This window comes from Pseudomonas sp. NPDC098747, from assembly GCF_044760045.1.
In the GTDB taxonomy this organism is placed as follows: Bacteria; Pseudomonadota; Gammaproteobacteria; order Pseudomonadales; family Pseudomonadaceae; genus Aquipseudomonas.
On the sequence record NZ_JBIWAL010000007.1, the window covers coordinates 1 to 115,343 of the forward strand.

Sequence of the window (115,343 nt, forward strand, 5' to 3'; positions counted from 1 at the left end):
CGGCTGGCTTCGATGTAGCTGTAGTTTTGCTTGAGTACGAGGTCGGCAGCCTCGCGTTTGAACTCAGCGGAAAAGGAACGGCGTTGTTTGGTCATGTGACACCTCGATCTGGCGAGCATTCTCGCCTAAATGGGTGTCCGGTTTCATTAGACCACTACACTGGTTCAGGTTATCAACGCCTGTTTCTGCATCTGCCGACGCCTCTTTATCAAATACAGAAAAAGCCCCTCAGGACGAACCTGTGGGGCTTTAGCATTTCAGAAGGGTCTACATCAAACCCCACGGCGGTCCACTCACGGCTGAGAGTGCCCCAGCTTCCGTTTGATCAATTCATAAACTTCCTTGTGCGTCGAGTTATGCAGCGAGTTGTCCTTGCATGCCGAGGCAAGGAAGGTTTTGACTTCGTCCTTGGCGTGCGGATAGAGGCTGGCGACGTAGTCGGCTTCGTGCGCTTGTGTGCAGTTGAAGTGCTTGTCGTCTTTCGCTTTGTCTCTAGCCATTTCTGCGGCTCCTTTTGAGTTCAATGATTGGGTGAAACCGGGCCGGATTGCCCCATACGCTGCAGAGCGTAGGAGAGAAAAAGAGGCCCGCCAGTCGTTCAAGCAAAAAAGGAAAAGGTTGTAGGACGGTGTCGCACGGTTACTCTCGCGGTTAAATTTCCTTAACCGGCGTATCCCCCTGCGCACCCTTGATCAACTCGATCACGTGTAAACAATCCGACTTGTTCACATACGACTCGCCACTGGCGATGGTCTCGTGATTGCCCGCGCGCAGCCTCCAGCGCCATTGGCCTTTGCCTGTAGTCGGGGTGCCTCTGGATTGCCTGTAAATCTCGAAATACATTCAGTTCGCTCCATGCGATAAATACGTGCGACAGCCTGTGTGGCGCATCGACGCAAGCCTAGCGCAGGCGTTTTTTTTGGCCATCGGACATTTGTTTCCAATCGTTCGCGGATATTTCGGGAGGATGCGGAGATGGGATCACCGAAATGCGCTGAAAACCCTGACTGTTTATTGTGCCACCGCACCGCCGCGCAAAGGTTTATGGACGTCAGCCCCAAGGCCTTTCTACACTGCCCGCATTCCGGGGAGCAGGGGGCTATGGATGAACCGCAATGAACTACGCAAGGCTGACATCAACCTGATGGTGGTGTTCGAGACCTTGATGCTCGAACGCAACGTCACCCGCGCGGCGGAAAAGCTGTTTCTCGGCCAGCCAACCATCAGCTCGGCGCTCAACCGTTTGCGCACCATGCTCAACGATCCGTTGTTCATTCGTGTCGGCCATCGTATGGAGCCGACGGCCCGCGCCGAAGACATCTTTCGCCACCTCAAGCCAGCACTGGATTCGCTGTCGGTGGCGCTGAGCCTGACCCGCGATTTCGATCCGGCGGTGAGCACCATGACCTTCCGCATTGGCCTGTCCGATGACGTCGAGTTCGGCCTGCTGCCGCCGCTGTTGCGCGCGCTGCGTCAGGAGGCACCGAGCGTCGTGTTCGTTGTGCAACACGTCGATTACTGGCGGATTCCCGATCTGCTTGCTGCTGGCGACATCACGGTCGGTATCAGCCAGACCCGTGGCCTGCCAGCCAATGCCAAACGCAAACTGCTGCGGCACATTCAGCCGAGCATCCTGCGTGCCGACGCTTCCGATACACCGCTGACCCTCGATGAATACTGCGCGCGCCCGCACGTGCTGGTGTCCCACACGGCCAATGTCAGTGGCTTCGCCGATGAGTGGCTGGCAGAACTCGGCCGTACCCGTCAGGTGGTGCTGTCGGTGCCGCAATACAGCGCATTGCCGGCGCTGTTGGCCGGCACCGACCTGATCGCCAGCCTGCCGGATTACACCGCCGCAGCTATGGCCACTTCCGGATTACTGTTCAAGGAACCGTTCCCGTTCAAGACGCCGACGCTGGACCTGTCGATGGTCTGGCTCAGCCACGTCGACAGCGACCCGGCCGAGCGCTGGTTGCGCTCGCGGCTTGAAGCGTTCATGAGCGAACGGCCTCTGGCTCCGGATTGACAACCCTCAAGAGCACTGCGACTGGCTGTGTTATATGTATGCCCCCCCCCCAACTCACTGACTGGAGCATCCCCATGCCACACCTGCACATGGAATACACCGCCAACCTGCCGCAGTTGAACGCCGATCTGGCGTTGATCCGGCTCAACAACACGTTGGTGGGTTCCGGGCAGTTCGCCGCGGAGTTCGATATCAAGAGCCGTGCGGTGAAGGTTGAAACCTTCAAGGTCGGCACGGCCATGGGCGAGCGAGCATTTGTGCATGTGAAGCTGGCGCTGCTCAGCGGTCGTTCGGCGGAGACCAAGAAGCAGCTGTCGCAAAGTCTGCTGGCGGTGTTGCAGGAGCTTTGCGAATGGCCGGCCGACGTCGAGGTGCAGTTGTGTGTGGAACTGTTGGATATCGACCGCGAGTCCTACAGTAAAACCGCCATCGGCGTTTAAAACTCAGCCTGCTTCCAGCTCGCTGCACACCTTGATCACTTGCTCACGTAGCCAGATGTTGGCGCTGTCCTGATCGGCGTTCTGGCTCCATTGCATGTCGAGGGTGAATCCCGGCAGACCATTGGGCGCCTCACAGTGATTAAACACCGCGTCGTTGGTGAGTAAACGCTGGATGCGCCTTGGCAGGGTGAGGATGAAGTCGGTGCCGGTAATCATCTTCAATGCGGCGCTGTAACTGTTCGAACGCGCGACGATCTGCCGTTTCTGTGCCTGCCGTGCCAGCCAACCGTCGACCATATTGGTGGTGGACGTCCAGGGCGTCGGGAACACATGCCGCCGCTCTGTGAATGCTTGCAGGCTCAGGCGCGGCTCCAGTGGCGTGGCGCGTTTGTCGAAGACGCAGACCAGGTCATCCTCCAGCAGCATTCGCGATTTCAGATCAGTGTGGTGGCGGTGAAAATTGGGGCCGAAACTGATCGCCAAATCGAGGCTGCCATCACGCAATTCGTCGGCCGGGACGTCGGTTTCGAATTTGTGCATGTTGACCATCACCGGCAAGTCGTCGAAGTCGAAACGCTTCAACAGGCGCGGCAGAATCAGTTGCTCGAAGTATTCCGGGGCGCAGATGTTGAACGTGACCGCTTGCTGGGTCGGGTTGAATACCGGGGCACCGGCGTGGCACAGGTTGATACTTTCAAGAATCTTCTGCACATGGCCGTACATGCTGCTGGCTTTGTAGGTGGGGCGCATGCCGGTGCGGGTGTTGATGAATAGCTCGTCTTCGAAACTGGTGCGCAGTTTTTTAAGGCAATAACTGACGGTGGACTGACTGACGAACAGCGTTTCCGAAACATCGGTGACACTGCTCTGCTCATACACGGCGACAAACACCATGAGATCCTGCATGTCGAGTTTTCGAAGCAAGTTACTATTCAGCATCCGTACTGTCTCGCTGTGCCCCTTGCGCTGAATACGCGCAAACGTGTGCGTACGATCCTAACGGAACGATGGTGCCAGGACAAAGCCTTGTAGGACATTTCACGGACAGTTGTGGGACAGAAAGTTTTAGCAATACGACTTCATCAGTCAAACCGTTGAAAGATGGCCAGAAGCCTCCAGCTCGATCACTGAAACTGTCGTGCGTAATGCCGGGGATCGAAACGCCGCACCATCAGCAGCATGACAACCATCACTGCGGTCAGCGACCACCACGCCCATTCGAAGCTGCCGAGTTGATCGCGGATCAACCCTGCCATCAGTGGTGAAAGTCCGGCAATCAGATAGCCAATTCCCTGTACGAAGGCGGTCAGGGCCCCGGCGCGCTGCGGGTTGTCGAGGTGATCGAGCGAGACGATCAGGCTCATCGGAAACAAGCCGCCAATCCCCAGACCCAACAGGCACGGCCACAACAGGCTGAAGTGTTGCGGGCTGAGGATCAGTCCACAGAACCCGGCAATGATCAGGCCGAGAAGCGCCATCAGCAACACGCGGCGATCGCGACTGCGATTGGCAATGGCCGGTACTACCAGGCCGGAAATCACCTCCATGGTGGTCAGAAAACCTAACAGCAGCCCGGCGTTTTGTTCGCTCCAGCCTTTTTCGACGTAGTACGGCGCGAGCCAGGCGAGAACACAGGTGTAGGACGCGGTCCCCAAACCGAAGAAGATTGCGAGTAACCAGGCGCGGGAATGTGTGAAGAAAGATTGTTTCTCCGCTGGCGCTGGGTACCGTGGAGTATTTGCCTGCTGCGCCCACCAGAACAACAATGCAAGCAGTGCCAGCCCAGCCCATATCGCCAGACCGGTGCGCCAACTGCCAGTGCGTAACATGACCAGTGGCGCAAACGAGGCGGCGATGGCCGCGCCGCCCATGATCGAGGTGACATACAGGCCCATGCACAGCGCTACGTTGTCGGGAAAACGCGATTTGATCAGCGCTGGCATCAACGCTTGAATGAGCGCGATCCCGAACCCGGCGAGCACGGCGCTGACAATCAGCTCAGCGGCCGAATCAACAAACAGGCGTGCCACGGTCGCCAGGCCAATGATGGCCAGCGACATCAGTATGGTGCGTTGTTCACCGAGGCGCTGGCTGATGCCGATCCCGAAAAACATCGCCAATCCCATGGCCATGACGGGGAGCATCGTCAACAGTGAGGCGACGCTGAAACTTAGCGCGATGTCACCGCGTATCGCCGATAACAACGGACCGACCGCCGCCATCGACGGGCGCAGGTTGAGGGCGACCAACACGATACCGAGCATTAGCCAGACAGCGGGGCGGGCGGTGACGCGGACGTTTTCCATTTTCAGACCTTTGCAACGAGGACTGACGATTAGGCGCGAGGCAGCAGAGGAGGGGCAAACCAGAAAATCCGCAGGCGTATTTAAAAACTCGATAGCACCACCCATCCGTGGGGAGTGAGCCTGCTCGCGAAGAGTCCGGCACATTCAGCACTTTTGGTGACTGACACACCGCCTTCGCGAGCAAGCTCGCTCCCACAGTGAGCAGTGACTGGCAAAAAACTGAACCAGACCTGAATTATTCTCAAATACTTCGCAAGTTTTAGCTTGTCGTCATCAAACAACTAATTGTTGGCTTCTTTTTCACAAAAAATTGATGGTTGCCTGCTTAAAGTTTGTGTTGTCTGAGTCAATGAACTTTTCACAATTGGCGACGGCACTTCTCTTCAGGAATATCCCTCACTATGTTGAAGTTAAAAGCCGTGCGCCCGGAATGGGTGACGTTGTGTGCCAGTGCATTTTTTTTAGCTGGATTCAACTTTGTGCTTTGGCAGCACCTCTTCGCGATCACCTCGGCGGACGGCAAGGGCATTGCCATGCGCGTCGCTTTCGGGGTGATGATCTTTGCGGCCTTCAACATTGTGCTGACCTTCCTGGTGTTTCGCCGAGTATTGAAACCGGTACTGACGTTGATGTTCCTGATCAGCGCCGGTGTGGCTTATTTCATGAGCCAATACGGTGTAATGATCGATGCGGGGATGTTACGTAACTTCGCTGAAACCAATGCCACCGAAGTTCGTGACCTGCTCTCTTTTAAGTTGCTCGCTTACATAGTCTTTTTGGGTGTGCTGCCGTCCTGGTTGTTGTGGAGAGTTCCGGTCAACTATCGCCGTTGGCATCGCGAGTTGTTTAGCAAAGTTATTGTGAGTTTCGCCTCGGTGGCGGTCATCGGTGGGGTGGCGCTGGCCAACTACCAGGGTTTGTCATCCCTGTTTCGCAATCACCACGAATTGCGCCTGATGCTGGTGCCGAGCAACTACATCGGCGCATCGGCCGGCTATCTGCGTGAACAAGTCGCTTCTGCGCAGCGGCCATTCGTCAAGATCGGCGAGGACGCCCAGCGCGATGTTGCCTCGCAAAACCATCCGCGCAAATCCTTGACCGTATTGGTGGTGGGTGAAAGTGCACGGGCGGAGAACTTTGGCATTCTTGGGTATGACCGCGACACCACGCCAAAACTCGACAAGGAAGCAGGGCTGATCGCGTTTACCGATGTGCATTCCTGTGGCACGGAAACGGCAGTCTCAGTGCCATGCATGTTCTCCAACATGGGCCGCAAGAACTACGATGCCAGTAAGGCGAAGAATGAAGAAGGTTTGCTGGATGTACTCAAACGCGCCGGGATCGACGTGATCTGGCGCGACAATCAGTCGGGCTGCAAAGACACCTGTAATCGCGTCACTGTGCAAGATGTCAGCAACTTGAAAGACCCGGCGCTGTGCGCCAACAGCGAGTGCCGCGACGAAATTCTCCTGCAAGGCCTGCAAAGCTTTATCGATAATCTGGACAAGGACACCGTGCTGGTACTGCACCAGATGGGCAGTCACGGCCCGGAATACTTCAAGCGCTACCCGAAGGAGTACGAGCACTTCACCCCGGTGTGTGAAAGTAATGCGCTGAATAATTGCAGCCGCGAAAGTATCGTTAACGGTTACGACAACACGCTGGTGTACACCGACCATGTGCTGTCGAGTTTGATCGATGTGTTGCGCAGCAATCAGGACAAGGTCGATACCGCCATGCTGTATCTGTCTGATCACGGTGAGTCGCTGGGCGAATACAACCTGTTCCTTCACGGCACGCCTTACATGTTGGCGCCGGAGCAGCAGAAACATGTCGCCATGCTGGCGTGGTTCTCCGACAGTTATCAGAAGTCCTACTCGGTCGACACGCATTGCCTGCAAATGAGTCGCGACAAACCGTTGAGCCAGGACAATCTGTTTCATTCGATGTTGGGCCTGCTGGAGGTACACAGCTCGGTGTATCAACAGGATCTGGACATGTTCGCGGGCTGCCGTGGCGCGGTGATTGACGGGGTGCTGGCCAAGGAGTGAGCCAGCAGACTCACCTTGTAAGACTATTCTTTCCCCTGGGCGGGAGATTTCATCAAGCTCTTGTCCAGTTGAGGCGCGGAAACCGCCAGTGGCGATATATACTGCGCGCCATTCTTCAAGGGAGAGCCGTGTGGCCATCGATATTCACTGGATTCGCGACAACGAAAGCCTCGCGCAATTTTGCGCCGAGTGGCAGCAGCTGCCTTTCGTGGCCATCGACACCGAATTCATGCGGGTCGACACCTTCTACCCGATTGCCGGCCTGTTGCAGGTTGGCGACGGCAAACGCGCCTACCTGATTGATCCGCTGAGCATCAATGCCTGGCAACCACTGGCTGCATTGCTGGAAAACCCGGCGGTGCTCAAAGTCCTGCACGCGTGCAGCGAAGACCTCGAAGTCCTGTTGCGCCTGACGGGCAGCCTGCCAGCGCCGATGTTCGACACGCAATTGGCCGCCGCTTATCTGAACCTCGGGTTCTCGATGGGTTATTCGCGACTGGTGCAGTCAGTGCTCGGCATCGAACTGCCGAAGGGCGAGACCCGCTCCGACTGGTTGCAGCGTCCGTTGTCCGATACGCAAATCAGCTACGCCGCCGAAGATGCCGTGCATCTGGCGGAGGTTTTCGTACAACTGCGGCCGAAACTGTCTGACGACAAGTTCGCTTGGGTACTGGAAGACGGCGCCGAACTGGTCGCCAACCTGCGTCGGGAAACCGATCCGTACGAGGTGTATCGCGAGGCCAAACTGGCGTGGAAACTGTCCCGTGCGCAATTGGTTGTGCTGCGCGAACTGTGCGCCTGGCGCGAGCGCGAGGCCCGCGCCCGCGACCTGCCGCGCAACCGTATCGTGCGCGAGCATTCGCTATGGCCGCTGGCCCGTACGCAACCGGATTCTCTCGGCGCGCTGGGCAAGATCGAAGACATGCACCCGCGTACCGTGCGTCAGGACGGCGAATTTCTGCTTGATCTGATCAAGCGCTCTGGCAGTGTGGGACCTGATCAATGGCCGCCCGCCGTGCCGGAGCCATTGCCGATCGAAGCGGCTGCGCTGATCAAGCAACTGCGCGCCCTCGGTCAGGCCGAGGCCGAGCGCCTGGATATCGCCCCGGAACTGATGCTGCGCAAGAAAACCCTCGAAGCCCTGGTCAAAAGCGGCTACCCCGAGGGTCCTTACCAATTGCCTGAGTCGCTGCGTGGCTGGCGCCGCGAACTCATGGGTCAGATGCTGCTCGACAGCCTGGCCACCGCCGGAGAACAGCCTTGAAACGTATTTGTTCCATTTACCAAAGCTCAAAGCGCAGCGGCATGTACCTTTATGTGCTCAAGAGCGATGAGCTTGAGCGTGTGCCGGAAGCCCTGATGCTGGCGTTCGGCAAGCCGAAACACTCCTTCAATCTGGTGCTGTCGCCCGAGCGCAAACTGGCCAGCGAAGACATTGTCGTGGTGCTGGAAAACCTCGAAAAGCAGGGCTATCACCTGCAAATGCCACCGGCCGAGGACGAGTACATCGAGCACTTGCCCGAAGAGTTGTTGCGCCGCAACGACCCGATGTGATCGGCGAGGCCCTTTTCTGGGGCCTCGGTTAACCCTGGAATTGTTTTTAACGCGATGGTCGCGATGAATGTTGTGGCCGTCTGCACGGTTTGCGAAAGGTTTGAAGATGCGCGTTCTGATTGCTGAACACGACCACGCGATATACGCCCGGCTGCTGCAACAAGCAGCGCCGGAGCTGGAAATACTGACCAGCGGCGACTCCGCTGAACTGGCCCGTCTGGCCGCCGATTGCCCGGTGTGGCTGGGGCAGCCGGATTTGCTCGCGACCCTGTTACGTCAGGGTCATCAACCACAATGGCTGCAATCGACGTGGGCTGGCATCACGCCGCTGCTGGCCGACGGCCTGTGCCGGGACTACCGCTTGACCCGAGCGGTGGGGATTTTTGGCCAGGTGATGGCCGAATACGTGCTGACCTACATGCTCGGTCACGAACGCGAAGTGCTGGCGCGGCTAGTCAGCCAGGTCGAGCGTAAATGGGACAATCGCACCGGCCAGAGTCTGGTCGGGCGCAAGGTGCTGATCGTCGGCACCGGCGACATCGGCCAGAGCGTGGCGCAGTTTCTGCTGCCGTTCGGCGTTGAGCTGTACGGCATCGCCAGCAGTGCCCGCGAGCAGGCGCCGTTTGTCGAAGTCGGCTCAATGGCAGATCTGCCACGCCTGGTGGGCGAAGTGGATTACGTGGTCAATCTGCTGCCGAACACGGAGCACACCCACGATATCTACGACGCGGCGCTGTTCAAGCAATTCAAGCCGACCGGGTTGTTCATCAACGTCGGGCGTGGCGTGGCAGTGGTCGATGCGGATCTGGTGGATGCCCTGAAGGAGGGGCATCTGGCGGGCGCGGTGATCGACGTCTGCCGTCAGGAACCGCTGCCACAACGTCATCCGTTCTGGACAGCGTGGGGCTTGCTGCTCACGGGCCACAGCTCGGCACCGACGTCACCGGCGTTGATGGTGCAGTTGTTCGTCGACAATTTGAAGGCGTATCAGACGGGTGAAGCGTTGCGCGGTGAAGTGGATTTCAACCGCGGGTATTGATCGAGCTGCCACAAAAACTGACAAGTGCTGCGCAACCGGCAGTCGCCAGCGCTTGGCCCACAGAGCCTTGGGCACTAGACTGGCGGCCTTTCACCACCTGATGTTGATGCTTGAGCCATGGCCGCCAAAGTCGAACCGTTCTGGATACGCAAAACCCTCGATCAACTGGATCTGGAGGAATGGGAGTCGCTGTGCGACGGCTGTGGTCTGTGCTGCCTGCAAAAGCTCGAGGATGAAGAAGACAACAGCGTTTATTACACGCGCATCGCCTGCAAACTGCTGGACCTGAAAACCTGCCAGTGCAGCGATTACCCGAACCGCATCAAGTTTGTCCCGGACTGCATCCAGCTCACCCCAGGCCAAGCCGAAGAGTTTAAGTGGCTGCCGCCTACCTGCGGTTATCGACTGGTCAGCGAAGGCAAGGACCTGCCGTTGTGGCATCACCTGGTGTGTGGCGACCGCGATGCGGTGCACCACGAAAGGATTTCCCAATCCGGGCGCATGCTCGCCGAAGGCAGCGTGGCCGAGGATGACTGGGAAGATCACTTGATCTTCCGCGTGGGTTAACGAGCAAACATCTTCAATAACGCGTTGCTCCAGTCATACCGCCATCGCTGGCAAGCCAACTCCCACAGATCTACCTGAATGCCACAGATCCTGTGAACACTCCCAAACCCTGTGGGAGCTGGCTAGCCAGCGATGAGGCCGGGAGCCTCATCCCCCACTCTGGATCAAAGCCCCGCTTTCGGCGATTTCACCGAATCATTGCCTGTCACCGTCGCGGTGCTGGTCGCGGCCTCGGCATTGGCCTTCAGCTTGCTCAGTTCTTCACCCGCGCGCTCAATCTTGCCCCGCACATTGTTCATGTCCTGACGGCTCTTCTCAAACAGGCTTTTCACCGAACTGCGCCCGGTAATCCCACGGGCCATGGCTACACCGCCAATCGCCACCTGAATCAACCCGAATACGCCGCCACGGCGCAGACCCTTGCCGACCATGATCACGCCGCCGGCCAGCGAGCCGATGCGCTCCCAGCCCTGTACGTTTTGCTCGGACGGGGACTGAAACGGGGTGGATTCGATACGCTCGACGCGTTTTAGCTCGGTCATGATCTTTCTCCAGGCAATGAATAATGGTTAAACAAGCTGACTGCCGGAACGGTTAGCTTGTTCCATCGGATGTGCGACGTTTCAGCGGAATTTCGGCCCGGAGCGGGTGTTCAGGCCTTTTGCCATGCGGTCGTAAAGCACGACGTTGACCGTTGCGGCGAGGTTCATGCAGCCGGTGGTCGGGATGTATACGACGTCTTCGCACCAGTCGCGGATTTCTTTATCCAGCGAGCCGTCTTCCGGGCCGAAGATGTACAGCGCGCGGTCCGGGTGGGTGTATTCCGGTAGCGGGCGGGCGCCTTCGACCAATTCCACGGCGACCGGCACGCAATTGAGCGGAAGGATTTTTTTCAGATCATCGATACCGATCAGCGGGATGTCGTAGTGCACGCGTTTGGTGTCAGTGACGAAGTCGGCGGCGCGGTCATAACGCTTGCCGGTGTAGAACACCGACGCCACGCCGTAACAGCCTGCGGCGCGCATCACCGAACCGACGTTCTCCGGTGATTTGGGGTTGTACAAACCAATGCAGCTGTAACGTTTGTCTGCCACGAGCGGGGTGCCTTCGGGAAAAAGAGGGCGATTATACGGGGATTGGGGGAGGGCGGGCAGTTTCAAGACTCGTGGTGTCAGCTCGGCCGTCTTCGCGAGCAAGCTCGCTCCCACATTGGAATGCGTTTCTATGTGGGAGCGAGCTTGCTCGCGAAGGGGCCGGTTCAGAAGAAGATAATGCTCAGTCTTCTTTCTTCATCAACCCGGCCAGGGCGGCAAACGGGTTATGCGTCGCCTTGGCGATTTTCGGCGTGCTCAGCGAGCCTTCGCTGAAGTATTGCTGGTCGGTGTAACGCGAGTGCTCGTTGTCGTGGCAGTACAGGCACAACAACTCCCAGTTCGAGCCATCCTGCGGATTGTTGTCGTGATTGTGGTCGCGGTGGTGCACGGTCAGTTCGCTCAGGCGTTTGCCGGAGAACTCACGGGTGCAGCGCCCGCACACGTGCGGGTACATCTTCAGGGCTTTGTCACGGTAGCCCATTTCCTTGTCGCGCTGGTTGTCGGCGAGGATGCGATCGAGCTTCGACGTGTTGGTGGGGGTGGACGAACTCATGGGTTCACCTTTGTTGAAGACTAAAGACGGTTATGTGCAGAGTTTAGCTCAGCCCTTGAGCTTCTCGGCAATCCAGATCGTGTGGCGGGTGCCTTTGTTGCCGTGGGCGAAGACCTGCACTTCTTCAGCCTTGAAACCGGCCTTCTTCAATTTGTCGGAAAACTGCCGATCGGCGCTGGCCGACCATACGGCAAGCACGCCTTTGGGGCGCAGGGCTTTGGCGCAGGCATTCAGACCAGCGGCGGAGTACAGCCAACTGTTGGCCTTCTGGGTCAGTCCTTCAGGGCCGTTGTCGACGTCGAGCATGATCGCGTCGAAACCGTTCGGCTCGCTTTGCAGCACAATGGCGACGTCGTCCTGACGGATCACCGTACGCGGATCGAGCAGCGGTCGGCCGGACTTTTCACCGAGCGGGCCACGGTTCCACTCGACCACGCCCGGGACCAGTTCGGCGACCACGACTTCGGCGGTTTTGCCCAGATGCTTGAGCGCGGAGGCGAGGGTGAAACCCATGCCCAACCCACCGATCAGCACCCGCGAATTAGGGCGCCCGGCGACCTTGCGGCAGGGGATCTCGGCCAAGGCATCTTCGGAACCGTGCATGCGCGTGTTCATCAATTGCCCGCCGTCGCCGCCCTGGATCTTGATGACAAAATCCTCGCCATACTCGAACAGGCACAGGGCACCGCCGCTTTCAGGGATCGGGGTGGTGTCGAGCAGAACAAAACGTTTCATGGAAATCTCTACAAGGGGGAAGGCAAGCAGGCCCGTTGGGAGTAGCCTGAGCGCAGACTAAGGCCAAACGGAGCCCTTGATGAAGCGCACCATTCTAACGGTCATTGCCCTGGCCGCGCTCGCGATTACTGCGGTGCAGGCACAGCAGACCATTCCGGTCAGCCCGGCGCCGCAACCCGGCTCGCCCGGTACCGCAACGCCGACGCCATATCCGCAGATCACACCGATCAACATTCCCAAGTCGGGTGCCGGCAGTGGCAGCCCACCGCTGGTACCGATCGAAATGCCCAGCCCGCCGAGCAAGGATCAACCGCTGCCGGGCATTGAACCGACCGCTACCAAGGCCAAATCCCCAGGCGGTTAAATCTGCTGCGCCGCCAATTGGCCGTCGGCCATGCGCAGGCGTTTGGACAGCGAGACGGCGAGGGCGCGGATAATCTTGGCGGCAATCTTCGGTGCGTCGTTGAGCATTTTTTCCAGCGAATCCTTGCCCAGGTTCAGCAACTGACAATTGCTCGCGGCGATACACGTTGCTGAACGCCGTTCGCCGTCGAGCACGGCCATTTCACCGAATGCCCGACCGCTGCGCAGCGTGGCCATGGTGATGACCTGGCCGTCGGGCCCGGTTTTCTGCACGGCCACCTGGCCAGTGTGAAGGATGCACATGAAACTGCCGGCATCGCCCTCGCGGAAAATCGCTTCACCCTCAGCCACGGTGCTGATGCTGAAGTAGCCCGAAGCGGCAGCAAAGTCCGCGAGCACTAATTGGTCGAACAGGCCGCAATCCATCAGCCAGTCGCGGATTTCGTTGTTCAGTAAGGTTGGTTCTGACATGTCATTACTGTCTTTATTGTTTTCTCGGTTTTCAGGCGCTACATGAACCCCTGTAGGAGTGGTGTATCGGCCCCTTGGGTCTGCAATTAAGACCCAAGTGACCGACGGAGTTCCTCAGGCAAGCCCCAGAACCGTGAAAACAAATGCGTATTCGAGCGCTACGTCACGTAATCCCTGGTATCGCCCGCTCATCCCGCCATGCCCGGCGCCCAATTCGGTCTTGAGCAGCAGCACGTTGTCGTCGGTTTTCATTGCACGCAGTTTCGCCACCCACTTGGCCGCTTCCCAGTACTGCACACGGCTGTCGTTGTAGCCGGCGATCACCAGCGTTGCGGGATAATCCTGCGCGGTGACGTTTTCGTACGGCGCATACGCTTTGATTCGCTCATAGACGTCCGGGTCTTCGGGATTGCCCCACTCGTCGTACTCGGTGACGGTCAGTGGCAGCTCCGGGTCGAGCATGGTGTTGAGTACGTCGACGAACGGCACTTCAGCAATCGCCACACCGAACAGATCCGGCCGCTGGTTAAGGACCGCGCCAATCAGCAAACCACCGGCGCTGCCACCGCTGATCGCCAGTTGCGGCGCGGTGGTGATACCGTTGAGGATCAAGAACTCGGCGCAGGCGATGAAGTCGCTGAAGGTGTTGTGTTTGTGCTCTTGTTTGCCGGCGCGATACCAGGCTTCGCCCAGCTCACCGCCGCCGCGCACGTGGGCGATAGCGAAAGCCATGCCGCGATCAAGCAGGCTCAAACGGGCATGGGAGAACCACGGGTCGAGGCTCGAACCGTAAGCGCCGTAACCGTAGAGGTACAGCGGCACCGGTTTGCCGACCATTTCACGTTTCATCACCAGACTGATCGGCACTTGCGTGCCGTCCGGTGCCCTCGCCCAAAGGCGCTGGCTGACGTAGGCGTCGGCGTCGAACGGGCCGAGCACCGGGGTTTCCTTGAGGACGGTTTGCTCGCCCGTCGCGAGGATCAGTTGGCGAACCTGGGCCGGACGATTCAAGGCCTCGTAGCGCAGACGAATGCGATCGCTCTCAAATTCCAGACTGTTTTGCACGTAGAGGCTGTAGGCCGCGTCCGGCAATTGCACGCGATAAGGCGTCAGGCCATGTGGGTGAACTTCGATGATCGGCAAGCCACCTTCGCGCAGGCTCAGGGTCATGGCTTCGGTGTTGAGGGTTACGCCATCGAGCATCACCGTGTCGCTGTGCGCGATCAGGTTCTGCCAGTCGGCCTCGCTCGGTGCGATCCCGGTGTCCGGCGCCTGATACAGGGCGAAGTTGATGCCGTCGCGGTTGGTGCGGATGAACCACGTCCACACGCCATCGAGCATGCCGTGATCGACATCGTATTCATGGTCCTCGACCCGCGGTGCCAGACAGGTGAACGGCAGATGCGGCTGATTGGCGTCCAGCGCCCAGACTTCGCTGGTGGTCTTACTGCCCAGCGACAGCAGCAATTGCTGCTCGGAACTTGCGCGGTAGCAATGCAGGAAGAAGCGGCCGTCCGGTTCGTGGAAAATTTCTTCGGCCGCGGTACCGTCGAGGCGATAGCGGAACAGTTTGTACGGGCGGTGGGTGTCGTCGAGCGCGCCGAAGAACAGCGTCCGGCTGTCGTTGGCCCAGGTCATGCTGCCATCGCAGTCTTCGAACTCCAGTTCGCTGACCTTGTCGTTGGCCAGCTCCTTGACGAACAGGGTGTAAATCTCATCGCCCGAGGCATCTACGCTGTACGCCAGACGCTGGTGATCGGGGCTGATGCTGAACGCCCCCAGCGAGAAGAATCCGCCATTGGCCAGCGCATTCGGGTCGAGCAGCAGCTGTTCGCGGCTTTCGTCGAGGGTCAGGATGTCGTCCGCCGGGCGCGGGCAGCGATAGTGCCGAGCGTATTCATCGCCCGCCGTGGTGCGCGTGTAATACAGGTACGGACCCCACGGCGAGGGCAGGGACAAATCGGTTTCCAGGATGCGGCCCTTGATCTCTTCGAACAGACTTTCGCGCAGTTCAGCCTGATCGGCGGTCTGTGCCTCTTGATAGGCGTTTTCAGCCTTGAGGTAATCGAGCACCGCGTCGGTGTCGCGTTCCTGCAGCCAGGCATACGGGTCGGCACCGGCCGCCTGGTGAGCAATCGGGGCACTGATGACGTTGGCGGATTGGGGCATGGAAGGCTCTCGGACAATGTACGGAATTAGGGTTTCGCAGCGCTTGAGACCACCGCAGACCCTGTGGGAGCGAGCTTGCTCGCGAAAGCGGTGTGTCAGACAAATGGATGTTTGCTGACAGGACGCCATCGCGAGCAGGCTCACTCCTACAGGTCTTGCTCCAGGTCGCATGTCTATTGGGACAAGCCTGGCGGGCGAAAAGTCGTTACTATAAGCGCCTCTTTGCCTGCCTTGCCATGGACACCATGACCGAGAACGACTATCTGATCGCCTGGGGCCTCTACGGCTTTGCCGCTGTAGGCTGCCTGTTGGTATGGATGCGCCTGACCCGCTGGATGTGGCGCTGGTTGCGCGAACCCCTTCGTGTACTGATGGCAGTGTTGCTGTTCAGCCCTACTGTCGTTGATCCGGTGAAGGAAATGGTCGCTCCGGCCATCGCTATCACTGCGCTGGATCTGGCGTTCAAGGTTGGCAACAACGCGTGGCGGGCGGTCTCCGATCTGTTTATGTACGGCATGATCGCTTTCGGTATCTACCTGATCTACGTGCTGATCCGCTTGCCGATCGAGCGCGCGTCCACAGCTCGCCGCGAACAGGCTGAAGCTGCCAAAGCCGCAGCCCGCGCCGATGATCGTGACGATGATCAACCATTCGGCGCCGCCGGAGACGACCGCTACGGTCGCCCGCCGGTACCGAACAATCCGCAGCGCATGCGGGTCGAGCCGCGTCTGTAATCCCGAGAGTCCGCACATGTGTGAATTACTGGGCATGAGTGCCAACGTGCCGACCGATATCGTCTTCAGCTTCACCGGGCTGATGCAGCGCGGCGGCCGCACCGGCCCGCACCGCGACGGCTGGGGCATCGCCTTCTATGAAGGTCGCGGCTTGCGGCTGTTTCAAGACCCGGCCGCGAGCTGCGAGTCGGAAGTCGCCAATCTCGTCCAACGCTACCCGATCAAGAGCGAAGTGGTCATTGGCCACATTCGCCAGGCCAACGTCGGCAAGGTCTGCCTGTCCAACACCCACCCGTTCGTCCGCGAACTGTGGGGACGCAACTGGTGCTTCGCGCACAACGGCCAACTCGCCGACTTCACCCCGATCAAAAGTTTCTACCGCCCGGTTGGCGATACCGACAGCGAAGCGGCGTTCTGCGATTTGCTCAACCGCGTGCGTGCAGCATTCCCCGAACCGGTCGATATAGAAGTGCTGCTGCCGGATCTGGTCGCTGCGTGCGCCGAATATCGCAGCAAAGGCGTATTCAACTGCCTGCTCAGCGATGGCGACTGGCTGTTCTGCTATTGCTCGACCAAACTGGCGCAGATCACCCGGCGCGCACCGTTCGGCCCGGCACGGCTCAAGGATGTCGATGTGATCGTCGACTTTCAGGCCGAAACCACGCCCAACGATGTGGTGACGGTCATCGCGACCGAACCGTTGACCGAAAACGAAACCTGGACCCGCTACGAACCGGGCCAATGGAGCCTGTGGCGACGCGGCGAATGCGTCAGCCAGGGCAAGACCGAATAAGGATTGCACCCCATGTTGCTCAGTTATCTACGGCTGGTGTTGTTTGCGGCGGGCCTGTTGATCGGTGTCCAGGTGCCGGGATTCATCAACGATTATGCGAAACGGGTCGAGGCGCATCTGATCGAGGCGCAGACCGGCCTGCGCGGGTTTCAGGGCACTGCCGAGCAGTTCTTCAAGGGTGACATTCAGGCGTTGGTCGCGCATTACCGTGCCAGTGAAGACCCGGTGTTTCGCAGTGATGCCGACAGCCTGAGCACTATGCTCAACCGTCAGATAGCGCTGGATAAGCAATTCCAGGCGATGCAGGGCCCGTGGTACATCCGTTTCCTGCAAGTGGTGCTGGCTGCCGATCCGGATATTCGCAAAGAGACCTGGAACGGTTACAGCTACCAGATTCTGCTGACGCCAGAGGCGATGATCTGGGGCATGAGCGGGGCGTTGCTGCTGTCGTTCGGCATCGAATGCCTGTTCCGCTTGATCGACTGGGTGGTGCTGGGCGGCAGACGCCTGCGCCAGAGCCGGCCAATTGAAGACCGCGACGTGCGCGGGTTGTAATATCACTACAACCCCTGTGGCGAGGGGATTTATCCCCGTTGGGCTGCGAAGCGCCCTGAAACCTGAAAACTCAATTTTATCTGTTACACCGTCGGGGGGCGCTTCGCGTCCCATCGGGGCGGTGCGACGTTACGCTAAATCCCCTCTCCACAGGAGCGGTCATTCCGGGAGCGTGACGTAACCCGCGCCAACCTTGCGCGCATATTCCGCCAGCACCTGCTGACACATCGTCACGATCTCCTCGACCCACTCAACCCCCACCCGCCACGACACCACTACCTGCAACGCCGGCGGTGTCTTGTCGATGCCGAGCAAGGTCAATTCCCCGCGCGCCAACTCCTCTGCCACCAGCACCGGTGGCAGCGCGCCGATACCAAATCCATCACGCAACAACCGGGTAATCGCCGACACCGAATTCACGCAGTTCAAGCGCGGCGCCAACACACCGCTGGCCTGCATCAGCGCCAGAATGTCTTGATGCGGCCGGGAGTTTTTCGAGTAGGTGATGATCCGCTCCTGCGCCAGTTCGGCGAGGTCGGCATAGTCGCGGTTGTAGATCGAATTGCTGGCGACGATCCAGCCCAGCGGATGGCTGGCCAGTTCCAGACTGCGCACGCTTTCATGACGCACCAGATCGGTTTGCAAGATCAGATCGAGAAAGCCTTTTTGCAGCTGATCGCAGAGGTTCAGCGACGTATCCGCCACCAGTTCGATTTCCACTCGCGGATACACATCGGTCATCTGCGCCACCAACGGGCTGAGCCAAGTGTGAATCACCGTGTCCATGACACCGATACGCACACGGCCAACTTTGCTCGAACGGGTCTCAATTGATTGCTTCAGTGCCTGCATGGTGTCGAGCATCTGCTCGGCATAGTCCAGCACTTTCAAGCCTTCGGGCGTCAGGCTCACGCCACGCGAATCACGCAAAAACAGCTTCACACCCAGTTCGCCTTCAAGCACCGCGATGCGGCTGGAAATCGACGCCTGGGTGGTGAACAGCTTGTCGGCGGTCAGACGAAAACTCTTCAGCCGGGCGACCCAGACAAAGGTCTCGAGAAACTTCAGGTTCATGGGCAAGGCTCGGGTGACAAATTTTTCTTATGCCTAAGGCGGGTTTTTATTCGTTGGACGCAGCAGGGGCACGGGGCGAAAAATCGGCGCATCCGGTTCCCACGATAGGCGTCGTCGGGGCTGCGAACAAGACCAATAAAAAACCTGCGGAGATTTGCCATGAGTGCTCCCGACACTATCGATCTACCTAAGCCATCGGCGCGTCCGGGGCCGTTCGACTGGTATCGCAACATCAACCAGCAGGAGCGTCGCACGTTCTGGAGCTGCAAGATCGGCTACGGTCTGGACGGCATGGACACGCAGATGCTCAGTTTCGTCGTGCCGACCCTGATCGCGATGTGGGGCATCACGACCGGTGAGGCCGGCCTGATTCACACCAGCACCTTGATCGCCTCAGCCATTGGCGGTTGGGTCGCCGGCATCCTCTCCGATCGCATCGGTCGCGTACGTACTCTGCAACTGACCGTGCTGTGGTTCGCCTTCTTCACCTTTCTCTGCGGCTTCGCGCAAAACTACGAACAATTGTTAATCGCCCGCACCTTGATGGGCTTTGGTTTCGGCGGCGAATGGACCGCAGGCGCCGTGCTGATCGGCGAGGTGATCCGCGCCAAGGATCGCGGCAAAGCAGTTGGCATGGTGCAATCCGGTTGGGCGCTGGGTTGGGGGATGACAGCCATACTCTATGCGCTGCTGTTTTCGGTACTGCCGCCGGAAGACGCTTGGCGGGCGCTGTTCATCCTCGGCATCGTCCCGGCGATTTTCGTGATTTTCGTTCGGCGTCTGGTCAAAGATCCGGAGATCTATCGCGAGGCCAAAGCGGCGCAAACCCCGGAAAACCAGGCGAAGTTCTACGAGATCTTCGCCCCCGGCATGCTCTCCACCACCATCCGTGCCTCGCTGCTGACCACGGGGGCGCTGGGCGGTTACTACGCGATCACCTCGTGGCTACCGACCTTCCTGAAAAACGAGCGCGGCTTGAGTGTGCTCGGCACTGGCGGTTATCTGGCAATGGTCATCGTTGGCTCCTACGTCGGCTACGTGATCAGCGCCTATCTGACCGATCTGTTGGGCCGTAAAAAGAACTTCATCCTGTTTGCGGTCGGTTCGTTCACCATCGTTCTGCTGTACACGCAATTGCCGGTGAGCAACGGCGTGATGTTGTGGCTGGGCTTCCCATTGGGGTTCTTTGCTTCGGGAATTTTCAGCGGCATGGGTGCGTTTCTCACCGAGCTGTTCCCCACGCGGATTCGCGGTTCGGGTCAGGGTTTTTGCTACAACATCGGCCGGGCGCTGGCGGCGCTGTTTCCACTGTTTATCGGTCTGCTCAGCCAGAAAGTGCCATTGAGCATGGGCATCGGTGTCTTTGCTGCGGTGTCTTACGGCGTGGTGATTCTCGCGGCGTTGAGCCTGCCGGAGACTCGCGGCAAGCAACTGGACGCTCAGTAACTGATAACCTGCGGGGCCTTGCCCAACGGGCTTTGTCCTACGGATAGAAAGACAAGAAGCTACAGGAGTGTTTACCGTGAGCCGCCTGTTATTGAACTGCGACATTGGCGAGAGCTTCGGCAGCTGGACCATGGGTCTGGATGACGAGGTCATGCCCTTCATCGATTGCGCCAACGTAGCCTGCGGTTTTCACGCCGGCGATCCGAGCATCATGCGTAAAACCGTCAGCCGTGCGCTGAGCCACGGCGTGCAGATTGGCGCACACCCGGCCTATCAGGATCTGGTCGGTTTCGGCCGCCGCTCCATGGTCTATTCCGCGCAGGAACTGCAAGACATCCTGCATTACCAGATTGGTGCCCTCGACGGCATCTGCCGAGCACAGGGCGCGCGGGTCAGTTACGTCAAACCCCACGGTGCGATGTACAACGACATGATGGCCAACCCTTCGCAGTTGCGCGCAGTGATTCAGGCCGTTGCCGCCTACGACCGCGCGTTGCCGCTGATGCTGATGGCGACCCGCGACAATGCGGCGGCGCAGCAACTCGGTGACGAGTATGGGGTGACCCTGTGGTTCGAAGCGTTCGCCGACCGCGCCTACGACAGCGCCGGCCGACTGGTCTCGCGGCACCTGCCGGGCGCCGTGCATCACGATCCGCAGAAAATCATCGAGCAAGCCCTGATCATCGCCCGGGGTGACACCCTCACCGCCATTGATGGCAGTGCCTTGCACTTGCAGGCCAACACCCTCTGCGTGCACGGCGATAACGCCAGTTCGGTGGCCGCCGTGCAGCGCATCCGTGAGGCCCTGAATCAGCAGAGCGCACCATGAACCCAAGGATTGAAGTGGTGGCACTGGATTGCCTGATGCTGCGCCTGTTCGATGAAATCGCTGAAGCCAACATGCCGTGGATGCTCGCAGCCAGCGAGCGGTTGCGTGAGGTGTTCGGCGCGCAATTGATTGACCTGGTGCCGTCCTACACCACGCTGATGGTGCATTACGATTTGACGTTGGTGAATCCGAAGCAGGCTCGAGAATTGATTGCTGAGGCGTTGATCGATCTGTCGCCGAATGCGCGAACCGCCGGCCAGTGCCATGTGTTACCCGTCTGGTACGACCTGAGTGTCGGGCCTGAGCTGAGCTTGCTCGCCGAGCGCAGCGGTCTGGCGGTGGCGGAGGTGATTCGTCGTCACAGCGCGAGGGAGTATCAGGTGTTCGCCCTCGGTTTTGCGCCGGGTTTTGCTTTCATGGGGTTGGTTGAAGAAACTCTGGCAGCACCGCGTTTGAATACCCCGCGCAAGAAAGTCGCCGCTGGTAGCGTCGGGATCGCCGAGCGTCAAACTGCCGCTTATCCCGTCGTATCCCCCGGCGGCTGGAACCTGATCGGTCGCACGCCGGCGAAGCTCTTTGATCGCAATCGCGACGGCTACAGCCTGATGCAGCCCGGTGACACGGTGCGGTTCGAAGCGGTAAGTCATGCCGAGTTCATCAACCTTGGCGGTGATGACACGCCACTGGAGGCGCAGTCATGAGCCGACTGACAATTGAAGCCAGCACACCGCTGTGCCTGTTGCAGGATGCCGGGCGCTTTGGCGTGCGCCATTTGGGCGTGACCCAGGGCGGCGCGGCAGATTGGCGTTCGATGGGTTGGGCTAACTGGTTGCTGGGCAATGGACTGGACGTGCCGGTGATCGAAATCACCCTTGGCGGGTTTGCCGTGGTGGCCGAAGAGGACTGCTTGCTGGCGCTCGCCGGGGCAGATCTTGGCGCGCAGGTCGACGGCCAGGCATTGGCGCCGTGGCGCAGTTTCAAATTGAGTAAAGGGCAGAAATTGCAATTCACCCAGCCATTGCTCGGCGCCCGGGCTTATCTGGCGGCGCCCGGTGGCTTTGACGCGCCAAAGGTTCTGGGTAGTAGCGCAACGGTGGTGCGCGAAGAGCTTGGCGGACTTGATGGCATGGGCTTGCCCTTGGCCAAGGGCTCGACGCTGAGCTATCACGGCGAAGCCGTTCAACTGCGCGAAGTAACGCATCAGCAGCAACCGGACCTGCGCTCGAATGCACCACTGGATCTGGTGCTCGGTGCGCAGATCGGTCAGTTCAGCGGGCAGAGCCTGTTTGACGTGTTCAACAGCCCGTGGACGCTCGACAGTCGCGCCGATCGCATGGGTATTCGTCTGTTGGGCAAGGCGTTGCAGTATCAAGGATTGCCGATGATTTCCGAGGGCATTCCGCTAGGGGCGGTACAGGTGCCGCCGGACGGGCAGCCAATCGTGTTGCTCAATGATCGGCAGACCATTGGCGGCTATCCACGGCTGGGAGCGTTGACGCCGTTAGCGTTGGCCAAATTGGCGCAGTGCCTGCCGGGGGCGCAGGTGCGGTTAAGGCCGGTGGTGCAGGAAGTTGCGCACCGGGAACACGTCGAGTATTTGCGGCGCTTTATCAATCCCTAAAAGCATCGCGGGCAAGCCCGCTCCCACAGTGTCCGAGTCGTACACAAAAACTATGTACATCACCGATACCTGTGGGAGCGGGCTTGCCCGCGATGGCGTCAGCCCAGACAACGATTATTTGGACAAAAACCGCATCCCTTCCTCTAGTCCGCGAAGGGTCAGTGGATACATCTGATCCTCAATCAAATCCCTGACGATATTGGTCGACGAGGTATAGCCCCACGTATCTTTCGGATACGGGTTGATCCAGATGAGTTTCTTGTATTTCGCCATAAACCGCTGCATCCACACGTAACCCGGCTCTTCGTTCCAGTGCTCGACGCTGCCGCCGGCCTGAGTGATTTCATAGGGCGCCATCGCCGCGTCACCGATGAAGATCACTTTGTAGTCAGCACCGTACTTGTGCAGCAGGTCCTGGGTTGACGTGCGTTCGGAAGTGCGGCGCATGTTGTTCTTCCACACCGATTCGTACACGAAGTTGTGGAAGTAGAAATACTCCAGATGCTTGAACTCGGTCTTGCAGGCCGAGAACAGTTCCTCGCAGATCTTCACATGCGCATCCATCGAACCGCCGATGTCGAACAGCAGCAACAGCTTCACCGTGTTGCGACGTTCCGGACGCATCTGGATGTTCAACAGACCGGCATCCTTGGCGGTGTGGTCGATGGTGCCGTCGATATCCAGCTCTTCCGCGGCGCCTTGACGGGCGAATTTACGCAGGCGACGCAGGGCAACCTTGATGTTGCGCGTGCCCAGTTCCACCGAATCGTCGAGATTTTTGTACTCGCGCTGATCCCAGACTTTCACCGCTTTGCCCTGGCGCTTGCCGGCATCACCCACCCGAATGCCTTCCGGGTTGAAACCGCCGGAGCCAAACGGACTGGTGCCGCCGGTGCCGATCCATTTGTTGCCGCCGGCGTGGCGTTCTTTCTGTTCTTCCAGGCGCTTCTTGAATTCTTCGATCAGCTTGTCCAGACCGCCCAGGGACTGGATTTGCGCGCGTTCTTCGTCGCTTAGCGAACGCTCGAACTCCTTGCGCAGCCAGTCTTCGGGGATCAGCGCCTGCAGGTGATCGTCGAGTTTTTCCAGGCCATTGAAGTAAGCGCCGAACGCACGGTCGAACTTGTCGAAATGCCGTTCGTCCTTCACCAGAATCGCCCGCGACAAGTAGTAGAACTCGTCCATGTCGGCGAACGTCACGCGCTGTTTCAGCGCGTTGATCAGGTCGAGCAGCTCGCGCACCGAGACCGGCACCTTGGCTGCACGCATTTCATTGAACAGGTTGAGCAACATGGCGTCAGCCTCTTAGCGGGTGCCGCGACGGCTCATGAACGCCAGGCGCTCAAGCAATTGCACGTCCTGTTCGTTCTTCACCAAGGCCCCTGCCAGCGGCGGAATGGCTTTGGTCGGATCGCGCTCACGCAGCACCGCTTCGCCGATGTTGTCGGCCATCAGCAGTTTCAGCCAGTCGACCAGCTCAGACGTCGATGGCTTCTTCTTCAAGCCTGGCACCTTGCGCACGTCGAAGAATACGTCCAGCGCTTCGCTGACCAGATCCTTCTTGATGTTGGGGTAGTGCACATCGACGATCTTCTGCAGGGTGGTGCGGTCGGGGAACGCGATGTAGTGGAAGAAGCAGCGGCGCAGGAACGCGTCCGGCAGCTCTTTCTCGTTGTTGGAGGTAATAATGATGATCGGGCGCTTCTTGGCCTTGATCGTCTCGTCGATCTCGTAAACGTAGAACTCCATCTTGTCGAGTTCTTGCAGCAGGTCATTCGGGAACTCGATGTCGGCCTTGTCGATCTCGTCGATCAACAGAATCACGCGCTCCTCGGACTCGAAAGCCTCCCAGAGCTTGCCTTTCTTCAGGTAGTTGCGCACATCGTGGACTTTTTCCGTGCCCAGCTGCGAGTCGCGCAGACGGCTGACCGCGTCGTACTCGTACAGGCCCTGATGCGCCTTGGTGGTGGACTTGATGTGCCAGGTGATCAACCTGGCGTTGAACGATTCGGCCAGTTGCTCGGCGAGCATGGTCTTGCCGGTGCCCGGCTCGCCCTTGACCAGCAGCGGCCGCTCCAGGGTGATGGCGGCGTTGACTGCCAGCTTCAGGTCATCGGTGGCGACGTAGGCCTGGGTGCCTTCGAACTTCATCTGCTAATCCTCGAACGGTAACGCCGACCTGAACGGGCAGGGCGGGGGCGAAATAATCGGATGCCCCGACTATAACGCGCAGTCCGGTCGACTGTGAACGCAGACGGCTTATTCAGTCTCTGAATGGGGCGTCACATGTTGACTCAGTCCGCATCCGGCTTCGGCCGTTCATACCGCGCATTGAACGCCTGCACAAATCCATTGCGCAAAATCTGCAAAAACGCTTCGAACCCGTTGATATTTTGCTGGTGCACGTTACCGCTGAGTTGTACGCGAGTGGCGAACTGGTTTTTGACCTGGTTTTTCAACACGGTTTCGGTACCGCCGACCAGTGCTTCCCAGATCGAGCGGAACAGACCTTTGTTCTTGTTTTCGACGTCCTGTTGCCAGTCGAACACGTCGACATCGCGCAGCAGCGGTTTGATGTAACCGGTCACTTTGGCTTTTTCGGCTTTTGCTTCAATCACCACGTCGCCATGCCCGGCGTTGAAATCGAACTTGCCATAGGCTGAGGCGAAATCATTCATGCGCTTGAGTTCGATATCTTTGGCGCGGAGTCGAAACTCGAAGTCCTCGAAATTGCTCAGTGGATCGAAGGTTGCGGTGGTTTCCAGAGGGGCGTGGCCCAACAACAAGGCTTTGCCTTCGAAACGCGCATCGCGCTTGCCCTCTTTGTCGACCACATTGGTCAGGTTGTAGATGCTGGCATCGACGTTGGTGGCGTTCATGTTGACGGGTGGTTTGGAGTTGAAATTGCGGAACGTGACGCGACCATCGTGGATCTGGACTTCATCCAGGGTGATCGGCAAAAGCTTGCCCAATTGCTCGCGCCAGTCGGTGCCCTGACCAGTCTGGGAATTCTGCTTGTTGGCACCACCGTCGACGAAATTCACCTCCGGTTTCAAGAACTGCACCTGCGCGACTACCGCATGGTCGTTCCACAGCGAGTGCCAGCTCACCGACAGGTCAATCACCGGTGCGTTGACGAACGGTACCGGGACCTTGCCGTCGACTTTGACGATCTTCAGGCCGTTGATCTTGTAGGCGCCGCGCCACAACGCCAGGTCAACATCGGTCACCTGCCCACGGTAATCACCCATGTTCGCCAGTTTGTCGTTCAGATAGTCGCGCACCAGATAGGGCAGGGCGATGTGCAAGGCGACCAGTAACACAATGACGGTGGCGAAGGCCCACAACGGCCAGCTGTAACGACGCTTCATGGTGACGATTCCCGAACGGTATAAAACGATTGACTGCGGGCGTCGACAGACGTTCGACCCGACTGGACTGTGATGGGCAACAGGCATACCTTGGAGCGCTAAATTCAATGCTGCACAAGGACCCAGCCATGAGCCGTATCTTTGCTGACAACGCCCATTCCATTGGCAATACGCCATTGGTGCAGATCAACCGCATCGCGCCGCGTGGCGTGACCATCCTGGCCAAGATCGAGGGTCGCAACCCCGGTTATTCGGTCAAGTGCCGGATCGGCGCCAACATGATCTGGGACGCCGAAGGCAGCGGTAAACTCAAGCCGGGCATGACCATCGTCGAGCCGACGTCGGGCAACACCGGCATTGGCCTGGCCTTCGTGGCTGCGGCCCGTGGCTACAAGTTGATGCTGACCATGCCGGCGTCGATGAGTATCGAGCGCCGCAAGGTCCTGAAAGCGCTGGGCGCCGAACTGGTATTGACCGATCCGGCCAAAGGTATGAAAGGCGCAATCGAGAAGGCGGCGGAGATTGTTGCCAGTGATGCAGATAAATATTTCATGCCGGCGCAGTTCGATAACCCGGCCAACCCGGCCATCCATGAAAAAACCACTGGCCCGGAAATCTGGAATGACACCGACGGCGCCGTTGACGTGCTGGTGGCTGGAGTAGGCACCGGTGGAACCATCACCGGTGTTTCGCGGTATATCAAGAATACTCAGGGCAAACCGATTATTTCGGTGGCGGTGGAGCCTATGGCTTCGCCGGTGATTACCCAGGCGCTGGCCGGTCAAGAGATCAAGCCGAGCCCGCACAAGATTCAGGGCATCGGTGCCGGTTTTGTACCAAAGAATCTGGATCTGTCGATCGTCGACCGCGTCGAGCAGGTCACCGACGAAGAGTCGAAGGCCATGGCGCTGCGTTTGATGCAGGAAGAGGGGATCCTGTGCGGCATCTCTTGCGGCGCGGCGATGGCGGTGGCGGTTCGTTTGGCGCAGACGCCGGAAATGCAGGGCAAGACTATCGTTGTGATCCTGCCGGACTCAGGTGAGCGTTATCTGTCGAGCATGTTGTTCAGCGATCTGTTCACCGAGCAGGAAAATCAGCAGTAATCAGGAGATCAAAAGATCGAAATTAGCGGCAGCTCAAGGATTTTTCAGCGATCCGTTGTAGGAGTTGCCGCAGGCTCGGGCCGCGATCAGACGATCTTTTGATCCTGTTTGAAATGTTGATGGCGCAAGTGTGATTTGGATCAGCCAAGGTTCAGGACCCTTATGTTAATAAATACTTTGTTGCGCAATCCTTAATACTGAATATTAGGTTGAACGGGTTTTTCCCCGGGCCGGTAGTGTTTATCATGGCCGGCTGCCATGTCGGGTAAAGGGCATTGTGCATCGTTGTCTTTATTCAAGGAGTTGTTGATGACCTTTTCGTTAGCCGCCAAGGTGTCGGTGTTGCTGCTATTTGTGGGCAGCATCCTCTACGTGCATTTGCGCGGCAAAGCGCGCCTGCCGGTGCTACGCCAGTTCGTCAACCACTCGGCACTGTTCGCGCCTTACAACGCCTTGATGTACCTGTTCTCAAGCGTGCCATCCAAACCTTACCTTGATCGCAGCAAGTTTCCGGAACTGGACGTGCTGCGCGACAACTGGGAAACCATCCGCGACGAAGCCATGCACCTGTTCGACGAGGGTTACATCCGTGCGGCCGAGAAGCACAACGACGCCGGATTTGGCTCGTTCTTCAAGAAGGGCTGGAAGCGTTTCTATCTCAAGTGGTACGACAAACCACTGCCATCGGCCGAGACCCTGTGTCCGAAAACAGTGGCGTTGGTGAGTGCCATTCCGAACGTCAAAGGCGCGATGTTCGCGCTGCTGCCGGGCGGCAGTCACCTCAATCCGCACCGCGATCCGTTTGCCGGCTCCCTGCGCTATCACTTGGGCTTATCGACGCCCAATTCCGATGATTGCCGGATCTTCGTCGACGGCCAGGTCTATGCGTGGCGCGACGGTGAGGACGTGATGTTCGATGAGACCTATGTGCACTGGGTCAAGAACGAAACCGACAAGACTCGCGTCATCCTGTTCTGTGACATCGAACGTCCGCTGAGCAATCGTCTGATGACCCGAATCAACCGTTTCATCAGCGGCTGGCTGGGTCGCGCGACCGCACCGCAAAACCTCGACGACGAACGCGTCGGTGGGATCAATCAGGCCTACGCCTGGAGCAAGCGCTTCAGCGACAAATTCAGCGGCGTGGTCAAACAGTGGAAACGCCGTAATCCCAAGGCCTACCGGGTGATGCGTCCGGTGCTGGCAGTGGTGGTGTTGACGTTGTTGGGGTATTGGTTGTTTGGTTGAGGCTGGATGCAGAATGAAAAAACCCGCTCCTTGTGAGCGGTTTTTTATGCCTATGAAAAGTTTACAGACGGCCAGCGGCGAGTAAGGTTGGCTCTTCGGTTTCAGTGCCGGTTACAAGTAATTGCAGGAGACGCTGTTGGCTGGCGGTCAACGCTACTTCACCGGATTTTCTGCCGCTGAAGCGAGCGATCTTTCCGGGGGAAGGCTTCTTTGTCGATTTGCTCATTTTGCCTCCTGTATTGATCGTTAATTGAACACAGCTTGTCCCCGCATGTCGCTGCTGGCCCTTTGTCCAAATCATTGCAATCCATGTCCCGCGCTGGTTATAGTCGGCCCTCGTGAGCCACACGACTCACACCTCTATCCCAAGAAGATCAGCCCAAATGCTTGCATCCCTCATCAACGCGGTAGTCGATTCAGCGGTCAACGCTGGCGTCGTGCCGTGTGGGAATCAGCAGCCTGCGCAGATCAGTCATTACCCCCCACCTGTCAGTAGCACGCCGGTGCGCGCAGTTGCGCCGCCACCGCCGGGCGTTGGCGTTTCTGGCTGATCGGCATTTTTTGCTGACCCCCGTGCCCGCCTGAAAAACCTACTGAATTTCAGCTTCGGCTGAGTTGGCTATTTGCCTGACTACAGGTGGTATTCATGTTTGTCCTTTCGAAAAAATCCGCGCTCGCGGCGGCGTCCACGAGCCTGTTCGTTCTGCTGTGGAGCAGCGGGGCGATCTTCTCCAAATGGGGTCTGGCGCATGCTTCGCCCTTTGCGTTTTTGTTGATTCGCTTTGCCATCGCCTTGTGTGGGCTGGTGCTGCTGATTCCGTTGCTGAAATTGAAACTGCCCAAGGGCGGCAGGCCGATGCTGTTTGCGATGGCCACGGGCGTGGTGCTGTTGGGGGCTTATCAGATTTTCTATCTACTGGCCCTGAACACCAAAGTCACCCCGGGAGTAATGGCGACCATCATGGGCGTGCAGCCGATTTTGACGGTGGTATTGATGGAGCGGCAGCGCTCGGCGAGCCGGATGTTCGGGCTGGCGCTGGGCTTGGCAGGGCTGATCATGGTGGTTTATCAGGGAATCGGCCTGGCCGGCATGTCGTGGGCGGGAATGCTGTTTGGTTTGCTGGCGCTGGCGAGCATGACGCTGGGGTCGATCATGCAGAAGCGCATCACCGACAATCCCCTCGGCACGCTGCCGGTGCAGTACCTGGCCGGGCTGTTGTTGTGCGCGGTCTTTGTGCCGTTCCAGCCGTTTCATTTCGAACACAGCGCGGGTTTCATCGTGCCTGTGTTGTGGATGGGTCTGGTGGTGTCGGTGCTGGCGACGCTGTTGCTGTATCGCCTGATCGCCCGGGGCAATCTGGTGAATGTCACCAGTCTGTTCTATCTGGTGCCAGCGGTGACGGCGGTGATGGACTACCTGATTTTCGGTAATCGTCTGGCGGCGTTGAGCGTCTTGGGAATGCTGCTGATCATCGTCGGGTTGGCATTTGTGTTCCGCCAAACCCGGTGATTCCCCTGGAGCTGCCGCAGCCTGCGGCAGTTCCTACAGTTTTTTCACCACCGCCGGCTTCAACACCAGCCACAACGCCAACGCAATCAACACCCCGCCATACACATGAGCCATCGACAACGGCTCATCCAGCAGCAGCGCTCCCCACAACACCCCGAACGGCGGAATCATGAAGGTCACGGTCATCGATTTCACCGGGCCGATGGAGCTAAGCAGGCGGAAGTAAATAATGTAGGCAAACGCCGTGCAGCCCAGGCCCAAACCGAGCAGCGACAGCCAGACATTCCAGCCGCCCCAACTCGCCGGTGGTTGAGTCAACACGCTGTAACCGAACAGCGGCAACAGGAACAGTGTCGCGCCGAGCATGCTGCCCACCGCCGAAAGACGACTGTCCAACCCGCCGGCCTGATCCAGCCAGCGCCGCGCGAGGAATCCGGCAAAACCATAGCAAGTAGTCGCGAGCAGGCAGGCGAGGGCGCCCAGCAGCAATTGCATATCGAAGGCTACGGGGCCGGCGCGCGTCAGCACGCCGACACCGAACAATCCAAGGAACACGCCCGCCAGTTTGGCCGTGGTGAGTTTCTCGCTGAAGAACAACCCGCCGATCAATACGCCCATCAATGGCGTGGTGGCGTTGAAGATCGCCGAGTAACCGGCCGGCAGCACTTGGGCTGCAACCGAATACAGCGTCGCCGGAATCCCCGAGTTGATCACGCCGAGCAGCATTACAGTTTTCAGTTTGCCCTTGAAATCCCAGCTGATGCGCATCAGTCCGAGAATCACCAGCAGACCGACGGCAGCGATCGATACCCGAAAAAACGCCGTCGGAATCGTGCCGATCACTGGCGCAATAATGCGCATGAACAGAAAACTCGCGCCCCAGATGGCAGCCAGCGACAACATACGGAAAATATCGACAGGGCTCACAGCGGGCTCCTTGCTTGATCGGGACGAGAGTGTTGCCGAGCGTCCTGACGATGGCAACCGCTAATCGGGCATTTAAATTTCCTGAACACGACGCCAAGGCAAAAAACGCCACGCCGTACGTCTGCGCTTCGTTTTTGGCAGAAATTGCACTTCTCCTCATGCCTGTTCCGTGGCTAAGCTCAAGCATTCACGAATGCACGCAGAGGTCTCATCTATGCCGCAGCAATGGCCCGCCACCGACATCGCCCGCATGATCCTCGATGGCTTTGATGATTACCGTGAGCATTTCCGCCGGATCACCGACGGTGCCCGGGAGCGTTTCGAGCAGGCCCGCTGGCAGGAAACGCAAACCGCGTCGGCGGCACGAATCAACCTCTATGAGGAAAAGGTCGGCGAAACCATCGCCCGCCTGCGTGAATACTTTGACGACGAAACGCTGATGAATGTCAGCTGCTGGCCGTTGGTGAAAAGCGCCTACATCAGCGTCATCGACCTGCGCTTCGACGATGAACTGTCCGAGACCTGGTACAACTCGATTTTCTGCGGGCTGTTCAGCCATGACCTGATCAGTGATGGCTGCATGTTCATCCACACCACCCGCCCGAGCCTGCGCCGTGCGCGGGCTGCGCAGACCCGCACGTACAAGCCGCAAGGGCAATTGTCGGGGATGCTCGCGAGCATTTTTGCCGACTACCGTTTCAGTGAGGATTACGCCGATTTGTCCGGCGACCTGCGCCGCCTCGAAGCGCAGTTGCGTGAAAACTTGCCGGACTGGGTATGCAAGGATCCGGAACTGAGCGTCGAGCTGTTTTCCTCGGTGTTGTACCGCAACAAGGGCGCGTACCTGGTTGGGCGTATTTACACCCGCGACGAGCAATGGCCGCTGGTCATTCCGCTGCTGCACCGCGAAGGGCGCGGGATTCAGATCGATGCGCTGATCACCGACGAAGCCGACGTGTCGATCATCTTCTCCTTCACCCGCTCGTATTTCATGGTCGACGTGCCGGTGCCGGCCGAGTTCATTGGTTTTCTGCGGCGGATTTTGCCGGGCAAACACATCGCCGAGCTGTACACCTCGATCGGTTTTTACAAACACGGCAAGTCCGAGTTCTATCGTGCGCTGATCAATCACCTGGCCAGCACCGATGATCAGTTCATCATGGCGCCGGGCGTGCGCGGCATGGTCATGAGCGTGTTCACCCTGCCGGGCTTCAACACTGTTTTCAAGATCATCAAAGACCGGTTCTCACCGTCGAAAAACGTCGACCGTGCGACAGTGATCGAGAAGTATCGACTGGTGAAAAGCGTCGACCGGGTAGGGCGCATGGCCGATACCCAGGAATTCGCCGATTTCCGATTTCCGCTGAGCAAATTCGAGCCAGCGTGCCTTGAGGAGTTGCTGGAGGTCGCGGCCTCCACGGTGTCGGTGGAGGGCGACACCGTGCTGATCCGCCACTGCTGGACCGAACGGCGGATGACCCCGCTCAACCTCTATCTGGAAAACGCCAACGATGCGCAGGTGCATGAAGCGCTGGAAGATTACGGTCTGGCGATCAAGCAACTGGCGGCGGCGAACATCTTTCCCGGCGATATGTTGTTGAAGAACTTTGGCGTCACCCGTCACGGGCGGGTTGTGTTTTATGACTATGACGAGATCTGTTTCCTGACTGAAGCCAACTTCCGCCACATCCCGCAACCGCGCACGCCCGAGGATGAAATGTCGTCGGAGCCGTGGTATTCGATCGGACCACTGGATGTGTTTCCCGAGGAGTTTCCACCGTTTCTGTTTGCTGATTCGGGGCAGCGCAAGTTGTTCGATCAGTTGCATGGCGAGTTATATAACGCGGATTACTGGAAGAGCCTGCAGGAGGCGATTCGCGAAGGCAAAGTGATTGATGTTTTCCCCTATCGGCGTAAAGGCCTCGACAACGAATAGTGTCTTAAAAGCACCCTCACCCCAGCCCTCTCCCGGAGGGAGAGGGAGCTGACCGAGGTGTTCGGGGTTATCCATCGACCTGAGAGAGCTTGGCGATTGTGGCATCGTTGAAGCTCGATCAAGCGATTGTGGAATCTTTGAAGCTCGATCCTGGCGATTATGGATTCGGTGAGGCTCGCTCAGGTCGGCGGAGCTGGCAAAGTTGACTCGATCGGTCCCCTCTCCCTCGGGAGAGGGCTAGGGTGAGGGGCCGCAATCCCCCTGACACGCCACAAATCCGCCAAATCTGCGACAATCCGCCCCCTGCACAAATAGACGACCGAATTGCGTACCCGATGACCGACGAATCGCCCTCCATCGACAAACTGTTGAAAAACCTCGATCACGCCATGCTCGCCGACCGCCAACGGCTGCGGCGGCAGTTGCTTGAACTGCGCAAAAAACCTGACGAGGCCAAACTGGCCCAGTGGGTGACGCGCATGCAGGCGTCTTGTGATCAGGTGCTGGCGCGCAAGGCCAGCCTGCCGGTGATTCGTTACGACGACAGCCTGCCGATTGCGGCCAAGCGTGACGAAATCAAGAAGGCGCTGGAGCAGCATCAGGTCCTGATCATCGCCGGCGAAACCGGTTCGGGTAAAACCACCCAGTTGCCGAAAATCTGCCTGGAAATCGGTCGTGGTCAACACGGTCTGATCGGTCACACCCAACCGCGCCGGATCGCTGCCCGCAGCGTCGCCAGCCGCGTTGCCGAAGAGCTCGGGACGCCGCTTGGTTCACTGGTCGGCTATCAGGTGCGTTTCGAAGATCAGAGCGATTCCAATACCCTGATCAAGCTGATGACGGACGGCATCCTGCTGGCGGAAACCCAGAACGACCGCTACCTCGAACGCTACGACACGATCATCGTCGACGAAGCCCACGAACGCAGTCTCAATATCGACTTCCTGCTCGGTTACCTGAAAACCCTGCTGCCGCGTCGCCCGGATCTGAAAGTCATCATCACCTCGGCGACCATCGATCTGGAGCGCTTCTCCAAGCATTTCGACGATGCGCCGATTGTTGAAGTATCCGGCCGCACCTTCCCGGTGGACACTTGGTATCGCCCGCTGACCCTTGAGCAGGACGAAGAGGGCAACCGTGTTGAAGATGACCTGACTGTCGATCAGGCAATCCTCGCCACCCTCGACGAAATCGCCGCTTACGAGCGCAGCGAGCGCCGCAGTCCCGGTGATGTGCTGGTGTTCTTGCCCGGCGAACGTGAGATTCGCGATGCCGCCGATATGCTGCGCAAGGCTCAGCTCAAACACACCGAAATTCTGCCGCTGTACGCACGTCTGTCACCGGCCGAGCAGCAGCGGATTTTCCAGTCGCACCCGGGCCGGCGTGTGGTGCTGGCGACCAACGTCGCCGAGACCTCGCTGACCGTGCCGGGCATCCGTTATGTGATCGACAGCGGCACCGCGCGTATCAGCCGTTACAGCTATCGCGCGAAGGTCCAGCGCCTGCCGATCGAAGCGATTTCCCAGGCCAGTGCCAACCAGCGTAAAGGTCGCTGCGGCCGGGTCGAGCCGGGCATTTGCATCCGCCTCTACAGCGAAGAAGACTTCATTGGCCGCCCGGAATTTACCGATCCGGAAATCCTGCGCACCAACCTGGCAGCGGTGATCTTGCAGATGCTCCATCTGCGCCTCGGCGAAATCACCGATTTCCCGTTCATCGAGCCGCCGGATGGCAAAGCGATCAGTGACGGTTTCAATCTGCTGCAAGAGCTCTCGGCGGTGGATCGCAACAGTCAGTTGACCCCGCTCGGCCGCCAATTGGCGCGCCTGCCGGTAGACCCGCGCATGGGTCGCATGCTGCTTGAAGCGGCCAAGCTCGGCAGCTTGCAGGAAGTGCTGATCGTCGCCAGTGCCATGTCAATTCAGGACCCGCGTGAGCGTCCGCCGGAGCGTCAGCAAGCCGCCGATCAGGCCCACGCGCAATGGAAGGACATCGACTCGGACTTCGCCGGGCTGGTCAATCTGTGGCGCGGCTTTGAAGAGCAGCGCCAGGCGCTGACTGCCAGCCCGCTGCGCAACTGGTGCCGGAAGAATTTCCTTAACTATTTGCGTTTGCGCGAGTGGCGCGATTCCCATCGCCAGTTGAGCCTGATCTGCCGCGACATGCAGCTGAGCCTGAACAAAGAGCCGGCGGATTATCAGAAATTGCACAAAGCGGTGCTGGTGGGTCTGCTCAGCCAGATCGGCCAGAAAACCGAGGACGGCGATTACCTTGGCGCCCGTCAGCGACGCTTCTGGATTCATCCATCGTCAGGCATCGGCAAGAAGCGCCCGCAATGGCTGATGACCGCCGAACTGGTGGAGACCACCAAGCTTTACGCGCGCATGGTCGCCAAGATCGACGCCGACTGGATCGAGCCGCTGGCCGGGCATCTGATCAAGAAAAACCACTTCGAACCGCACTGGGAAAAGAAGCGCGGCCAGGTCGTGGCGTTCGAGCAGATCACCCTGTTCGGTCTGATCGTTGTTGGCCGCCGGCCGGTGCATTACGGCCCGGTCGACCCGGTGGTTTCGCGTGAATTGTTTATCCGTGAAGGTCTGGTGCGCGGCGAGATTCAATCCAGAGCCAAGTGTCTGTCTGCTAACCAGAAGCTACTGGAACAGCTCGACGAGCTCGAAGCCAAGGCCCGTCGTCGCGACATTCTCGCCGACGAAGAAACCCTCTACGCGTTCTACGATGCGCGGTTGCCGGCAGAGATTCACCAGACGGCGACCTTCGACAGTTGGTACCGCATCCACAGCCAGAAAGATCCGCAGCTGTTGATCATGCGCGAGGAAGACGTGCTGGCCCGCGAGGCCAGTGAAGTCACCGCGCGCGATTACCCGGATACGCTGCACATCGGTGATCTGGAACTGGCCCTGACCTATCATTTTGAACCCAATCACCCGCGTGACGGCGTGACCTTGCGGGTGCCGGCGCCGCTGCTGCCGATGTTGCCGCCGGAGCGTCTGGAATGGCTGGTGCCGGGGCTGATCGAGGCCAAGTGCATCGCCCTCGTGCGCAACCTGCCGAAAGCGCTGCGCAAGAACTTCGTGCCGGTGCCGGACTTCATCAAGGCTGCGTTGCAACGCATGACCTTCGCCGAGGGCTCGTTGCCGCAGGCGTTGGGCCGTGAGCTGTTGCGCATGACCGGCGCACGGGTCAGCGATGAAGCGTGGGCGGAGGCTGAGCAAGGGGTCGAAGGGCATCTGCGGATGAACCTGGAGATCGTCGACGGTCAAGGCAAGTTCCTTGGCGAAGGACGCGATCTGGCCGAGCTGACCGCGCGTTTTGCCGAAGCCAGTCAGGCCGCGCTGGCCGTGCCGCAGAGTGCGAAAAGTCAGCAACCGGTCGAGGCCAAAGTCTTCGCCCCGGTGGCGGAAAAGACTCAGCAAAAAATTGCCGGGTTGTCGATGACGGTCTATCCGGCGCTGGTGGAAGAGGGCGGTACGGTCAAGGAAGGACGATTCTCGACGCCGGCCGAAGCCGAGTTCCAGCATCGTCGCGCGTTGCAGCGTTTGTTGATGCAGCAACTGGCGGAACCGGCAAAATTCCTGCGAGGCAAGTTGCCGGGGCAGACCGAACTGGGTTTGCTCTATCGCGATCTGGGTCGGGTTGATGCCTTGGTCGAAGACATTTTGCTGGCCAGCCTCGACAGCTGCATTCTGGAAGGCGAAGACCCGTTGCCGCGTGACGGCGCGGGGCTGGCGGCATTGGCCGAACGCAAGCGCGGGGGCTGGACCGAGCACGCCGAGCGCGTGGCGCGGCTGACGCTGGAGATCCTAAAGATCTGGCACGGTTTGCAAAAGCGCTTCAAGGGCAAGATCGACCTCGCCCAAGCCGTGGCGCTGAATGACATCAAGCAACAGATCAGCAATCTGGTCTATCCGGGTTTTGTCCGGGAGACGCCGATGCAGTGGCTCAAGGAGTTGCCGCGTTACCTGAAAGCGGTCGAGCAGCGCTTCGAGAAACTCGGCGCGCAAGTGCAAAAGGATCGTGTCTGGAGCGGCGAACTCGCTGGCCTCTGGGCGCAATACCAGACTCGCGCCGCCAAACACGCCCAAGAAGGCAAGCGCGATCCGCAGCTTGAGTTGTATCGCTGGTGGCTGGAGGAATACCGGGTTTCGCTGTTCGCCCAGCAGTTGGGGACGAAAGTGCCGATCTCCGACAAGCGCCTCAATAAACAATGGACTCAGGTGGAAGCGTAATCCGAGCCTTACACAATCCCCAGTGAGAGCGAGCTTTTGTGGCGAGGGGATTTATCCCCGTTGGGTGGCGAAGCCGCCCCATAACTGTCACCTGGGTCCATCAGTGGCACCGAGCGTAAGAGCCATTACGACTGCTTCGCAGCCGAACGGGGATAAATCCCCTCACCACAGAGGCTCACTCCGCCATGGAGGGCGGTGGTGGATCTTGAGAAAGGCGCCAAAAGCCAGCGTTTATGGCAAACTTCGCGACCATAAACGCCGCGTTCGCGACCCAGAGCCTTCGGCCGGGTCACGGATCGGAATAAAGCGATGCCAGGTTTGCGTCCCCGGATGGGAATAGACCCTTGTGTGTTGGTACGACGGTTCCAGCACTTTCTGCCTGAACAGATTAGAGAAACGACCATGCATAATGTCGTCATCAGCGGCACCGGCCTGTACACCCCGGCCAACAGCATCTCCAACGAAGAGCTGGTGCAGTCTTTCAATACCTACGTCGCGCAGTTCAACGCGGACAACGCCGACGCCATCGCCAGCGGCGAAGTCCAGGCACTGACCGAATCCAGCGCGCCGTTCATCGAGAAAGCCTCGGGCATCAAGAGCCGTTTTGTCATGGACAAGGACGGCATTCTTGATCCACAGCGCATGGCCCCGCGCCTGCCGGAGCGCTCCAACGACGAATGGTCGGTGCTTTGCCAAATGGCCATTGGTGCTGCCGAACAAGCCTTGCAACGGGCCGGCAAAACCGCTGCCGACATCGACGGCGTCATCGTCGCCTGCTCCAACCTGCAACGCGCCTACCCGGCCATCGCCATCGAAGTCCAGGAAGCGCTGGGCATCCAGGGTTTCGGTTTCGACATGAACGTGGCCTGCTCCTCGGCCACCTTCGGCATTCAGGCAGCGGCCAACAGCGTTCAACTGGGCCAGGCCCGGGCGATCCTGATGGTCAACCCGGAAGTCTGCACCGGTCACCTGAACTTCCGTGACCGCGACAGTCACTTCATCTTCGGTGACGCTGCCACTGCCGTGATCATCGAGCGCGCTGATCTGGCCACCTCCAAGTACCAGTTCGACGTGGTCAGCACCAAACTGCTGACCAAGTTCTCCAACAACATTCGCAACAACTTCGGCTTCCTCAACCGCGCGGCGGAAGAGGGCGTCGGTGCTCGCGACAAACTGTTCGTGCAGGAAGGCCGCAAGGTGTTCAAGGATGTTTGCCCGATGGTTGCCGAACTGATCGGTGAGCATCTGCAAGAGAACCAGCTCAACGTTGGCGACGTGAAGCGCTTCTGGCTGCACCAGGCCAACTTGAGCATGAACCACCTGATCGTGCGCAAGCTGCTGGGCCGCGAAGCCACCGAAGAAGAAGCGCCGGTGATCCTCGATACCTACGCCAACACCAGTTCGGCGGGTTCGGTGATTGCTTTCCACAAGTATCAGGATGACCTAGCGGCCGGTTCGCTGGCGGTGCTGAGTTCGTTCGGTGCGGGTTACTCGATCGGTAGCGTGATTCTGCGCAAGCGTTGAGTTTGCCTTGAAAAGATCGCAGCCTGCGACAGCTCCTACACTGGCGGTATCAAATCCGTTCTTGTCGGAGCAGCCGCTGGCTGCGATCTTTTTGCTTTCGACTATTTGAAACGAGGCGTCAATGGCCGTTACGGACGACACCCAACTGCTTGAGCGTTTGTTGGCGGGCGAGCAAAAGGCTTTCAAGGAACTGGTCACGACTTACCAGAGCGCCATGCGTGCCGTTGCGTATGCGATTGTCGGCCAGCGTCATGTCGAAGAAGTGGTGCAGGACGCCTGGCTGTCGGTGGTGCGTCATATCGGCAGCTTCGAGGGCCGCTCCAGTCTAAAGACCTGGTTGCTGACCATCACTGCCAACTCAGCCAAGAGTCGCTACAAGCACAATCGCCGCGAGGTGCTGCTCGACGACTTGCCATCGCCCCACGGCACCATCGGCGACGAGCGTTTTTCGTCCGGCGACGGCCATTGGCTGGTGGCGCCGTTCGCCTGGCACCAGGACACCCCCGAGGCGTTGTTGACCGAAGGCGAACTGCGCGAGTGCCTGGAGCACACGTTGCTGAGTCTGTCGGAACTGCAAAGCAGCGTGTTGTTATTGCGCGAACGTCAGGGTGTGGAGCTGGAGGAGATCTGTAATCTTTTGGACATCTCGCTCTCCAATGTTCGCGTGCTGTTGCATCGGGCACGGTTAAAGGTTTTCGCGACCGTGGAACATTTTGAGGAGACAGGAGAATGTTGACCTGCAAGGAGCAAGTGGCACGATCCAGCGATTATCTCGATGGTCAGCTGAGTTTTGGCGAGAAGCTGATGGTGCGTCATCACCTGATGTTTTGCCGCAACTGCCGGCGTTTCATTCGCCAGATGCGGTTGATGCAGGCGACGCTGAAGGCGATGCCGGAAAAACCGCTGGAAGATGTCGAAGCACTGGCCGAACACCTGGCGAAGCAACGACGAGAAGACGGTTCCTGATTGATAACCGCCATCTAATCAAAATGTGGCGAGGGAGCTTGCTCCCACTGGGCTGCTTAGCAGTCCCCTGCTTTTCGAAAAAGAAGAGAACGCTTTGCGTTCCAGAGTGAGCTTGCTCCCTCGCCACAAGTGCAACGAGATAGCCCGACGTGGACGACACGAACGGATGAAGGGGATCGTCCCGCCCACGTCAGGCTATCAGTTGCTGCTGTTTAGAACTTCGCTTCCGCGTCCAGCTGCAGGGTGTTGGCATCTGCATCACGCTGGGTACGGCTGGCGAAGTCTGCCTTGGTCAGGAAGTACGTCGCGCCGACAGCGAAGTTCTTGTCGATGTCGTAACCGACCTTCAACTTGTGACCACGGGAACCGGTGGTGCCGTTGGCGAAGTCAGAGTCAGTGAAGGCGCCGACCACAGCGTTACGCTGCACGTCACGATAGTTGTAGTCGAGGTTGAAACCGAACACCTTCGACTTGGCGCCGAGCAGCCAGGCAGTGTCCTGATCGGTCACAGCGTCGTTGTTCTTCACATACTGGCCGTAGAACGACAGAGGCATTGGCAGACCGCCGATGTCGACCTGGCTGAAGCCTTCGTACAGGCGGAACTCGTTGTTCGCCGAGTTACCATTGACGGCCAGGGCGCACGGTGTGGAAGTGCCGGTGCAACGGCTATCGTCGTCGTTCTGGTAGGCGTAGACGCTGCCACCCACTGTCAGCTTCAGGTTGTCGGTGAGGGTGAGGCGGCTACCCAGTTGACCGGCGGTCAGGCGCAAGTCGTGACGGAACTGCACGCCGTCGCCATCGACGTTGTCCTTGAGGTTGTAGTTACCCAGGCTACCGAACACTTCGGCGCTGCTGCCCAACGGGTACTTGTAGGTAACGGCCAGACCTTCAGGGTTGATGTCGCCATCCCAGATCACGTCGCCCATGCTCACCCACGGTTGCAGCATCTTGCCGCCGATCACGTGCAGGTTCTTGATCGCATCAGGGTGGTAGTCGATGTAGCCCAGATCCAGCCATATCTGCTTCTTGTCGAAGTAGTTGTCCTGATCCTGGTTGGTCGAACGGGCATCGTCGCCGCCGCCGGTGGCGATACGGATGCCGGTGTCCACTTGCGGGTTGATCTCGGTGTAGGCACCCAGACGGGCACGGATGCGCTGACGATCCTTGTCGCGACCGCCGTTGTTCGGTTCGCCATCGATCTTGATGGTTTCCTGACGGATACGCACGTCACCCTTGAACTGAGTCTTCGCCGCCCACGCCAGTTTCTGGTCGAAAGCGCTTTGTTCGTTGGACTTCTTCGCGACAGCCGCGACTTGTTCGTTGGTCTCTTGCTGCGCCTGCTGGGCGATTTGCTGAGTCTTCTGATCCTTGGCCAGCTCAGTTTGCAGCTCAATGTACTGCGCCTGGGAAATCGAACCGTTAGCCTTGAGCATGTCGAGCAGTTTGGCGTCGACTGCAGCACTGGCCGGAACGCTCATGGCCAGCAACAAGCCACCGCACAGGGCCGCCGCAGTTTTCGTGGAAGCAAGACGCATAGCAATCTCCGAAGATGAGAGGGGATGGCTTAACCATCCTGGGCACAACCGACAATTGAGGTCGGAAAACAGTGTCCGGGTTAGAACCCGGCGCTCTAAAAACAGGCGCCAGTATCGCGATGGTTTATGACAGTGCGGTGGCACAGTGATGGCAAGATGATGACGGTGTGCGTTGATCGTGAACTATTGATCTAGAGCGCTGTCGGCCGATTGCGGGTGTGCAATGCAGCGCAATCGGCGATACTCGCCGGGCGCTGGAGTCCTGTGTGGAGAGTTTTTTGATGCCGTTGCAACGCCTGCAAAACCTGTCAGAAATTGCCCCGCAAGCCTGGGATGCTCTGGTTCCGGACAATCAGCCTTTTCTGCGCCATGGATTTCTCAGTGCGTTGGAAGACAGCGGCAGCGTCGGCCCCCACTCTGGCTGGCAGCCGGAACATTTGCTGCACATCGAAGACGATCAACTGATCGCGGCGCTGCCCAGTTATCGCAAGTGGCATTCCTACGGTGAGTACGTGTTTGACCATGGCTGGGCGGATGCCTGTGCCCGCGCCGGGATCGATTACTACCCCAAGCTTTTGACGGCGGTGCCGTTCAGTCCTGTCAGTGGGCCGAGGCTGCTGGCTGCCAGAGTCGAGGACGGTTTCGAGCTGCTCAAGAGCCTGCCGGGTTATCTGGAAGTCGAAGAGCTTTCCAGTGCCCACATCAATTTCACCGATGCCTTCACCGACGCCGCCATGGCCGAACAGCCGGGCTGGTTGCAGCGTATTGGCTGTCAGTATCACTGGCAGAATCGCGGCTATCGCGACTTTCAGGATTTTCTCGACGTACTCGCTTCGCGCAAGCGCAAACAGATGCGCAAGGAACGCGAGCAAGTGGCGGGGCAGGGCTTCGAATTTGAATGGCTTGAAGGACGAGAGCTGGATGAGGCACAGTGGGATTTCGTCTATGCCTGCTACGCCAATACCTACGCGGTGCGTCGGCAAACGCCGTATCTGACCCGGGAATTTTTCAGCCTGCTGGCCGAGCGCATGCCTGAAGCAATTCGCGTGGTGCTGGCCAAGCAGGGCTCACGGCCGGTGGCCATGGCCTTCAGTCTGGTGGGGGGCGACAGTTTCTACGGACGTTATTGGGGCTGCCTGGCCGAGTTTGATCGGCTGCACTTTGAAACCTGTTTTTATCAGGGTATGGATTACGCGATTGCCCAGGGTTATCAGCGTTTCGACGCGGGTGCGCAAGGCGAGCACAAACTGATTCGTGGCTTCGAACCGGTGATCACGCATTCCTGGCATTACCTGCGCCATCCGGGGTTGAAGGCAGCGGTCAAAGATTTCCTGCAGCAGGAGCGCGCTGGCGTTCTCGCCTACGCCGAGGAAGCCAGAAGCGCCTTGCCCTACCGCCAAGCCTAAATCTCTTTGTGGGAGCGAGCTTGCTCGCGAAGGCGTCGTGTCAGTCATTATTTGTGCGACTGAACCAGCGCTTTCGCGAGCAAGCTCGCTCCCACAGGTCTTTTGGCGCTCAGGGAAGATCAATCGATCCCGACAAACCCTCCGGTCTGGTGAGCCCACAACCGGGCATACAACCCACGGTGAGCCAACAGTTCAGCATGGGTGCCGCTCTCGGCGATCTTGCCGTTTTCCAGCACCACCAGGCGATCCATGCGGGCGATGGTCGAGAGGCGGTGGGCAATCGCGATCACGGTTTTGCCCTGCATCAGGGTTTCCAGGCTTTCCTGAATCGCCGCTTCGACTTCCGAGTCCAGCGCCGAGGTCGCTTCGTCCATGATCAGGATCGGCGCGTCCTTGAGCAGCACTCGCGCGATGGCGATGCGCTGGCGCTGGCCACCCGATAGCTTCACACCGCGCTCACCGACATGCGCGTCAAATCCGGTACGGCCTTCAGCGTCGGACAGCAGTGGAATGAACTCGTCGGCGCGGGCCTTGTGCGCCGCATCCCAGAGATCGGCGTCGGTCGCATCAGGTTTGCCGTACAACAAGTTGTCGCGGATCGAGCGGTGCAGCAGCGAGGTGTCCTGAGTAATCATGCCGATGCGTGCACGCAGGCTTTCCTGGCCGACTTCGGCGATGTTCTGCCCATCGATCAGGATGCGCCCGCCCTCCACGTCGTACAGACGCAGCAGCAGGTTGACCAAGGTCGATTTGCCAGCGCCGGACGGGCCGATCAGACCGATTTTTTCACCCGGTTTGATGGTCAGGTTGAGGTCGCCAATGATCCCGCTCTTCTTGCCGTAGTGAAAGTCCACATGCTCGAAACGCACTTCGCCACGGGACACAGCCAACGGTTTGGCCTGCTCGTGATCGGTCACGCTGACCGGTTGCGAGATGGTGCGCAAACCGTCCTGGACCATGCCGATGTTTTCGAAGATGCCGGTGACCACCCACATGATCCAGCCGGACATGTTGACGATGCGGATCACTAAACCCGTCGCCAGGGCAATGGCACCGACGGTGATCAACGATTGCGTCCACAACCACAGGGCCAGAGCGGTGGTGCCGACGATCAGCAAGCCGTTCATGGCGGTAATTGCCACGTCCATGCTGGTGACCACGCGGCCGGCCATTTGCGCTTTGACGGTCTGCTCTTCGATGGCTTCCTTGGCGTAATGCTGTTCGAAGTTGGTGTGGGCAAACAGCTTCAGTGTGGCGATGTTGGTGTAGCCGTCGACGATCCGCCCCATCAGTTTCGAACGTGCGTCGGAGGCTTCCACCGAACGCTCTTTCACCCGTGGCACGAAGTAGTAAAGCGCGCCGATATAGGCGGCGATCCAAATCAACAGCGGGATCATCAGGCGCCAGTCGGCCTCGGCGAACAGCACCAGCGCGCTGATCGCATAGATCACCACGTGCCACAACGCATCGACGGCTTGCACCGCTGAATCACGCAGCGAGTTACCGGTCTGCATGATGCGCTGGGCGATGCGCCCGGCGAAGTCGTTCTGGAAGAAATTCAGGCTCTGCTTGAGCACGTAACTGTGGTTTTGCCAGCGGATCATGCTGGTCATGCCGGGGCTCAGGGACTGGTGCACCAGCAGGTCATGCAGACCAAAGAAAATCGGCCGCAGGACCAGGGCAACCACCACCATCCACGTCAGTTCGAGGGCGTGGTCGCTGAAAAAATTCGGGTTTGGCGTGCCTTGAGCCAGGTCGATGATGCGGCTCAGGTAACTGAACAGCGCCACTTCGATCAGCGCGGCAAACAGACCGACCACCAGCAGGGCGGCGAAACTCGGCCAGACTTGCTTCAGATAATAGGTATAGAAGGGCCAGACACGGTCTGGAGGGGACGCCGTCGGGGCGTCGCGGAATATGTCGATCAGTTGTTCGAAACGGCGATAGAGCATCAGATAATCGCCCGGATACGGGCTCTCCTTTTATCAGTGTGAGCGGCGTGGCCTGAGACCGCCGCCGCTCGAAATGCCCCGCGAAACTTAGTCGATACGCTTGGCCGACTTGATGATCACAGGGTCGACAGGCACGTTTTGCATGCCGCCTTTGGTGGTGGTTTGCGAGTTGACGATGATGTCGACCACGTCCATACCCTTGACCACTTTGGCGAACACCGCATAACCGGCATCACGGCCCGGGTCGAGGAACGCGTTGTCAGCCACGTTGATGAAGAACTGGCTGGTGGCCGAATCCGGGTTGGAGGTGCGCGCCATCGACAAGGTGCCGCGAACGTTATGCAGGCCGTTGCTGGCTTCGTTCTTGATCGGTGCCTTGGTGTCTTTTTGCTGCATTTGCGGAGTAAAACCGCCGCCCTGAACCATGAAGCCCGGGATCACGCGGTGGAAAACCGTGTTGGTGTAAAAGCCGCTGTCGACGTACTCAAGGAAGTTCTTGGTACTGATCGGCGCCTTGACCGGATCCAGTTCGATTTCGATCTGGCCGTTGGTGGTGTCCAGCAGCACATGCGGCGCTTTGGCCGGGGTGGCAGCCATCAGGTTGGCGGCGAACAGCACGGTGCCGGCGGCGAGGGCGATTTTTTTCAACATGGGTCAGTGATCCTGAGGATGAATATCGGCTGTGGCGAGAAACTCCAGCAGCGTTTGATTGAAGCGTTCGGGTTGATCGAGCGGGGTGGCGTGGCGCGAATCGGCGATCACCACCAGCCGCGCATCGGGCAGCAGTTTTACATAGGTTTCTTTCAGCGTAACGGGTGTGTAGTCACGGTCGGCGCTGACGATGAGCGTTGGACAGGTCACCCGGGAAAGTCGTTCCTGAACGCCCCAGCCAACAATCGCATCGAAGCTGGCGAGATAAGCACGTTTGTCGTTTTTTGCCCAGCGTTCGGCCATTTTCTGCCGCAGAGCGGCCTGTTCCGGATGTGGGAAAAGTTTGCTGCCCAGTGCCTTGCCGATGGTTGCCAGGCTGAGCGCACGCATCAGGCTCCAGCGTTTGAACCACTGCCAATAGTCGTCGCGTGAACGCAGTTTGACCTCGGGCGCACTGTTGACGATGGTCAGGCTCTTGAGCAGTTGCGGCTGGTCGACGCCCAGTTGGAAGCCGATCATGCCGCCCATGGACAGGCCAATGTAGTGCACCGGGCCGAGATTCAAGTGCTCGATCAGTGCGACCAGATCGGCGCTGAACCCGGCGATGCTGTAGCGCTCGCGGGGTTTGTCCGAGCGCCCGTGGCCGCGGACGTCCGGGACGATCACCCGGTAGTGCGCGGCCAGCGCCGGGATCTGCATTTCCCAGTCCAGCGTGCTCGAACCGAGCCCGTGGACCAGCAGCAACGGCGTGCCGTGACCATATTCCTCGTAGTGCAGGTTGCAACCGTCATGTTCGAAATACGCCATCGGTGAACTCCGTGTCAGGCTTGTTCAGGGGCGGCGAACGGCGCATCGAGCGGCAACGTGTCGAAGGTGCGCAGCAGTTCGATGAGGATTTGCGTCGCCGGACCCAGCGGTTTGTCCTTGTTCGAGTACAGGTAGAAACTTGGGTTGCGACTACCACCCTGATCCAACGGTAGCAGCTTGAGCGAACCTTCTTTCAATTCCCGTTCGATCATGTGCCGTGGCAACCAGGCAAATCCCAGACCGCTGCTGACGAAGGTCGCGGCGGTGGCAAGACTGCCGACGGTCCAGCGCTGTTCTGCGCCGAGCCAGCCGACGTCCCGTGGCTGTTGGCGGCCGGAGTCGCGGATGACCACTTGCATCTGGGTTTCCAAGTCCTGGAAGCTCAGTTCGCGGTTCAATCGATGCAAGGGATGTTCCGGATGGGCGACGGCAACGAACTCGACATCGCTCAATTCTGCGCCGAGGTAACCGGGAATGCTGAACCCGGTAATCGCGAGGTCGGCCACGCCTTCAAGCAGAACTTCCTCCACGCCCGACAGCACTTCTTCGCGCAGGCGTACCCGGCAGCCACGGCTTTGCGGCATGAACGCCGTCAGTGCGCGGACGAGGCGGGTGCTCGGGTAAGCCGCGTCAACGACCAAACGTACTTCGGCCTCCCAACCTTGCTCCATATGGTGGGCGAGGTCTTCCAGTTGGCTGGCCTGTTTCACCAGTTGTCGCGAGCGGCGCAGCAGTACGCCGCCGGCCTCGGTGAGCACCGCTTTACGCCCGTCGATGCGCAGCAACGGCACACCGAGTTGGTCCTGCATGCGGGCGACGGTGTAGCTCACCGACGATTGCGAACGGTGCAGAGCCTCGGCGGCCTGGGCGAATCCGCCGTGGTCGACCACGGCCTGCAATGTTCGCCATTGATCAAGGGTCACGCGGGGCGCTTTCATCAATAGCTCCTCTTGTCCTAAGCTGGCCGTCCCTCATGGAGACTGCCGAATGAAAAAATTCTGTTGTGTGCTGCTGGCGCTGCTGCCGCTGACGGCGTTTGCGTACCCGATCGATGTGCAGAAAGACCTCAACGACCTGAAGATCGACTACGAGACCTTCGATACCGATAACGATATCGGCTCGATCCGCGTGGCCAACTACGGCGATGTCGATGCGACCTGCAAAGCGGTGTTCAGCAATGGTCCGGAAGCGCCACGCACCCGTACCATCGATGTGCCCGCCGGCAAACACAAGAACGCCACGGCCAAGTTCACCCGCGAGATCATCAAGTTGCGCATCAAGCTGACCTGCACGCCGAAGTAGCACCGCAAATCCCTGTGGGAGCGAGTTTGCTCGCGAAGAGGGAGTGTCAGGCAACGAATGTGTTGAATGACACACCGCATTCGCGAGCAAGCTCGCTCCCACAGGGGATGGGTTGCATCTAAACGAATTATTCGATGCTTTGCAGCAATTATTTGCGCTTTTTCATCGATTCAACACCGCTTAACCTTCACTCCATCGACCTACAACATTCTCGGATGGAGGCTACACAACATGTCCCGCGTTCTGATCATCGAAAGCAGCGCCCGCCAGCAAGACTCGGTTTCCCGTCAACTGACCCAGACCTTTATCAGTCAGTGGAAAGCGGCGCATCCGGCCGATCAGATCACCGTCCGTGACGTCGCCGTCAATCCAGTTCCGCACCTCGATATCAACCTGTTGGGCGGCTGGATGAAACCCGTCGAGCAGCGCACCGACAGCGAACAAGCTTCGCTGAACCGCTCCAATGAATTGACTGACGAACTGCTGGCCGCCGACGTGCTGGTGATGGCAGCGCCGATGTACAACTTCGCGATCCCGAGCACCCTCAAGGCGTGGCTCGACCACGTGCTGCGTGCCGGCGTGACGTTCAAGTACACCGAAACCGGCCCGCAAGGTTTGCTCAGCGGCAAACGTGCCTACGTGCTGACTGCTCGCGGTGGCATCTACGCTGGCGGCCCGGCCGACCACCAGGAACCGTACTTGCGTCAGGTGATGGGTTTCATCGGTATCCACGACGTGACCTTCATCCACGCCGAAGGCATGAACCTGGGTGGCGACTTCCAGGAGAAGGGCCTGAACCAGGCCAACGCCAAGCTCTCCCAGGTCGCTTGATATGTTAATCGCCAGATAATCACTGGATGTTCTAGTGCTCTGGCGCAACCCCTTCAAGGCTCTACGCGCATCGAACCTCCCTTTGCACTTGTTGCTCCTGAGTGCTGTAGCCCGATTGAACGCATTAGCGAGATCGGGCTTTTTTTTGCCCGGGATTTAATGAACGTCAAATGCCCCTGATTTCACACCGACCCTGTGGGAGCGGGCTTGCCCGCGATGAGGGCGTGTCAGACAGGAATTTTTTACTGACACACCGCCATCGCGGGCAAGCCCGCTCCCACAGAGAGTTGTGTTTTCTGCACATTCGCAGTGGACGGCAAAACCCGCTATCGTCGCCGCCATTCGAAACAGAGGCGACCATGGGCTATCTACTTTTTGTCACGCTGATCCAGGCGTTTTCCTTCAGTCTGATCGGCGAATACCTGGCCGGACATGTCGACAGTTACTTCGCGGTGCTGGTGCGTGTGGTGCTGGCGGGACTGGTGTTCATCCCGCTGACCCGCTGGCGTTCGGTGGAGCCGGGGTTCATGCGCGGCATGCTGCTGATCGGCGCGTTGCAGTTCGGCGTGACCTACGTCTGCCTGTACCTGAGTTTTCGCGTGTTGACGGTGCCGGAAGTGCTGCTGTTCACCATTCTCACGCCGCTGCATGTGACCCTGATCGAAGATGCATTGAACCGCCGCTTCAATCCGTGGGCGCTGATCGCAGCACTGGTGGCCGTGTGCGGTGCGGCGGTGATTCGCTTTGACCGGATCAACCCGGACTTCTTCATGGGCTTCCTGCTGCTGCAACTGGCCAACTTCACCTACGCCGCCGGGCAAGTGTTGTACAAGCATCTGGTGGCGAAACACCCAAGCGATCTGCCGCATTACCGGCGTTTCGGTTTCTTCTACCTCGGCGCGTTGGCGGTGGTGTTGCCGGCGTTTCTGCTGTTCGGCAAGTCGAACTTCCTGCCCGAAGCGCCGCTGCAATGGGGTGTGCTGGTGTTTCTTGGTCTGGTCTCGACCGCGTTGGGGCTTTACTGGTGGAACAAGGGGGCGTGCATGGTCAATGGCGGGACGCTGGCGGTGATGAACAACCTGCATGTGCCGGTGGGCTTGCTGCTGAATCTGCTGATCTGGAATCAGGATGAGGAACTGGGAAGGTTGTTCCTTGGCGGGAGCGTGATTCTGATGGCGGTGTGGATTAGCCGGTTGGGCATCCGCAAATCCGCGGCCACCGCATAACCAGACTCATAAATAACCCTGTGGGAGCGAGCAAGCTCGCTCCCACAGGTTTGATCTACGACGTTACAGCAGGTGTTTCTGCGGCTCGGGAATGTGCGCCGCGCCCAACACTGCCGGCAATAACCCCGAGCGCAAATCGCCGCCACTCGGCTGCTGATAAAGGCTCAGCCCAAACTCCGGCAACACCGCCAGCAGGTAATCGAAAATATCCCCCTGAATCCGCTCGTAGTCCGCCCACACGGTGGTGCGGGTGAAGCAGTAGATTTCCAGCGGAATACCCTGTGCGGTGGTCTGCATCTGGCGGACCATGCAGGTCATGTTCGGCTGAATCTCCGGATGGCTCTTCAGATAAGCCAGCGCATAAGCGCGAAAGGTACCTATGTTGGTCATGCGCCGGCGATTCGCCGACATCGCCGCAACATTGCCCTGCGCTTCGTTCCACGCCTTGAGCTCGGCTTTCTTGCGGCCCATGTAGTCGGTCAGCAGGTGGACCTGGGACAGCTTCGCTTCTTCGTCATCGCTGATAAAGCGCACGCCGCTGGCGTCGATGAACAGGCTGCGCTTGATCCGCCGGCCACCGGATTGCTGCATGCCGCGCCAGTTCTTGAACGACTCGGACATCAGACGCCAGGTCGGGATCGAGACGATGGTTTTGTCGAAGTTCTGCACCTTGACCGTGTGCAGGGTGATATCGACCACGTCACCGTCGGCGCCGACCTGCGGCATCTCGATCCAGTCGCCGACCCGCAGCATGTCGTTGCTGGTCAACTGCACGCTGGCAACGAACGACAGCAGGGTGTCCTTGTAGACCAACAGGATCACCGCCGACATAGCGCCCAGACCCGACAGCAGCAACAGCGGTGAACGGTCGATCAGCGTGGCGACGATGATGATCGCGCCAAACACGTACAAGACCATTTTCGCCAGTTGCACGTAGCCTTTGATCGAGCGCGTACGGGCGTGTTCGGTGCGTGCGTAGATATCGAGCAAGGCATTGAGCAGGGCGCTGATCGACAGCAGCAGGAACAGAATGGTGAACGACAGCGCCACGTTACCGAGAAAGGTCATCGCGGTTTTGCTCAGTTCGGGCACCAGATGCAGGCCGAACTGAATCACCAGCGACGGCGTCATCTGCGCCAGGCGCTGAAACACCTTGTTGTGGCGAAAGTCGTTGATCCAGTGCAGAGCCGGTTGGCGACCGAGCATGCGGCTGGCGTGCAGGATCAGATAACGTGCCACTCGTCCGAGCACCAGCGCGATCACCAGCAACACCGTCAAGGCCAGGCCAGCCTGCAAGAACGGATGCTGTTCGAGGGTGCCCCAGAGGTCCTGGGCGTTGAGCCAGAGCTTTTTGAAATCCATGAGAGAAACGATTCTTCTGTAAGACGCGATGGCCGATTAGAGCATTTAAGACGCCATGTATTACCGTTGGAGACAAATCAGGCAACAAAAAAGCCACTGATTAATGCCGTTTGTATAAAGAAACTCGGCCTGAGCGCTCGAAACCGGTAACCTATGCAGCTGTTTTTTTGCATATCTTCGAGGTAGCACCCGTGTTTTCCCAATTCGCCCTGCACGAACGCCTGCTAAAAGCTGTGGCCGAGCTGAAATTTGTCGAGCCAACGCCTGTGCAAGCCGCGGCCATTCCGCTGGCGCTCCAGGGGCGTGACCTGCGGGTGACTGCGCAAACCGGTAGCGGCAAGACCGCCGCTTTTGTCCTGCCGATCCTCAATCGCCTGATCGGCCCGGCCAAGGTTCGCGTCAGCATCAAGACCCTGATCCTGCTGCCGACCCGCGAGCTGGCCCAGCAGACCTTGAAAGAGGTTGAACGCTTCGCGCAGTTCACCTTCATCAAGTCAGGCCTGATCACCGGTGGTGAAGACTTCAAGGTCCAGGCCGCCATGCTGCGCAAGGTGCCGGACATCCTCATCGGCACCCCGGGCCGGATGATCGAGCAACTGAACGCCGGCAACCTCGACCTGAAAGAAGTCGAAGTACTGGTGCTCGACGAAGCCGACCGTATGCTCGACATGGGTTTCTCCGAAGACGTGCAACGTCTGGTCGACGAATGCACGAATCGTCAGCAAACCATGCTGTTCTCCGCCACCACCGGCGGTTCCGGCCTGCGCGAGATGATCGCCAAGGTGCTGAACAACCCTGAGCACTTGCAGCTCAACGCGGTCAGCCAGCTGAACTCGACCACCCGTCAGCAGGTGATTACCGCTGACCACAACCAGCACAAAGAGCAGATTGTGAACTGGCTGCTGGCCAACGAGACCTATCAGAAGGCCATCGTTTTCACCAACACCCGCGCCATGGCCGACCGCATCTACGGCCGCCTCGTGGCTCAGGAATACAAAGCGTTCGTGCTGCACGGCGAGAAAGACCAGAAGGATCGCAAACTGGCGATCGACCGTCTGAAGCAGGGCGGCGTGAAAATTCTGGTGGCCACCGACGTTGCGGCCCGTGGTCTGGACGTTGATGGTCTGGACATGGTGATCAACTTCGACATGCCACGCAGCGGCGACGAATACGTTCACCGCATCGGTCGTACCGGTCGTGCCGGTAACGACGGTCTGGCGATCTCGCTGATCTGCCATGGCGACTGGAACCTGATGTCGAGCATCGAGCGTTATCTGAAGCAGAGCTTCGAGCGCCGCACCATCAAGGAAGTCCAAGTCACCTACGGCGGACCGAAAAAGGTCAAGGCCTCGGGCAAAGCCGTTGGCGTGAAGAAGAAAAAGACCGACGCCAAAGGCGACAAGAAGAAAACTGCCGCCAAGACGCCGACCAAGCGCAAGAGCGCCAACCGTCCGAAGCCAGATTCACTGGTGAGCAGCGACGGCATGGCCCCGCTCAAGCGTCGCAAGCCAACAGAGCCTGCGGCTGAGTAAGTCGTTTCAGGCACATAAAAAACCCGGACAGTGTCCGGGTTTTTTTATGGCCGGGATTTGTCAGCTCCCGAGCAGACCACTGGTGTCGGCATCAAAACGTTGCTTTGCCTTGTCAGCGGCCGGTTTCAGCAACGCTAGCAGCGCGGCCTCGCTGTACAACCGGGTGACCGCCAACTCCTTCGGCGTCGGCTCAATTGGAATCAGCACATCTTCACCGTCCGCGTGCAGCCAGATCGCCACAACGTGCAGCGCCGAGACAAACAACAGCCGCGGTTCCACGGTTTTGCCCTGCAATTGCGGTGATTGCTCCGCCAGTTTCAGCGCGCCGACGGCAGCGGCTGCGAGCGATCCGTGGTTCAACGAGGCAAACTCGACGTGGCCGCGTACCTCGGCCAATTGTGCGTCGGCAATCGTCACGCCATCAGAGAACACCAGGTAATGCCAGTCGCCCATCCGCGCGTCTTGCAGACCTTTGCCGTTACTCAAATCCTCCAGACTCAGCGAGTAACCACGCCAGGCCTCACTGAGGCTGATCTTCGCAGGTAAGGCGTTGGCGAATTGGCGATTGGCGCCAAAGCCTTGGGTTTGCAGGGCCGCTTGCAGCGCTGGACGCAAGGTCTGTACGCCGTTGGAAGGCGCCTTTGGATAAGTCAGTTGCATGATGTCGCCCTCCTAGTTTTTTACAGTGAAATAAGTGTTGGTCCAATTGCCGCCACCGTTGTACGAACCGGGGAATGCGTTCAGCGCACGGGTCGAATAGCCGTAGATCGAGTCCGCGACCAGCACGTAGTTGCCATTGGTGCCATAGATCGTCAGGAAGTGCGCACCGCCGCCGTACCAGGCACAGCGCAGGGCGACCGGGCGGCCCATGTTGATCTGGTTCTGAATAGCCGACATCTGCAACGAACCCTGATTCATGCCGTTGTAACTGCGCGTGGTGCGCAGGGCGGTATCGAGGTAGCCATAGACGTTGCACGGCCCCGGCTGATTGCAGCAGTTGCGGTTCAGCTCCGAACTGGCAACCCCGCATTGGGTCCATGACCCGGTGCCGTAATAGTTGCCGACCGAAGCGGATAAGGCCGCCCAGCACCAGTTGGTCTGGGTTTGCTTCTGCATGGTGAAGTTGAGGCTGCTGGCGGCGAGTGCGCGGGTTTGCGCCGCTGCTTCGACTTCGACCAGTTGCGGGTCGATCAGGTGGCCGATAAGACACCTTGGCAGGGTCTCGCCGGTAAAACGGGTTGCTTCATTGGTTAACATTTTTCAGTCCTCCATGAGTGAAAACAAGCGTCCAGCTTGTGAGTGTGTTGCGGTATCGCTGAGCGATCGGTGCGTAAGGGTTGCCATGTTGGATGGCGCGTTCCGATCTCCTTGCTCGAGGTAACCTTAGTCTGAATATGCATTTGTGCAAGAAAATAAATGCACTGATGCATTTTTAAGGGCGAAAGATCGCAGCCTTCGACAGCTACTACAGGTGGGCCATCAATCCCATGTAGGCGCTGCCGAAGGCTGCGATCTTATGACTTTTAGCTTTCTGCTTTCTTCTCAGCCGAATTCAGCTCTTTCAACCGCTGATCAATCAACTGGCACTTGTCCGGCAGATCCGCACTGGCCGTGCCCAGATCCATCTTCTGCAATTCAGCGTTGATCTCTTTGGCCTTGGCTGGGTTCTGTTCGGTGAGCCGGGTGACTTCCTTGGCCAGTTGTTCACGTTTAGCCGTGGCTTCTTCCGGCGTGCAGGCCCAGGCGGGCAGGGCGCAGGTGAGGGTTGCAGCGAGGGTTAGCTTGATCAGGGTTTTCATGGGGCAGGCCTCAGTTCCGGTTAAGGCGGGTTAATCGGTTGATGGCTTTTGCCGATTAAAAGTTCAGTCTCGCTTGCGGTATCAACGGCTAACTTTCATGGCAGCAACTGGATCGGTTTCCCCCTTCATACCGATCATGATGCCGCACCCACTCCATGATCTCGTCTTCATTCCTGCCCTTGGGCGTAAGGTCGAGGTAGTTATAGGCGCCGACTAACATGTCCAGCCCTCGGGCATACGTTGAATAGGTGTGGAAAATCTCACCTTTATCGTCGCGATAAAACACACTCAGCCCCGGCATTTCCTCCTCGGCACTGTCGGTTTTTTCGTAGTTGTAAGTAGCCTTTTCAGCCGCAACATCTTCAGCACGCGCGCAAACGCCGAAGTCATAGTTAAAGTCGCAACCTTCTGACGACACCCAGTCAAACTTCCAGCCCATCCGCCGTTTAAAGTCCTGAAACTCGTTGAACGGTGCATGGGAAACAGCCACCACGGCGATGTCGTGATGGGCCAGATGCAGATTGGCACCGTCAATGTGATCGCTGAGGAACGAGCAACCCTGACAACCTTCCTCCCAGTCCTTGGCGAACATGAAGTGGTACAGCACCAATTGGCTGGTTTTGCCGAAGAGATCGGCGAGCTTCAATTCGCCGTTGGGGCCTTGGAAGTGGTAGTCCTTGTCAATTTTCACCCAAGGTAATGCCCGACGTTCGGCGCTGAGGCGGTCGCGTTCCTTGGTGAAAGCTTTTTCGTGAGACAGGTGCTGCTTACGAGCGGTAAGCCATTCTTCGCGCGACACCACCGGATGATTCTGAGTGTTCATGATGATTTCTCCTGCGGGGTTGAAACCGTCTGTTTCAGACTAGTCGTTTAACACGCTGGGAATTCGACAGACCGCCGGTCGGTTGCCGCGCGAAACGCGGCTGAACGGCTGCGGCACGCTCGGGTCACAACCTATGAACGCGCCATTAATCACGCGCACCGGAGGTTGAATCAGGATGACGACTTATAACTGGGATTTGATTGAGCGTTTGCTGCATGAAGTGCAGAACGGCGCGGGCCACAGCTTTGCGGCCAGGGCTTATGCCGAGGACTATGCGGCAGCGAAGGCGGCGGCAGGCGAGCCGATCGATAATCTGGATCATCTGAAAACCCTTGCCTGTGAATATGAACGGATGCTGCTGTTGCGCGGCTACATCGGGCCACGGGGAGAAGATGAGGGCAGCACCGGTAACAACTTCAGTCTGACCCCGCGTGGATCAAGTCTGTTGAGCATGATCGACAGCAGCATTCCCGGGAATGACCATCCACGTCAGGTGCTGGATGAGCAGGACGATGCGCTGGCTGAGGGGACGTTTGATGAAGTGGCGTCGAAGGCGCAGATAGCCTGATTTCACACAAATCCCAATGTGGGAGCGAGCAGGCTCGCTCCCACATTGGTTTTGCATTGATCTCAATTTTTCTGTGCCGCCTTCAAACACTTCAGATCATTGAAGTCTTTACGCACACCCTCGATCTTCTTCAGCAACCGTTCACGTTGCTGCGGCGTACTTTCAGCCATCAGATCAACTGCCAGCGCTCGTCCCTGTGCCTCGGTGTTGGCGTAGGCCTTTCGGTAATCCGCCGTCCATAGGCTCTCGCGATTGATCAGAAGGGTCTCGATACGTTGTGGGAATTCGGGGCTTTTTCGCTGTGCAACCGCTGCGCTGAACTGTTTCTGCCAGTGCTCACGGTTGGCAATCCACTGAGTGTTCTGATCGCCCAACGCGTTAGTCCAAGTCACTACGCGCTGTTTTTGGCTCGGACTTAACGGGCCGAGCCAGTCGTTCAGACGTTTCTCCATGCGCTCGCCACGGTCCTTGATCTGCTCGGCCAACGGCGGTTTGACGTAATCCTGCTGGCGTTTACGCAGATCCTTGGCAAACGCGTCGTTCATCTCCGCCACCTGTTTATCGTCCAGGCCTTGCAACAACTCGATGGCCGACGGGGTTATCTCCCGCGCCGTCTCGGCAATGGCTTTTTTTGCTTCCGCGGTGCGCGCCTGAAGTGCTGCGTCAGTCACCTGATTGGTCTCGACCATCGTTTGCAGACGATCCAGCCAGTCGAGGTAGCCCGGCAATTGCGTGGTGCAATGCCAGCTTAGGTGTTCCTGGAGGCGTTCGTTGAACCAGCCTTTCTGCTCGCCGTTCATGTCCAGGTAGTCGCCGAGCGTCCACGGGATGATCACGTCGAGATTGCGATACGCCAGGCCGACGCGGCTGCAGGCCCCAAGGGCGAGGGTGCAAATCAACAGGGCAGCGATGTGTTTGAACCAGCGAGACATGGGCGATTCCTTGCGATGGCCAGCCGTAGGGTCTGATTCTCATGTGAACGCAGAATGAACCCGGCAGTTCAGCCAATCAATAGAACGCGCGTGCAGCCTTGAGTGTGACGAGGCCATCGCACTCGCTGTTATGCCCTGAATAGGCCGAGCAATCGCTGCCGCTGAGGCTGGAGTTGCTGTAGATCAGGTCGAGGTCGACGCCCATGAAGGGTCGGGATAATTTCACCGACCAATCGGTAAAACTGCTGACATAACCACCGTCCACCGCGACCGGCGAATTCAGTTGGTGGGTGGTGTATTTCATGCTGACACCAATGCCGAACGGCTGATTACCGCCAAGATCGGCAAACAGCGTGTTGTTCTGCTTATCCGGGTCGTTGCTCAGGGCGACGCCGAATCGGCTACCGAGCAAGGTCAGGCCGCCGAATAGTTCCTGGCTATCGAGGGTCTCCACGCTGGGGTAGCTGTAGTGGATCATCCCGACTTCGTAGCCGAGGGTTTGGTCGAAAGGCTGTTTAAAGCCGACGTAGGAATCGATTTCGAGGTTTTTCCCCGGCGTGATGCCCATGCTCGGTGACCATTGGCCGACGTAGAGGCCGCTGTCATGGCTCAGGTCGAGACCGCCATGGAATGAACCGACTGCCGAAGGCTTGATCAGTCCTTGAGCCATGCTGCGTGTAGGCGTGGTGCCGAGCTTGAGATCGAAGTCGCCGAGTTCCCGCTGGAAAATCTGCGCGTGCGCGGGCGAGCAAGCCAGTAGGCCTACAAGCAATAAACGGGAAGTTTTACGCATGCGTCACTCCATGAACAGCGAGCGCAGGGCATCGGACCTGCTGAAACGCTTGATCTAGACGTGTGCAAGGATACCGGCGAATGATCGGCATGGAAGGCCGTTCGTCGATTGTCAAAAATTAGAAGGGTTTTGGTTTAAAGCGAAGGGGGGTATTGTGCGGTGCCAGTCCAGACGCTTCGAAGCTCAAAGCGCCTAGGGACGGGTGTATTACCGGATATTACTTCTTGCCCAGGCTGATCTGCTTGGACGGGCCGAACGTCTGGCCGCTGACGCCTTTGGCAATTTGCTGGATCTCGCCGCCGGACTTGAGGAACAAAGCGATCTGATCGTTGATCGATTCGCTGGTTTCAACGGCTGGGGCTGGCTTTGCTTTGCTGGTGGATGCTTTTACACGCATGGCGGCCATTAACCTGTAGAAGAGTAACTCGGCCAGGCATCGTACAGGAATAACTTGACAATAGCTCGGTAAATATCCCCCGGAATAACCAACCGCCAAGGTGGATTATTCTCGGTTAAATATTCGAAATAACTCGCTAACCTACTGTTTTATTTAAGAACGTTTATGCATTACGGCGCTGTGGAGTCCTTCCGTTGGGCACCGAATCAGTCTGACGAGTGGCACCGCGTGAGTGCCCGAGCAAGGAGAATCAAGGCGTTGCGCAGATTTTCTCGGCCTCGCCGTTTTGCCGGCGAACGTTCCCGATAAAACCGGGTAGAATGCCGCCCACGTAATGAGGGTTTTGGAAATGGCTTTAGTCGGGCGCTACAACAGTTTGCAAGTGGTTAAACACACTAACTTCGGTTTATATCTGGACGGCGGTGCCGACGGCGAAATTCTTTTGCCCAACCGTTATATCCCTAAAGATATTCCCAGCGAAGATGAAGACTGGCTCAACGTTTTTGTTTATCTGGACAGCGAAGACAAACTTCTCGCTACCACGGAAAAACCGAAAGTTCAGGTCGGTGAGTTCGCCAGTTTGAAAGTTGTTGAAGTCAACAGCATCGGTGTGTTCCTCGATTGGGGCTTGCCGAAGGATCTGTTGCTGCCGTATTCCGAAGAGAAGCGTCAGATGACCGCCGGTGAGTATTGCGTGGTGCATGTCTACCTCGACAAGCACACTCGCCGCATCACCGCCACCGCGCGACTGGATCGCTACCTCGATAAAACCCCGGCCAACTACAGCCCGGGTCAGGAAGTTGATCTGCTGGTTGCCGAAGCGACCGATATGGGCTTCAAGGCAATCATCAACAACAAGCATTGGGGTTTGATTCACAAGAACGAAATCTTCAAGTTCATGCGCGCCGGCATGAGCGAAAAAGGCTTCATCAAGGAAGTGCGCGCCGACGGCAAGATCAGCCTGAGCCTGCAACCGGTTGGTCAGGAAGCGGCGAGCAGCCTGAACTCGAAGATTCTCGCCAAGTTGCGCGAGAATGACGGCAGCCTGCCAGTTAGCGACAAGAGCGATCCGGCGTTGATCAGCAGCCTGTTCGGTGTGAGCAAGGGCAACTTCAAGAAGGCCATCGGTTCGTTGTACAAGGAAGGCAAGATCGTCATTCACGCCGATCGCATTGAACTAAGCTGATCGCACATCGGCCCCATGTTGGAGCTGCCGCAGGCTGCGCCTACATTGAGGGCCGTGTGATGAAGAAAGCGCTGATTGCTTATGTTGCAACGCTGGTGACGTTTTTGTTGCTGGACGGGATATGGCTCGGCCTGTTGATGGCGCCGACCTATCGCGAACTGCTTGGTCCGTTGATGCTCGAGAAACCGCTGCTGATTCCCGCAGCGGTTTTTTATTGCCTGTATGTTTTTGGTTGCGTGATGTTTGTGGTGTTGCCGGCGTTGAACTGGCAGTGGGCAGCTCGGCGTGGTGCGCTGTTGGGACTGGTGGCGTATGGCACGTATGACCTGACCAATTGGGCGACATTGCGTGGATGGTCGGTGCAGGTGACGTTGCTGGATTGGGCTTGGGGGACGTTTGCCACGGCTGTTGCTTGTACTGTTGGTTTACTCGTGGCGAAACGACTGGTGAAGTCAGATTCCTGAATAGCGCTGATTGAACTGACGTCATCGCTGGCAAGCCAGCTCCCACAGGGTTCTGTGACAAACCAGCAGTTGTAGGCAACTCGGACATTGTGGGAGCTGGCTTGCCAGCGATTGGCGGCGCAGCCGACAGCCATTCACCCCTGACGCAGCGGACGAATTAAATGTCTCTTGCAGACGGCTTTTTCTGTCGCACTGGTTAATAATCGATGCCATAACCCTATGCCCCGGACATTGATCCGGGGTTTTGTTTTGACCAATGGATGGCTGCCATGTTGTGTGTGTTCGAGGTGTTGCGGTGATTGCCGAGCGGCGCAATGCCGACCGTTTTGCCCTGCAGGTGATGATCGGTCTGTGCCTGATCTGGGGTGTGCAGCAGGTGATGATCAAGTGGGCTGCGCCTGACATCGCGCCGGTGATGCAAGCGGCGGGGCGCTCGGGGATTTCTGCGCTGCTGGTCGGACTGCTGATCTGCTGGAAGGGCGGTTGGGATCAGGTCGGCAGCACCTGGCGCGGGGGCTTGCTGGCCGGTGCGCTGTTCGGCCTGGAGTTTTTCTTTATCTCCGAAGGCCTGCAACTGACCACCGCTGCGCACATGTCAGTGTTTCTCTACACCGCGCCGATTTTCACCGCGCTGGGTGTGCATTTTCTGTTGGCCAGTGAGCGTTTGCGACCGTTGCAGTGGCTGGGGATTTTGCTCGCTTTCATTGGTATCGCGATTGCATTTGCCGGTGGTGTGTCGTGGGACAACCTGGATCGGCGCATGCTGCTGGGCGATGCCTTCGGTGTGTTGGCCGGTGCCTGTTGGGGCGCGACCACCGTGGTGGTGCGCGCCTCGCGGCTGTCGGAAGCCCCGGTGACGTTGACCCTGTTCTATCAGTTGATCGTCGGCTTCATCGGCCTGCTGTTGATCGCGCTGTTCAGCGGCCAGATCGGCCACGTCAACCTGACCACCGTGGCGGTGGCCAGCGTGCTGTTTCAGGGGCTGGTGGTGTCGTTCTTCAGTTACCTGGTGTGGTTCTGGCTGCTGCGGCGTTATCTGGCGGCCAACCTGGCGGTGTTCTCGTTCATGACACCACTGTTCGGCGTCACCTTCGGCGTGGTGCTGCTCGGTGAGCAACTGAGCGTGAACTTCGTTATCGGCGCCGTGCTGGTGTTGCTCGGCATCACGTTCGTCAGCGCCGAGCAGTGGCTGCGTCGGCGTTTGCGCAAAGCGCTGGGCCAGTAGCCGTCGATTGCATCGCCAACGGCTCGGCGCCAATCTCAATGCGTGGATTGAAGTACAACAAGCTGTCTATCCCGCGCCTTTGGCAAAGACCCGGCAAACAGCTTGAGCCCATTGCGGCGGACTCTGTTCAATTCAGTAACAGATCATTGCGGATTTGGCCAAGCATTGCGTAGGACTTCGGACTATTATCAGTGCGAAGCGTCCTCAGAATTCCGGCCGCTCAGCACCACCCTGAAGGGGGCATGACGATGAAAGAGAAAATTCAAAACTGGCTGCATGATTTGGGTGTTGCCCTCGGCTTGATCGAACCGCCACTGCAACCGGTACCGATTCGCACGGACGACGAACAACGTCGGCGCCAGCCTCGTCGGCGGTAATGTCCCCGACTTGAAGGATCAAAAGATTCAGGATCAATAGATCGCAGCCTTTGGCAGTGCCTACAGAGAATGGTGTAGGCGCTGCCGAAGGTTGCGATTTTTTGTTTTCAATGCCGCCCGATCATTAGCAAAAACCGGCTCAAGTCATTCGTCGATCATCAATCGAATCTTTACCGGCACTTTCCTATAGGCGAAAAAAAACGGGTGTGGCAACCGACGCCACACCCGTCGAAGAAAGCATCAAGTCGTTAAATCAAGCTTAGATCGCTCTGGCCACCGTAGCGGGGCGCGGCGACAGCAGGCTGACCACCACAAAACTCACCAGACCCACAGCCAGGCTGCAGTAGATCGGTGTGTTGGCATCCAGACCGTCTTTGAACATGAACAGCAGCGCCGTGGCAAAGCCCAAGCCCATGCTGGCGATGGCGCCGGCGGTGGTTGCACGTTTCCAGAAGATCGCGCCCATCAGCGGGATCAGCATGCCGCCTACCAACAGGTTGTACGCCAGGGTCAGGGCGCTGATCACGTCGTTCACCACCAGGGCGATGCCGAGCACGACGATGCCGGTCAGCAGGGTGAACAGACGGTTGATGCGCAGGCTCGATTGTTTGCCGCCGCGCAGTTTCGGCAGCAGGTCTTCGGTCAGCGTAGTGGCAGCGGCGAGCAGGCCGGCGCTGGCGGTGGACATCATGGCCGCCAGTGCAGCAGCGATCACCAGACCACGGATACCGTCCGGTAGCGACAGTTTGACGATCGCGGCGAAGGCGTTGTTGACGTTGTCCAGATCCGGGATCAGCACATGCGCGGCCATGCCGATCAGCGCGCAGGCCAGACCGTAGAGAACGCAGTAGACGCCCGCGATGCTGCCGGCGTACTGGGCGACTTTGGCGGTCTTGACGGTGAACACCCGTTGCCAGATGTCCTGACCGATCAGGATGCCGAAGAAGTAGATCATGAAGTAGGTGATGATTGTGTCCCAACCGATGGTGGTGAAGCTGAATGCGGTCGCAGGCAGTTTCAGCACCAGTTCATCCCAACCGCCGACGCGGTACAGGCAGATCGGCAACAGGATGAACATCAGGCCAACGGTCTTGATGATGAACTGGACGATGTCGGTCAGGGTCAGCGACCACATGCCGCCGATCGCCGAGTAAATCACCACCACGCCACCGCCGACGAGTACCGAGACCCAGAATGGCAGGTCAAACAGTACTTGCAGGACGGTGCCGATCGCCAGGATCGAGGTCACGCCGATCATCAGCGCATAGGCCAGCATGATGACCGCGCTCGCTGAGCGGGCCATCGGGTTGTAGCGTTTTTCCAGGACCTGGGTGACGGTGTAGATCTTCAGTTTCAGCAGCGGTTTGGCCAGGAACAGGTTCAGCGCAATGATGCCGCAACCGAGTGCTGCGCACAGCCAGAAACCGGAAATGCCATGCACGTAACCCAGGCGCACGGTGCCGACGGTGGACGCGCCACCCAGTACGGTCGCGGCCATGGTGCCCATGTACAGGCTGGGGCCGAGGTTGCGACCGGCGACGAGAAAGTCCTCGTTGGTCTTGGCCTTGCGCATGCCGAAGTAGCCGAGCAAGAGCATGCCGGCGGCGTAGATGAGGACGACGAATAAATCCAAAGCCATGATGGCGTGTCTCCGATTGTCTTTTTTATGTGAGGCTGAATTCGAATCTTCCTGTGGGAGCGAGCTTGCTCGCGAAGGCTTCGGCACATTCAAAATTGATGTGACTGACAGATCGCTTTCGCGAGCAAGCTCGCTCCCACAGGGTTTTGTGTCTGGTCAGGCGGCTTGGCGTAACGTCGGTTTAGTCGTGGCGTTCACACCTTGACTCCGTACATCCTTCGGGCCAAACACCTCGCGCGGTTCCGGGAACAGGCGCAGCAACGTCAGGTACACCACCGAGGCCAGGCCCAGAGTCACCGGCAAACTGATGTCGATGCCGCCCGCCAACTCACCCAGTGGGCCGACGAACTGCCCCGGCAGGTTGACGAAAAACAGACCGACCGCCGCGCTCGGGATCCACGCGCCCAGACCCCACCAGTTCCAGCCGTGGGTGAACCAGTAGCGTCCGCCTTGTTCGCCGCGAGTGAACACTTGCAGGTCATCCGGGCAGTAGAAGCCGCGACGCACCACCAGGCCGATGATCATGATCACCATCCATGGCGTGGTGCAGGTGATGATGAGTACGGCGAAGGTCGACACGCTCTGCACCAGGTTCGCCGCAAAGCGACCGATGAAGATGAAGGCAATCGACAGCACGCCGATCAGCAACGTCGCCTTGACCCGCGACAGCACTCGCGGGAACACGCTGGACATGTCCAGACCGGTGCCATACAGCGACGTGGTGCCGGTGGACATGCCGCCGATTACCGCAATCAGGCATACCGGCAGGAAGAACCAGCTCGGCGACACCGCCAGCAAACCGCCGACATAGTTGTTCGCCGCGATGTAGTCCGGTGCCTTGATCGCCACGATGGTTGCGGTGGCGAGGCCGAACAGGAACGGAATCAGCGTCGCCAGTTGCGCGGCGATCACTGCGAGCATGATCCGGCCTTTGGGCGTTTCGCGGGGAATGTAGCGCGACCAGTCGCCGAGGAACGCTCCGAAGGAAATCGGGTTGCTCATGGCCACCAGTGCCGCACCGATGAACGCCGCCCAGAACCCGGCCTGACCCATGGCCACGCTGCCGGCGTACTGGCTGTCGAAGGCGGGGGCGAAGGCGAAGATGCCGAGCAGGAACAACAGGCTCGCGGCCCACACCGCAATGCGGTTGACCCACAACATGAAGCGAAAGCCGTAAATGCAAACCGTCAGCACTAATAGCGCGAACAGCCCGTAAGCCAGGCCCAGCGTCAGGTCGGTTTCCGGCAGGTCGATCAGGCGTTTGGCGCCGCCAACCAGTGCATCTCCCGAACTCCACACCGAGAGCGAGAAGAACGCGATAGCGGTCAACAACGACAGGAACGAGCCGACGATCCGCCCATGCACGCCGAAGTGTGCACCGGAAGACACGGCGTTGTTGGTGCCGTTGAGCGGGCCGAACAGGCCCATCGGCGCCAGAATCAGCGCACCGACCACCACACCCAGCACAATCGCCCAGACGCCAGCCTGAAACGACAGACCGAACAGCACCGGGAAACTGCCGAGCACGGCGGTGGCAAAGGTATTGGCGCCGCCGAAGATCAAGCGAAACAGGTCGCTGGGTCGGGCGTCACGCTCATGATCCGGGATCTGTTCGACCCCGTTTTTTTCAATGCTGTTAAGGCTTTTTTCATTGTTGTTGTTATTCATGATCTGCTCCGATCATAAGGCGCGCTCATCGTGCGTGAGCGTCACCATTGGCTAAGGGGGTGGCAGCCCTTCCGGCATTGCGGACAAATGTTCGTGGCAGGCCAGCCAATGGCCTTGTTGTTCTAGGCTCGACGCTTGTTTCTTGAAAACAATCGTCTCGCGCTCCTGGCTGAAGTGTTGCTCCCCTTGCATGCGCAGCTCGGTGGCCACGTCATGGATGAAAATCGCCACGTCACCTTGCAGGCTGACAAAAGCGTTGCTCGAAGTGCAGGAAAGCACCTCGAAGCCATCCTCGGCGCGCCAGCTGTCCCACAAGGCCTGATAGGCGTCGCGCGACAGCAGTGGCTGTTCGAGGGTGTAAAACACGAAGCTGGCATCGCTGCTGAACGCACCGAAGTAGGCTTCGCGATCGTTACGCGCAAAGGCTGAAACCAGATCGGCGGCCGCTTGCAGAACCTGATCACGTTCGTTCATGACCTGACCCTCAGCGATGGACTACGCCAGGCAGTACGCAGAGCATTTCGTACAGCAGGTTGGCGGCCAGCAGCGAGGTGTTGCCGGTGGTGTCGTAAGCGGGCGAGACTTCTACCAGATCGCAACCGATCAGGTCGAGGCCTTGGCAGCCACGAATGATCTCAATCGCCTGAATGGTCGTCAGACCACCGATTTCCGGGGTGCCGGTGCCAGGTGCCCAGGCCGGATCGATGCCGTCGATGTCGAAGCTGAGGTACACCGGACCACCGCCGACTTTCTCGCGCACTTCGGCCATCAGCGGCGCCAGCGACTTGTGCCAGCACTCTTCGGCCTGCACCACGCGGAAACCCTGATTGCGGCTCCAGTTGAAGTCATCTGCGGTGTAACCCTGGGCGCGCAAACCAATCTGCACCACGCGGTCGCAATCCAGCAGGCCCTCTTCGACGGCACGACGGAAGGTCGTGCCGTGGGCGATTTTCTCGCCGAACATGTGATCGTTGACGTCAGCGTGAGCGTCGATGTGCACCAGACCGACCTTGCCGTGCTTTTTGTGAATGGCACGCAGGATCGGCAGGGTGATGGTGTGGTCACCACCCAGGGTCATCGGAATCACGTTGTGTTCGAGAATGTTGTCGTAGGCTTCTTCGATGATGCGCACGGCGTCGAGCAGGTTGAAGGTGTTGATCGCCACGTCACCGATGTCGGCAACCGACAGCGAATCGAACGGCGCAGCACCGGTGGCCATGTTGTATGGGCGGATCATCACCGATTCGGCGCGGATGTCGCGCGGCCCGAAGCGGGTGCCGGGGCGCAGCGAAGTGCCGATGTCCAGAGGCACGCCAACGAAGGCAGCGTCCAGGCCGGCAGCAGTCGGCAAGTGGGGGAGTCGGAGCATGGTGGCGATGCCGCCGAAGCGCGGCATTTCATTGCCGCCCAGTGGTTGGTGAAGAATCTTGTCCACGGGTAGGGCCTCATCGTCTTTGTTTTATTTATGTCGGCGCACCGTTCAGCACAGGTTCGGACGCCGCTGTGGGGGCGATTCTGCGAAATGTAGTGGAGGGAAAGAATCGCTACGGGCAAATACTTAGTTCAGATTTTTCTAAACTAATGGCCAGGGGCGGGATAGACTTTGCTGGCCTTGGGTTTTGAGAACGGCTGGACATTGCTGCCCTCACCCCAGCCCTCTCCCGGAGGGAGAGGGGGCTGATCTCCATGGCTTTCAAATCAGGTATTCGACTTTTGATCACCTTGCAAACACACCTGAGTTCAACTCGTAGTTTCAGGTCGACGGAGATCCTCAAAGCACCTCGGTAGGCTCCCTCTCCCGTGGGAGAGGGCTGGGGTGAGGGGCTTTTTCCACAGACAACACAGTTGCAAAGCCCGGAGTAGACATGGCCAACGCTTTACCCGACCTGAAACTATTGCGCATCTTCGTCAGCGTCGTACGCCATCAGGGTTTCGCCAGCGCTCAGCAGGAACTCAACCTGTCGACCTCGGCGATCAGCACCTACATGAGCCAACTCGAAGCTGCGCTCGGTCTGGTGTTGTGCCATCGCGGCCGCGGTGGTTTCAGCTTGACCAGCAAAGGCGAGCTGTTTCATCAGGAAACCCTGCGCCTGCTCGCCGAACTTGAAGGTTTCGAGCAATACGCCGCCGCGCTCAAGGGCGAATTGCGCGGCACGCTCAACCTCGGGGTGATCGACTCCACCGTCAGCGACAAGGCTTTGCCGTTCGCCGAAGCCATCGGCGCCTACAGCCAGGAACACCCTGCGGTGCATTTGCATCTGTCGGTGATGAGCCCGTATGAACTGCAACTCGGCGTGCAGGACAACCGCCTCGACCTGGCCATCGGTGCGTTCTCCACGCGCATGAGCGGTCTGGTTTACATGCCGCTGTACCGCGAGCAGCACTGGTTGTATTGCAGCAGCCGTCACCCGTTGTTCAACGAGCGGCGGATTCCCGAGCAAGTCATTACTCAGCAACGCATGGTCGGTCGTGGTTATTGGAGCCAGGCAGAACTGGCGCGCCACGGTTTCAAACACAGCGCTGCCACGGTGGAAAGTATGGAGGCGCAGCTGATACTGGTGCTGTCCGGCGCCTACATCGGGTATCTGCCGGAGCACTACGCCCAGGCTTGGGCCGACAAGGGCGATTTGCGGGTTTTGTTGCCAGCGACTTTCGGCTATCAGGCGCCGTTTTCGATGATCATGCGCCGTGGTCGCAGCCGCGAACCGCTGATCCAGACTTTCCGCGATTTGCTCAAAGCTCAGCTCAATCAGGCGTAAGAACGATGTCCAGACCTCAATGTCCGCGCTGCATGCGCCCACAAACCCATTGCCTGTGCCCATTGATCCCGAGCCTCGACAGCCGCACTCGGGTGTTGCTGTTGCAGCATCCGAGCGAGGTTAATCATGCGTTGAATACTGCGCGCCTGGCAGCGCTGGGGTTGACCAATGCCGAGCTGGTTGTCGGTGAGGAATTTGAGGATTTGCCGACGCTGCTGAACCGGCCGGGGTATCGGGCGCGATTGCTGTTTCCCGCGGACGATGCGCAGCCGATGCAGGCTTATGGCGAATCCGATGAGCCGTTGTTGCTGGTGGTGCCGGACGGCACCTGGCGCAAGGCGCGCAAGATGCTGCACCTCAATCCGCTGCTGGCGGCGTTGCCACGGGTGACGCTGGCTGAGGGCGGGGTGTCGCGGTATCGGTTGCGCAAGGCACCGGGCCCCGGGGCGTTGTCGACCATCGAGGCGATTGTGCAGGCATTGCAGACGCTGGAAGCGCCGGCGTCATTCGAACCGTTGCTCAAACCGTTTGAAGCGTTGATCGAGGGGCAGATTGCAGCGATGGGGGAGGAGATTTTTCAGCGCAATCATGGCGATAGATGAGGGTTGATGGTGCTGGCCTCTTCGCGAGCAAGCTCGCTCCCACAGTGTCCGTGTCGTGTACAAACTCTGCGAACACCGCTAAAACTGTGGGAGCGAGCTTGCTCGCGAAAACGTCAGATCAATCACCTCAATTACTCGAAGCGGACTAGCGTTCGCGCATAGCCTCGGTCCGCGCCTTCAGCACAGGTTTGAGCAAGTAATCCAACACGCTTTTCTCGCCGGTAATAATGTCCACCGTCGCGACCATCCCCGGAATGATCAGCAGCGGTTTCAGATCCCCGCCCAAGTGGTTTTTGTCGGTGCGCACCTGAATCAGGTAGAAGCTGTTGCCCTTGTCGTCAGTAATCGTGTCGGCACCGATCAACTCGAGCTTGGCGCTAAGCCCGCCGTAAATCGTGTAGTCGTAAGCACTGAACTTGACCATGGCTTTCTGGCCCGGATGCAGGAACGCGACGTCTTGCGGGCGCACCTTGGCTTCGATCAGCAGGTTGTCTTCCAATGGCACGATTTCCACCATGTCGCTGCCTGGCTGGACCACGCCGCCGATGGTGTTGACCTTCATCTGCTTGATCACCCCACGCACCGGCGAGGTCACGGTGGTGCGCGTCACTCGGTCGTCGATGGCGATGCTTGATGCGGTGATTTTCGACAGGTCGGTGCGTTTCTCATTCAACTCTTTAGCGGCTTCCGAGCGGAAGGTTTGTTCTGATTCGTCGATCTTGCTGCGGATTTCGGCAATCGCCGATTCGGCCCGAGGGATCGCCAGGGTTGTCGCGCTCAGCGAGCCGCGGATCTCCACCGCACTGCGTTTGAGCCGCAGGATTTCCACTGGTGATACCGCACCGCTTTTGACCAGCGGTTCGGACATGTTCATCTCTTGTTGCAGCAAGCCGAGGCTTGAGCTGAACTGGCCTTGCTTGGAGCGAAATTCCGCCAGTTCCTGAGTCTTCTGTCGCAGTTGTTCGCTGAGAGTACGTTGCTCACTGGCCAGTCGGCGCAAGCGTTGTTCGTGCAGCGAGCGTTCGTCTTCAGCGACTTGAGGGGCCTTGGCGATCACCTCGGCGGAGAGTTTGAACGGCCGCCCTTCGGCCTCTGCCGACAGCCGTTCGACCTGCGCCGTCAGCGCATAACGGTCGGCCTCGCTTTCACCCTTGTTCGATAGAAACCGCGTGTCATCCAGACGCAGCAGGGTGTCACCCTTGCTCACTATTTGCCCCTCACGGACAAAAATCTCGGTGACGATCCCGCCCTCAAGGTTCTGGATCACCTGAACCTTGCTCGACGGAATCGCCTTGCCTTCGCCCATGGTCACTTCTTCGAGCACGGCGAACTTGGCCCAGACCACTGCGCTGATCAACAGTGCTGCCGCGAGCCACACCGTGACTCGCGACCAGCGCGGCGAATCCTGCAATGAAGCCCCGGCAGTTTCCGGCATGAACTCGACTTCGGCGCTTTTGCCGAAGCTGTCGAAGTAGCCGCGTGATTTGCTACCTGTGGAAGCAGACATGGGGCAACTCCTAGACCGCCGCCGAGCCGACGCGGCCCTTGCGCAGTGCTTCGATGACCGCTTCTTTCGGGCCGTCAGCGACGACCCGACCGTTGTCCAGCACCAGCAACCGGTCCACCAGGCTCAGCATGGAGGTGCGGTGAGTGACCAGCAGCAGTGTTTTGCCTTGCACCCAGCCATGCAGCTTCTGGCGCAGTTGGTCCTCGCTGCTGTTGTCCATGGCGCTGGTGGGTTCGTCGAGCAACATGATCGGCGGGTCGAGCAACAAGGCCCGTGCCAGCAACACGGCTTGGCGTTGCCCACCGGAAAGCAATTGCCCGCGTTCGCCCACTGGCCGGTCGAAGCCTTGCGGGTGTTGGCGCGCGAGTTCGGTGACGCCCGTCAGCTCGGCCACTTCGAGCATGCGTGAATCGCTGACATAGCGCGCACCCAGGGTGAGGTTGTCGCGAAGGCTGCCGGCCAGCAGCGGCAAATCATGGGCAACGTAGCCGATCTGCTGGCGCAGGTCAGCGACGTCCAGTTGCCGCAGGTCGAGGCCGTCGAGCAGCAACTGGCCTTCTTCGGGTTCATAGAAGCCCATGACCAACCGCGCCAAGGTACTTTTGCCGGAGCCGCTGCGGCCGATGATGCCGACCCGTTCGCCGGGTTTGAGGCTAAAACTGACGTTGCTCAGCGCCGGGGCATTCTGGCCGTTGTAGTGGAAGGTCACGCCGCTGACATCCAGTGCGCCTTGCAGTTGTGTGCGTTCCAGTGGCCGCTGTTTGCCGTCGCGTTCTTGCGGCAACGACATCAGCGCATCGGTGCTTTTCATAGTCAGTTGCGCTTGCTGATAGCGGGTAATCAGCCCGGCGATCTGCCCCAGCGGTGCGAGCACGCGACTGCCGAGCATGTAGGTGGCCACCAGTGCGCCGACGCTCAGATTGCCGGCGATGATGCTGTAGACCCCGGCTACAATCGTCGCCATCCCCGCGAACTGTTGGATGAACAACGTGCCGTTGGTGGCCAGCGCCGAGAGGTTGCGCGCATGGCTGTCGAGGCGGGTGAGGGCGCCGTGGGTGCTTTCCCATTTGTGCTGGCGCTCGCTTTCGGCGCTACAGGCCTTGAGGGTTTCCAGGCCACCGAGGGTTTCGATCAACAAGGCCTGGCGTTCGGCGCCGAGACTTAGACTTTTTTGCACGGTGTCGCGCAGGCGCACCTGAATGATCATCGCGAAAATAATCGTCAGCGGAAACGCCAGCAGCGGAATCACCACAAGCCAGCCGCCGAGCAGGCCGATCACCACCAGCATCAGCACCACAAAGGGCAGGTCGATCAGGCTGGTCAGCGTCACCGCCGTGAGAAATTCGCGCAGGCCCTGGAAGTCATGAATGCTCTGGGCAAAGCCGCCGATGGTTGCCGGCCGTGCCTTCATCGACATGCCGGTGATGCGTTCGAACAAAGTTGCGGAAAGGATTACATCGGTTTTCTTGCCGGCGGTGTCCAGCAGGTGCGCGCGCACCACTCGCAGCACCAGTTCGAACCCGGTGCCGATCAGCAGTCCGATCGACAGCACCCACAGGGTCGACGTGGCCTGATTGGGCACCACGCGGTCGTAGGTTTGCATGACGAACAGCGGCACCATCAGGCCCAGCAGGTTGATCAGGAAACTGGCAAGAAGCGCATCGCTATACAGCCATTTCGACAGCTTCAGAGTGTCGCGAAACCACGCATGCACCCGCGGCACCAGCGGCGAACGCAGGTCTTCGAGTTCATGCCGTGGCCGAGCGAACAACGCCTGGCCGCTGTAGTGTTCGCTGAGTTCTTCGCGGCTGACCCATTGCTCGCCGCCATCGGCCTCGCTGGGCAGGATCAGCGCTTTGCCGTCATCGCCAAAACGCCGCAGTACGGCGGTTCGCCCGTCGTTGAGCAACAACAGAATCGGTAGATTCAGCGGCGAAATGTCTTTCAGCTCACGGCGCAACAACCGCGCCTGTAACCCGGCCCGGGCGGCTGCGCGAGGCAACAGATCCAGGCTCAGGCGTTGTTTGTTCAGGGGCAGCCCCGCACTCAGGCTGGCGCGACTGACAGTCGCGCCATGGAGTTTGCAGAGGATCAACAGACCGTCGAGTAACGGATCATCGAAGCTCAGCCGCGGATCGACCCCGGCGCTGCCGCCTCCGGCCATGCTAGTCATATTGATCGCCCCTGGTTGTGTGCACATCGCCCTGTGTAGGAGCTGCCGCAGGCTGCGATCTTTTGATCTTGGAAAACCAACATCAAAAGATCGCAGCCTGCGGCAGCTCCTACAGGGGGCTTATTTCAGTTCTGGCAGGCGTGCTTCGTTTTTGACTTCGGCCGAGGCGATCGCATCGGCCGGCAGCACCACCCGTTGTTTGCTCAGCAACTGGCCCATGTTGGCCAGCACGCGGTACATCGAAAATTCCTCGGTGTAGCGGATTTCGGTGTAGCGACGGTTGGCGTTATAGAGCTCGTTTTCACTGTCGAGCAAGTCGAGCAGGGTGCGTTGGCCGAGGCCGAACTGATCTTGATACGCCATGCGTACACGCTTGGAGGTTTCGGCGTATTCACGGGCGGTCGGGGTTTGTTTCTTGGCGTTTTGCATGGCGTTCCAGGCCAGACGAATGTTCTCGTTGAGCTGGCGCAAAGCGTTGTTGCGGATGTCCATCGCCTGATTGATATCGTGTGCGTTCGCGGCCAGACGGGCCTTGTCGCTGCCGCCGCGGAACAGGTTGTAGTTCATCACAATGCCCACGCGCCACTCGTTGTCGTGGCCTTCATCACCTTGCACGTTGTTGTTCGCGCCGACTGCTGCTTCGGCATCGAAGCGAGGGTAGAACGGTGACTTGGCGACTTCGTATTGGCTTTCCGCCGACTGCACGTCAGCCTGGGCCGATTTCAGATACGGGTTGTTGTCGACCATGCTCTGCTGGGCTTCACGCAGCTCGGTGGGCAATTCGCCGCGAGTCGAGGCCGGGGTTTCCAGCTCATCGGGCATGCGCCCGACCACGCTGTAGAAATTGGCTTCGGCATCGGCCAGATCGACTTCAGCGGTGTCGAGGTTGTTCTGCGCCAACGCCTTACGTGCTACCGATTGGTCGGAGTCGGCGTTGCTGCCGATGCCGCGCTCGGTACGCAGGCCAATCTGATCGTTGACGCGCAAGTGCGCCTGCAAGTTGTTCGTCGCCAGGGTCACCAGTTCGCGGCGCTTGAGCACTTCGAGGTAAACCTCGATGGTGCGCAGGGCCAGATCCTGAGCAGTGCCTTGCGCGTAGTAGGCGCGCGAGTTGGACACGCCTTTGGTGCGCTCGACTTCGTTGGCAGTGTTGAATCCGTCGAAGATCATTTGCCGCATGCGCAGCTCGGACTGGGTGTAGGTGAGGATTTCGGTGTTGTGATTGCCCAAGGCCCGGGTGTTGGTGTTGTCGCTGTAGCCGCGACCGTAAGCGGCGTTCAGATCGACGGACGGATAGAAGCCGCCCTTGGCGACTTTGACCTGTTCATCAGCCGACAGGCGGGCGTCCACGCGCGACGCAAGTTCCGGGTGGGTGGCAATGGTGCTTTGAATCGCCTCGGTGAGGTTCATGGCCTGGGCTTGAGACGTGCAAGCCATGGCCAGCAAAACCGCGCTGCAGAGGGGGGTTAGAACGCGCATGGGTGCATCTCCCTGAGTCCTGATGGTGTGTTACTGTCGCCAAATATTTGACGATATTTATAGGTGTATGCGTTTCACTCTTGTAACAACAGAGCTAAGAACATCCTGAAGCGTAGCTAAGAAAAAATTTTCATAAGGCTTATGCCGAAAAAAACTTATGCGCTTTGTAAAAAGCGGCACATTGTTCAGCTCGAAAGCCTTTGTTTTATGCGCTTTAGGGAGTGCAAAAAGGCTTGAGGAAAGTTCCATTCACTTTGCGACATACGGCGAAGTACTGCTGAAGGGGAGGGACGCGTAGCGGTTGATGGGCGACATTTTTTTGTCACTCGAGTGCTTCACCACCGTTACGTAGCGTTAGTAGGTAGGTTGTCTCGATCAGGGTTCGGAAGTGCTTGATAGCACTGATGTTTCCAAATCATGCGACTCCTGCGAAACGAACTGTCGAGGGTGTGAGCGTCTCCCCGACAACCCGATTGAGCCATGGGCTGCTTCGCGAACCAGTGCTGACGGTGGTCAGCAGCGGAGGATTTCACATGGCAACGCTCATCGGCACAGTCACCAAGGTTATTGGTCAGGTTTTCGCGCAGGCAGCCGACGGAACTCGTCGTGCTCTGGTTGAGGGGGATCGCCTTTTTGCCGGCGATCAACTGATTACCGGGGCCGAAGGCGCGGTTGCCGTTCATCTGCAAAATGGCCAGGAATTGACCTTGGGTCGCGACAGTAGCCTGACCATGACCGGGCAGTTGCTGGCCGGTCAGGCCGCGCAGGTGAATGTCGCGGAGGCCGTGACCCCGAGCGACGCGCAGCTGACCGATGTCGAGCAGATCCAGAAAGCTATCGCTGCCGGTGACGACCCGAGCAAAACCGCCGAAGCGACCGCAGCAGGTCCCAATGCCCCAAGTGGTGCACCGGGTGAAGCGGGCGGCGGTCACACCTTTGTGCTGTTGACCGAAGTCGGTGGGCGAGTTGACCCGATCATCGGGTTCCCCACTGCCGGCTTCAACGGCATTCCCGAGTTTCCTGAAGAACGGCGCAACGCGCTCATCGACGACGGTGACGACACCGTCGCGCCGATTGTTCCGCCGCCACCGGTCAACAATCAGGTCACGCTCAGCGGCCTTGCGGTAGACGGTGGTGAGTTGAACCTCAACGAAGCCAATCTGCCCGACGGCTCTGCCGCCAACACCGGGGCCTTGACGCAAAGCGGCAGCTTCAGCGTATCGGCGCCGGACGGTCTGACCAGCCTCAGCGTCGGCGGCATCAACCTGATCAACGCTGGCGTGGCGGTCGGCTTCCCACAGTCGATCACCACGCAACTGGGTAACACGCTGACCATCACCGGGTACAACCCGGCGACCGGCGTGATCACCTACAGCTACACGCTCAATGGCAACGAAACCCACGCGGCCGGCGACGGCGCGAACAGCCTCAGCGAACAGTTCACCGTGATTGCCGGCGACAGCAATGGCGACACCGCGACCGGTACGCTCGACGTCAACATCAGCGATGACGTGCCTAAAGCGGTCGATGACAACAATGGCACCGCTTCAGAAACCTTGCTTACACTGACCGGCAACGTGCTGACCAACGATGATCAAGGCGCCGACCGAGTGCCGACCGGGCCCGTGACACCGGGCACGTTCACTGGCACTTACGGCACGCTGGTGCTCAACGCCAACGGCACATATACCTACACGCTCAACACCAGCGATGCCGACTTCAAAAATCTGAACGGCGGTGGCAACGGCACGGAAACCTTCGCCTACACCATCACCGATGCCGACGGCGATACCAGCACCGCGAATCTGGTTTTGCAGATCCAGAACAACGATGATCCTGTGGTCATCAACGGCTTGAACGTCGAGGGCGGCGAACTCACCGTCTACGAGAAAAACCTCAACGACGGCAGCGCGCCTGACTCCGCAGCGTTGACCCAAAACGGCACCTTCACCATCACCGCACTGGACGGCGTCACCACGCTGACCGTCGGTGGCATCGCCGTCGTCACTAACGGCGTCGCCGCAGGTTTCCCGCAATCCGTCACCACGCCGCTGGGCAGCACGCTGACCATCACCGGGTTCAACGCGACAACTGGCGTGGTCAGTTACAGCTACACCCTGGTCGATAACGAAGCGCATGCAACCGCCAACGGCGCGAACAATCTGCCTGAGCAATTCGCCGTCACCGTGGTCGATGACAACGGCACCACTGCCAATGCGACCCTTGATGTGAACATCGTCGACGACCTGCCAAACGCCGTGGACGACAGCAATGCAACCACCGCCTCGGAAGCTCAACTCACGCTGACCGGCAATGTGCTGACCAACGACGTGCAAGGCGCTGACCGAGTAGACACCGGCCCGATCACCGCCGGTACTTTCACCGGGACTTACGGCACGCTCGTGTTGAACGCCAACGGCACTTACACCTATACGCTGAACACCAGCGATGCCGATTTCAAAGCCCTGACCGGCGGCGGCAATGGCACTGAAACCTTCGCCTACACCATCACCGATGCCGACGGCGATACCAGCACCGCGAATCTGGTTTTGCAGATCCAGAACAACGATGATCCTGTGGTCATCAACGGCTTGAACGTCGAGGGCGGCGAACTCACCGTCTACGAGAAAAACCTCAGCGACGGCAGCGCGCCTGACTCCGCAGCGCTGACCCAAAACGGCACCTTCACCATCACCGCACTGGACGGCGTTACCACGCTGACCGTCGGTGGCATCGCCGTGGTCACCAACGGCGTCGCCGCAGGTTTCCCGCAATCCGTCACCACCCCACTGGGCAGTACGCTGACCATCACCGGGTTCAACGCGACGACTGGCGTGGTCAGTTACAGCTACACCCTGGTCGATAACGAAGCGCATGAAACCGCCAACGGCGCGAACAATCTGCCTGAGCAATTCGCCGTCACCGTGGTCGATGACAACGGCACTACTGCCAATGCGACCCTTGATGTGAACATCGTCGACGACTTGCCAAATGCGGTGGACGACAGCAATGCAACCACCGCCTCGGAAGCTCAACTCACGCTGACCGGCAACGTGCTGACCAACGATGTGCAAGGCGCCGACCGCGTAGCCACCGGCCCGATCACCGCAGGCACTTTCACTGGCACCTACGGCACGCTGGTGCTCAACGCCAACGGCACTTACACCTACACCCTCGACACCACTGACGCCGATTTCAAAAACCTGAACGGTGGCGGCAACGGCACAGAAACTTTTGCCTACACCATCACCGATGCCGACGGCGATACCAGCACCGCGAACCTCGTGTTGCAGATCCATAACAACGACGATCCGGTGATCATCAACGGCCTCGATGTGAACGGTGGCGAACTCACCGTCTACGAGAAAAATCTCAGCGACGGCACCAGCCCAAATACCCCGGCGCTGACCCAAAACGGCACCTTCACCATCACCGCACTGGACGGCGTCACCACGCTGACCGTCGGTGGCATCGCCGTGGTCACCAACGGCGTCGCCGCAGGTTTCCCGCAATCCGTCACTACACCGCTGGGCAGCACGCTGACCATCACCGGGTTCAACGCGACAACTGGCGTGGTCAGTTACAGCTACACCCTGGTCGATAACGAAGCGCATGCAACCGCCAACGGCGCGAACAATTTGCCTGAGCAATTCGCCGTCACCGTGGTCGATGACAACGGCACTACTGCCAATGCGACCCTTGATGTGAACATCGTCGACGACTTGCCAAATGCGGTGGACGACAGCAATGCAACCACCGCCTCGGAAGCTCAACTCACGCTGACCGGCAACGTGCTGACCAACGATGTGCAAGGTGCCGACCGCGTAGCCACCGGCCCGATCACTGCCGGTACTTTCACCGGTACCTATGGCACGCTGGTGCTCAACGCCAACGGCACTTACACCTACACCCTCGATACCACTGACGCCGATTTCAAAAACCTGAACGGCGGCGGCAACGGCACTGAAACTTTTGCCTACACCATCACCGATGCCGACGGCGATACCAGCACCGCGAACCTCGTGTTGCAGATCCACAATAACGACGATCCGGTGATCATCAACGGCCTCGATGTGAACGGTGGCGAACTCACCGTCTACGAAAAAAACCTCAGCGACGGCACCAGCCCAAATACCCCGGCGCTGACCCAGAGCGGCACCTTCACCGTGACGGCCCTCGACGGTCTGCAAACCCTTACCGTCGGCGGCATCGCCGTGGTCACCAATGGCGTGGCCGCAGGCTTCCCGCAATCGACTGTCACCCCACTGGGCAGCACGCTGACCATCACCGGGTTCAACGCAACGACTGGCGTGGTCAGCTACAGCTACACCCTCGTGGATAACGAAACCCATCCGAACGCCAATGGCGCCAACAGCATCACCGAGAACTTCAATGTCGTCGCCACGGACACCGATGGCAGCACCGCCAGCGGACAGATCAACGTCAATATCGTCGATGACCTGCCAAGCGCTTATTCCGATGCAGCGTCGGTGGCGGAGGGCGGTACCGTCAGCGGCAACGTGCTGCTTAACGACATCGGCGGCGCCGACGGCCCGGCCGTGACGGGTGCGGTGGTCGGCGTGCGCGTCGGTGCCGATACGTCGACTTCGGCCATCGGTGGCTTGAACTCGCAAATCAACGGCACCTACGGCTACCTGACCCTCGATGCCAATGGCAACGCGGTCTACCAGAGCAATCCGAATACGGTGAGTGGCCCCGGTGCGGTGGATGTATTCACCTACACCGTGCGTGATGCCGACGGCGATGAAAGCACCACCACCATCACCATCGATGTCTACAACAGCAAACTGTATGCGGTCAGCGACACCGACGTCACCGTCTACGAAAAAGCCCTGGACCTGACCAAGGACGGCGCAGATCTGGCGCCCGGCACGGTCACGGGCAGCGATCCGACCAGCACCAGCGAAACCGCGTCCGGCACCTTGGTCGGCTCGGTCAACGGTGCAGTCGGCGCGATCAGCTATGCGCTGGTTGGCAGTGCCACTGGCAACTACGGGCAGATCCTGCTCAACCCCAACGGCACCTACACCTACACCCTGACATCGCCAGCGACCACCACACCGAATGCCGATGACGGTGCCAACACCCTGACCGAAACCTTCACCTATCAGGCCACCGATTCGCTGGGCAACATCGTCACCAGCACCATCGTCGTCAGCATCGTCGATGACGTGCCGAAAGCGATGAACGACAGCAATGCAAACAGCGCCTCGGAAACCCAACTGACGCTAAGCGGCAACGTGCTGACCAACGATGTGCAAGGTGCAGACGTGGTGGCGACCGGGCCGATCACTGCCGGGACTTTCACCGGCACTTACGGCACGCTGGTGCTCAACGCCAACGGTACTTACACCTACACCCTCGACGCCACTGACGCCGACTTCAAAAATCTGCACGGCGGCGGTAACGGCACCGAGACATTCACCTACACCCTGACCGATGCCGACGGCGACACCAGCACCGCCAACCTGGTGCTGAACGTCCACAACAATGACGATCCGGTGGTGCTCAACGGCCTCGACGTCAATGGCGGCGAACTCACCGTCTACGAGAAAAACCTCAGCGACGGCACCAGCCCTAACACCCCGGCACTGACTCAGAGCGGCACCTTCACCGTGACGGCCCTCGATGGCCTGCAAACCCTCACCGTCGGCGGCATTGCCGTGGTCAGCAATGGCGTGGCTGCAGGCTTCCCGCAATCAACCGTCTCGCCACTGGGCAGCACGTTCACCATCACCGGTTACAACCCGGCCACCGGTGTGGTCAGTTACAGATACACCCTGGTCGATAACGAAACCCACCCGAACGCCAACGGTGCCAACAGCATCACCGAGAACTTCAACGTGGTGGCAACCGACACCGATGGCAGTACCGCCAGCGGTCAGATCAACGTCAACATCGTCGATGATCTGCCGACCGCCAAACCCGACACCGGCGCGGTGGCGGAGGGTGGCACGGTCAACGTCAGCGTTTTGGGCAACGACGTCAACGGTGCCGATGGCGCGGCCACGGTGATCGGCGTGCGCGCCGGCAGCAACACCGCCACCTCGGCCGTCGGCGGGCTCAACAGCAACATCAACGGCGCTTACGGTTACCTGACTCTGGACGCGGCGGGCAATGCCGTTTACCACAGCAACCCGAACTCGGTGAGCCCACCGGGCGCCACCGACACCTTCACCTACAGCATCCGCGACAGTGACGGCGACGAAAGCACCACGACCATCACCATCAACGTCGCCGACAGCAAACTCATCGCCTCGGTCGATCAGGACGTGACCGTTTACGAAAAGGCCTTGGACTTGACCAAAGACGGCCAGGACCTGGCACCCGGCACGGTCACCGGCAGCGATCCGAGCAACACCGGTGAAACCGCCAGCGGCACGCTGGTTGGCGCGGTCACCGGCGGCAGCGGCGCGCTCACTTACACCCTGGTCGGCAGCGCCACCGGCACTTATGGGCAAATCCAGCTCAACGCCGACGGCACTTACACCTACACGCTGACCTCGGCACCGAAAACTTCGCCGAACGCCAACGACGGGCCGAACACCCTGAGCGAAAGTTTCACCTACAAAGCCACCGATGCGCTGGGCAACACCACCACCAGCACCCTCGTCGTCAATATCGTCGATGACGTGCCAAAAGCCGTGACCTCGGATCGCTCGGTGACAGCGGTGGAGATCGATTCCAACCTGCTGATCGTTCTCGACATCTCCGGCAGCATGGCGGATCCCTCGGGCGTACCCGGCCTGTCGCGGCTGGCGCTGGCCAAGCAGGCGATCAGTGCCTTGCTCGACAAGTACGATGATCTGGGCGACGTCAAAGTCCAACTGGTGACCTTCAGCAGCAACGCCACCGACAGAACCGCGGTGTGGGTGGATGTCGCAACGGCGAAGACGATTCTTGCGGGGCTGACGGCTGGCGGCGGTACCAACTACGATGCTGCCGTGGCGGTGATGCAGACCGCGTTCAATACCTCGGGCAAACTCACCGGGGCGCAGAACGTCGGCTACTTCTTCTCCGACGGCAAACCCAACGAGGGCGACATCAACGCCGCCGACGAAGCCGCGCTGAAAGTCTTCCTCGATGCCAACAACATCAAGAACTACGCGATCGGCCTCGGCAGCGGCGTGAGCAACGCCAACCTCGATCCGCTGGCGTATGACGGCATCAACCACACCAACACCAACGCGGTGGTGGTCACCGATCTCAACCAGCTCAACTCGGTGCTGTCGGGCACCGTGCAGGGTGCGCCGGTCACCGGTTCGTTGCTGGGCGAGGGCGGCACGTTCGGCGCTGATGGTGGTTTCATTAAATCCATCGTGATCGACGGCACCACCTACACCTATGACCCCAAAGCCCTTGGCGGACAGGGTTCGTTGATCGCGAGCGGAGGCGTCAATCACGGCACCTTCAACACGGCGAGCAACACGTTGAGCATCGCCACCAACAACAGCGGCACGCTGGTGATCAACCTTGATACCGGCGAATACACCTACACCTCGCAGAAAACCACCGCTGTGGTGCTCACCGAAAACATCGGCTTCACCGTCAGCGACAACGACGGCGATCTGGCCAGCTCGACGCTGACCGTGAAAGTGATCCCCAACGCGCCTCCGGTGGCGATGGACGACCACGTCATCACCAACGTGCTGTCGAGCAACGTCGTGGTGCCGGGTGAGTTGTTGCTGGCCAACGACACTGATCCGAATGGCGATACCCTCAACGCGACGCCGACCAGTTTCAATACCGGTTGGGTGTCGAAAGCGGCGGATTTCACCGGCACCGGCGCGATCAGCTTCACCGGCACCAATGCCAACACGGCGGCCAACCAGAACCTGGCCAATGTACGTAATTCGTTCTCGGCGAATGCGGCAACCATGACTGCCGTGCTGGTGGTCAGCGGTTTCCTGGGCGCAGTCAGCAACTCTAATGCCAATGATGAAGACCGCATCACCGTCAACCTGCGTCAGGGTGAAACCCTCAAACTGGACCACAACCTGGCGGCGGGTAACGTCAGCATGGAGTACTCGATCAACGGCGGCAGTTGGATCGCGCTGGCGGACGGGCAAACCCTCACTGCGACGTCGACCGCGGACTACCAGATTCACATTACCAACCTCACCAACCCCATCGACAACCCCGCCAACGGCTCGGAAAACTACCAACTGACCATGACCCTCAACTACGCCGGTGCCCAAAACATCGCCCCGGACTACCACGGCACTTACACCGCCAGCGATAACCATGGCGGCAGCGACACGGCCAACGTGAGCATCAGCTATCAGGACGGCCACACCCTCACCGGCACCGCAGGCGATGACGTGCTGGTGGCGGGTACCGGCAACAACATCATCAATGCCGGCGACGGCAACGACGTACTGACCGCAGGCTCAGGCAATAACGAACTGCACGGCGGCGCGGGCAACGACTTGCTCTACAGCGGCGCGGGCAATGACTTGCTCGATGGCGGCAGCGGTACCGACACCGCGAGCTACGCCCATGCGACTGCCGCCGTCACCGTCAACCTCGGTTTGCTCGGTGCACAAAACACCTTGGGCGCCGGGACAGACACCCTGACCGGCATCGAAAACCTCATCGGCTCGAACTTCAACGACAGCCTGACCGGCGACAACAATAACAACGTCATCAATGGCGGCCTGGGCAACGACACCCTCAATGGTGGCGGCGGCGATGACTTGCTGATCGGTGGTTTAGGCAACAACACCCTGACCGGCGGGGCAGGGGCCGACACCTTCCAGTGGCTCAAGGGCAACAGCGGCCACGACCTGATCACCGACTTCACCCCCGGCACCGACAAGCTCGACCTGTCGCAACTGCTGCAAGGCGAAAACGGCACCACGTCGTCCCTCGACGACTACCTGCACTTCTCCGTCAGCGGTAGCGGCGCCTCGGTCATGACCAGCATCGATGTGAGCGCCATGGCCGGCGCCACGCCGAACCAGACGATTGATCTGGCCGGCGTCAACCTCGCCAGCCACTACGGCGTCACCCCGGGCGCAGGCGGAATGATTGCCAGCGGACACGACACGGCAACGATCATCAGCGGGATGTTGAATGATCATTCGCTGAAGGTGGATACCGTTTGATCGGCATTTGAGTCGAGCCTGAAACGACAAAACCCGCCGTCCCGAACATCGGGGCGGCGGGTTTTTTCATGCCTGCAGATATTTGTTGGCTATGGCCCCTTCGCGAGCAGGCTCGCTCTCACATCGGAACGCGATCAACTGTGGGAGCGAGCCTGCTCGCGAAAGGGCCTTAGCCGACTGGGGACTGGCGCGCGGTCAAATCCGGTCGCTGATTCGTCAGCGACCCGGAAACGATAAGTCCCATCCCCAAGGCGCACAAGCCGGCGGATACTGGCGTAGCTGTAGGCAACGACGCAAGAATCTGTGGCCGATATCAGTGTCCGCGGATTTCAATTAAACGACTTCGTTTGTTCGACGTAGGCCTTCCAGCTCGGCGAAACCTCCGACGAACGGTAGCAATACCTGTAATTTCTGACAGTAGGCAGCATGGATGAATGCGTATTGAATCAAACCAAGCCACTGCCTCTGTCAAAAACATTCACCGATACGGGCACGTAAGTTCGATTCATTGTCGCGGAGCGTTCCCCATGCTGCCCCCGGAACAGTCGGAAAAGCACAAAAGCAGGATCATTGATCAACGCAAAGATGAGCCATTGCCTCTTCCCACTGTGCCGGACATTCTCAAAGACGAAAGTGGCACTGAGAGCCCGGAAGGCCTTTTGTCGCGGACGGCATTAAGCAACGATCTTCAATTGGTGGTGCCGGCCTGGGAATTCTCCACCGACCCTGATTTCATTGCCGATATCATTACCGTGGGATGGCGGCCATTCGGGCTGCCTTTTCAAGCGGTGGCTACTTTCCCGTTTTATGTTCCGATCGTGCCGGGGGACAAGATCGTCAGCGTTCCGCGCGACAGACTCCAGCACGGAATTTACGACCTCTCCTATAGCCTGGATATAGGGGGTAATACACAAGAATCAGAGATTAAACGCGTTACGGTCGACCGATCGCCTCCCAACGATGGTCAGCAGCCAGCGGCGATGGAAATGCTGGATGTGGTTGGAGACATTACCGATGACTATTTGATTGAACATGGGCAAGTACGATTTCAGATCCATTTGTATATCGAACCAAAGGCCCGCGATCACGCAATCTATTTCTGGACGGACAGCGATAGACCCTCTGAAACGGAAACCGAAATACGCGAACAGGAATTCAGTCAAGAAGATATCGACAACAACCAACTGATCATCACGATGTATGAGCGGGATATTCGTGATCGTGGGGACGGCCCACGTTATATCTATTACCGATTGAGGGACTGGGCTGGCAACAAGGGCCCGCGTTCTGAACTGTTGCCGGTGATTGTCAACCTGTTACCCGGCCCCGGCAGTTTGAAACCGCCTCGGATTCCGCTTTCGAGTCGCGGCCTGATCGACCGCCAGCATGCCCGGGAAGGCGCTGTGAACCAAAGAGCGGTGACGATTGAGATCGATGCCTATGACAATCCCGCCAATGACCAGGAGATAATGATCGACTGGGACGGAACACCATTGCCGCCATTGCCGGTCGACGTCTCCAAATTTCCGCTTGAGGCACACGTGCCTTGGTCTGCTCTCAGGGCCAAAGGCGTGGGGCCATTGACGGCCTCCGTCACTTATCGGGTCAGACGTCCCGGTTCCAGCACACCGCGCTCTCTGGAAACGCGCGTGCCGGTGAACCTGACTGTGGCGGGGCAGGATCACATCAATGCCCCGGCATTGTTAAACACCACGCTGGTCAAGCTTGAGATATTCGGCGCCAATTCGAACACTTTGAATACCTTGACGAGCGACGATTTCGACAAGCCCGCCTCAGCGTTTCTCACCTTGTTTGACAACCCTTTGCCGGGACAAACCATCGAGTTGTATTGGGGCGCAGTCATGACGCCCGTGGCGCAATACATCGTCCAGACCGGCGATGTGGCGGGGCAAAGGGTGCGTTTGAGTATTCCCTGGTCGGTGATTGATCAGGACCGGGAAAATCCGAAGCTTGCGGTTTATTACACCACCAGCAACAACGTCAACTTGCAACAGGCGTCCGCAACGCTGGTTGATGTAAAGATTGTAGTGATCGAAAACCTCAAAGAGCCCTCATTTCCGCATGCGACCAAGTTCGGTGTTCTCGATTGTTGCGCATGCCCGAGACTTTGGAGTGGCGTGTGGGTGAAGATTGAAGGGAACGCCGCCTTCGACGAGAAAGACGTAGTGACATTGCACTGGCAGGGTAGCGAAGGCTTGAACGGAACCTCGCCCATTCCTGGTGTTGTGGATGAGTTCTCGACAACATTGAGCGCGGAGCAGGCGCGCGAAGGATTCGTAGTGCACGTGGCTGATTATGAAAAGTTGATTGCGCCCATGATTAACAATGGCTCTGCACTTTGTCATTACACCCTGAGAAAGTTTAAGGGTGGCATAGGACAATCAAAGCGAGACTTCGTTGTTATCAATAGAACCATGCCGAGCGGTGCTGTGTGCTCTCCGACCCACGAAACATGTGCGCAGCCTTGCGATAAGTAGCTGCGTTTCACTGGCTGATGGTTAGAAGCGTTTTTAACTGAGCACGACTGTGCTTGGAGTGTGCTGCGTTTTCCACGCTTAGTTTAATGCTGTTGTGTGGTTGTAGTTCTGAAACACGTTGAACGTAGTTGTTAATGCGGAAGGTCGTCCAGCGTTGATGCAATTGCGTGGGCGTACATTGTTATAACTCGGGCAAGTAAAGCCCTGTTTGCTTGATAGGAGATGGAAAATGACCAAGCATGAAAAGTTGACCCTGGCAGAAAAAAGTCGGTTGGATTATGAAAAACTGCGCTCCTCGGCGCGCGCCGCGGAACCCGCTCCCAAGCCTTCCGTCCCGACAATACATCCTGATAATCCTTTGCTGCCAGCCACCGCCGATGACGAGGGAAATCAAGTGCCGGCTATCCTTCAAGGCTTTCCACTCAAGATGATGGTACCAGGGCCACCGCAAGGGAACATCTTGCCCCCTACTGAAGGATATATTCAGTTGACCTGGAAGGGGTCAAGGCTGCCGAGCCCAATTCATCGATACACTACACCTGTGGATCCAGCTGATTTCATCGAGATGATTCTTCCGGGAAATCTGACCAGTGAACCCGGAAAACATGAACTGGGCTATTTCATCGATCAAGGCGGTAATGAATCGGACTCGGTTGCGCTGCAAATCAATGTCGATGCAACGAGTCCCACGCCGATACTCGAAGTTATAGTACCCCCAGAAGTGGAACGTGACGGCATTACTAAAAAATATCTTGATGCTCATGGTTCTATCCCCGTAACTGTTCCAGAGTACGGGGGGGCAAAGATAGGAGATGTTGTGAGAGTCTATATCGGTACATCGTTACCGTTGCCAACTCCAGTAGGAGTATTTACTCGTGAGGACCTGAGTGTTCCAATCGTGGTCCAATTGAGAGAAGCCATGTTGAATGGCGAAGAAGGCGTCAGAGCCCTCTATTACCAACTGGTGGATCGCAAGGGTAACGAAAGTCGCAATTCTCCATACAAGCGGCTGAATGTCACACTGACTGATCCTCCCGAAGATTTGGTGCCGCCGGATATTCCTCTCTACAACGATAATTTGATTGATCTGGCCGATGCTCAACAACCGGTAGGTGTAGGCCTTCAAGATGAATACACCAACTACCTGCCCGGAGATCAGTTGGTGGTGACTTGGGAGGGGCTGCGGCAAGCACCTGCGGAAATCACCAGCTTTCCGTTTTATGTCAATGTGCCATTCCGCGATGTGTTCAACTTTAATGGAGACGTAAAAGAGGTCGACGTCGGTTACCAGATAAAACGCGGTATTATTCATCATCCTCTTATCCCGATTACAGTTCCCGTAAATGTGGATTTGCGCAAACCAGGCGCGCCTGTCGACCCTGATAAACCCGGTAATCCAAACCCTGATCTGGATGTGGTAACCGTTCAAGGAAGTGGGGGGAATGGTCCAAACCAGCTCAGAGCAAGCGATATTGACCAAAAGGTCGCTGTCACGGCGCCGATCTATACCGGCGCCAAAGACGGTGATGTAGTGACGCTCTTCTGGATGGGGGTGGAAGTGTCAGCGGCGGAGGGTGGTGTTATCGATATTACTATGCCTATGACGGAGCTTTCGTGGGAGCTCGAATGGAGCGTCATTGACGCGGGGGGTAACGGTAATCCAATTCCTGTCAACTATAAGATCACTCATCCTGCCATCAACGATAATAAGGATATTTCCAGACCGGAGAGTGTTGATGTACTTTTTCAGCCAGCATTAATACCGGACGTGAAGTTCATCCATCTGCATGCGATTTATCGAGAATGGCTGTTCTGCGGCTCACTACGGACAGATTCAGTGGCGGGGCGGCATTTCGAAGTCTTGGTGGCGGGAGGCCAAGATCAATTGGCCAATCAAGTTCTGAAGTTCGAATATCAAGGCTATTCCGACAGCGACGGCTCTAATACTAAAGACGATACCCATTTGGTAGTTGAATATACGCCGAGCATCGCAGAAGCAACTGACGGCTTTATAGTCAAGATTCCTTATGACGGTGCGTTGAAGACTACGGCGAATGGATGGGGTGGCATCCAGTACTCAGCGATCATTGATGGGCATCTAACCAAGTCCGTTCGACATTTGGTGAGGGTATATCTGATTCCTTCAGGAGGGGGGGATACTTGCCCGTTGTAGAACAGCAGTTATGAGGTGTAACTGAGGGTGCCAACGGCACCCTCAGTCTATTGACATTCACACGCCGATTTTCTATCCGAAAAACATTCTCCAGTGCTTGTCAGACTTTTAACCAACAAAACTAGGAAAAGTCCTACGCCTGGTGAGACTCGGTGCAAGTATCGTCCACGGCCATATTTCTTCCTCTGGCTTCAAACCGACTGCTCGAGGATCCCGTCAAGGAGCGTAGTGATGAAAAACCACCTGAGATTGAGATACACAGAGGCCTGTAGTGAGCATTTCCGAATGCTGGTAGTCATACCGGCATTTTTTGTTTTCGGCTTACCCGCGTCTGCCGCTGTTATTGTCGGTAACGGCACCACACTTGATGTGGACTCAACAGCTGAGTCCACTGATTATCTGGTGCGCGACAATAGCGTGCTTAATCTGACGGGTGCCGTCTCCAACACGATCAATGTTACCGGCAGGTCGTCGCTGAACATCAATGGCGCCACAGTGATCGCCAACACTGGTCTTGGAGGTATTTCCATCAGTAGCAGCCGTGGGAATATCAATAACGCCGTGGTTACCAGTGACACGGTGGGGCTGAGCGTCAATAGAAACCTTTCTTCGTCACAAGGTTCGACAGTGATCGCCACCGATAGCCAATTCAAGGGAGGGAGGTCTGGCATTCAAATTACTGGCACAAGCGCCCTCACGCTGGTCAATAGCGAGGTGACGGGGACGGCCGCCAATAGCGTCGGTTTGCTTATGATTGGCGGTGAGGTGCGGGCGACAGCAGGTACTCTAATCAGCGGTGATGTTGCAGGTGTTCGGTTGGTCAATGACCCGTCCACATCAAGCGATACTCTACTGGTGCTGGATAACGCCAGCGTGGAGGGCCGCAACGGTGCAGCAATCTTGTTGGAAAGAGGCATCAACGCCAGTATTGAAGTCTTGAACAATTCAACCTTGCAAGGGAGCGCCGACCGCCTGATATCGGTGGAGGGCGCTTCCACTGCTGCTGTAAAAGTTGCCAACAGTACGTTGGACGGTAACGTCACCGTCAGCGACAACAGCACTGCCAATCTCACCTTCGACCGCGGTCAGATGAACGGTGAGGTACTGGTTGATAGCAGTTCGACAGCCAACGTAACCCTGCGAAATCATTCACAGTTCACTGGTCGCCTCGACAATGTTGACAGCCTCATCCTGGATAGTTCTTCACAGTTCACCGGTGATCTGGACAATGTCGACAACGTCACTCTGGACAATTATTCACAGTTCGCTGGTCGTCTGGACAATGTCGGCAGCGTCACCCTGCAAAATCGTTCAGAGCTAACCGGTGACCTGGAAAATGTCGACAGCGTCATCCTGAAAAATCATTCAGGGCTCACCGGTCACCTGAACAATGTCGACAGCGTCACCCTGCAAGATCATTCACAGCTCACCGGTCGCCTGGACAAGGTCCGCAGCGTCAACATCAGCAGCAACTCGAACTGGACGATGACCGCCAACGATTCGATCGGTGCCTTGAGCCTGGATGGCGGCAGTGTCACTTTTGGCGCCGCGGATGGGCCCACTACCTATTACCGACTGAACGTCGGCACGCTATCGGGCAACGGCACATTTGTCATGAAAGGCGATTTTGCCAGCGGTGAGCGTGACTTCCTGAATGTGACGGGCGCTTCGGCGGGCGACTTTGGTCTCGCAGTGGCCGCGTCGGGGCTGGATGCAGCCTCGCCACAGCAATTGATACTGGCGCGTACCGCCACGATCGACGCGGCGCAGTTTGCCTTGGCGGGCGACGGTGTTGTAGACGTCGGTACCTGGTCTTACAGCCTGTCCAGCAGAGAGAATGGGGAGGGCGGCAAGGATTGGTTTCTGGATCCGGCCACCGAAGTGATCAGCCCGGGTGCGAGTTCCATACTGGCGCTGTTCAACACCGCACCCACCGTGTGGTACGGCGAGTTGAGCAACTTACGCAGCCGTATGGGCGAGTTGCGTCTCAACGGTGGCGAGGCGGGCGGCTGGATCCGCACCTACGGCAATAAATACAACGTGGCGGCTGGGTCGGGTGTGGGCTATCAGCAACAGCAGCAGGGGTTGTCCCTTGGCGCTGACGCCCGGGTGGGTGAAAGTCAGGTGTTGGTCGGGGTTCTGGCGGGGACGAGCAAGTCCGATTTGGACTTGGACCGTGGCACTTCGGGCACAGTGAAAAGCTACTACGTCGGCCCGTATGTCACCTGGCTCGACAGCGAGACTGGTTACTACTTCGATGGCGTGCTCAAGTTCAACCGGTTTCGCAATGAGTCCAAGGTCAATCTCAGCGATGGCAGCCGCACCAAGGGCGATTATGACAACTGGGGTGTTGGCGCATCCGCTGAGTTCGGTCGCCACATCAAACTGGCTGACGACTACTTCATCGAGCCGTTCACGCAATTGTCGGCAGTGCAGATTCAGGGCAAGCAATACACCCTTGATAACGACATGGACGCCGATGGCGATCGCATGCGTTCGTTGGTCGCCAAGGCGGGGGCCACTGTCGGGCGCAACTTCGCGTTCAATGATGGCGCCATCGCCCAGCCATACCTGCGTGCGGCAGTGGCACATGAGTTTGCGTCGAACAACGAAGTGAAGGTCAACGACAATGTGTTCAACAACGATTTGTCAGGCTCTCGTGCCGAGTTTGGTGCGGGGGTGGCGGTCGCCCTGTCCGCAAAGTGGCAAGTGCATGCAGACTTTGATTATTCCAAGGGTGAGCATATTGAACAGCCTTGGGGGGCGAATGTGGGGGTGAGGTTTAGTTGGTGAGGTGCAGTTAAAGGAATAGTGTGCTGGTCTGTGACAATAAAAACCAACTTGTTATGCTAAAAAACCGCTGCTCCTTACCCGAGCAGCGTTTTTTTTGTGTTACTTAAGTGCGCCTGATACCAAATCCATTGGCGGTACCGCCTCCGAACCCGAAATCAAGGCGCGTGTCTGTCGCGCCGTCTCTCGGGCGAATTACATAGCGATATTTAAAGCCCGATCGGTCGGATGCCCAGTTCCAGTCATTGGACGTTATAGCGCCCCGATAGTTGTTCATAAAGGCTCTCCATTCTGCCAACGAGGGAATTCTTCCTCCCATGCTTGCTGCTTGATTGGCGCAACTGGTGTAAGTGCCAAAGATGCCGGTGCCGAAGAGCATTTCTACGTTTGAGGTTGTGGCGGTATAGCTGGCTCTCTGATTCGCCGCGTCCGAAACGGTAATGGTCGCAGTGCCATTACCTTTTGAAATTACGCGACCGGTTGTCGAGTTCACTTCAGCGATATTGTCCCTGTCGGATTGGTAACGGTATGGAAGAACGCCACCGTTGGCCGATCTGTCGCCAAAGGCTCCTGGGGGCGGGTTGGTTGGTGTGCTGCCATCCCTGAAATGCCAGGCATTCAAGTGCATTGGCGCATTGTTGATAGTCAGCGGCGGTATCGGCGATATCACCCGAAAGGAACGCACCGTCGAACTCTGCCCGGTGGACACCGCTCTCGCAAACACCGCGTGGCTGCCGACGCTGACTGGCAGCGTTGCGGTCCAAGCGCTTCCCACGGCGGTAACTGTCAGTTTGTAGCCATTGTTGTCATAAATTTGTACCTGTCGGTTAGGTGTTACAGCGCCGCGCAAGGTCACCGAGGTTCGATTGGTCTCGCCGTTATTGGGGACTTCGACGAGGCCATCGTGTACCGGCGTCAGTGTCGGTGCGATGTGTGCGGCGACGGTAAAGTTTCTTGCACCGCTTTCCACTGGCAGCACCTCGTACAGCGCCTTGGCTGTGAGGCTGTGTGAGGTCAGCGCCAGACCGCTGACAGACGCCTCCCATGTTTTATCGGCCTTGACGGTCACAGGCGCGCCAACCGGCGAACCTTTGTTGAACAGCTGAATCTGTTCTCGCGGAGTCGCGGTGCCTTGCACTTTCACCGAAGTGTCATAGGTCGTGCCGTTGTGGGCGACCGGTCCGACCGCGTCAGTGACGGAGGTGATAGTCGGCGCAATATGCGCCGCAACAGTAAAGACCCTGGGGGGCGCCGACACCGGATTACTGCCGTACTCAGCGCGGGCGACCAGGCGATAAACCTTCAATGACAGGTCGGTCATCTGATAGGTCCAATTGCCGCTCGCCTCGATTTTCACTGTGTCGATTGGCGTTCCGGCATCAAGCAGGGTGATCGTTTCATTTGGGCTCGCCTTGCCGGTCAACGTCACCGCGCGGTAGTAGGTCGTGCCGTTCATATCGACTTCACTGCGGATATCAGTGACTCGCGAGATCGTTGGTGTAACGGCCAGCGCCACGACGAACGTCCGAGCGGGACTCGATGGCGGGTCGACGTCGTACTTGGCCGATGCGACCACGCTGTAGGTTCTCACTCGCAGATTATTGATGCGGTGCTGCCAACGGCCGTCATCATCGACATCGAGGGTGACAAGGGGGGCACTGCTTTCGGATACCTGAATCTGCAGGTTTGGCGTCGCAATACCCTCGATCAGCACACTGTTATCGTAAGTCGTCCCCCCATGAGCAACCTGGCTACGGGAGTCGCTCACCGAGAGGATTTCCGGCGTCTGGGTGAATTTGACCGTGAAGGTTCGAGGGCCGCTGAACAGCGGATCGGCGTCGTACAGCGCCTTGGCCGTGATGCGGTAATCCTTCTCGGTGAGGATGCCGATCTTCAGGCTCCATCGGCTGTCCACGCCGACCACCGCAGACCCCAACGACGCCGAACCGCCATCAAACAATTCGATGGTTTCCCCGCGCGTGGCGGTGCCGCTGACGGTGACATGGTCGTCGCGGGTTTTGCCGCCGTCGACGACATCACCGCGTGTGTCGCGCACCCCGTCGATGATCGGCGTTACATAGTCGTATCGGGTTCTGACAGTCAGATTAAGCACCGGAAATACGCAAGCGCTGTCCTCTGAAAGGTCATTGTCGAACGCCACCTTGCAGATCACCGTCGCCTCTGAGGAATGGCCCAACTTGAGCAACTCGCTTCGCCGCAATGTTTCGTTGAGTCCGTTTTTGACTTGCGCCGAGGTGATCTCCCTGCCGTCGAGAATCTTGATGGTGTAGGGAGCGCCTGCCATGGTCTTGCCCATTAGCAGCAACCAGAGGCGCTGCTTGAGCGCGATGAATGGCCATCGTTTGACCAGTACTCTTGGGTCGCCACTGAACATCATCAAGTCCAGGACTGAGTTCAATGCCTGCGGCACCTCGGGGCGCGGCAGGTCTTTCTCGGGATCCTGAAAGCTCAGCACCCGCAGGGTCAATGATTGCGACTCGGTCGCTTTGCCGTAGCGGTTCACCAGATAGTCGACGGTTACCGCATTATTGATATTCGGACCTACTACTGAAGGAGGCAGGTGGAACAGCACCGTCCCGCTCGCGTGCCCCGGTTTGACCAGGTCTACAGATGTGCCTGGACCGGGTTTCCCGATCCATCGCAGGTTGGCGGTGTCGAGCACCGCGTCCATGCTGGCATAACTCACCTGCACGTCTACACCGTTCAGGGCTTTCATGGGGTCGAGCAAACCGTCGCGGGCTTGCTCGACGATCGGTGGCGGCAGATCCCCGACCAGTTACCCGATCATCAGATTCAACGTCTCCGAATGGCTGAACAAGCCAGTGTCGGCGTGTTTGATCCAGCTAATAACCTGGACCCTTTGCCCGATGTTGATTGTCACGAACCGTGCATCCACCCTGAATCGAACGGGGCGGCCTGCAGTAACGGTAGTAATCGGCACCCAGTCGCTGGTGCTTCCAAAAGGGTGCTCCGCACGCCAGCCGTAGTAGACGATGTCACCGCTTTCGGTTTTATGATTGATCAGCACGTGGACGTTATCGAACACCCGTGAGGGATCCAGCACATCCGGCGGATCGGCCTCCTCGACCACCGGCATCGGCAGCGTGGCGCGGATTTTCTCGACCTTGACCAGCAACCGCTCTGATTCACTGACGCCGTAGAGCGACAATGTGTCGTTGGATACCCGGTAGGAAAGATCGAGTTTGGCCAGAGGGCTGATGTGCTCGGCGCCAATGTAAAACGTGATCAGCCCTGCCTTGGCGTCGTTCTCGCTGACGACGTGCTCTTCCTCGTATACATAAGGTTGACCACCGGGCCGGGTGCCCAGCCAGAACAGGTTGTTCACATCGCCATTGGCCATGCCGGGATAACGCACCTCGACCGTTGCGTAGGGTTCGTCGGATTGCAGCGTGTCGCCGCGAAGTTCGCGAATGGTCGGCTCGGGCAGCATCACAACGTCACCCACCACTCGGGCAAAGGTGCGTTTGGATGAAAGCGGTGGCTCGCCATTCTTTTTCGTCAGCACACACGAAGCATCCGCCAGGCCCATGGCGATGGCTCTTATCAGCTCATAGGGCACGTTCAATTCCAGAATGCTCGGAATACTGACGACGGTTCTGGACTCGGAATGTATCAATGGCTTGCCGGTGTGGGGCGTGCCGATGAAGGACAAGGTCACGGTGTCTCCGAGAGTGAAATCCTTGCTCTGCACATGAACCTGAACCGTGACGTCCTGTTTGTTCAGATCCCTGATGGTAATGATGCCGTTGATCGATTCTTTGATAACGGGCGCTTCCAGGCGCCAGCCCCCGGCATCCACGCGCACGCGCGTGCTTTGCGAACGCCGGACCGCCCAGTTCCAGACCACATCGTGAATGTCATAGCGCAATACCAGCGCGCCACTGTCTCCCCCGGCCAGAATGGCTGCCTGGTCGGCGATCATCGCAATGGGGATTTTTCTATCTACCTCATCCTGCGTCACGGTATGGGCCGCAAGAATGTTGTTGGCGCTCCCCCAATGCACCAGGATCTCGTCACCCACTGCCATTTCCGGGTAGAACGGAATGGTCAAGGGCACGCCTTTTTTCGCCCACTCGGCATCGATACCTTGCTGCACGACTTCTTCGGGTAACTGCACCGGATGCAGCTCGGAATGGCCGTCCGGCAGATGCGGCGCCTTGTCGCGGCCGCCGGGTTGATTGAGTTTGACCCGTAATCGTAATGCCACCGAAGGGTCATCGGGCGTTGTTTCGCCAGCACGCAGCAACTGGTAATAACAGGTTTCGACCCAGCCTGGCTTGGCGAGCGCCGCAGGCAAATAGAAGAACAACGCTTTGTTGACTTCCCAAAGTTCTACCACTTTGATGAAGACCTCTTCGGCGCCCCAGTAAATGAAGTGCTTGTCGCCCTCGCGCATGCCGATATACGGATTGATCACACACAACATGCCCGCAGGGTTGTCTGTGACCACTGCGATATTGATGCCTCCATCCCCCTCTTCAATGGGGCGAACCATGCCTGCGATCAGCAGGGGACGAAGCGCGAGCATCTCGTTGTCGTCGAAGCGGGGGAACAGGTAAAGGCACCTGGATGGCATGTTGCGACTCCTGTAGAGCGGCGGCGGTTTCAGGTGGGGTAGATTTGATTGATTAAACCTTTGCATAGGGAGTCGCGCACCTGTCAGATCTGACAGGTGTGTGATGTTTTCCGATGAATGGTGGGGCGCGTGCGGGGGGCGGTTGGAGAGTGACTCAATGCTTGCGCAGAGTTTTTTGCCGCAAAATGTAGACCGTGACAAACACCGCGCTGGTCAACATGAATCCTCGCGCCCACGGCAGTGGCACCAGATAGCAAGAGAACAGAATGCTCGCCCACATCAGGCCGATCGCGTAGACCTTGCCCTTGAGTGGAATGCCGTTGCCATCGAGATAATCGCGAATCCATGGCCCGAGCCGGGGATGCTCGACCAGCCAACGATAGAAACGCGGAGAACTGCGGGCGAAACACGCCGCCGCGAGTAGCAGAAAGGGGGTGGTGGGCAAAACGGGGAGAAAAATCCCGATCACCCCCAATGCCACGCTGAGCCAGCCGATGGCCAGCAGCAAGTAGCGCAACATCAGGGGGCGGTTGCCTATGGGGTTGTCCATAGGCAGGATCTTAGTGGTGACGTGGCTTGAGGATCGCCGGTTTTTCGTCTGGCGCCTGGCACAGCAGATACAGCGCAGTCAGGGCTTCCGGGATCTGCACAATCATGTCGTCCATCAGATTGGCGTCACTGGCGATGTCTTCGAACTCTGGCTGCTCGTCGAACAGGCCCGAACCGACCATGATCGGCAGGAGCATTTCGCTGACTTCTTCTTCGGCGGTTTCAAACCAGGCCGCTTCACGCAGGAACACGCCTTCCATGAAGCCGATGCACCAGCCGCGCAATTCCGAATCGTCCGGGTCTTCGCCCAGATCCAGCTCGCACGGCAGTTCGAATTCTTCGTCGGACGCCAGTTGACGGGCGATGTGCGCTTTGAGGCCGATCAGAGTGGCTTCGATCTCGGCACGCTGAGCTTCGTCGCTGTAATGCGGCTCTTCGGCGAACAGGGCGTCGATCCATTCACGCTCTGACACGTCTTCGGAGCAGATCGACAGCGCGGTCAGGTAACCGTGGGCGGCCACGTAATCCAGCGCCTCGTCGTGCAGCTCGTCGGCGTCGAGGAAGACTTGCAGGCGGGTCAGTTGCTCAGCGAAGGACATTACGTTGCTACCTTGGGAATCAATAATGCGGGAATTCTAGGCCTTCTTGCGCGCTCAAGCCAGCCGCATGGCAGATTTGCCACGATTGTCCGGCTGTATTTTGACCCTGTGGGAGCGAGCTTGCTCGTGAAGGCGTTGTATCAGCGCACCGATGTGCTGACTGGCATATCGCATTCGCGAGCAAGCTCGCTCCCACAGGATATTCGTATGGCCGATGAACGGAGTCTTCTCAGCGGCACCCTGCGCAGGGGAGGGCTCGGGTATACTGCCGCGTTTTGCGATCCCTGCCCGCATTGCGGTTGTCGTGCAATGCGTTCTTACGTTTTGTTTAAGCGGCCCTGGCTGTTCTGAACCAGCCTGAGCAGGGATGTATCGGTAGATTTTTGGAGTTTTTATGCTCGAACAGGCTCAACGCGTCCTCAAGGATATCTTCGGCTACGACAGTTTTCGTGGCCGTCAGGGTGCAATCATTGAGCGCGTGGCCAGCGGCGGTGACGCGCTGGTACTGATGCCTACCGGTGGCGGCAAGTCCCTGTGCTTCCAAGTGCCGGCGCTGTTGCGCGATGGCCTGGCGGTGGTGGTGTCGCCGTTGATCGCCTTGATGGACGATCAGGTCGCCACCCTCGAAGAACTGGGCGTGGCGGCTGCCGCGTTGAACTCCACGCTGAGCGCCGAACAGCAGCGTGATCTGGCGACGCGGATCAAGCGCGGTGAAGTGAAGATGCTTTATCTGGCGCCCGAGCGTCTGGTGCAGCCGCGCATGTTGTCCTTCCTGCAAAGTCTGGACATTGCCCTGTTCGCCATCGACGAAGCGCACTGCGTATCGCAATGGGGCCACGACTTCCGTCGCGAGTATCTGCAACTCGGGCAACTGGCCGAGTTGTTCCCGAATGTGCCGCGCATCGCGCTGACTGCCACCGCCGACAAACGTACCCGCGAAGAAATCGTCGAACGCCTGCACCTGCAGAACGCCGAGCGCTTCCTGTCGAGCTTCGACCGACCGAACATTTTCTACCGCATTGTGCCCAAGGAGCAGCCGCGCAAGCAGTTGCTGGCGTTTCTTGCCGAGCGGCGCAGCGATGCTGGCATCGTCTATTGCCTGTCGCGCAAGAAAGTTGAAGAAGTCGCGACATTCCTTAGCGAGCAAGGCTTCCCGGCGCTGCCGTATCACGCCGGTCTGCCCAACGAGCTGCGCGCCTTCAACCAGAAGCGCTTCCTCAACGAGGAAGGCCTGATCATGGTCGCCACCGTGGCGTTCGGCATGGGCATCGACAAGCCCAACGTGCGTTTTGTTGCCCACCTCGATCTGCCGAAGTCCCTTGAGGCGTATTACCAGGAAACCGGGCGCGGTGGTCGTGACGGTCTGCCGGCGGATGCGTGGATGGCCTACGGTCTGCAAGACGTGGTGATGCTCAAACAACTGCTGCAAAACTCTGAAGGCGACGAGCGCCACAAGCGTCTGGAGCAGCACAAGCTCGACGCGATGCTCTCGCTCTGCGAAGAAACCCGTTGCCGTCGTCAGACGCTGCTGGCGTATTTCGATGAGGAGATGGCCGAACCTTGTGGTCATTGCGACAACTGCGTCGACGGCGTGCAGACCTGGGACGCCACCGAGCCTGCACGTCAGGCGTTGTCAGCGATCTTTCGCACCGGTCAGCGTTATGGCGTCGGCCATCTGGTCGATGTGCTGCTGGGCAAGGACAACGAAAAGGTTCGCAGTTTCGGTCATCAGCATCTTTCCGTGTACGGAGTCGGCAAGGCGCTAAGCGAGAGCGAATGGCGCTCGCTGTTCCGTCAGTTGGTGGCGCGCGGGCTGGCCGATGTCGATCACGAAGGCTATGGCGGCTTGCGTTTGAGCGACACCTGCCGGCCACTGCTCAAGGGCGAAGTGACGCTTGAGCTGCGCCGCGACCTCAAACCGCAAGTCACCGCCAAGAGCGGCAGCAAGAGCCCGGCCAGCCAATTGGTGCGCGGCGAAGAGCGCGAGCAGTGGGAAGCCCTGCGTGCGTTGCGGCGTAAACTGGCCGAAGAACACGGCGTGCCGCCGTACGTCATCTTCCCGGATTCGACACTTCTGGAAATGCTTCGCAGCCAACCAACCTCGCTGGCGGAAATGGCCCGGGTCAGCGGCGTCGGTGCGCGCAAGCTGGAACGTTACGGCGATGCTTTCCTCGAAGTGCTCGGCGGCGAGGTCGAGGCACCGAAAGTGGTGGCCGATGTGCGTCACGAACTGATCACCCTGGCCCGCGCCGGCATGACCCCGATGCAGATTGCCGGGCAGTTGCAGTGCTCGGAAAAGAACGTCTACACCATGCTCGCCGAGGCCATCGGCAAGCAGCAACTCTCACTGGAGCAGGCTCTGGACTTGCCTGAAGAACTGATGGGCGAGGTGCAGGACGCATTCCTTGATGGCGAGGGTGAACTGCCGCCGGTCGCCGAAATCGCCGAACTGTTCGCCGGTCGTGTTCCTGAAGGCGTCCTGTATTGCGTGCGGGCTGCGCTGCAATCCGAGTTTGAAATGTAATTCGGGCCCGAGCCCCTCACCCCAGCCCTCTCCCAGAGGGAGAGGGGGCCGACCGAGGTGTCTTGCGGGTTACATCGACCTGAAGGCCTGAGTCGATAATGGATTCGGTAAAGCCCTTTCAGGTCGGTGAAATTCTTCAGCATCCCCCAATCAGTCCCCTCTCCCTCTGGGAGAGGGTTAGGGTGAGGGGCTTTTCAAGATGTAACGATTCAGTACAGGCCGACACTTGCCTATAGCTGCAGCTCATGCTTAGCTGACTAATAATTAGTTTTTCTCTATTACATCAGTCTAACCATGAGTGTTTTATGCCGTTAACCGATCAACACCGCTTTGGCATGCAGCTGGCCCAGATGTCCCGCGGTTGGCGCGCCGAGCTGGACCGGCGTCTGGCAGGCCTTGGCCTGTCCCAGGCGCGCTGGCTGGTGCTGCTGCATCTGGCGCGTTTCGCAGAGGCACCGACTCAGCGTGAGCTGGCACAAAGCGTTGGTGTCGAAGGCCCGACCCTCGCACGCTTGCTCGATAGTCTGGAAAGCCAGGGGCTGGTGCAACGCCAGTCCGTGATGGAAGACCGCCGGGCGAAAAAAATTGTCCTTTGTGCACCGGCCCTGCCGTTGATCGAACAAATCGAAACCATTGCTACCCAACTGCGCCATGAATTGTTCGACGGTGTCGACGAGGCGGATTTAAAGGTGTGCATGCGTGTTCACGGTCACATTCTGGCCAACCTGGAAAAATCTTGAGGCATTACTGCGTGCCAGTTTTTTGAGAGATCGCCCTGAGCAGACTATAAGAACTACCAGGCAATATCGTGTTCGTACCGGATGTGCGAACGCATAGAAGTCGGTTTTGCTTATTTAAGGGATGCTCATGCTCGCAAGTTGGCACATGGTACTGCGCGTTTGCGCCAATGGTTTATTGGTGGCTGGCGCACTCGGCTATTCGACCTTGTCGATGGCTTTGGGGCTGGGCGAGATCACGGTTCACTCAGCCCTCAATCAACCGCTCAAGGCCGATATCGCTCTGCTCGATGTCGGCACGCTGACGCAGAACGATCTGTCGGTGAGCCTGGCCACGGCAGACGAATTCGGCCGTGCCGGGGTCGAGCGGGTGTTCTTTCTCAACGACCTGAAGTTCACGCCGATCCTGCGTGGCAATCGCCAGATGATCCGGGTGACCTCCGGCAAACCGGTGAACGAACCCTTTCTGAATTTCCTTGTGCAGCTCAATCAGCCCAATGGCCGCTTGCTGCGCGAATACACGGTGCTGATCGATCCGCCGGGCTCGCCGGGTATCGTGCCGGCTACCGATGAGCCTGACCCGCGTCCGCAATCCTCTGCATTTCCCACTGTTGAACCCGTGACCGCGCCGCCACAGGCATCCCAGGGCAAACGCGCCACGCCTGCCGGACCTCAAACGGCATCAACGCCAGCCAACGTTGCACTGGCCGAACAACTGGCCGCCAGCGTGTTGCAAAACCAGCAACTGCAAAAGTCCCTCGATGAGCTGAACGCCAAACTGCAGGCGCAGGATTTGCAGATTGCCGACGGCAGGAAACAGGTCAGTGACTTGCAAACGCGCTTGGTCGAGTTGCAAAAACCAGCGCCAGTAGCGACACCGGGGCCAACACCGACACCTGCTGCGCCGATCGAGCCCACAGATGACGGTTTGAATTGGCCATTGCTCGCTGGTTTGCTGTTGCTGGGGGCATTGGCCGGGTTGCTCGTGCACCGTCGACGCCAGCAACAGCAACAGCAACAGCAACAGCAGCGAGGCGATGCGCCGCCGCCATTGTTGCCGTTGCGCAATGAGCCGGATGTGGACGAAGCCGGTTACTCACAAGGATCGGCCGAACCGGTCAGGACTCGCGCCTCGGCCGATCCTCGTGAAGAGCCAGCGACGGGTGATGTGCTGGAAGCAGTGGGGATTTACCTGGCCTATGGACGCCTCGGCGAAGCCGCCGGACTGTTACGCGATGCGCTGCACAAAGAGCCGGAGCGCACCGATCTTGGTTTGCAGTTACTCGAAGTGCTGGGGCGTCAGGGCGATAGCGAAGCGTTCGAGCAGCAGGAAAGTCATTTGCGTGAAATAGGAGTTGATGCGCAAGCCTTGCAGGATATCCGCGCCCGGTATCCGAAGTTGCTGGGCACTGCGCCGTTGGCGGCCGTGGACGTTGGCATTGCCCCCGCAGTAGTCGCGGCGCCCGCGCTGCCCGAAGATAATTTCGAGTTGAATCTGGATGAGCTTTCGATGGACTCCAGTTGGGATCTGGAGGACAGCCGTTCGGCACTGGCCCAGTCAGCAACAGACGAGTCCGCCTTCGCTTCCGGTCTGAAAGTATTGCCGCAGGACTTTGACCTGCCCGAGACCGGAGCCAGTGAAGACGCCGAGCTTGAATGGATCCCCGAGCCTGAAGCACAGCCGCTGGACGATGACTTCCTCGAAGCGTTTGGCGATCCGCTGCCGTCGCTGGATTTACAGATGTCAGCGCCAGATGAGGCGGGAGCGGAGAAGCTCGAACAGGCGCAAACCTGCATCGATGACGGTGACATCGACAGCGCAATTGCGTTGCTCAATGAGTTGCTCAAGGATGGGGATGAGCCTTTGAAGCAAACCGCTCGGACTTTGTTGGCGGGGATTCGCTAAGGTTTAGGTCACCGGAATTTTTGTGGTGATCGGATTATCGCCTTCGCGAGCAAGCTCGCTCCCACAGGGGGAGCGCATTCCCATTGTGGGAGCGAGCTTGCTCGCGAAGGCAGTCGGGAAGGCGCCATCAATCCTGAGGATCAATCAGAACGTCTGCCCCAGATTCAAATACACCGCCTGCTCATTCGCATCATTAAGCCCATAACTGAAATTCAACGGCCCCAGCGGTGTATCAAAGCCAATAAACACACTCGCCGCATTGATATAGCCGCTGTCGAACTCGTTGTCGTTGTTCCACGCTCGCCCACGCTCCAGCGATCCGCCGGCGTACAGCGGGAAGTCCAGCGGCAGATATGAGCGCGGTGTCAGCCGGCGGTAATACACCGCCCGCATCAGACTGATGTTCTGCCCGGAAATCGCATCTTCGCGAAAGCCCGACAGCTGCCGCGCGCCACCGAGCAGGAAGCTCGACGTCACCACGTTGGTGTCGTCAAGGGTGCGGCCATAGCGCCCGCCCAGAATCAAAGTGTCCGGGCCGTGACTCATGGCTTTGTCGAATTTGAATTCCCACTGTCGATAGCGCGTATCCGAGCCCAGGCTCGGATCGAATTGCAGGAAAGTCAGGCTGACGTCCTTGCCCTCGTGAGGGTAGTAAACGTTGTCCAGCGAGTCGTAGGAATACTTCAGCGAATAGAAGCCTTCGTTGAAATTTTCGCTGGGCAGATCCTGATCGCCAATGCGTACATCGGCCTTGCCCCAGGCCTCACCGACGCCGAAGCGCACTTCGCCGTTGTTGCCGATCTGTCGGCCGACATTCAGGGCCATGCCGTAACGCTCGACGCGGTACTGGGCGACCGGATCATTGTCGAGCACCGCATCGACGTTCTGCGCCTCGAACACCACCGACGGCGCGATGAAGTAGCGTGAGCCCACGTCCAGCGGCTGATAGAACTCGCTGTACAGTTCCTGCTTGTCGCCGATCTGCACCCGCGTCAGCCATTCTGCGCCGAGACGATTGATGCCGTTTTTGCGGTAACTGGCACCGAGGTTGAAAGCGCTGCTGCCGCGCATGTCGTCCGACAGGTTCAGGCCGACCCGCAGGTAATCGGTGCCACTGCGTTTGCCTCGGGCACTGATCACCAGGGTGTGATCCTGCCCCTTGTGCACCACGCGGTACTGCACTTGCTCAAAGTAGTCGAGGCCGTACAGGGTGCCCATGTCCGAATGCAATCGACCCAGATCCAGCGGTTCGCCGATGTGTTGGCGGATGTAGTAACGGATCACGTCGTCGTCGACTTTCGAATCGTTCTCGACCTTGATCGCGGTGATGATTGGCGTGCGTTGCCCCGGCGCGCGGGCAGCATTGAGTTCGGCGTCCTGAGACTGGGCTGGCTTGAGACTGGCGAGGCGCGCGTCAAGGATTCGGGTGGCGCGATAACCGGCGTCGATCATCTCTTGGGCACGGCCGAAATCAGTGACGCCGAAACTTGCCAGCGCCGGCTGGATCAACACGTCAGTCGGTTTCAGCGCGGCCAGTTGTTCTTCCGAGTTACGGCGGGTCATCAGGGTGATCGACTGGTTGAGCACATCGACCACGGTGTTCAGTTGTTTACGGCTGCGCAGCGGCGTACCGATGTCGACCACGATGGCGATGTCGACGCCCATTTGCCGCGCAACATCGAGCGGGATGTTGTCGGTCATGCCGCCGTCCACCAACAGCCGGCCGTCGAGTTCGACCGGCGCGAACACCGCCGGGATCGACATGCTCGCGCGGATCACCTGGGGCAGGTGGCCTTTGCGAAAGACGACTTTTTCGCCATTGGCGATGTCGGTGGCCACGGCGCGGAAGGGGATCGGCAGCTTGTCGAAGTCCCGGGTGTCGCTGGTGTGAGCCAACAGACTTTCCAGGAGCAGCGCCAGATTCTGGCCTTGAATCACGCCCAGTGGCAGGCCGAGGCTGCCGTCGTCGCGGAAGCTGAGTTTCTGTTTCACCAGAAAATCGCGATCATCCTGCTTGCGCCGGAACGGCACGTCTTCCCGGGGCGGCGCGTCGGACAGCGCCTGCTGCCAGTCGATGCCAAGGGCGAGTTTTTCCAGTTCGTCGATCTTGTAGCCCGAGGCATACAGACCGCCGACCACCGCGCCCATGCTGGTGCCTGCAATCGCGTCAATCTTGACGCCTTGCTCTTCCAGCGCCTTGAGCACGCCGATGTGCGCCAGGCCACGAGCGGCGCCACCAGACAGCACGAGGCCGACTTTCGGTCGCGGCGCTTCGCTGGCAAGCACGAACAGTGGAAGAAAACCAAGCAGCAGGCAGAACAACAAACGGCGCATTGTGAGTCTCGGGGCAAGCGATAAAGCCGAGTATTATAGCGGCGCCCTCTGTCTCCGGAGTTTCAATGAGCATGACTGTCGCAAAAGCAGAAGTTGTCATCACCTATTGCACCCAATGCCAGTGGCTGCTGCGCGCCGCGTGGCTGGCGCAGGAGCTGCTCAGCACCTTCGGCGACGACCTCGGCAAAGTGTCACTGGTGCCGGGCACCGGCGGGGTGTTTCACATCACGTGTGACGGCGTGCAGATCTGGGAGCGCAAGGCGGATGGCGGCTTTCCTGAAGCCAAGGTGTTGAAGCAGCGGGTGCGCGATCAGATCGATCCCGACCGCGACCTCGGTCACAACGACCGCACTCAGTGAGACGCGGCTTCGGCGGCGACGGTTTTTTTGTCGGCATTGCCTGACATTCGCGCCGACACCACGATGGCGACGATGATCAGCGCGCCGCCGAGCAGCATGCGTAACGTCGGGTTCTCATCGAACAGCAACCAGGCAATGGTGATGCCGTAAACCGGTTCCATGGCGAACACCACGGCGGCGGTGCGCGCTTTGATCACCGCCAGGCTGGCGACAAACAGGCTGTGGGCGACGGCGGTGCAGAACACGCCGAGCAGGGCGATCCACAACCAGTCCAGCGCGCGCACTTCGATCAGTTGCGGCGCTGCTACCGGCAGAAGACACAGCGCCACCACGACGTTTTGACAGAGTGCCGCCTGCACCGCCGGGATGCGCCCGGAGCTTGCGCGGTTGGTCAGTGACAACAGGGAAAACAGCAGCCCCGAGAGAACCGCCCAGAGCAAACCCGTGGTGGCACCGCTGGCCAGATCGAACGCCGGCGTGACCAGCACCAGACCCACGCTCACCAAAACCACCAGAATGATTTCATTCGCGCGGATGCGCTCGCGAAAGATCAGCCCTTCGAGAATCACCGTGAACGCCGGGAAACTGGCAAACCCCAGGGTTGCGATGGCCACGCCGGCGACCTTCACGGCAATGAAAAAGCTCACCCAGTGACCGGCCAGCAGTACGCCGCTGAGGGCGAGGCGCCGCCAATCCACGGCCTGAAGTTTTTGCCAACCGTGCTGGCTGGCGAAGCGGGCAAAAAATGCCAAGGCGATTACGGCAAACGCAGCACGTCCGAAAACGATCACGGCAGGGGAGGCAGCGGCGAGTTTGCCGAACACTCCGGTCAGGCCAAACATCAGAGCGCCGATATGCAGGGCGCCGAGGGCGGTACGCGGGGTCATTGCAGTCCTTAATCCAAGCGCAGATTCACAGTCCTATTGAAACGTGTAGAAGCCAATAAATCTGTCGGCAAACTATCGTCCTTTATCGCCAGCCTCGCGCCGCAGCTTTCCCGGCGAGGCGCCAAACTCGCGCAGCACCGCCGCGGCAAATGCACTCTGCGAGCTGTAGCCGACCCGACTGGCGATTTCACCAATCGGTAGTGCGGTCTCACACAGCAGGGCCACAGCCTTGTGCAGCCGCCGACTGCGGATGTAATCCATCGGCGTCTGCCCGCATTCGGCCATAAAACGCGCATGCAGGCGCGCACTGGACAACCCGGCGACCCGCGCCAGATCGGCGACCTGCAACGGGTAAGCAGCGTATTGCTCAATGTGCGCGTCCAGTGCCGCGTAGGGCAGGCGGCGGGCGGTGAGTTCGACAGGTTGCACATGGTTGAGACTGGCCAGCAGCAATACCGCGCCTTGCTGGGCGATCAACGGATCACTGACCGGACTATTCGCCAGCCAACTGACCAACTGGCTTTGCCCAGAGTCCAGCGACAACCGGGCGGTCTGGTCGAGTAAGCGGCGACTGGCTTCGGCGTGCTCGCCCAGTGAATCGAGCAGCCATTGCCCGTCAGGGATGTCCATGACCAGACAGCGACTGCCACCGGGGCTGCCGCAAGCGTGATGGGCGCCGGCAGGAATGACCACGAAACTCTGCTGACGGACCTGACTGCCACAGCCCTCGACCTCGAAATCCAGCGCGCCCGACAGGCCGAACACCAGTTGCGCATGGTCGTGGCTGTGGACGATCAGGTCGTGGGTGTAATGACGCAGGGTGAGGATCGGTCGCATGGCAGGTCGTCTCCGAAGTGACCGACAGTCTACACCGACGCCCCCTGAGTACATTGTCACAGGACTGACTCGCGCTTGTCATGGACGATTAACCGGACGCGCGCAAGCTGGCGAAAACATCCAGAGGGTTGCCCATGACCAGCGCCGAGCTCGCCAAACCCAGCCGCAAACAACGGGTGCGAACCTTGTGGATTTCCGACGTGCACCTGGGCACGCGGGATTGCCAGGCGGAGCATTTGTCGCAATTTCTCAAGGGCTACCACACCGACAAGATTTATCTGGTCGGTGACATTATCGACGGCTGGAAACTGCGCGGCGGCATGTATTGGCCGCAGGCACACACCAATGTGATCCGCCGCTTGCTGACCATGAGCAAGCGCGGCACCGAGGTGATCTACGTCACCGGCAACCACGATGAATTCCTGCGGCGTTATTCGAAGCTGATTCTGGGCAATATTCAGTTGGTCGACGAGGCGGTGCACGTCACGGCTGACGGTCGCCATTTGCTGGTGATTCACGGTGACCAGTTTGATGTGATCACCCGCTATCACCGCTGGCTGGCCTTCCTCGGCGACTCGGCCTACGAAATTACCCTGACGCTCAATCGTTGGCTGAACCACTGGCGCGCGCGATATGGCTACGGTTACTGGTCGTTGTCGGCGTACCTGAAGCACAAGGTGAAGACGGCGGTGAGCTTTATCAGTGATTTCGAAGAAGCCATCGCCCACGAATGTGTGAAGCGTGAGTTGCATGGTGTGGTCTGCGGACACATTCACCATGCCGAGATCCGCAAGGTCGGCGAAGTGGACTACCTCAACTGCGGCGATTGGGTGGAGTCTTGCACGGCGCTGATCGAGCATTGGGACGGCACGATCGAGTTGTATCGGCTGGCGGATGCGCAGGCGCGGGAGGCGGATTTAAAAGCTGCCAAGGTTGCAGAAATCGCCTAAGCGACAAAGAACCCTGTGGGAGCGAGCAAGCTCGCTCCCACATTGGTTTGTGGCGTGCTCAGGCCGGGCTGTGTTCTGCCATCGCCGCCTTGTAGATCGAATTTTTTGGCTGAGCAAACAACCGTTCCATCATCGGCTCAAAGAAGCTTAACGGCAGCGTGTCATACCCCGGATCAAACGCCGCAGCATCGTACCTGGCGCAAAACTCGGCGGTTGCCTGAAACTGCGGATGCTCCTTGAACTGCTCGCGCAGATGCCGATCCATGCCCAGATGATGAAAGAAGTAGTAACCCTGAAACACCCCGTGTTTCTCAACCATCCACAGGTTCTCGGCACTGACGAACGGCTTGAGTATCGCCGCCGCAATGTCCGGATGATTGTACGAGCCCAAGGTGTCGCCAATGTCGTGCAGGAGGGCGCAAACCACATATTCCTCGTCGCGGCCATCGCGAAAGGCGCGGGTGGCGGTTTGCAGCGAGTGAGTCAGGCGATCCACCGGAAAACCGCCGAAATCGCCTTCGAGCAATTTCAGGTGGATCAGTATGCGTGCTGGCAACTGTTTGGCGTAGGCGCTGAAGTCTGCGGCGATGATCGCCCAGTCTTCCTGCGTGCCATCCTGCATGTGGGTGAAGCGGGCATTGGCGTTCATCGGCAATCCTCGTACTTTCTTGTTTATTAGAACGCCACGCGACCCAGAATCATGTCGCGGTACATGACGAAGTCGCCCAGCAGGCTGTACAGCGGATGCTGGAACGTCGCCGGCCGGTTCTTTTCGAAGAAGAAATGCCCGGCCCAGGCGAAGCTGTAACCGGCCAGCGGCAGCGCCAATAACAGTAGCCAGGCGCCTTTGGCGATGGTCAGCGCGAGAATGAAAATAACCAGTGTCGTGCCAATGAAATGCAGGCGACGGCAGGTGCTGTTGTTGTGTTCGCTGAGGTAATACGGATAGAACTCAGCGAAACTGTTGAAATGCTTGATGTTTTCCACGACTGCGTTCTCTGTGGTTATTGTTCTGGCGACGAGTTGTGCTGCGGGCAGCTTATTTGAGTCTAGAGTGATCATGGGTGTGGGCCAGTGACAATCGGCGCCACTTTAGTATCCTTCGCAAATCGGGCCGTAACATGCGGTCCATCATGTAAAAGAAAAACGCCATGAGCGAACGAACGACTTCTGCAAGCTGGGCGATGGGGATTGTCAAAGCATTGGAGATGGACGGCCTGGATTGCCGGGTTCTGTTCAAGCAACTGGGGCTTGATTACACGGCTCTGGATGATCCGGATGCGCGTTTCCCGCAAGACTCCATGACCCGACTCTGGCAGCGGGCGGTCGAGGTGTCCGGCAACCCGGCCATCGGCCTGAACATGGGCAAAGTGGTGCGTCCGGCCTCTTTTCATGTCGCCGGTTACGCGCTGATGTCCAGCAATACCCTGGCCGAAGGCTTTCAACGGCTGGTGCGTTATCAACGGATCATCGCCGAAAGTGCCGACCTGAGTTTTCGTCTGCTGGATGAAGGTTATGCGCTGATTCTGACGGTGCACGGTGATCATCTGCCGCCCACCCGACAAAGCGCCGAAGCCTCGCTGGCCTGTGCGCTCGCCCTGTGCGGCTGGTTGACCGGGCGCACGCTGCACCCGGTCAAAGTGTTGGTGCAGGGCGATGAACCGACTGATCTGCAACCCTACAAACAAGCGTTCCATGCGCCGCTGGTGTTCAGCGCGCCTTACGATGCGCTGATTTTCGAACGCGCCGACATGGAAGCGCCGCTGCCCACCGCCAACGAGGCCATGGCGCTGTTGCACGATCGCTTTGCCGGGGAATATCTGGCGCGGTTTTCCGAAAGCCGTGTGACCCACAAGGCGCGGCAGGTGCTCTGTCGGTTATTGCCTCAGGGCGAGCCCAAGCGCGATACGGTGGCGCAGACCCTGCACCTGTCGCAACGCACGTTGCAGCGAAGGCTGCAGGAGGAGGGCACGAGTTTTCAGCAGTTGCTCGATGACACCCGCCGCGAACTGGCCGAACAGTACCTGGCGCAGCCGAGCATGACCTTGCTGGAAATCGCGTATTTGTTGGGCTTTGCCGATCCGAGCAATTTCTTTCGCGCCTTCCGCCGCTGGTTCGACACCACGCCCGGTGATTACCGGGCGCGGTTGGCCAAGGCGCCCAACGCCGTCAATGACGCCAAAAGGCCGGAATACACAGTACAAACACCGTAATGATTTCCAGTCGGCCGAGCAGCATTCCGGCTGACAGGATCCACTTGGCGGCATCCGGCAGGGTGGCGAAGTTGCCCGCCGGGCCGATGGTCTCGCCAAGGCCCGGGCCGACGCCGGACACGGTGCTGGCGGCGCCGGTCAGCGCGGTCATCCAGTCGACGCCCAGCAGCGACAGGAGCAGGGCGATCACGCAGATGGTGATGGCGAAGAAGAACGAAAACGTCAGAATCGAACGCACGATCTCTTCGTCGAGACGATGACCGTTGTACTTCTGCTTGATCACCGCACGCGGGTGAATCAGTTGGTGAAGGTTGGCCTTGAGCAGGATATAGGCGACCTGGAAACGGAAAATCTTGATCCCACCTGCTGTCGACCCGGAGCAGCCACCGACAAAACCCAGATAGAAGAACAACATCAACGAGAAGTTGCCCCACAGGCTGTAGTCGCCGAGGGCAAAACCGGTGGTGGTCAGTACCGACGTCACGTTCAGCGCCACATGGCGCAGCGCATCCAGCCAATGCAGTTGGGTCGTCCACCAGTACCAGGTGCCAAGCACCAGCCACGTCACCAGCAACATCGCCAGCAAACCCTGCACCTGCTGATCCTTGATCAACGCCCGGCGGTTGCCGCGCATCGTTGCCACGTAGAGGGTGAACGGCAGGCTGCCGAGAATCATGATGACAATCGCCACCCAGTGCACCGCCGGTTGCGGCCATTTGGCCAGCGATTGGTCGGAGGTCGAGAACCCGCCGGTGGAAATCGCCGACATCGCATGGTTGATCGCGTCGAACAGGCTCATCCCGGCCCACCAGAACGCCAGGCTGCCGAGGATGGTGATGCCGACATACGCCGCAACGATCAGCCGCGCCACCATGTGCGAGCGGGGCATGACCTTTTCCGAGCGATCCGAGGATTCGGTCTGGAACAGGCGCATACCACCAATTCGCAGCAGCGGCAGAATCGCCACCGCCATGCCGATAAAGCCGATGCCGCCGATCCAGTGCAGCAGCGAGCGCCACATCAGAATCCCGGGGGACATGTTGTCCAGACCGTTGAGCACGGTAGCGCCGGTTGCGGTAATGCCGGACATGCTTTCAAAAAACGAGTCGGTGTAGCTGATGTGCTGGGTCAGCAGAAACGGCAGCGCGGCGAAGATACACACCACCAGCCAACTGCTGACGGTCAGCAGGTACATGTCGCGCGGACGCAGGTGAATGTGTTCCGGGCGGCCCGGAATCACCAGTGCAAGACCCGCAACGAAGGTGATCATGCTCGCCCAGAGGAACGACGGCAGATCGCCGGTGCGGTCGAAAATCACCAGGGTGGCCATCGGCACGACCATGGCAATCGCCAGAGTGATCAGGAAGATGCCGATGATGAAACCAATGATCCGTAAGGTCGGCAACGCCATGAAGTCTGCTCGGGCTGATATAGGAAGGGCGCCATTCTACCCGTGGGGCAGGGCATGTAAACCGGCATCCCTTTGGCAGATACCGCTAGAATAGCCGCATATTTTTTTCAGGAGGTGGCCGATGCAGGCTCTCGACGCTTTGCTCAACCGTGTTTCCGTTCCACGACTGGTCGAACCGGCCCCCACCGCGCAGCAGCGTGAAGCCTTGTTTGCCGCCGCATTGCGTGCGCCGGATCACGGGCACTTGCAGCCGTATCGCTTTCTGACCGTCGAAGGCGCGGCGCGCGAGCAGATGGGCGAGTTGTTGGCCGAAGCTGCGCAGAAACAGGAAGGCGAAATCACCGAAGCAATGATCGACAAGGCGCGCAACGGCCCGCTGCGTGCACCGCTGGTGGTTGTGGTGATCGCGAAATTGCAGGAACACGTGAAATATCCGAAGGCCGAGCAGTTGCTGGCCGCCGGGTGTGCGGCCCACGGGATTTTGCTGGCGGCGTATGCGCAGGGGATTGGTGCGGTTTGGCGTACGGGTGATCTGGCTTATTCGCAGCATGTAGCCCAAGGGTTAGGGCTGGTGGAGGGTGAGGAAGTGATTGCATTTCTGTACCTCGGCACACCGCAGAAAGAGCCGCGGGTGGCGGAGAAGGTTGATCTGGCTGAGTTTGTCAGCGTTTGGCCTGGTAAAGCCTGAAGATCAAAAAGCCCCTCATCGGAACGCCGCCCGCCTAACCCTCTCCCGGGGGGAGAGGGGACTGATTGGGGGATGCTTACGAGATGCGCCGACCTGAACGTAGATCAACAGCCCCTCACCCTAACCCTCTCCCTGAGGGAGAGGGGACTGAATCGGGGATGCTCACGAGATGCGGCGACGTGAGCGATCTTTGGTGAATCCGCATTTCGAATGGTGAGTCGGCTGCGGTTTACGGATATCTCGAATCCATAATCGACTCGATTTTTCAGGTCGATGGATAGCGCCAGACACCGCGGTCGGCCCCCTCTCCCTCCGGGAGAGGGCTGGGCGGGCGGCGTTCCGATGAGGGTAGCTGTCAGGGCTGGACAACAGCGCCTGGAACCAGCGGCAATTCCAGACTGGCAACAAACCCGCCGTCAGGATGATTGGCCAGCACCAAACTCCCGCCATGTCGCTCCGCCGCACGCCGTGCAATCGCCAAGCCCAGACCATGACCCGCCGCCGTCTGCCCCGGTGCTCGATAAAACGGTTCGCCCAACTGGCTCAAATGTTCGGCCTGCACCCCAGGGCCATGATCGCGCACACTCACCACAATCCGCTCACCCTGACGCGAAGCCTGCATTTCAATCGCCTGCCCCTGCGGATTGAAGCGCTGCGCATTGCGCAGCAGGTTATCCACGGCGCGTTCGATCATTGTCGGCCAACCCTTGAGGTTTAGTTGCGGCTCGAGGTCCAAGCGTACGATCTGCTCCGGCGATCCCAGTTGCGCATCCTTTTGCAGCGTGCCCAGCAGCGCATTTAAATCCACGTCTTCAGCGCTGGCGTTGTCGGCATCGACCCGCGCTAGCACCAGAATTTCACTGATCAGCGCTTCCAGTCGATCGCACTCGCGGGTCAGTCGTGGCCAGAGTTTTTCGCGTTCTTCAGGGTTGGCCCGTTCTGCCAGCGCCAAGGCAATTCGCAGCCGTGCCAGCGGTGAGCGCAGTTCATGGGACACGTCGCGCAATAACTGACGCTGACTGCCTATCAGGCTTTGCAGGCGCGCACCCATGCGGTTGAAATCATTGGCGAGGACACCGAACTCATCGCGGCGGTTGGCCAGTTTGGCCAGGCTGTTTTGCTGATAAGTAGCCTGCCCCAAGTCATGTACCGCGCCGCGCAAACGGCTGAGCGGGCGGGTGATGGAGAAAGTCACCAGCAAGCTGAACAGGGTCAGTACCACCAGCGCAATGCCCAGCGCACTCAATGGCCAGAGCAGGCTTTCGCGGTGCCAGGAGTCGAGTTCAGGGTGTGGGATGCGGTAGATGAACAGGTAAGTGTCACCGGTTTTTTCACTGGTGAACTCATCAGTCAGACGCCGCCACGGCAGGCGCCGGTCATCGTTGTTCTGGCGGGCTTCGAAGGCTGCGGCGCGACGTGGGAAGGTGCCGCGCACGACCGGGTCACCGCTTTCGTTCAGCACTTGAACGTCGATGTGGTACTGGCGTTTGCGTTGTTGGAGGATGTCCTGGGCGGCTTCTTCGCCTTGCGCTTCGTAGCTCTGTGTCCACTCCGCCGCGAGGGTATTGAGGCCCGGATGACGACTGAGGATCCACGCGTCCTGATTGAGCATGTGCCCCAGCAGAATGGACAGCCCGGCAACCAGAGCAATGGCCAGCCAGAAGCTTGCGAGAATACGCCAGAACAGTGAACGCACAGAAAATCCTCAAGCTAGCGCAAATTCCTGTGGGAGCGAGCCTTTGTGGCGAGGGGATTTATCCCCGTTGGGTCGCGCAGCGGCCCCAGAACCTGTGGATGCGGGATCAGAGATACCGCGTGGAATGGTTCTGCGACTGCTTCGCAGCCGAACGGGGATAAATCCCCTCGCCACAAAAGCTCGCTCTCACATTGAATTGAGTGGAAAAAGACCCGGCGGGGTTTACCGTCGGGTCAGAACATTATTGCGCTTTTTGCGGCTGTTGCGCTTTCCACGCCTTGAACTCTGCCCATTCTGCGCGACGCTCGGCCTTTTTCTTCTGGATCTCGTCGAATTTCTTCTGTTGATCCGGTTTCAGCACGGCGCGAACATCGGCCTCGGCTTTCTTGTGGTTGGCGGCCACCTCGTCCTTCATGGCTTTCTGGTCAGCCGGCGAGAGTTTTTCCAGGTACTTGTCGACCACTTGCTTACGCTCGTGCATCTGCTCGCCCATGATCTTGCGGATCTGATCGCGTTGTTCGCGGGACAGGTCGAGTTGGCTGTACGGGCCTTTGCCGTGCATGCCGTGCATCTGACCGCCGTGGCGTGGGCCGTCGAGCGGGCCACCCATTTGGCCGCCGTCTTGCGGCATGGCCATGGCGACGGTTGGCAGAGCGGCAGCGAACATCAGAGCGATAAGAGTCTTGCGCATGGTGTATCTCCTTGTCTCGTTCCCGGTACGTTCCGGATGAGTTCAGATTACGCAGATCAAGGTCAGCGGCGGTCAGCGCTAGGTAAAGCTTGGGTAAAGACGATTTGTCATCCACCTGACAAACACGCCCTGTAGGAGTGAGCCTGCTCGCGATAGCGGTGGGTCAGACAAGAATCTGTTGACTGGCACACCGCTATCGCGAGCAGGCGCACTCCTACAGGGGGCAGGTTTACAGGCAGTAGAAGTAACCGCGGCTGCGCAGGGCAACGATGCGCGGGCGCCCGTCGGGGTGCGGGCCGATTTTTTTGCGCAGGTTGCTCACGTGCATGTCGAGGCTGCGGTCGTACAGGGTCAGCTTGCGGCCGAGAGCGATCTGCGCCAGTTCCTGTTTGTCCAGGGGCTCGCCGGGCTGCTTGAGCAGGGCTTCGAGCAGACGGCTTTCGGAAACGGTGAGGGTCAGTTCTTTCTCGTCGATGCTGACCACGCCGCGCACCGGGCTGAAACTCAAGTCGCCCAGCTCAAGCTGTGTCGACACGGCAGCCGGGTGGCTGCGGCGCAACACCGCGCGCAGGCGTGCGGTCAGCTCACGCGGATCACACGGTTTGGCCAGGTAGTCGTCAGCGCCCAGCTCCAGACCGAGGATTCGATCCAGCGGTTCGCCACGGGCCGAGAGCATCAATACCGGCAGATCGGCGTGATCGTTGCGCAGTTGCTTGAGCAGTTCCAGACCGCTGCCGTCGGGCAGCATCACGTCCAGCACCACCGCCGCCGGGGCCGTTTCGGCCAAGGCCTTGCGGGCGCTCTGGCCATCGTGGCAGGCACGCACCTGGAAGCCTTCCTGGCTTAGCCAACTGCTCAGGAGCTCACACAGCTCCTGGTCATCATCAATAAGTAACAGCTCGCTCATGACTCACTCAATTTAACCATTGCCGACGTTTTCGGCTTGCACCACTGGCAAAGATACCGCAGAGCAGCGCCAATAGCGCTACTCCGGCGCCAGTGACGAACCACTGCTGCTGATCGGTCAACAAGCGCGGCAGCGGGCTGGCCTGGGCTTCCTTGAGTTGCAGCTTGAGGCGCTGGTTCTCTTGGCGCAGCCGGGCGAGCTGAGCGCTCTCACGTTGGTTGTCGGCATTTTGCAGCTGTTTGCTCAGTTCTTCCCGCTGCTGCTCGCTCACTTTGAGGCGTTGCTGCAACTCGGTGATCTGGCTGCCGGCACTTAATGACAATGGCGTGGAGCTGCCGCCCTCGGTGGTTTCCTCACCATGGGCAGGCGCCATGATCGACAACGTGACCAACATCAGACACAACGGACCCTTGCGCATCGCGACACCTGTTTCCAAATGGATATTGGGCAGGTTGTCGGCAGGCAAACGAGAATAATGAGCGATTGAGAGCGGCAGGAATCAGGAAGGTTCATTGCGCCGGAGCAGACTTGCTTTTGGTGCTGGTGATTTTGTGGTGCAGGGGGCTTGGCAGGGCAAAGAGACTTGGTGGTGCAGATGACTTTGTGGCGAGGGGATTTATCCCCGTTGGGTTGCGTAGCAGCCCCAAAATCATTCAACGCGGTCTGCCTGACACACCTCATTGAATGATTCACGACTGCTACGCAGCCGAACGGGGATAAATCCCCTCGCCACAGGAATCTCCTTTGCCACAGGAATCTTCTTTGCAATAGAGGTCTCTTTTTGCCACAGAAATCCTGTAATGCCCTGACTTCAGCGTTAAGGCAGAACCTGCTTGAACGGCTTCACGACGACATTGGCGTAAACGCCTGCCGCGATGTACGGATCGGCATCCGCCCAGGCTTGCGCGGTGCTCAGGGAGTCGAACTCGGCAACGATCAGGCTGCCGGTGAAACCCGCTGCGCCCGGATCATTGCTGTCGACGGCCGGGTGTGGGCCGGCCAATACGATACGACCTTCGCCCTTGAGTGCTTGAAGGCGTTCAAGATGCGCAGGGCGCGCGACCAGGCGAGCTTCCAGTGAGTTGGCGACGTCGGTGGCAATGATTGCGTAGAGCATGTCAGTCCTCGGTTTTTGGTGTTGTGGTATCGGTGTCGTGCAGGTGACGCGACAGGTAAATGCCCTGTGCGACCAGGAACAGCACGGTCATGCAAAGGCTGCCGAACACCTTGAAGTCCACCCAGATGCTCTGGAAGGTAAAGGCGACGAACAGGTTGGCGGCCCCGCAGAACAGGAAAAAGGCGATCCAGGCGATGTTCAGGCGGGTCCAGACCGGATCCGGCAGGGTCAGCGCGTGGCCCATGATGCGTTTGATCAGCAGGCGGTCACCGATGAAGTGGCTACCGATGAAGGCTATGGCAAACAGCCAGTTGACCACCGGGGCTTTCCATTTCAGGAAGGTCTCGCTGTGGAAGGCCAGGGTCAGACTACCGAACACAAGGCAGGCGATCAGGGTCAGCCATTGGCTCTTTTCCAGCCTGCGCTGTTGGATGAAAAGTGCGCCGTAGACAACCACGGAGCTGATGATCAGCATCGCGGTGGCGCTGTAAATACCGCCTACAGTCACTTCATGGCCCGCGATGTCGACGACCCGTGGATCAAGTTTGTAAACGATGAAGAACAGCAAAAGCGGGATGAAATCGATGAATTGTTTCACAGTGAGAGCCAGAAGCTGGATGTGGCGGCATAATAACAAACATATGGGCGCGCGATAGCGCCCGCTGATTTGAGGTTACAACTCTCCGTGAATGTTGATTTGCACTGCCATAGCACGGCCTCCGATGGCGCCCTGGCGCCTGCGGTTCTGGTTGCGCGTGCGTTCGAGAACGGCGTGCGAGTCCTGGCCCTGACCGACCACGACACCCTTGAGGGCCTCGCCGAAGCGCGCACGGCCGCCAACGCGTTGGGGATGCAATTGGTCAACGGCGTCGAGTTGTCCTGCACGTGGGGCGGGGCGACCATTCATGTGTTGGGCTACGGTTTCGACGTCAACGCTGCGCCGCTGGTCGAGGCGATCGCCAGATTGCACGATGGCCGCTGGCTGCGGTCGGAAGAAATAAGCCGCAAGCTCGCCCTCAAGGGCATGCCCGGCGCCCTCGATGGCGCACGGCAGCTCCAGCAGGAGCTTGGCGACAGCGGCAACGCCCCGGCCCGTCCGCATTTCGCCGACTGGATGGTGCGTGAAGGTTTTGTAAAGGATCGCGCCGAGGCCTTCCGCAAGTGGCTCGGCGCCGGCAAGCTGGGCGACGTCAAGCAACACTGGCCGACGCTGGAAGACACTGTCGGCACGCTGCGCGCCGCCGGTGCCTGGGTCAGCCTGGCGCATCCGTGGCACTACGATTTCACCCGCAGCAAACGCCGAAAGCTGATTGCCGACTATATTCAAGCGGGCGGGCACGCGATTGAAGTGGTCAATGGCCATCAGCCCGCAGAACAGGTAGGCAGCCTGGCAATCCTTGCCCGTGAGTTCGGTCTGCTGGTCAGCGCCGGCAGTGATTTTCATGGCCCTGGAGGCTGGTCCGAGATTGGCCAATACCGGCCGG

At 58.8% G+C, this 115,343-nt stretch carries 100 protein-coding genes (1 of these 100 running past the window's edge); 48 read left to right on the forward strand and 52 right to left on the reverse strand.

Translation table 11 applies throughout. The features are described from left to right. Positions 1-293: 293 nt before the first annotated feature. Together ACIQVE_RS06205 and ACIQVE_RS06210 are read right to left on the reverse strand one after the other, a co-directional pair. Complete coding sequence (locus ACIQVE_RS06205) at positions 294-500, reverse strand: hypothetical protein (RefSeq protein WP_401266501.1); 207 nt, start codon at positions 498-500, stop codon at positions 294-296. A 151-nt stretch (positions 501-651) separates the two neighbouring features. Next, positions 652-843 (reverse strand): YegP family protein, encoded by a 192-nt coding sequence (locus ACIQVE_RS06210; protein WP_402805646.1) that lies wholly within the window; start codon positions 841-843, stop codon positions 652-654. 262 nt (positions 844-1,105) lie between these two features. Between ACIQVE_RS06210 and ACIQVE_RS06215 the strand changes: the two genes are divergently transcribed. Both ACIQVE_RS06215 and ACIQVE_RS06220 read left to right on the forward strand, forming a co-directional pair. Beyond that, on the forward strand, positions 1,106-2,026 hold the full coding sequence (locus ACIQVE_RS06215; protein ID WP_402805649.1) for a LysR substrate-binding domain-containing protein: 921 nt from the start codon (positions 1,106-1,108) through the stop codon (positions 2,024-2,026). Between the two features lie 74 nt (positions 2,027-2,100). After that, on the forward strand, positions 2,101-2,466 hold the full coding sequence (locus ACIQVE_RS06220) for a 5-carboxymethyl-2-hydroxymuconate Delta-isomerase (protein ID WP_402805651.1): 366 nt from the start codon (positions 2,101-2,103) through the stop codon (positions 2,464-2,466). 3 nt (positions 2,467-2,469) lie between these two features. Here ACIQVE_RS06220 and ACIQVE_RS06225 read toward each other — a convergent pair whose 3' ends face one another. Then, complete coding sequence (locus tag ACIQVE_RS06225) at positions 2,470-3,405, reverse strand: LysR substrate-binding domain-containing protein (protein ID WP_402805653.1); 936 nt, start codon at positions 3,403-3,405, stop codon at positions 2,470-2,472. A gap of 185 nt (positions 3,406-3,590) precedes the next feature. Further along, positions 3,591-4,772: a cyanate transporter gene (locus ACIQVE_RS06230; RefSeq protein ID WP_402805656.1), complete on the reverse strand. Its 1,182-nt coding sequence runs from the start codon at positions 4,770-4,772 to the stop codon at positions 3,591-3,593. Positions 4,773-5,173: 401 nt separating this feature from the next. Here ACIQVE_RS06230 and ACIQVE_RS06235 point away from each other — a divergent pair, with 401 nt between their 5' ends. The 5 genes from ACIQVE_RS06235 (at position 5,174) to ACIQVE_RS06255 (ending at position 9,983) form a co-directional block, all read left to right on the forward strand. After that, positions 5,174-6,823, forward strand: a complete 1,650-nt coding sequence (locus ACIQVE_RS06235; RefSeq protein WP_402805659.1) for a phosphoethanolamine transferase — start codon at positions 5,174-5,176, stop codon at positions 6,821-6,823. Positions 6,824-6,953: 130 nt separating this feature from the next. Beyond that, entirely contained in the window at positions 6,954-8,087 is a 1,134-nt protein-coding gene (rnd, locus tag ACIQVE_RS06240) for a ribonuclease D (protein WP_402805661.1), read from the forward strand. Next, positions 8,084-8,377 carry a YcgL domain-containing protein gene (locus tag ACIQVE_RS06245; protein WP_210702326.1) on the forward strand — a complete coding sequence of 98 codons (294 nt, stop codon included), beginning with the start codon at positions 8,084-8,086 and terminating at the stop codon, positions 8,375-8,377. Before rnd ends, ACIQVE_RS06245 begins: the two co-directional genes overlap by 4 nt. A gap of 106 nt (positions 8,378-8,483) precedes the next feature. After that, positions 8,484-9,416 carry a D-2-hydroxyacid dehydrogenase gene (locus ACIQVE_RS06250; RefSeq protein WP_402805664.1) on the forward strand — a complete coding sequence of 311 codons (933 nt, stop codon included), beginning with the start codon at positions 8,484-8,486 and terminating at the stop codon, positions 9,414-9,416. A 117-nt stretch (positions 9,417-9,533) separates the two neighbouring features. Beyond that, positions 9,534-9,983 carry a YcgN family cysteine cluster protein gene (locus tag ACIQVE_RS06255; RefSeq protein ID WP_402805666.1) on the forward strand — a complete coding sequence of 150 codons (450 nt, stop codon included), beginning with the start codon at positions 9,534-9,536 and terminating at the stop codon, positions 9,981-9,983. 164 nt (positions 9,984-10,147) lie between these two features. On the opposite strand, the gene ACIQVE_RS06260 is transcribed toward ACIQVE_RS06255, so the two are convergent. From ACIQVE_RS06260 to ACIQVE_RS06275, 4 genes are all read right to left on the reverse strand, one after another. Then, a complete protein-coding gene (locus ACIQVE_RS06260) occupies positions 10,148-10,525 on the reverse strand; it encodes a DUF2892 domain-containing protein (RefSeq protein WP_402805669.1) in 378 nt (125 codons plus the stop codon). Between the two features lie 81 nt (positions 10,526-10,606). After that, positions 10,607-11,077 carry an RNA methyltransferase gene (locus ACIQVE_RS06265; RefSeq protein ID WP_402805671.1) on the reverse strand — a complete coding sequence of 157 codons (471 nt, stop codon included), beginning with the start codon at positions 11,075-11,077 and terminating at the stop codon, positions 10,607-10,609. Between the two features lie 181 nt (positions 11,078-11,258). After that, the gene (locus tag ACIQVE_RS06270; protein WP_007911336.1) at positions 11,259-11,630 is read right to left on the reverse strand and encodes a YajD family HNH nuclease; all 372 of its coding nucleotides are present in this window, start codon (positions 11,628-11,630) and stop codon (positions 11,259-11,261) included. 48 nt (positions 11,631-11,678) lie between these two features. Next, positions 11,679-12,365, reverse strand: coding sequence for a spermidine synthase (locus ACIQVE_RS06275; protein ID WP_402805674.1), 687 nt, complete (start codon positions 12,363-12,365; stop codon positions 11,679-11,681). A gap of 79 nt (positions 12,366-12,444) precedes the next feature. Between ACIQVE_RS06275 and ACIQVE_RS06280 the strand changes: the two genes are divergently transcribed. After that, on the forward strand, positions 12,445-12,729 hold the full coding sequence (locus tag ACIQVE_RS06280; protein ID WP_402805677.1) for a hypothetical protein: 285 nt from the start codon (positions 12,445-12,447) through the stop codon (positions 12,727-12,729). On the opposite strand, the gene ACIQVE_RS06285 is transcribed toward ACIQVE_RS06280, so the two are convergent. Together ACIQVE_RS06285 and ACIQVE_RS06290 are read right to left on the reverse strand one after the other, a co-directional pair. Continuing rightward, on the reverse strand, positions 12,726-13,199 hold the full coding sequence (locus ACIQVE_RS06285; protein ID WP_402805680.1) for a cyclic nucleotide-binding domain-containing protein: 474 nt from the start codon (positions 13,197-13,199) through the stop codon (positions 12,726-12,728). The genes ACIQVE_RS06280 and ACIQVE_RS06285 overlap by 4 nt on opposite strands. A gap of 114 nt (positions 13,200-13,313) precedes the next feature. Further along, the gene (locus tag ACIQVE_RS06290) at positions 13,314-15,368 is read right to left on the reverse strand and encodes a S9 family peptidase (protein ID WP_402805683.1); all 2,055 of its coding nucleotides are present in this window, start codon (positions 15,366-15,368) and stop codon (positions 13,314-13,316) included. A 236-nt stretch (positions 15,369-15,604) separates the two neighbouring features. Between ACIQVE_RS06290 and ACIQVE_RS06295 the strand changes: the two genes are divergently transcribed. From ACIQVE_RS06295 to ACIQVE_RS06305, 3 genes are read left to right on the forward strand one after another with little or no spacing between them, the layout of a single operon-like run. Continuing rightward, positions 15,605-16,102, forward strand: coding sequence for an MFS transporter (locus ACIQVE_RS06295; protein ID WP_402805685.1), 498 nt, complete (start codon positions 15,605-15,607; stop codon positions 16,100-16,102). Between the two features lie 16 nt (positions 16,103-16,118). Continuing rightward, the gene (locus tag ACIQVE_RS06300; RefSeq protein ID WP_100847538.1) at positions 16,119-16,895 is read left to right on the forward strand and encodes a class II glutamine amidotransferase; all 777 of its coding nucleotides are present in this window, start codon (positions 16,119-16,121) and stop codon (positions 16,893-16,895) included. 12 nt (positions 16,896-16,907) lie between these two features. After that, positions 16,908-17,450 (forward strand): DUF2937 family protein, encoded by a 543-nt coding sequence (locus tag ACIQVE_RS06305; protein WP_115147718.1) that lies wholly within the window; start codon positions 16,908-16,910, stop codon positions 17,448-17,450. A gap of 159 nt (positions 17,451-17,609) precedes the next feature. Here the strand turns inward: ACIQVE_RS06305 and ACIQVE_RS06310 are convergent, their stop codons facing one another. After that, complete coding sequence (locus ACIQVE_RS06310) at positions 17,610-18,524, reverse strand: LysR family transcriptional regulator (RefSeq protein ID WP_402805689.1); 915 nt, start codon at positions 18,522-18,524, stop codon at positions 17,610-17,612. Between the two features lie 159 nt (positions 18,525-18,683). Between ACIQVE_RS06310 and ACIQVE_RS06315 the strand changes: the two genes are divergently transcribed. The 4 genes from ACIQVE_RS06315 (at position 18,684) to ACIQVE_RS06330 (ending at position 22,420) form a co-directional block, all read left to right on the forward strand. Further along, on the forward strand, positions 18,684-19,970 hold the full coding sequence (locus ACIQVE_RS06315) for an MFS transporter (protein ID WP_402805690.1): 1,287 nt from the start codon (positions 18,684-18,686) through the stop codon (positions 19,968-19,970). A gap of 76 nt (positions 19,971-20,046) precedes the next feature. Beyond that, positions 20,047-20,799 carry a 5-oxoprolinase subunit PxpA gene (locus ACIQVE_RS06320; protein WP_402805693.1) on the forward strand — a complete coding sequence of 251 codons (753 nt, stop codon included), beginning with the start codon at positions 20,047-20,049 and terminating at the stop codon, positions 20,797-20,799. After that, entirely contained in the window at positions 20,796-21,500 is a 705-nt protein-coding gene (gene pxpB, locus ACIQVE_RS06325) for a 5-oxoprolinase subunit PxpB (protein ID WP_402805696.1), read from the forward strand. Before ACIQVE_RS06320 ends, pxpB begins: the two co-directional genes overlap by 4 nt. Beyond that, positions 21,497-22,420: a biotin-dependent carboxyltransferase family protein gene (locus ACIQVE_RS06330; protein ID WP_402805699.1), complete on the forward strand. Its 924-nt coding sequence runs from the start codon at positions 21,497-21,499 to the stop codon at positions 22,418-22,420. The genes pxpB and ACIQVE_RS06330 overlap by 4 nt, the downstream gene beginning before the upstream one ends. A 114-nt stretch (positions 22,421-22,534) precedes the next feature. Here the strand turns inward: ACIQVE_RS06330 and ACIQVE_RS06335 are convergent, their stop codons facing one another. The 3 genes from ACIQVE_RS06335 to ACIQVE_RS06345 form a co-directional block, all read right to left on the reverse strand. Next, positions 22,535-23,713, reverse strand: a complete 1,179-nt coding sequence (locus ACIQVE_RS06335) for a VWA domain-containing protein (RefSeq protein ID WP_042558108.1) — start codon at positions 23,711-23,713, stop codon at positions 22,535-22,537. A 12-nt stretch (positions 23,714-23,725) separates the two neighbouring features. Further along, complete coding sequence (locus ACIQVE_RS06340; RefSeq protein WP_402805703.1) at positions 23,726-24,571, reverse strand: AAA family ATPase; 846 nt, start codon at positions 24,569-24,571, stop codon at positions 23,726-23,728. A 143-nt stretch (positions 24,572-24,714) separates the two neighbouring features. Beyond that, positions 24,715-25,791, reverse strand: coding sequence for a DUF748 domain-containing protein (locus ACIQVE_RS06345; RefSeq protein ID WP_402805706.1), 1,077 nt, complete (start codon positions 25,789-25,791; stop codon positions 24,715-24,717). Positions 25,792-25,919: 128 nt separating this feature from the next. Here ACIQVE_RS06345 and cysK point away from each other — a divergent pair, with 128 nt between their 5' ends. Both cysK and ACIQVE_RS06355 read left to right on the forward strand, forming a co-directional pair. After that, entirely contained in the window at positions 25,920-26,894 is a 975-nt protein-coding gene (gene cysK / locus ACIQVE_RS06350) for a cysteine synthase A (protein ID WP_402805708.1), read from the forward strand. 309 nt (positions 26,895-27,203) lie between these two features. Then, on the forward strand, positions 27,204-28,142 hold the full coding sequence (locus tag ACIQVE_RS06355; RefSeq protein ID WP_402805710.1) for an aspartyl/asparaginyl beta-hydroxylase domain-containing protein: 939 nt from the start codon (positions 27,204-27,206) through the stop codon (positions 28,140-28,142). 61 nt (positions 28,143-28,203) lie between these two features. Here the strand turns inward: ACIQVE_RS06355 and ACIQVE_RS06360 are convergent, their stop codons facing one another. Continuing rightward, positions 28,204-28,368: a hypothetical protein gene (locus ACIQVE_RS06360; RefSeq protein ID WP_402805712.1), complete on the reverse strand. Its 165-nt coding sequence runs from the start codon at positions 28,366-28,368 to the stop codon at positions 28,204-28,206. 157 nt (positions 28,369-28,525) lie between these two features. Between ACIQVE_RS06360 and ACIQVE_RS06365 the strand changes: the two genes are divergently transcribed. Both ACIQVE_RS06365 and ACIQVE_RS06370 read left to right on the forward strand, forming a co-directional pair. Continuing rightward, a complete protein-coding gene (locus ACIQVE_RS06365) occupies positions 28,526-28,693 on the forward strand; it encodes a hypothetical protein (protein WP_402805715.1) in 168 nt (55 codons plus the stop codon). A 95-nt stretch (positions 28,694-28,788) separates the two neighbouring features. Further along, on the forward strand, positions 28,789-29,652 hold the full coding sequence (locus tag ACIQVE_RS06370; RefSeq protein WP_402805718.1) for a DMT family transporter: 864 nt from the start codon (positions 28,789-28,791) through the stop codon (positions 29,650-29,652). A gap of 33 nt (positions 29,653-29,685) precedes the next feature. Here ACIQVE_RS06370 and ACIQVE_RS06375 read toward each other — a convergent pair whose 3' ends face one another. Beyond that, on the reverse strand, positions 29,686-30,579 hold the full coding sequence (locus ACIQVE_RS06375) for a DMT family transporter (protein WP_402805721.1): 894 nt from the start codon (positions 30,577-30,579) through the stop codon (positions 29,686-29,688). 214 nt (positions 30,580-30,793) lie between these two features. Here ACIQVE_RS06375 and aceK point away from each other — a divergent pair, with 214 nt between their 5' ends. From aceK to ACIQVE_RS06400, 5 genes are all read left to right on the forward strand, one after another. Beyond that, the gene (aceK, locus tag ACIQVE_RS06380) at positions 30,794-32,515 is read left to right on the forward strand and encodes a bifunctional isocitrate dehydrogenase kinase/phosphatase (RefSeq protein ID WP_402805723.1); all 1,722 of its coding nucleotides are present in this window, start codon (positions 30,794-30,796) and stop codon (positions 32,513-32,515) included. Between the two features lie 335 nt (positions 32,516-32,850). Next, a complete protein-coding gene (gene hrpA / locus ACIQVE_RS06385) occupies positions 32,851-36,762 on the forward strand; it encodes an ATP-dependent RNA helicase HrpA (RefSeq protein WP_402805726.1) in 3,912 nt (1,303 codons plus the stop codon). A gap of 402 nt (positions 36,763-37,164) precedes the next feature. Continuing rightward, positions 37,165-38,286, forward strand: coding sequence for a beta-ketoacyl-ACP synthase III (locus tag ACIQVE_RS06390; RefSeq protein ID WP_402805728.1), 1,122 nt, complete (start codon positions 37,165-37,167; stop codon positions 38,284-38,286). A 121-nt stretch (positions 38,287-38,407) separates the two neighbouring features. Continuing rightward, on the forward strand, positions 38,408-39,022 hold the full coding sequence (locus ACIQVE_RS06395; protein ID WP_402805730.1) for an RNA polymerase sigma factor: 615 nt from the start codon (positions 38,408-38,410) through the stop codon (positions 39,020-39,022). Continuing rightward, positions 39,016-39,252, forward strand: a complete 237-nt coding sequence (locus ACIQVE_RS06400; RefSeq protein ID WP_402805733.1) for an anti-sigma factor family protein — start codon at positions 39,016-39,018, stop codon at positions 39,250-39,252. Before ACIQVE_RS06395 ends, ACIQVE_RS06400 begins: the two co-directional genes overlap by 7 nt. A gap of 212 nt (positions 39,253-39,464) precedes the next feature. Here the strand turns inward: ACIQVE_RS06400 and ACIQVE_RS06405 are convergent, their stop codons facing one another. Next, entirely contained in the window at positions 39,465-40,787 is a 1,323-nt protein-coding gene (locus tag ACIQVE_RS06405) for a putative porin (protein ID WP_402805737.1), read from the reverse strand. Positions 40,788-41,068: 281 nt separating this feature from the next. On the opposite strand from ACIQVE_RS06405, the gene ACIQVE_RS06410 reads away from it, so the two are divergent. Further along, positions 41,069-42,193 (forward strand): GNAT family N-acetyltransferase, encoded by a 1,125-nt coding sequence (locus tag ACIQVE_RS06410; RefSeq protein ID WP_402805739.1) that lies wholly within the window; start codon positions 41,069-41,071, stop codon positions 42,191-42,193. Positions 42,194-42,312: 119 nt separating this feature from the next. Here ACIQVE_RS06410 and ACIQVE_RS06415 read toward each other — a convergent pair whose 3' ends face one another. The 4 genes from ACIQVE_RS06415 to ACIQVE_RS06430 all read right to left on the reverse strand — a co-directional run bounded on the left by ACIQVE_RS06415 (position 42,313) and on the right by ACIQVE_RS06430 (position 46,541). Continuing rightward, on the reverse strand, positions 42,313-44,145 hold the full coding sequence (locus ACIQVE_RS06415; protein WP_402805741.1) for an ABC transporter ATP-binding protein: 1,833 nt from the start codon (positions 44,143-44,145) through the stop codon (positions 42,313-42,315). 87 nt (positions 44,146-44,232) lie between these two features. Next, positions 44,233-44,796: a peptidylprolyl isomerase gene (locus ACIQVE_RS06420; RefSeq protein WP_402805744.1), complete on the reverse strand. Its 564-nt coding sequence runs from the start codon at positions 44,794-44,796 to the stop codon at positions 44,233-44,235. Positions 44,797-44,799: 3 nt separating this feature from the next. After that, positions 44,800-45,603 (reverse strand): alpha/beta fold hydrolase, encoded by an 804-nt coding sequence (locus ACIQVE_RS06425; protein ID WP_402805746.1) that lies wholly within the window; start codon positions 45,601-45,603, stop codon positions 44,800-44,802. Positions 45,604-45,617: 14 nt separating this feature from the next. Continuing rightward, positions 45,618-46,541 (reverse strand): LysR family transcriptional regulator, encoded by a 924-nt coding sequence (locus ACIQVE_RS06430; protein WP_402805747.1) that lies wholly within the window; start codon positions 46,539-46,541, stop codon positions 45,618-45,620. Between the two features lie 49 nt (positions 46,542-46,590). Here ACIQVE_RS06430 and ACIQVE_RS06435 point away from each other — a divergent pair, with 49 nt between their 5' ends. From ACIQVE_RS06435 to ACIQVE_RS06445, 3 genes are all read left to right on the forward strand, one after another. Next, a complete protein-coding gene (locus ACIQVE_RS06435) occupies positions 46,591-46,905 on the forward strand; it encodes a 3-phosphoglycerate kinase (protein WP_402805749.1) in 315 nt (104 codons plus the stop codon). Positions 46,906-47,136: 231 nt separating this feature from the next. Then, on the forward strand, positions 47,137-47,736 hold the full coding sequence (locus ACIQVE_RS06440) for an FMN-dependent NADH-azoreductase (protein WP_402805752.1): 600 nt from the start codon (positions 47,137-47,139) through the stop codon (positions 47,734-47,736). 359 nt (positions 47,737-48,095) lie between these two features. Then, a complete protein-coding gene (locus ACIQVE_RS06445; RefSeq protein ID WP_402805754.1) occupies positions 48,096-48,962 on the forward strand; it encodes a carboxylate/amino acid/amine transporter in 867 nt (288 codons plus the stop codon). Positions 48,963-49,025: 63 nt separating this feature from the next. Here the strand turns inward: ACIQVE_RS06445 and ACIQVE_RS06450 are convergent, their stop codons facing one another. Next, the gene (locus ACIQVE_RS06450) at positions 49,026-50,324 is read right to left on the reverse strand and encodes a mechanosensitive ion channel family protein (protein WP_402805755.1); all 1,299 of its coding nucleotides are present in this window, start codon (positions 50,322-50,324) and stop codon (positions 49,026-49,028) included. Between the two features lie 191 nt (positions 50,325-50,515). On the opposite strand from ACIQVE_RS06450, the gene ACIQVE_RS06455 reads away from it, so the two are divergent. Beyond that, positions 50,516-51,856: a DEAD/DEAH box helicase gene (locus ACIQVE_RS06455; protein ID WP_402805758.1), complete on the forward strand. Its 1,341-nt coding sequence runs from the start codon at positions 50,516-50,518 to the stop codon at positions 51,854-51,856. 60 nt (positions 51,857-51,916) lie between these two features. On the opposite strand, the gene ACIQVE_RS06460 is transcribed toward ACIQVE_RS06455, so the two are convergent. The 4 genes from ACIQVE_RS06460 to ACIQVE_RS06475 all read right to left on the reverse strand — a co-directional run bounded on the left by ACIQVE_RS06460 (position 51,917) and on the right by ACIQVE_RS06475 (position 54,478). Then, positions 51,917-52,516 (reverse strand): hypothetical protein, encoded by a 600-nt coding sequence (locus ACIQVE_RS06460; RefSeq protein WP_402805760.1) that lies wholly within the window; start codon positions 52,514-52,516, stop codon positions 51,917-51,919. Positions 52,517-52,528: 12 nt separating this feature from the next. Continuing rightward, positions 52,529-53,113, reverse strand: coding sequence for a papain-like cysteine protease family protein (locus tag ACIQVE_RS06465; protein ID WP_402805761.1), 585 nt, complete (start codon positions 53,111-53,113; stop codon positions 52,529-52,531). A 266-nt stretch (positions 53,114-53,379) separates the two neighbouring features. After that, complete coding sequence (locus tag ACIQVE_RS06470; RefSeq protein ID WP_402805763.1) at positions 53,380-53,655, reverse strand: hypothetical protein; 276 nt, start codon at positions 53,653-53,655, stop codon at positions 53,380-53,382. 88 nt (positions 53,656-53,743) lie between these two features. Next, positions 53,744-54,478: a DUF899 domain-containing protein gene (locus ACIQVE_RS06475; protein WP_402805766.1), complete on the reverse strand. Its 735-nt coding sequence runs from the start codon at positions 54,476-54,478 to the stop codon at positions 53,744-53,746. A gap of 175 nt (positions 54,479-54,653) precedes the next feature. On the opposite strand from ACIQVE_RS06475, the gene ACIQVE_RS06480 reads away from it, so the two are divergent. Further along, positions 54,654-55,046, forward strand: coding sequence for a transcriptional regulator (locus ACIQVE_RS06480; protein WP_402805769.1), 393 nt, complete (start codon positions 54,654-54,656; stop codon positions 55,044-55,046). A gap of 62 nt (positions 55,047-55,108) precedes the next feature. On the opposite strand, the gene ACIQVE_RS06485 is transcribed toward ACIQVE_RS06480, so the two are convergent. From ACIQVE_RS06485 to ACIQVE_RS06495, 3 genes are all read right to left on the reverse strand, one after another. Beyond that, positions 55,109-55,978, reverse strand: a complete 870-nt coding sequence (locus ACIQVE_RS06485) for a DUF6279 family lipoprotein (protein WP_402805771.1) — start codon at positions 55,976-55,978, stop codon at positions 55,109-55,111. Between the two features lie 76 nt (positions 55,979-56,054). Continuing rightward, positions 56,055-56,771, reverse strand: coding sequence for a TorF family putative porin (locus ACIQVE_RS06490; protein WP_402805774.1), 717 nt, complete (start codon positions 56,769-56,771; stop codon positions 56,055-56,057). A 217-nt stretch (positions 56,772-56,988) separates the two neighbouring features. Next, complete coding sequence (locus ACIQVE_RS06495) at positions 56,989-57,177, reverse strand: hypothetical protein (RefSeq protein ID WP_181818528.1); 189 nt, start codon at positions 57,175-57,177, stop codon at positions 56,989-56,991. A 340-nt stretch (positions 57,178-57,517) separates the two neighbouring features. Here ACIQVE_RS06495 and ACIQVE_RS06500 point away from each other — a divergent pair, with 340 nt between their 5' ends. The 4 genes from ACIQVE_RS06500 to ACIQVE_RS06515 all read left to right on the forward strand — a co-directional run bounded on the left by ACIQVE_RS06500 (position 57,518) and on the right by ACIQVE_RS06515 (position 60,420). Further along, positions 57,518-58,354, forward strand: a complete 837-nt coding sequence (locus ACIQVE_RS06500) for a S1 RNA-binding domain-containing protein (protein WP_402805777.1) — start codon at positions 57,518-57,520, stop codon at positions 58,352-58,354. Between the two features lie 59 nt (positions 58,355-58,413). Continuing rightward, on the forward strand, positions 58,414-58,818 hold the full coding sequence (locus tag ACIQVE_RS06505; RefSeq protein ID WP_402805780.1) for a DUF2177 family protein: 405 nt from the start codon (positions 58,414-58,416) through the stop codon (positions 58,816-58,818). A gap of 295 nt (positions 58,819-59,113) precedes the next feature. Next, positions 59,114-60,043, forward strand: coding sequence for a DMT family transporter (locus tag ACIQVE_RS06510; protein WP_402805782.1), 930 nt, complete (start codon positions 59,114-59,116; stop codon positions 60,041-60,043). Positions 60,044-60,291: 248 nt separating this feature from the next. Beyond that, complete coding sequence (locus ACIQVE_RS06515) at positions 60,292-60,420, forward strand: PA1414 family protein (RefSeq protein WP_003184145.1); 129 nt, start codon at positions 60,292-60,294, stop codon at positions 60,418-60,420. A 259-nt stretch (positions 60,421-60,679) separates the two neighbouring features. Here ACIQVE_RS06515 and ACIQVE_RS06520 read toward each other — a convergent pair whose 3' ends face one another. From ACIQVE_RS06520 to speB, 4 genes are all read right to left on the reverse strand, one after another. Continuing rightward, a complete protein-coding gene (locus tag ACIQVE_RS06520) occupies positions 60,680-62,059 on the reverse strand; it encodes a sodium:solute symporter (RefSeq protein WP_402805785.1) in 1,380 nt (459 codons plus the stop codon). Between the two features lie 156 nt (positions 62,060-62,215). Then, on the reverse strand, positions 62,216-63,727 hold the full coding sequence (locus ACIQVE_RS06525; RefSeq protein ID WP_402805788.1) for a purine-cytosine permease family protein: 1,512 nt from the start codon (positions 63,725-63,727) through the stop codon (positions 62,216-62,218). 51 nt (positions 63,728-63,778) lie between these two features. After that, complete coding sequence (locus tag ACIQVE_RS06530; RefSeq protein ID WP_402805790.1) at positions 63,779-64,201, reverse strand: YybH family protein; 423 nt, start codon at positions 64,199-64,201, stop codon at positions 63,779-63,781. Between the two features lie 10 nt (positions 64,202-64,211). Further along, the gene (gene speB, locus ACIQVE_RS06535; protein ID WP_047300226.1) at positions 64,212-65,162 is read right to left on the reverse strand and encodes an agmatinase; all 951 of its coding nucleotides are present in this window, start codon (positions 65,160-65,162) and stop codon (positions 64,212-64,214) included. Between the two features lie 430 nt (positions 65,163-65,592). Here speB and ACIQVE_RS06540 point away from each other — a divergent pair, with 430 nt between their 5' ends. Together ACIQVE_RS06540 and ACIQVE_RS06545 are read left to right on the forward strand one after the other, a co-directional pair. Next, on the forward strand, positions 65,593-66,486 hold the full coding sequence (locus tag ACIQVE_RS06540) for a LysR family transcriptional regulator (RefSeq protein WP_402805793.1): 894 nt from the start codon (positions 65,593-65,595) through the stop codon (positions 66,484-66,486). A 5-nt stretch (positions 66,487-66,491) separates the two neighbouring features. After that, positions 66,492-67,088, forward strand: coding sequence for a tRNA-uridine aminocarboxypropyltransferase (locus ACIQVE_RS06545; RefSeq protein WP_402805795.1), 597 nt, complete (start codon positions 66,492-66,494; stop codon positions 67,086-67,088). Between the two features lie 145 nt (positions 67,089-67,233). Here ACIQVE_RS06545 and ACIQVE_RS06550 read toward each other — a convergent pair whose 3' ends face one another. The 3 genes from ACIQVE_RS06550 to ACIQVE_RS06560 all read right to left on the reverse strand — a co-directional run bounded on the left by ACIQVE_RS06550 (position 67,234) and on the right by ACIQVE_RS06560 (position 72,247). Then, positions 67,234-68,595: an HlyD family type I secretion periplasmic adaptor subunit gene (locus tag ACIQVE_RS06550; protein ID WP_402805797.1), complete on the reverse strand. Its 1,362-nt coding sequence runs from the start codon at positions 68,593-68,595 to the stop codon at positions 67,234-67,236. A 10-nt stretch (positions 68,596-68,605) separates the two neighbouring features. Further along, positions 68,606-70,768 carry a type I secretion system permease/ATPase gene (locus ACIQVE_RS06555; protein WP_402805799.1) on the reverse strand — a complete coding sequence of 721 codons (2,163 nt, stop codon included), beginning with the start codon at positions 70,766-70,768 and terminating at the stop codon, positions 68,606-68,608. 120 nt (positions 70,769-70,888) lie between these two features. Next, positions 70,889-72,247: a TolC family outer membrane protein gene (locus ACIQVE_RS06560; RefSeq protein ID WP_402805800.1), complete on the reverse strand. Its 1,359-nt coding sequence runs from the start codon at positions 72,245-72,247 to the stop codon at positions 70,889-70,891. Positions 72,248-72,780: 533 nt separating this feature from the next. On the opposite strand from ACIQVE_RS06560, the gene ACIQVE_RS06565 reads away from it, so the two are divergent. The 4 genes from ACIQVE_RS06565 (at position 72,781) to ACIQVE_RS06580 (ending at position 88,839) form a co-directional block, all read left to right on the forward strand. After that, positions 72,781-81,375, forward strand: a complete 8,595-nt coding sequence (locus ACIQVE_RS06565; protein WP_402805802.1) for a retention module-containing protein — start codon at positions 72,781-72,783, stop codon at positions 81,373-81,375. A 527-nt stretch (positions 81,376-81,902) separates the two neighbouring features. After that, a complete protein-coding gene (locus ACIQVE_RS06570) occupies positions 81,903-83,873 on the forward strand; it encodes a hypothetical protein (RefSeq protein WP_402805805.1) in 1,971 nt (656 codons plus the stop codon). 229 nt (positions 83,874-84,102) lie between these two features. After that, positions 84,103-86,046 (forward strand): hypothetical protein, encoded by a 1,944-nt coding sequence (locus tag ACIQVE_RS06575; RefSeq protein WP_402805807.1) that lies wholly within the window; start codon positions 84,103-84,105, stop codon positions 86,044-86,046. Positions 86,047-86,277: 231 nt separating this feature from the next. After that, on the forward strand, positions 86,278-88,839 hold the full coding sequence (locus tag ACIQVE_RS06580) for an autotransporter outer membrane beta-barrel domain-containing protein (RefSeq protein WP_402805810.1): 2,562 nt from the start codon (positions 86,278-86,280) through the stop codon (positions 88,837-88,839). A gap of 103 nt (positions 88,840-88,942) precedes the next feature. Here the strand turns inward: ACIQVE_RS06580 and ACIQVE_RS06585 are convergent, their stop codons facing one another. The 4 genes from ACIQVE_RS06585 to ACIQVE_RS06600 all read right to left on the reverse strand — a co-directional run bounded on the left by ACIQVE_RS06585 (position 88,943) and on the right by ACIQVE_RS06600 (position 94,602). Then, the gene (locus tag ACIQVE_RS06585) at positions 88,943-91,573 is read right to left on the reverse strand and encodes a hypothetical protein (RefSeq protein WP_402805812.1); all 2,631 of its coding nucleotides are present in this window, start codon (positions 91,571-91,573) and stop codon (positions 88,943-88,945) included. A gap of 60 nt (positions 91,574-91,633) precedes the next feature. Then, positions 91,634-93,520, reverse strand: a complete 1,887-nt coding sequence (locus tag ACIQVE_RS06590; protein WP_402805814.1) for a hypothetical protein — start codon at positions 93,518-93,520, stop codon at positions 91,634-91,636. Between the two features lie 88 nt (positions 93,521-93,608). Further along, positions 93,609-94,004 carry a YbaN family protein gene (locus ACIQVE_RS06595; RefSeq protein WP_402805815.1) on the reverse strand — a complete coding sequence of 132 codons (396 nt, stop codon included), beginning with the start codon at positions 94,002-94,004 and terminating at the stop codon, positions 93,609-93,611. Positions 94,005-94,014: 10 nt separating this feature from the next. Next, complete coding sequence (locus ACIQVE_RS06600) at positions 94,015-94,602, reverse strand: UPF0149 family protein (protein WP_402805816.1); 588 nt, start codon at positions 94,600-94,602, stop codon at positions 94,015-94,017. A gap of 394 nt (positions 94,603-94,996) precedes the next feature. Between ACIQVE_RS06600 and recQ the strand changes: the two genes are divergently transcribed. From recQ to ACIQVE_RS06615, 3 genes are all read left to right on the forward strand, one after another. Then, positions 94,997-97,126, forward strand: a complete 2,130-nt coding sequence (gene recQ, locus ACIQVE_RS06605; protein ID WP_402805819.1) for a DNA helicase RecQ — start codon at positions 94,997-94,999, stop codon at positions 97,124-97,126. Between the two features lie 305 nt (positions 97,127-97,431). After that, a complete protein-coding gene (locus ACIQVE_RS06610; protein WP_150602975.1) occupies positions 97,432-97,866 on the forward strand; it encodes a MarR family transcriptional regulator in 435 nt (144 codons plus the stop codon). A gap of 127 nt (positions 97,867-97,993) precedes the next feature. Beyond that, positions 97,994-99,769, forward strand: coding sequence for a FimV/HubP family polar landmark protein (locus ACIQVE_RS06615; protein WP_402805823.1), 1,776 nt, complete (start codon positions 97,994-97,996; stop codon positions 99,767-99,769). A gap of 144 nt (positions 99,770-99,913) precedes the next feature. Here the strand turns inward: ACIQVE_RS06615 and ACIQVE_RS06620 are convergent, their stop codons facing one another. Then, positions 99,914-102,103: a patatin-like phospholipase family protein gene (locus ACIQVE_RS06620; RefSeq protein ID WP_402805826.1), complete on the reverse strand. Its 2,190-nt coding sequence runs from the start codon at positions 102,101-102,103 to the stop codon at positions 99,914-99,916. Positions 102,104-102,174: 71 nt separating this feature from the next. On the opposite strand from ACIQVE_RS06620, the gene ACIQVE_RS06625 reads away from it, so the two are divergent. Continuing rightward, on the forward strand, positions 102,175-102,462 hold the full coding sequence (locus tag ACIQVE_RS06625; protein WP_093442622.1) for a SelT/SelW/SelH family protein: 288 nt from the start codon (positions 102,175-102,177) through the stop codon (positions 102,460-102,462). Here the strand turns inward: ACIQVE_RS06625 and ACIQVE_RS06630 are convergent. Then, on the reverse strand, positions 102,456-103,349 hold the full coding sequence (locus ACIQVE_RS06630) for a DMT family transporter (RefSeq protein WP_402805830.1): 894 nt from the start codon (positions 103,347-103,349) through the stop codon (positions 102,456-102,458). The genes ACIQVE_RS06625 and ACIQVE_RS06630 overlap by 7 nt on opposite strands. A gap of 72 nt (positions 103,350-103,421) precedes the next feature. Then, positions 103,422-104,186, reverse strand: coding sequence for an AraC family transcriptional regulator (locus ACIQVE_RS06635; protein ID WP_402805832.1), 765 nt, complete (start codon positions 104,184-104,186; stop codon positions 103,422-103,424). 134 nt (positions 104,187-104,320) lie between these two features. On the opposite strand from ACIQVE_RS06635, the gene ACIQVE_RS06640 reads away from it, so the two are divergent. Then, positions 104,321-105,136: a UDP-2,3-diacylglucosamine diphosphatase gene (locus tag ACIQVE_RS06640; RefSeq protein WP_402805834.1), complete on the forward strand. Its 816-nt coding sequence runs from the start codon at positions 104,321-104,323 to the stop codon at positions 105,134-105,136. 58 nt (positions 105,137-105,194) lie between these two features. On the opposite strand, the gene ACIQVE_RS06645 is transcribed toward ACIQVE_RS06640, so the two are convergent. Together ACIQVE_RS06645 and ACIQVE_RS06650 are read right to left on the reverse strand one after the other, a co-directional pair. Then, entirely contained in the window at positions 105,195-105,785 is a 591-nt protein-coding gene (locus tag ACIQVE_RS06645) for an HD domain-containing protein (RefSeq protein ID WP_402805836.1), read from the reverse strand. Positions 105,786-105,811: 26 nt separating this feature from the next. Further along, positions 105,812-106,123, reverse strand: a complete 312-nt coding sequence (locus tag ACIQVE_RS06650; RefSeq protein ID WP_150594300.1) for a DUF962 domain-containing protein — start codon at positions 106,121-106,123, stop codon at positions 105,812-105,814. A gap of 164 nt (positions 106,124-106,287) precedes the next feature. Between ACIQVE_RS06650 and ACIQVE_RS06655 the strand changes: the two genes are divergently transcribed. Then, entirely contained in the window at positions 106,288-107,349 is a 1,062-nt protein-coding gene (locus ACIQVE_RS06655; RefSeq protein ID WP_402805839.1) for an AraC family transcriptional regulator, read from the forward strand. Here the strand turns inward: ACIQVE_RS06655 and ACIQVE_RS06660 are convergent. Continuing rightward, positions 107,306-108,760, reverse strand: a complete 1,455-nt coding sequence (locus tag ACIQVE_RS06660; protein ID WP_402805842.1) for a TrkH family potassium uptake protein — start codon at positions 108,758-108,760, stop codon at positions 107,306-107,308. The two genes, ACIQVE_RS06655 and ACIQVE_RS06660, sit on opposite strands and share 44 nt — an antisense overlap. Positions 108,761-108,881: 121 nt before the next feature. Here ACIQVE_RS06660 and ACIQVE_RS06665 point away from each other — a divergent pair, with 121 nt between their 5' ends. After that, a complete protein-coding gene (locus ACIQVE_RS06665; RefSeq protein ID WP_402805845.1) occupies positions 108,882-109,448 on the forward strand; it encodes a nitroreductase family protein in 567 nt (188 codons plus the stop codon). A gap of 355 nt (positions 109,449-109,803) precedes the next feature. Here ACIQVE_RS06665 and ACIQVE_RS06670 read toward each other — a convergent pair whose 3' ends face one another. From ACIQVE_RS06670 to ACIQVE_RS06695, 6 genes are all read right to left on the reverse strand, one after another. Beyond that, the gene (locus ACIQVE_RS06670; protein WP_402805848.1) at positions 109,804-111,144 is read right to left on the reverse strand and encodes a sensor histidine kinase; all 1,341 of its coding nucleotides are present in this window, start codon (positions 111,142-111,144) and stop codon (positions 109,804-109,806) included. 241 nt (positions 111,145-111,385) lie between these two features. Continuing rightward, complete coding sequence (locus ACIQVE_RS06675; protein WP_402805851.1) at positions 111,386-111,835, reverse strand: Spy/CpxP family protein refolding chaperone; 450 nt, start codon at positions 111,833-111,835, stop codon at positions 111,386-111,388. 229 nt (positions 111,836-112,064) lie between these two features. Continuing rightward, a complete protein-coding gene (locus ACIQVE_RS06680) occupies positions 112,065-112,742 on the reverse strand; it encodes a response regulator transcription factor (RefSeq protein WP_402805853.1) in 678 nt (225 codons plus the stop codon). A 7-nt stretch (positions 112,743-112,749) separates the two neighbouring features. Then, positions 112,750-113,160 (reverse strand): translation initiation factor 2, encoded by a 411-nt coding sequence (locus ACIQVE_RS06685; protein WP_402805855.1) that lies wholly within the window; start codon positions 113,158-113,160, stop codon positions 112,750-112,752. A gap of 399 nt (positions 113,161-113,559) precedes the next feature. Continuing rightward, positions 113,560-113,859, reverse strand: coding sequence for a YciI family protein (locus tag ACIQVE_RS06690; protein WP_402805858.1), 300 nt, complete (start codon positions 113,857-113,859; stop codon positions 113,560-113,562). Position 113,860: 1 nt separating this feature from the next. Next, the gene (locus tag ACIQVE_RS06695) at positions 113,861-114,457 is read right to left on the reverse strand and encodes a septation protein A (protein ID WP_402805860.1); all 597 of its coding nucleotides are present in this window, start codon (positions 114,455-114,457) and stop codon (positions 113,861-113,863) included. 87 nt (positions 114,458-114,544) lie between these two features. Between ACIQVE_RS06695 and ACIQVE_RS06700 the strand changes: the two genes are divergently transcribed. Then, positions 114,545-115,343 carry the 5' portion of a PHP domain-containing protein gene (locus tag ACIQVE_RS06700; protein ID WP_402805862.1) on the forward strand. Its footprint extends 65 nt past the window's final position, so 799 of the gene's 864 nt are visible here — the first part of the coding sequence; it begins with the start codon at positions 114,545-114,547; its stop codon lies beyond the right edge, outside the window.

Excerpts from the sequence above, each read along its gene's own strand:
- ACIQVE_RS06560 (WP_402805800.1), bottom strand. The coding sequence starts at position 72,247 with ATGCGCGTTCTAACCCCCCTCTGCAGCGCGGTTTTGCTGGCCATGGCT.
- ACIQVE_RS06235 (WP_402805659.1), top strand. The coding sequence starts at position 5,174 with ATGTTGAAGTTAAAAGCCGTGCGCCCGGAATGGGTGACGTTGTGTGCC.
- ACIQVE_RS06280 (WP_402805677.1), top strand. The coding sequence starts at position 12,445 with ATGAAGCGCACCATTCTAACGGTCATTGCCCTGGCCGCGCTCGCGATT.
- ACIQVE_RS06520 (WP_402805785.1), bottom strand. The coding sequence starts at position 62,059 with ATGGCTTTGGATTTATTCGTCGTCCTCATCTACGCCGCCGGCATGCTC.
- ACIQVE_RS06550 (WP_402805797.1), bottom strand. The coding sequence starts at position 68,595 with ATGTCTGCTTCCACAGGTAGCAAATCACGCGGCTACTTCGACAGCTTC.
- ACIQVE_RS06295 (WP_402805685.1), top strand. The coding sequence starts at position 15,605 with ATGGACACCATGACCGAGAACGACTATCTGATCGCCTGGGGCCTCTAC.
- ACIQVE_RS06595 (WP_402805815.1), bottom strand. The coding sequence starts at position 94,004 with ATGGACAACCCCATAGGCAACCGCCCCCTGATGTTGCGCTACTTGCTG.
- ACIQVE_RS06600 (WP_402805816.1), bottom strand. The coding sequence starts at position 94,602 with ATGTCCTTCGCTGAGCAACTGACCCGCCTGCAAGTCTTCCTCGACGCC.
- ACIQVE_RS06435 (WP_402805749.1), top strand. The coding sequence starts at position 46,591 with ATGAAAAAATTCTGTTGTGTGCTGCTGGCGCTGCTGCCGCTGACGGCG.
- ACIQVE_RS06430 (WP_402805747.1), bottom strand. The coding sequence starts at position 46,541 with ATGAAAGCGCCCCGCGTGACCCTTGATCAATGGCGAACATTGCAGGCC.
- ACIQVE_RS06690 (WP_402805858.1), bottom strand. The coding sequence starts at position 113,859 with ATGCTCTACGCAATCATTGCCACCGACGTCGCCAACTCACTGGAAGCT.
- ACIQVE_RS06630 (WP_402805830.1), bottom strand. The coding sequence starts at position 103,349 with ATGACCCCGCGTACCGCCCTCGGCGCCCTGCATATCGGCGCTCTGATG.
- ACIQVE_RS06290 (WP_402805683.1), bottom strand. The coding sequence starts at position 15,368 with ATGCCCCAATCCGCCAACGTCATCAGTGCCCCGATTGCTCACCAGGCG.
- ACIQVE_RS06395 (WP_402805730.1), top strand. The coding sequence starts at position 38,408 with ATGGCCGTTACGGACGACACCCAACTGCTTGAGCGTTTGTTGGCGGGC.
- ACIQVE_RS06225 (WP_402805653.1), bottom strand. The coding sequence starts at position 3,405 with ATGCTGAATAGTAACTTGCTTCGAAAACTCGACATGCAGGATCTCATG.
- ACIQVE_RS06645 (WP_402805836.1), bottom strand. The coding sequence starts at position 105,785 with ATGAACGCCAATGCCCGCTTCACCCACATGCAGGATGGCACGCAGGAA.
- ACIQVE_RS06505 (WP_402805780.1), top strand. The coding sequence starts at position 58,414 with ATGAAGAAAGCGCTGATTGCTTATGTTGCAACGCTGGTGACGTTTTTG.
- ACIQVE_RS06485 (WP_402805771.1), bottom strand. The coding sequence starts at position 55,978 with ATGTCTCGCTGGTTCAAACACATCGCTGCCCTGTTGATTTGCACCCTC.
- ACIQVE_RS06360 (WP_402805712.1), bottom strand. The coding sequence starts at position 28,368 with ATGAGCAAATCGACAAAGAAGCCTTCCCCCGGAAAGATCGCTCGCTTC.
- ACIQVE_RS06255 (WP_402805666.1), top strand. The coding sequence starts at position 9,534 with ATGGCCGCCAAAGTCGAACCGTTCTGGATACGCAAAACCCTCGATCAA.
- ACIQVE_RS06315 (WP_402805690.1), top strand. The coding sequence starts at position 18,684 with ATGAGTGCTCCCGACACTATCGATCTACCTAAGCCATCGGCGCGTCCG.
- ACIQVE_RS06655 (WP_402805839.1), top strand. The coding sequence starts at position 106,288 with ATGAGCGAACGAACGACTTCTGCAAGCTGGGCGATGGGGATTGTCAAA.
- ACIQVE_RS06680 (WP_402805853.1), bottom strand. The coding sequence starts at position 112,742 with ATGAGCGAGCTGTTACTTATTGATGATGACCAGGAGCTGTGTGAGCTC.
- ACIQVE_RS06450 (WP_402805755.1), bottom strand. The coding sequence starts at position 50,324 with ATGGATTTCAAAAAGCTCTGGCTCAACGCCCAGGACCTCTGGGGCACC.
- ACIQVE_RS06640 (WP_402805834.1), top strand. The coding sequence starts at position 104,321 with ATGACCAGCGCCGAGCTCGCCAAACCCAGCCGCAAACAACGGGTGCGA.
- ACIQVE_RS06220 (WP_402805651.1), top strand. The coding sequence starts at position 2,101 with ATGCCACACCTGCACATGGAATACACCGCCAACCTGCCGCAGTTGAAC.
- ACIQVE_RS06230 (WP_402805656.1), bottom strand. The coding sequence starts at position 4,772 with ATGGAAAACGTCCGCGTCACCGCCCGCCCCGCTGTCTGGCTAATGCTC.
- ACIQVE_RS06555 (WP_402805799.1), bottom strand. The coding sequence starts at position 70,768 with ATGACTAGCATGGCCGGAGGCGGCAGCGCCGGGGTCGATCCGCGGCTG.
- ACIQVE_RS06625 (WP_093442622.1), top strand. The coding sequence starts at position 102,175 with ATGACTGTCGCAAAAGCAGAAGTTGTCATCACCTATTGCACCCAATGC.
- ACIQVE_RS06465 (WP_402805761.1), bottom strand. The coding sequence starts at position 53,113 with ATGTTAACCAATGAAGCAACCCGTTTTACCGGCGAGACCCTGCCAAGG.
- ACIQVE_RS06335 (WP_042558108.1), bottom strand. The coding sequence starts at position 23,713 with ATGTTGCTCAACCTGTTCAATGAAATGCGTGCAGCCAAGGTGCCGGTC.
- ACIQVE_RS06340 (WP_402805703.1), bottom strand. The coding sequence starts at position 24,571 with ATGAAGTTCGAAGGCACCCAGGCCTACGTCGCCACCGATGACCTGAAG.
- ACIQVE_RS06410 (WP_402805739.1), top strand. The coding sequence starts at position 41,069 with ATGCCGTTGCAACGCCTGCAAAACCTGTCAGAAATTGCCCCGCAAGCC.
- ACIQVE_RS06270 (WP_007911336.1), bottom strand. The coding sequence starts at position 11,630 with ATGAGTTCGTCCACCCCCACCAACACGTCGAAGCTCGATCGCATCCTC.
- ACIQVE_RS06210 (WP_402805646.1), bottom strand. The coding sequence starts at position 843 with ATGTATTTCGAGATTTACAGGCAATCCAGAGGCACCCCGACTACAGGC.
- ACIQVE_RS06635 (WP_402805832.1), bottom strand. The coding sequence starts at position 104,186 with ATGCGACCGATCCTCACCCTGCGTCATTACACCCACGACCTGATCGTC.
- ACIQVE_RS06590 (WP_402805814.1), bottom strand. The coding sequence starts at position 93,520 with ATGCAAAGGTTTAATCAATCAAATCTACCCCACCTGAAACCGCCGCCG.
- ACIQVE_RS06285 (WP_402805680.1), bottom strand. The coding sequence starts at position 13,199 with ATGTCAGAACCAACCTTACTGAACAACGAAATCCGCGACTGGCTGATG.
- ACIQVE_RS06390 (WP_402805728.1), top strand. The coding sequence starts at position 37,165 with ATGCATAATGTCGTCATCAGCGGCACCGGCCTGTACACCCCGGCCAAC.
- ACIQVE_RS06525 (WP_402805788.1), bottom strand. The coding sequence starts at position 63,727 with ATGAATAACAACAACAATGAAAAAAGCCTTAACAGCATTGAAAAAAAC.
- ACIQVE_RS06675 (WP_402805851.1), bottom strand. The coding sequence starts at position 111,835 with ATGCGCAAGACTCTTATCGCTCTGATGTTCGCTGCCGCTCTGCCAACC.
- ACIQVE_RS06415 (WP_402805741.1), bottom strand. The coding sequence starts at position 44,145 with ATGCTCTATCGCCGTTTCGAACAACTGATCGACATATTCCGCGACGCC.
- ACIQVE_RS06330 (WP_402805699.1), top strand. The coding sequence starts at position 21,497 with ATGAGCCGACTGACAATTGAAGCCAGCACACCGCTGTGCCTGTTGCAG.
- ACIQVE_RS06420 (WP_402805744.1), bottom strand. The coding sequence starts at position 44,796 with ATGTTGAAAAAAATCGCCCTCGCCGCCGGCACCGTGCTGTTCGCCGCC.
- ACIQVE_RS06685 (WP_402805855.1), bottom strand. The coding sequence starts at position 113,160 with ATGCGCAAGGGTCCGTTGTGTCTGATGTTGGTCACGTTGTCGATCATG.
- ACIQVE_RS06570 (WP_402805805.1), top strand. The coding sequence starts at position 81,903 with ATGCTGCCCCCGGAACAGTCGGAAAAGCACAAAAGCAGGATCATTGAT.
- ACIQVE_RS06610 (WP_150602975.1), top strand. The coding sequence starts at position 97,432 with ATGCCGTTAACCGATCAACACCGCTTTGGCATGCAGCTGGCCCAGATG.
- ACIQVE_RS06440 (WP_402805752.1), top strand. The coding sequence starts at position 47,137 with ATGTCCCGCGTTCTGATCATCGAAAGCAGCGCCCGCCAGCAAGACTCG.
- ACIQVE_RS06585 (WP_402805812.1), bottom strand. The coding sequence starts at position 91,573 with ATGAAAGCCCTGAACGGTGTAGACGTGCAGGTGAGTTATGCCAGCATG.
- ACIQVE_RS06490 (WP_402805774.1), bottom strand. The coding sequence starts at position 56,771 with ATGCGTAAAACTTCCCGTTTATTGCTTGTAGGCCTACTGGCTTGCTCG.
- ACIQVE_RS06615 (WP_402805823.1), top strand. The coding sequence starts at position 97,994 with ATGCTCGCAAGTTGGCACATGGTACTGCGCGTTTGCGCCAATGGTTTA.
- cysK (WP_402805708.1), top strand. The coding sequence starts at position 25,920 with ATGAGCCGTATCTTTGCTGACAACGCCCATTCCATTGGCAATACGCCA.
- ACIQVE_RS06260 (WP_402805669.1), bottom strand. The coding sequence starts at position 10,525 with ATGACCGAGCTAAAACGCGTCGAGCGTATCGAATCCACCCCGTTTCAG.
- ACIQVE_RS06470 (WP_402805763.1), bottom strand. The coding sequence starts at position 53,655 with ATGAAAACCCTGATCAAGCTAACCCTCGCTGCAACCCTCACCTGCGCC.
- ACIQVE_RS06370 (WP_402805718.1), top strand. The coding sequence starts at position 28,789 with ATGTTTGTCCTTTCGAAAAAATCCGCGCTCGCGGCGGCGTCCACGAGC.
- ACIQVE_RS06305 (WP_115147718.1), top strand. The coding sequence starts at position 16,908 with ATGTTGCTCAGTTATCTACGGCTGGTGTTGTTTGCGGCGGGCCTGTTG.
- ACIQVE_RS06575 (WP_402805807.1), top strand. The coding sequence starts at position 84,103 with ATGACCAAGCATGAAAAGTTGACCCTGGCAGAAAAAAGTCGGTTGGAT.
- ACIQVE_RS06215 (WP_402805649.1), top strand. The coding sequence starts at position 1,106 with ATGAACCGCAATGAACTACGCAAGGCTGACATCAACCTGATGGTGGTG.
- ACIQVE_RS06365 (WP_402805715.1), top strand. The coding sequence starts at position 28,526 with ATGCTTGCATCCCTCATCAACGCGGTAGTCGATTCAGCGGTCAACGCT.
- ACIQVE_RS06495 (WP_181818528.1), bottom strand. The coding sequence starts at position 57,177 with ATGGCCGCCATGCGTGTAAAAGCATCCACCAGCAAAGCAAAGCCAGCC.
- ACIQVE_RS06500 (WP_402805777.1), top strand. The coding sequence starts at position 57,518 with ATGGCTTTAGTCGGGCGCTACAACAGTTTGCAAGTGGTTAAACACACT.
- ACIQVE_RS06475 (WP_402805766.1), bottom strand. The coding sequence starts at position 54,478 with ATGAACACTCAGAATCATCCGGTGGTGTCGCGCGAAGAATGGCTTACC.
- pxpB (WP_402805696.1), top strand. The coding sequence starts at position 20,796 with ATGAACCCAAGGATTGAAGTGGTGGCACTGGATTGCCTGATGCTGCGC.
- ACIQVE_RS06540 (WP_402805793.1), top strand. The coding sequence starts at position 65,593 with ATGGCCAACGCTTTACCCGACCTGAAACTATTGCGCATCTTCGTCAGC.
- ACIQVE_RS06310 (WP_402805689.1), bottom strand. The coding sequence starts at position 18,524 with ATGAACCTGAAGTTTCTCGAGACCTTTGTCTGGGTCGCCCGGCTGAAG.
- ACIQVE_RS06530 (WP_402805790.1), bottom strand. The coding sequence starts at position 64,201 with ATGAACGAACGTGATCAGGTTCTGCAAGCGGCCGCCGATCTGGTTTCA.
- ACIQVE_RS06250 (WP_402805664.1), top strand. The coding sequence starts at position 8,484 with ATGCGCGTTCTGATTGCTGAACACGACCACGCGATATACGCCCGGCTG.
- ACIQVE_RS06460 (WP_402805760.1), bottom strand. The coding sequence starts at position 52,516 with ATGCAACTGACTTATCCAAAGGCGCCTTCCAACGGCGTACAGACCTTG.
- ACIQVE_RS06620 (WP_402805826.1), bottom strand. The coding sequence starts at position 102,103 with ATGCGCCGTTTGTTGTTCTGCCTGCTGCTTGGTTTTCTTCCACTGTTC.
- ACIQVE_RS06405 (WP_402805737.1), bottom strand. The coding sequence starts at position 40,787 with ATGCGTCTTGCTTCCACGAAAACTGCGGCGGCCCTGTGCGGTGGCTTG.
- ACIQVE_RS06515 (WP_003184145.1), top strand. The coding sequence starts at position 60,292 with ATGAAAGAGAAAATTCAAAACTGGCTGCATGATTTGGGTGTTGCCCTC.
- ACIQVE_RS06545 (WP_402805795.1), top strand. The coding sequence starts at position 66,492 with ATGTCCAGACCTCAATGTCCGCGCTGCATGCGCCCACAAACCCATTGC.
- ACIQVE_RS06345 (WP_402805706.1), bottom strand. The coding sequence starts at position 25,791 with ATGAAGCGTCGTTACAGCTGGCCGTTGTGGGCCTTCGCCACCGTCATT.
- ACIQVE_RS06355 (WP_402805710.1), top strand. The coding sequence starts at position 27,204 with ATGACCTTTTCGTTAGCCGCCAAGGTGTCGGTGTTGCTGCTATTTGTG.
- recQ (WP_402805819.1), top strand. The coding sequence starts at position 94,997 with ATGCTCGAACAGGCTCAACGCGTCCTCAAGGATATCTTCGGCTACGAC.
- ACIQVE_RS06275 (WP_402805674.1), bottom strand. The coding sequence starts at position 12,365 with ATGAAACGTTTTGTTCTGCTCGACACCACCCCGATCCCTGAAAGCGGC.
- aceK (WP_402805723.1), top strand. The coding sequence starts at position 30,794 with ATGCCGCAGCAATGGCCCGCCACCGACATCGCCCGCATGATCCTCGAT.
- hrpA (WP_402805726.1), top strand. The coding sequence starts at position 32,851 with ATGACCGACGAATCGCCCTCCATCGACAAACTGTTGAAAAACCTCGAT.
- ACIQVE_RS06205 (WP_401266501.1), bottom strand. The coding sequence starts at position 500 with ATGGCTAGAGACAAAGCGAAAGACGACAAGCACTTCAACTGCACACAA.
- ACIQVE_RS06425 (WP_402805746.1), bottom strand. The coding sequence starts at position 45,603 with ATGGCGTATTTCGAACATGACGGTTGCAACCTGCACTACGAGGAATAT.
- ACIQVE_RS06480 (WP_402805769.1), top strand. The coding sequence starts at position 54,654 with ATGACGACTTATAACTGGGATTTGATTGAGCGTTTGCTGCATGAAGTG.
- ACIQVE_RS06565 (WP_402805802.1), top strand. The coding sequence starts at position 72,781 with ATGGCAACGCTCATCGGCACAGTCACCAAGGTTATTGGTCAGGTTTTC.
- ACIQVE_RS06400 (WP_402805733.1), top strand. The coding sequence starts at position 39,016 with ATGTTGACCTGCAAGGAGCAAGTGGCACGATCCAGCGATTATCTCGAT.
- ACIQVE_RS06300 (WP_100847538.1), top strand. The coding sequence starts at position 16,119 with ATGTGTGAATTACTGGGCATGAGTGCCAACGTGCCGACCGATATCGTC.
- ACIQVE_RS06580 (WP_402805810.1), top strand. The coding sequence starts at position 86,278 with ATGAAAAACCACCTGAGATTGAGATACACAGAGGCCTGTAGTGAGCAT.
- ACIQVE_RS06445 (WP_402805754.1), top strand. The coding sequence starts at position 48,096 with ATGGGCTATCTACTTTTTGTCACGCTGATCCAGGCGTTTTCCTTCAGT.
- ACIQVE_RS06660 (WP_402805842.1), bottom strand. The coding sequence starts at position 108,760 with ATGGCGTTGCCGACCTTACGGATCATTGGTTTCATCATCGGCATCTTC.
- ACIQVE_RS06665 (WP_402805845.1), top strand. The coding sequence starts at position 108,882 with ATGCAGGCTCTCGACGCTTTGCTCAACCGTGTTTCCGTTCCACGACTG.